The 111,878-nt window shown below is 68.4% G+C and carries 103 protein-coding genes, 2 other RNA genes and 1 pseudogene (1 of these 106 running past the window's edge); 41 read left to right on the forward strand and 65 right to left on the reverse strand.

Annotated features, from left to right (window positions below; translation table 11 throughout):
• Positions 1 to 559 precede the first annotated feature (559 nt).
• Positions 560 to 748, forward strand: coding sequence for a helix-turn-helix domain-containing protein (locus ACFPN9_RS00245; protein ID WP_245282266.1), 189 nt, complete (start codon positions 560 to 562; stop codon positions 746 to 748).
• A 302-nt stretch (positions 749 to 1,050) separates the two neighbouring features.
• Here ACFPN9_RS00245 and thyA read toward each other — a convergent pair.
• Positions 1,051 to 1,335: pseudogene (thyA, locus tag ACFPN9_RS00250) on the reverse strand (thymidylate synthase); the annotation flags it as partial.
• A 157-nt stretch (positions 1,336 to 1,492) separates the two neighbouring features.
• Between thyA and ACFPN9_RS00255 the strand changes: the two are divergent.
• The 7 genes from ACFPN9_RS00255 (at position 1,493) to ACFPN9_RS00285 (ending at position 5,287) form a co-directional block, all read left to right on the forward strand.
• On the forward strand, positions 1,493 to 1,810 hold the full coding sequence (locus ACFPN9_RS00255) for a PepSY domain-containing protein (RefSeq protein ID WP_066734392.1): 318 nt from the start codon (positions 1,493 to 1,495) through the stop codon (positions 1,808 to 1,810).
• A gap of 104 nt (positions 1,811 to 1,914) precedes the next feature.
• The gene (locus ACFPN9_RS00260) at positions 1,915 to 2,238 is read left to right on the forward strand and encodes a PepSY domain-containing protein (RefSeq protein ID WP_066734395.1); all 324 of its coding nucleotides are present in this window, start codon (positions 1,915 to 1,917) and stop codon (positions 2,236 to 2,238) included.
• A 19-nt stretch (positions 2,239 to 2,257) separates the two neighbouring features.
• Positions 2,258 to 2,669: a transfer-messenger RNA gene (ssrA, locus tag ACFPN9_RS00265) on the forward strand.
• A 58-nt stretch (positions 2,670 to 2,727) separates the two neighbouring features.
• Entirely contained in the window at positions 2,728 to 3,369 is a 642-nt protein-coding gene (locus ACFPN9_RS00270; RefSeq protein ID WP_066734397.1) for an SspB family protein, read from the forward strand.
• 83 nt (positions 3,370 to 3,452) lie between these two features.
• A complete protein-coding gene (gene fumC / locus ACFPN9_RS00275; protein ID WP_066734399.1) occupies positions 3,453 to 4,847 on the forward strand; it encodes a class II fumarate hydratase in 1,395 nt (464 codons plus the stop codon).
• A gap of 12 nt (positions 4,848 to 4,859) precedes the next feature.
• Positions 4,860 to 5,060: a DUF4169 family protein gene (locus ACFPN9_RS00280; protein ID WP_066734402.1), complete on the forward strand. Its 201-nt coding sequence runs from the start codon at positions 4,860 to 4,862 to the stop codon at positions 5,058 to 5,060.
• Entirely contained in the window at positions 5,057 to 5,287 is a 231-nt protein-coding gene (locus tag ACFPN9_RS00285) for a ribbon-helix-helix domain-containing protein (protein WP_066734404.1), read from the forward strand. Before ACFPN9_RS00280 ends, ACFPN9_RS00285 begins: the two co-directional genes overlap by 4 nt.
• 110 nt (positions 5,288 to 5,397) lie before the next feature.
• Here the strand turns inward: ACFPN9_RS00285 and ACFPN9_RS00290 are convergent, their stop codons facing one another.
• Complete coding sequence (locus ACFPN9_RS00290; RefSeq protein WP_066734405.1) at positions 5,398 to 8,994, reverse strand: AsmA family protein; 3,597 nt, start codon at positions 8,992 to 8,994, stop codon at positions 5,398 to 5,400.
• 116 nt (positions 8,995 to 9,110) lie between these two features.
• On the reverse strand, positions 9,111 to 10,550 hold the full coding sequence (locus tag ACFPN9_RS00295; protein WP_066734407.1) for an FAD-binding oxidoreductase: 1,440 nt from the start codon (positions 10,548 to 10,550) through the stop codon (positions 9,111 to 9,113).
• Positions 10,551 to 10,787: 237 nt separating this feature from the next.
• Between ACFPN9_RS00295 and ACFPN9_RS00300 the strand changes: the two genes are divergently transcribed.
• A complete protein-coding gene (locus ACFPN9_RS00300; RefSeq protein ID WP_066734409.1) occupies positions 10,788 to 11,351 on the forward strand; it encodes a thioesterase family protein in 564 nt (187 codons plus the stop codon).
• Between the two features lie 18 nt (positions 11,352 to 11,369).
• On the opposite strand, the gene ACFPN9_RS00305 is transcribed toward ACFPN9_RS00300, so the two are convergent.
• Positions 11,370 to 12,164, reverse strand: a complete 795-nt coding sequence (locus tag ACFPN9_RS00305) for an ion transporter (RefSeq protein ID WP_066734416.1) — start codon at positions 12,162 to 12,164, stop codon at positions 11,370 to 11,372.
• A gap of 113 nt (positions 12,165 to 12,277) precedes the next feature.
• Here ACFPN9_RS00305 and ACFPN9_RS00310 point away from each other — a divergent pair, with 113 nt between their 5' ends.
• Positions 12,278 to 12,559: a DUF427 domain-containing protein gene (locus ACFPN9_RS00310; RefSeq protein ID WP_066734426.1), complete on the forward strand. Its 282-nt coding sequence runs from the start codon at positions 12,278 to 12,280 to the stop codon at positions 12,557 to 12,559.
• Positions 12,560 to 12,565: 6 nt separating this feature from the next.
• On the opposite strand, the gene ACFPN9_RS00315 is transcribed toward ACFPN9_RS00310, so the two are convergent.
• From ACFPN9_RS00315 to ACFPN9_RS00330, 4 genes are all read right to left on the reverse strand, one after another.
• Entirely contained in the window at positions 12,566 to 13,231 is a 666-nt protein-coding gene (locus ACFPN9_RS00315; RefSeq protein WP_377814892.1) for a class I SAM-dependent methyltransferase, read from the reverse strand.
• Positions 13,228 to 14,511: a BtaA family protein gene (locus ACFPN9_RS00320; protein WP_082735473.1), complete on the reverse strand. Its 1,284-nt coding sequence runs from the start codon at positions 14,509 to 14,511 to the stop codon at positions 13,228 to 13,230. The genes ACFPN9_RS00315 and ACFPN9_RS00320 overlap by 4 nt, the downstream gene beginning before the upstream one ends.
• A gap of 65 nt (positions 14,512 to 14,576) precedes the next feature.
• Positions 14,577 to 15,545: a tripartite tricarboxylate transporter substrate-binding protein gene (locus ACFPN9_RS00325; protein ID WP_066734429.1), complete on the reverse strand. Its 969-nt coding sequence runs from the start codon at positions 15,543 to 15,545 to the stop codon at positions 14,577 to 14,579.
• A gap of 65 nt (positions 15,546 to 15,610) precedes the next feature.
• Positions 15,611 to 16,321, reverse strand: a complete 711-nt coding sequence (locus tag ACFPN9_RS00330; RefSeq protein WP_066734432.1) for a GntR family transcriptional regulator — start codon at positions 16,319 to 16,321, stop codon at positions 15,611 to 15,613.
• Between the two features lie 119 nt (positions 16,322 to 16,440).
• Between ACFPN9_RS00330 and ACFPN9_RS00335 the strand changes: the two genes are divergently transcribed.
• Together ACFPN9_RS00335 and msrB are read left to right on the forward strand one after the other, a co-directional pair.
• Complete coding sequence (locus ACFPN9_RS00335; protein ID WP_066734435.1) at positions 16,441 to 17,517, forward strand: tartrate dehydrogenase; 1,077 nt, start codon at positions 16,441 to 16,443, stop codon at positions 17,515 to 17,517.
• Positions 17,518 to 17,641: 124 nt separating this feature from the next.
• Positions 17,642 to 18,070 carry a peptide-methionine (R)-S-oxide reductase MsrB gene (gene msrB / locus ACFPN9_RS00340; RefSeq protein ID WP_245282267.1) on the forward strand — a complete coding sequence of 143 codons (429 nt, stop codon included), beginning with the start codon at positions 17,642 to 17,644 and terminating at the stop codon, positions 18,068 to 18,070.
• A gap of 31 nt (positions 18,071 to 18,101) precedes the next feature.
• On the opposite strand, the gene ACFPN9_RS00345 is transcribed toward msrB, so the two are convergent.
• Entirely contained in the window at positions 18,102 to 18,458 is a 357-nt protein-coding gene (locus ACFPN9_RS00345; RefSeq protein ID WP_066734442.1) for a hypothetical protein, read from the reverse strand.
• A 153-nt stretch (positions 18,459 to 18,611) separates the two neighbouring features.
• Between ACFPN9_RS00345 and ACFPN9_RS00350 the strand changes: the two genes are divergently transcribed.
• Entirely contained in the window at positions 18,612 to 20,984 is a 2,373-nt protein-coding gene (locus tag ACFPN9_RS00350) for an ATP-dependent helicase (RefSeq protein ID WP_245282264.1), read from the forward strand.
• A 32-nt stretch (positions 20,985 to 21,016) separates the two neighbouring features.
• On the opposite strand, the gene ACFPN9_RS00355 is transcribed toward ACFPN9_RS00350, so the two are convergent.
• Positions 21,017 to 21,403, reverse strand: a complete 387-nt coding sequence (locus ACFPN9_RS00355; RefSeq protein ID WP_156450035.1) for a winged helix-turn-helix transcriptional regulator — start codon at positions 21,401 to 21,403, stop codon at positions 21,017 to 21,019.
• Positions 21,404 to 21,536: 133 nt separating this feature from the next.
• On the opposite strand from ACFPN9_RS00355, the gene ACFPN9_RS00360 reads away from it, so the two are divergent.
• Together ACFPN9_RS00360 and ACFPN9_RS00365 are read left to right on the forward strand one after the other, a co-directional pair.
• The gene (locus tag ACFPN9_RS00360) at positions 21,537 to 22,283 is read left to right on the forward strand and encodes an SDR family oxidoreductase (RefSeq protein ID WP_066734452.1); all 747 of its coding nucleotides are present in this window, start codon (positions 21,537 to 21,539) and stop codon (positions 22,281 to 22,283) included.
• 61 nt (positions 22,284 to 22,344) lie between these two features.
• Positions 22,345 to 23,292 carry a 50S ribosomal protein L11 methyltransferase gene (locus ACFPN9_RS00365; protein WP_066734454.1) on the forward strand — a complete coding sequence of 316 codons (948 nt, stop codon included), beginning with the start codon at positions 22,345 to 22,347 and terminating at the stop codon, positions 23,290 to 23,292.
• 165 nt (positions 23,293 to 23,457) lie between these two features.
• Here the strand turns inward: ACFPN9_RS00365 and ACFPN9_RS00370 are convergent, their stop codons facing one another.
• Together ACFPN9_RS00370 and ACFPN9_RS00375 are read right to left on the reverse strand one after the other, a co-directional pair.
• Entirely contained in the window at positions 23,458 to 23,586 is a 129-nt protein-coding gene (locus ACFPN9_RS00370; RefSeq protein ID WP_280939880.1) for a hypothetical protein, read from the reverse strand.
• 81 nt (positions 23,587 to 23,667) lie between these two features.
• Positions 23,668 to 23,910 (reverse strand): hypothetical protein, encoded by a 243-nt coding sequence (locus ACFPN9_RS00375; RefSeq protein ID WP_066734456.1) that lies wholly within the window; start codon positions 23,908 to 23,910, stop codon positions 23,668 to 23,670.
• Positions 23,911 to 24,212: 302 nt separating this feature from the next.
• On the opposite strand from ACFPN9_RS00375, the gene ACFPN9_RS00380 reads away from it, so the two are divergent.
• On the forward strand, positions 24,213 to 26,051 hold the full coding sequence (locus tag ACFPN9_RS00380) for an aminopeptidase P family protein (RefSeq protein ID WP_066734458.1): 1,839 nt from the start codon (positions 24,213 to 24,215) through the stop codon (positions 26,049 to 26,051).
• A 68-nt stretch (positions 26,052 to 26,119) separates the two neighbouring features.
• Positions 26,120 to 26,797 (forward strand): hypothetical protein, encoded by a 678-nt coding sequence (locus ACFPN9_RS00385; RefSeq protein ID WP_066734460.1) that lies wholly within the window; start codon positions 26,120 to 26,122, stop codon positions 26,795 to 26,797.
• Position 26,798: 1 nt separating this feature from the next.
• On the opposite strand, the gene ACFPN9_RS00390 is transcribed toward ACFPN9_RS00385, so the two are convergent.
• The 4 genes from ACFPN9_RS00390 to ligA all read right to left on the reverse strand — a co-directional run bounded on the left by ACFPN9_RS00390 (position 26,799) and on the right by ligA (position 30,933).
• Positions 26,799 to 27,098 (reverse strand): AzlD family protein, encoded by a 300-nt coding sequence (locus ACFPN9_RS00390; protein WP_066734463.1) that lies wholly within the window; start codon positions 27,096 to 27,098, stop codon positions 26,799 to 26,801.
• Complete coding sequence (locus tag ACFPN9_RS00395; RefSeq protein WP_066734466.1) at positions 27,095 to 27,802, reverse strand: AzlC family ABC transporter permease; 708 nt, start codon at positions 27,800 to 27,802, stop codon at positions 27,095 to 27,097. Before ACFPN9_RS00395 ends, ACFPN9_RS00390 begins: the two co-directional genes overlap by 4 nt.
• Positions 27,803 to 27,813: 11 nt before the next feature.
• A complete protein-coding gene (locus ACFPN9_RS00400; protein WP_082735474.1) occupies positions 27,814 to 28,677 on the reverse strand; it encodes an AraC family transcriptional regulator in 864 nt (287 codons plus the stop codon).
• A 99-nt stretch (positions 28,678 to 28,776) separates the two neighbouring features.
• Complete coding sequence (gene ligA, locus ACFPN9_RS00405) at positions 28,777 to 30,933, reverse strand: NAD-dependent DNA ligase LigA (RefSeq protein ID WP_377814902.1); 2,157 nt, start codon at positions 30,931 to 30,933, stop codon at positions 28,777 to 28,779.
• Between the two features lie 216 nt (positions 30,934 to 31,149).
• On the opposite strand from ligA, the gene ACFPN9_RS00410 reads away from it, so the two are divergent.
• Positions 31,150 to 31,953, forward strand: coding sequence for a DUF2189 domain-containing protein (locus tag ACFPN9_RS00410; RefSeq protein ID WP_067253426.1), 804 nt, complete (start codon positions 31,150 to 31,152; stop codon positions 31,951 to 31,953).
• Between the two features lie 227 nt (positions 31,954 to 32,180).
• On the opposite strand, the gene ACFPN9_RS00415 is transcribed toward ACFPN9_RS00410, so the two are convergent.
• Positions 32,181 to 34,388 (reverse strand): DEAD/DEAH box helicase, encoded by a 2,208-nt coding sequence (locus ACFPN9_RS00415; RefSeq protein ID WP_066722239.1) that lies wholly within the window; start codon positions 34,386 to 34,388, stop codon positions 32,181 to 32,183.
• Positions 34,389 to 34,671: 283 nt separating this feature from the next.
• Between ACFPN9_RS00415 and ACFPN9_RS00420 the strand changes: the two genes are divergently transcribed.
• Both ACFPN9_RS00420 and aidB read left to right on the forward strand, forming a co-directional pair.
• A complete protein-coding gene (locus ACFPN9_RS00420) occupies positions 34,672 to 35,052 on the forward strand; it encodes a hypothetical protein (protein ID WP_377814905.1) in 381 nt (126 codons plus the stop codon).
• 88 nt (positions 35,053 to 35,140) lie between these two features.
• Positions 35,141 to 35,968, forward strand: coding sequence for an AidB family quorum-quenching N-acyl homoserine lactonase (aidB, locus tag ACFPN9_RS00425; RefSeq protein ID WP_066722235.1), 828 nt, complete (start codon positions 35,141 to 35,143; stop codon positions 35,966 to 35,968).
• A gap of 196 nt (positions 35,969 to 36,164) precedes the next feature.
• Here the strand turns inward: aidB and ACFPN9_RS00430 are convergent, their stop codons facing one another.
• The 7 genes from ACFPN9_RS00430 to ACFPN9_RS00460 form a co-directional block, all read right to left on the reverse strand.
• On the reverse strand, positions 36,165 to 36,869 hold the full coding sequence (locus ACFPN9_RS00430; RefSeq protein ID WP_066722232.1) for a hypothetical protein: 705 nt from the start codon (positions 36,867 to 36,869) through the stop codon (positions 36,165 to 36,167).
• Positions 36,866 to 38,551, reverse strand: coding sequence for a DNA repair protein RecN (gene recN / locus ACFPN9_RS00435; protein WP_066722230.1), 1,686 nt, complete (start codon positions 38,549 to 38,551; stop codon positions 36,866 to 36,868). The genes ACFPN9_RS00430 and recN overlap by 4 nt, the downstream gene beginning before the upstream one ends.
• 57 nt (positions 38,552 to 38,608) lie before the next feature.
• Positions 38,609 to 39,526 (reverse strand): outer membrane protein assembly factor BamD, encoded by a 918-nt coding sequence (locus tag ACFPN9_RS00440; RefSeq protein WP_066722267.1) that lies wholly within the window; start codon positions 39,524 to 39,526, stop codon positions 38,609 to 38,611.
• Positions 39,527 to 39,690: 164 nt separating this feature from the next.
• The gene (lpxC, locus tag ACFPN9_RS00445) at positions 39,691 to 40,638 is read right to left on the reverse strand and encodes a UDP-3-O-acyl-N-acetylglucosamine deacetylase (RefSeq protein ID WP_066722228.1); all 948 of its coding nucleotides are present in this window, start codon (positions 40,636 to 40,638) and stop codon (positions 39,691 to 39,693) included.
• Between the two features lie 310 nt (positions 40,639 to 40,948).
• Positions 40,949 to 42,631 (reverse strand): cell division protein FtsZ, encoded by a 1,683-nt coding sequence (gene ftsZ, locus ACFPN9_RS00450; protein WP_066722225.1) that lies wholly within the window; start codon positions 42,629 to 42,631, stop codon positions 40,949 to 40,951.
• A gap of 138 nt (positions 42,632 to 42,769) precedes the next feature.
• On the reverse strand, positions 42,770 to 44,098 hold the full coding sequence (ftsA, locus tag ACFPN9_RS00455) for a cell division protein FtsA (protein WP_066722223.1): 1,329 nt from the start codon (positions 44,096 to 44,098) through the stop codon (positions 42,770 to 42,772).
• Positions 44,095 to 45,030, reverse strand: a complete 936-nt coding sequence (locus ACFPN9_RS00460; RefSeq protein WP_245282262.1) for a cell division protein FtsQ/DivIB — start codon at positions 45,028 to 45,030, stop codon at positions 44,095 to 44,097. The genes ftsA and ACFPN9_RS00460 overlap by 4 nt, the downstream gene beginning before the upstream one ends.
• Positions 45,031 to 45,422: 392 nt before the next feature.
• On the opposite strand from ACFPN9_RS00460, the gene ACFPN9_RS00465 reads away from it, so the two are divergent.
• Both ACFPN9_RS00465 and ACFPN9_RS00470 read left to right on the forward strand, forming a co-directional pair.
• Complete coding sequence (locus ACFPN9_RS00465) at positions 45,423 to 45,665, forward strand: BrnT family toxin (RefSeq protein ID WP_066722219.1); 243 nt, start codon at positions 45,423 to 45,425, stop codon at positions 45,663 to 45,665.
• The gene (locus tag ACFPN9_RS00470) at positions 45,662 to 45,958 is read left to right on the forward strand and encodes a BrnA antitoxin family protein (RefSeq protein ID WP_066722216.1); all 297 of its coding nucleotides are present in this window, start codon (positions 45,662 to 45,664) and stop codon (positions 45,956 to 45,958) included. The genes ACFPN9_RS00465 and ACFPN9_RS00470 overlap by 4 nt, the downstream gene beginning before the upstream one ends.
• Before the next feature lie 3 nt (positions 45,959 to 45,961).
• Here the strand turns inward: ACFPN9_RS00470 and murB are convergent, their stop codons facing one another.
• From murB to ACFPN9_RS00540, 14 genes are all read right to left on the reverse strand, one after another.
• Positions 45,962 to 46,885: a UDP-N-acetylmuramate dehydrogenase gene (murB, locus tag ACFPN9_RS00475; protein ID WP_066722213.1), complete on the reverse strand. Its 924-nt coding sequence runs from the start codon at positions 46,883 to 46,885 to the stop codon at positions 45,962 to 45,964.
• Entirely contained in the window at positions 46,882 to 48,303 is a 1,422-nt protein-coding gene (gene murC, locus ACFPN9_RS00480) for a UDP-N-acetylmuramate--L-alanine ligase (protein WP_066722212.1), read from the reverse strand. Before murC ends, murB begins: the two co-directional genes overlap by 4 nt.
• A gap of 15 nt (positions 48,304 to 48,318) precedes the next feature.
• Complete coding sequence (murG, locus tag ACFPN9_RS00485) at positions 48,319 to 49,422, reverse strand: undecaprenyldiphospho-muramoylpentapeptide beta-N-acetylglucosaminyltransferase (protein WP_066722210.1); 1,104 nt, start codon at positions 49,420 to 49,422, stop codon at positions 48,319 to 48,321.
• A 10-nt stretch (positions 49,423 to 49,432) separates the two neighbouring features.
• Positions 49,433 to 50,563, reverse strand: a complete 1,131-nt coding sequence (locus tag ACFPN9_RS00490) for an FtsW/RodA/SpoVE family cell cycle protein (protein WP_066722208.1) — start codon at positions 50,561 to 50,563, stop codon at positions 49,433 to 49,435.
• A 107-nt stretch (positions 50,564 to 50,670) separates the two neighbouring features.
• Positions 50,671 to 51,855 carry a MalY/PatB family protein gene (locus ACFPN9_RS00495; protein WP_066722207.1) on the reverse strand — a complete coding sequence of 395 codons (1,185 nt, stop codon included), beginning with the start codon at positions 51,853 to 51,855 and terminating at the stop codon, positions 50,671 to 50,673.
• A 132-nt stretch (positions 51,856 to 51,987) separates the two neighbouring features.
• Complete coding sequence (murD, locus tag ACFPN9_RS00500; protein ID WP_066722206.1) at positions 51,988 to 53,418, reverse strand: UDP-N-acetylmuramoyl-L-alanine--D-glutamate ligase; 1,431 nt, start codon at positions 53,416 to 53,418, stop codon at positions 51,988 to 51,990.
• Between the two features lies 1 nt (position 53,419).
• Positions 53,420 to 54,502, reverse strand: a complete 1,083-nt coding sequence (gene mraY, locus ACFPN9_RS00505) for a phospho-N-acetylmuramoyl-pentapeptide-transferase (RefSeq protein WP_066722204.1) — start codon at positions 54,500 to 54,502, stop codon at positions 53,420 to 53,422.
• A gap of 20 nt (positions 54,503 to 54,522) precedes the next feature.
• Positions 54,523 to 55,947, reverse strand: coding sequence for a UDP-N-acetylmuramoylalanyl-D-glutamyl-2,6-diaminopimelate--D-alanyl-D-alanine ligase (locus tag ACFPN9_RS00510; protein WP_066722193.1), 1,425 nt, complete (start codon positions 55,945 to 55,947; stop codon positions 54,523 to 54,525).
• Positions 55,944 to 57,398: a UDP-N-acetylmuramoyl-L-alanyl-D-glutamate--2,6-diaminopimelate ligase gene (locus ACFPN9_RS00515; RefSeq protein WP_066722191.1), complete on the reverse strand. Its 1,455-nt coding sequence runs from the start codon at positions 57,396 to 57,398 to the stop codon at positions 55,944 to 55,946. Before ACFPN9_RS00515 ends, ACFPN9_RS00510 begins: the two co-directional genes overlap by 4 nt.
• A gap of 38 nt (positions 57,399 to 57,436) precedes the next feature.
• Positions 57,437 to 59,197 (reverse strand): peptidoglycan D,D-transpeptidase FtsI family protein, encoded by a 1,761-nt coding sequence (locus tag ACFPN9_RS00520; RefSeq protein ID WP_066722188.1) that lies wholly within the window; start codon positions 59,195 to 59,197, stop codon positions 57,437 to 57,439.
• A complete protein-coding gene (ftsL, locus tag ACFPN9_RS00525) occupies positions 59,194 to 59,580 on the reverse strand; it encodes a cell division protein FtsL (RefSeq protein ID WP_066722186.1) in 387 nt (128 codons plus the stop codon). The genes ACFPN9_RS00520 and ftsL overlap by 4 nt, the downstream gene beginning before the upstream one ends.
• Positions 59,577 to 60,635 carry a 16S rRNA (cytosine(1402)-N(4))-methyltransferase RsmH gene (rsmH, locus tag ACFPN9_RS00530; RefSeq protein ID WP_377814917.1) on the reverse strand — a complete coding sequence of 353 codons (1,059 nt, stop codon included), beginning with the start codon at positions 60,633 to 60,635 and terminating at the stop codon, positions 59,577 to 59,579. The genes ftsL and rsmH overlap by 4 nt, the downstream gene beginning before the upstream one ends.
• Positions 60,635 to 61,108 (reverse strand): division/cell wall cluster transcriptional repressor MraZ, encoded by a 474-nt coding sequence (locus tag ACFPN9_RS00535; protein WP_066722184.1) that lies wholly within the window; start codon positions 61,106 to 61,108, stop codon positions 60,635 to 60,637. Before ACFPN9_RS00535 ends, rsmH begins: the two co-directional genes overlap by 1 nt.
• Before the next feature lie 341 nt (positions 61,109 to 61,449).
• Positions 61,450 to 61,911 (reverse strand): MarR family winged helix-turn-helix transcriptional regulator, encoded by a 462-nt coding sequence (locus ACFPN9_RS00540; RefSeq protein WP_066722181.1) that lies wholly within the window; start codon positions 61,909 to 61,911, stop codon positions 61,450 to 61,452.
• A gap of 203 nt (positions 61,912 to 62,114) precedes the next feature.
• Between ACFPN9_RS00540 and ACFPN9_RS00545 the strand changes: the two genes are divergently transcribed.
• Positions 62,115 to 62,537: an organic hydroperoxide resistance protein gene (locus ACFPN9_RS00545; protein ID WP_066722179.1), complete on the forward strand. Its 423-nt coding sequence runs from the start codon at positions 62,115 to 62,117 to the stop codon at positions 62,535 to 62,537.
• 142 nt (positions 62,538 to 62,679) lie between these two features.
• On the opposite strand, the gene rnpB is transcribed toward ACFPN9_RS00545, so the two are convergent.
• Positions 62,680 to 63,096, reverse strand: an RNA gene (gene rnpB / locus ACFPN9_RS00550) — RNase P RNA component class A.
• A gap of 51 nt (positions 63,097 to 63,147) precedes the next feature.
• A complete protein-coding gene (locus ACFPN9_RS00555; RefSeq protein WP_066722177.1) occupies positions 63,148 to 63,768 on the reverse strand; it encodes a transglycosylase SLT domain-containing protein in 621 nt (206 codons plus the stop codon).
• A 353-nt stretch (positions 63,769 to 64,121) separates the two neighbouring features.
• Between ACFPN9_RS00555 and ACFPN9_RS00560 the strand changes: the two genes are divergently transcribed.
• The 6 genes from ACFPN9_RS00560 to ACFPN9_RS00585 all read left to right on the forward strand — a co-directional run bounded on the left by ACFPN9_RS00560 (position 64,122) and on the right by ACFPN9_RS00585 (position 70,567).
• Positions 64,122 to 64,871 (forward strand): molecular chaperone DjiA, encoded by a 750-nt coding sequence (locus tag ACFPN9_RS00560; RefSeq protein WP_066722175.1) that lies wholly within the window; start codon positions 64,122 to 64,124, stop codon positions 64,869 to 64,871.
• 10 nt (positions 64,872 to 64,881) lie between these two features.
• The gene (locus ACFPN9_RS00565; protein ID WP_066722173.1) at positions 64,882 to 65,673 is read left to right on the forward strand and encodes an N-acetylmuramoyl-L-alanine amidase; all 792 of its coding nucleotides are present in this window, start codon (positions 64,882 to 64,884) and stop codon (positions 65,671 to 65,673) included.
• Positions 65,674 to 65,805: 132 nt separating this feature from the next.
• On the forward strand, positions 65,806 to 67,494 hold the full coding sequence (locus ACFPN9_RS00570; protein WP_066722171.1) for an efflux RND transporter periplasmic adaptor subunit: 1,689 nt from the start codon (positions 65,806 to 65,808) through the stop codon (positions 67,492 to 67,494).
• Between the two features lie 31 nt (positions 67,495 to 67,525).
• Positions 67,526 to 68,290 carry an ABC transporter ATP-binding protein gene (locus ACFPN9_RS00575; RefSeq protein WP_066722169.1) on the forward strand — a complete coding sequence of 255 codons (765 nt, stop codon included), beginning with the start codon at positions 67,526 to 67,528 and terminating at the stop codon, positions 68,288 to 68,290.
• Positions 68,287 to 69,519: an ABC transporter permease gene (locus tag ACFPN9_RS00580; RefSeq protein WP_066722167.1), complete on the forward strand. Its 1,233-nt coding sequence runs from the start codon at positions 68,287 to 68,289 to the stop codon at positions 69,517 to 69,519. Before ACFPN9_RS00575 ends, ACFPN9_RS00580 begins: the two co-directional genes overlap by 4 nt.
• A 91-nt stretch (positions 69,520 to 69,610) precedes the next feature.
• Positions 69,611 to 70,567 carry a GGDEF domain-containing protein gene (locus tag ACFPN9_RS00585; protein WP_066722165.1) on the forward strand — a complete coding sequence of 319 codons (957 nt, stop codon included), beginning with the start codon at positions 69,611 to 69,613 and terminating at the stop codon, positions 70,565 to 70,567.
• Here the strand turns inward: ACFPN9_RS00585 and ACFPN9_RS00590 are convergent.
• From ACFPN9_RS00590 to ACFPN9_RS00620, 7 genes are all read right to left on the reverse strand, one after another.
• Complete coding sequence (locus ACFPN9_RS00590; protein ID WP_066722163.1) at positions 70,557 to 71,126, reverse strand: flavodoxin family protein; 570 nt, start codon at positions 71,124 to 71,126, stop codon at positions 70,557 to 70,559. The two genes, ACFPN9_RS00585 and ACFPN9_RS00590, sit on opposite strands and share 11 nt — an antisense overlap.
• Positions 71,127 to 71,251: 125 nt before the next feature.
• Complete coding sequence (locus tag ACFPN9_RS00595) at positions 71,252 to 71,686, reverse strand: GNAT family N-acetyltransferase (protein WP_082735475.1); 435 nt, start codon at positions 71,684 to 71,686, stop codon at positions 71,252 to 71,254.
• Complete coding sequence (locus ACFPN9_RS00600) at positions 71,686 to 71,985, reverse strand: alkylphosphonate utilization protein (protein WP_066722157.1); 300 nt, start codon at positions 71,983 to 71,985, stop codon at positions 71,686 to 71,688. The genes ACFPN9_RS00595 and ACFPN9_RS00600 overlap by 1 nt, the downstream gene beginning before the upstream one ends.
• A 108-nt stretch (positions 71,986 to 72,093) precedes the next feature.
• The gene (gene metH / locus ACFPN9_RS00605) at positions 72,094 to 75,849 is read right to left on the reverse strand and encodes a methionine synthase (protein WP_066722155.1); all 3,756 of its coding nucleotides are present in this window, start codon (positions 75,847 to 75,849) and stop codon (positions 72,094 to 72,096) included.
• Between the two features lie 100 nt (positions 75,850 to 75,949).
• Entirely contained in the window at positions 75,950 to 76,861 is a 912-nt protein-coding gene (gene metF, locus ACFPN9_RS00610; protein WP_156446579.1) for a methylenetetrahydrofolate reductase [NAD(P)H], read from the reverse strand.
• Entirely contained in the window at positions 76,861 to 77,901 is a 1,041-nt protein-coding gene (locus tag ACFPN9_RS00615) for an ArsR/SmtB family transcription factor (protein ID WP_066722153.1), read from the reverse strand. Before ACFPN9_RS00615 ends, metF begins: the two co-directional genes overlap by 1 nt.
• 78 nt (positions 77,902 to 77,979) lie before the next feature.
• On the reverse strand, positions 77,980 to 79,332 hold the full coding sequence (locus ACFPN9_RS00620; protein WP_082737558.1) for an aminotransferase-like domain-containing protein: 1,353 nt from the start codon (positions 79,330 to 79,332) through the stop codon (positions 77,980 to 77,982).
• Between the two features lie 132 nt (positions 79,333 to 79,464).
• Between ACFPN9_RS00620 and ACFPN9_RS00625 the strand changes: the two genes are divergently transcribed.
• A complete protein-coding gene (locus ACFPN9_RS00625; protein WP_245289510.1) occupies positions 79,465 to 80,364 on the forward strand; it encodes a DMT family transporter in 900 nt (299 codons plus the stop codon).
• On the opposite strand, the gene ACFPN9_RS00630 is transcribed toward ACFPN9_RS00625, so the two are convergent.
• From ACFPN9_RS00630 to ACFPN9_RS00640, 3 genes are all read right to left on the reverse strand, one after another.
• A complete protein-coding gene (locus ACFPN9_RS00630) occupies positions 80,361 to 80,963 on the reverse strand; it encodes an MOSC domain-containing protein (protein WP_066722149.1) in 603 nt (200 codons plus the stop codon). The genes ACFPN9_RS00625 and ACFPN9_RS00630 overlap by 4 nt on opposite strands.
• A gap of 48 nt (positions 80,964 to 81,011) precedes the next feature.
• Positions 81,012 to 81,215, reverse strand: coding sequence for a cold-shock protein (locus ACFPN9_RS00635; RefSeq protein ID WP_066722147.1), 204 nt, complete (start codon positions 81,213 to 81,215; stop codon positions 81,012 to 81,014).
• A gap of 129 nt (positions 81,216 to 81,344) precedes the next feature.
• Positions 81,345 to 83,579 (reverse strand): glycoside hydrolase family 3 N-terminal domain-containing protein, encoded by a 2,235-nt coding sequence (locus ACFPN9_RS00640; RefSeq protein WP_197426651.1) that lies wholly within the window; start codon positions 83,577 to 83,579, stop codon positions 81,345 to 81,347.
• A 176-nt stretch (positions 83,580 to 83,755) separates the two neighbouring features.
• Between ACFPN9_RS00640 and ACFPN9_RS00645 the strand changes: the two genes are divergently transcribed.
• Positions 83,756 to 84,385, forward strand: a complete 630-nt coding sequence (locus tag ACFPN9_RS00645; RefSeq protein ID WP_066722144.1) for a YitT family protein — start codon at positions 83,756 to 83,758, stop codon at positions 84,383 to 84,385.
• An 86-nt stretch (positions 84,386 to 84,471) separates the two neighbouring features.
• Positions 84,472 to 85,647, forward strand: a complete 1,176-nt coding sequence (locus tag ACFPN9_RS00650) for an alpha-hydroxy acid oxidase (RefSeq protein ID WP_377814931.1) — start codon at positions 84,472 to 84,474, stop codon at positions 85,645 to 85,647.
• A 15-nt stretch (positions 85,648 to 85,662) separates the two neighbouring features.
• Here ACFPN9_RS00650 and ACFPN9_RS00655 read toward each other — a convergent pair whose 3' ends face one another.
• The 3 genes from ACFPN9_RS00655 to ACFPN9_RS00665 are packed head-to-tail and all read right to left on the reverse strand — an operon-like array spanning position 85,663 to position 88,323.
• Entirely contained in the window at positions 85,663 to 86,619 is a 957-nt protein-coding gene (locus ACFPN9_RS00655; RefSeq protein ID WP_066722138.1) for a Bug family tripartite tricarboxylate transporter substrate binding protein, read from the reverse strand.
• A complete protein-coding gene (locus ACFPN9_RS00660; protein ID WP_066722137.1) occupies positions 86,616 to 86,981 on the reverse strand; it encodes an AtuA-related protein in 366 nt (121 codons plus the stop codon). The genes ACFPN9_RS00655 and ACFPN9_RS00660 overlap by 4 nt, the downstream gene beginning before the upstream one ends.
• 1 nt (position 86,982) lies before the next feature.
• On the reverse strand, positions 86,983 to 88,323 hold the full coding sequence (locus ACFPN9_RS00665; RefSeq protein ID WP_066722135.1) for an acyclic terpene utilization AtuA family protein: 1,341 nt from the start codon (positions 88,321 to 88,323) through the stop codon (positions 86,983 to 86,985).
• Positions 88,324 to 88,410: 87 nt separating this feature from the next.
• Here ACFPN9_RS00665 and ACFPN9_RS00670 point away from each other — a divergent pair, with 87 nt between their 5' ends.
• Positions 88,411 to 89,313 carry a LysR family transcriptional regulator gene (locus ACFPN9_RS00670; protein WP_066722133.1) on the forward strand — a complete coding sequence of 301 codons (903 nt, stop codon included), beginning with the start codon at positions 88,411 to 88,413 and terminating at the stop codon, positions 89,311 to 89,313.
• A 120-nt stretch (positions 89,314 to 89,433) separates the two neighbouring features.
• Here the strand turns inward: ACFPN9_RS00670 and ACFPN9_RS00675 are convergent, their stop codons facing one another.
• Positions 89,434 to 90,438, reverse strand: a complete 1,005-nt coding sequence (locus ACFPN9_RS00675; RefSeq protein WP_066722131.1) for an alpha/beta fold hydrolase — start codon at positions 90,436 to 90,438, stop codon at positions 89,434 to 89,436.
• A 159-nt stretch (positions 90,439 to 90,597) separates the two neighbouring features.
• Here ACFPN9_RS00675 and ACFPN9_RS00680 point away from each other — a divergent pair, with 159 nt between their 5' ends.
• On the forward strand, positions 90,598 to 91,047 hold the full coding sequence (locus ACFPN9_RS00680; protein ID WP_066722129.1) for a MarR family winged helix-turn-helix transcriptional regulator: 450 nt from the start codon (positions 90,598 to 90,600) through the stop codon (positions 91,045 to 91,047).
• Positions 91,048 to 91,138: 91 nt separating this feature from the next.
• On the opposite strand, the gene ettA is transcribed toward ACFPN9_RS00680, so the two are convergent.
• Positions 91,139 to 92,791: an energy-dependent translational throttle protein EttA gene (ettA, locus tag ACFPN9_RS00685; protein ID WP_066722127.1), complete on the reverse strand. Its 1,653-nt coding sequence runs from the start codon at positions 92,789 to 92,791 to the stop codon at positions 91,139 to 91,141.
• Positions 92,792 to 93,462: 671 nt separating this feature from the next.
• On the opposite strand from ettA, the gene ACFPN9_RS00690 reads away from it, so the two are divergent.
• From ACFPN9_RS00690 to ACFPN9_RS00700, 3 genes are all read left to right on the forward strand, one after another.
• Positions 93,463 to 96,291, forward strand: a complete 2,829-nt coding sequence (locus tag ACFPN9_RS00690; protein WP_066722125.1) for a P-loop NTPase fold protein — start codon at positions 93,463 to 93,465, stop codon at positions 96,289 to 96,291.
• 184 nt (positions 96,292 to 96,475) lie between these two features.
• The gene (locus ACFPN9_RS00695; RefSeq protein ID WP_066722123.1) at positions 96,476 to 97,441 is read left to right on the forward strand and encodes a Bug family tripartite tricarboxylate transporter substrate binding protein; all 966 of its coding nucleotides are present in this window, start codon (positions 96,476 to 96,478) and stop codon (positions 97,439 to 97,441) included.
• A gap of 110 nt (positions 97,442 to 97,551) precedes the next feature.
• Entirely contained in the window at positions 97,552 to 98,388 is an 837-nt protein-coding gene (locus ACFPN9_RS00700) for an MBL fold metallo-hydrolase (protein WP_066722122.1), read from the forward strand.
• Positions 98,389 to 98,398: 10 nt separating this feature from the next.
• Here ACFPN9_RS00700 and ACFPN9_RS00705 read toward each other — a convergent pair whose 3' ends face one another.
• Entirely contained in the window at positions 98,399 to 100,207 is a 1,809-nt protein-coding gene (locus ACFPN9_RS00705; protein ID WP_066722120.1) for a monovalent cation:proton antiporter-2 (CPA2) family protein, read from the reverse strand.
• Positions 100,208 to 100,294: 87 nt separating this feature from the next.
• A complete protein-coding gene (locus ACFPN9_RS00710) occupies positions 100,295 to 101,308 on the reverse strand; it encodes an aldo/keto reductase (protein ID WP_066722118.1) in 1,014 nt (337 codons plus the stop codon).
• A gap of 212 nt (positions 101,309 to 101,520) precedes the next feature.
• On the opposite strand from ACFPN9_RS00710, the gene fliK reads away from it, so the two are divergent.
• From fliK to mog, 4 genes are read left to right on the forward strand one after another with little or no spacing between them, the layout of a single operon-like run.
• Positions 101,521 to 103,110, forward strand: a complete 1,590-nt coding sequence (fliK, locus tag ACFPN9_RS00715; RefSeq protein WP_066722116.1) for a flagellar hook-length control protein FliK — start codon at positions 101,521 to 101,523, stop codon at positions 103,108 to 103,110.
• Positions 103,107 to 103,400 carry an EscU/YscU/HrcU family type III secretion system export apparatus switch protein gene (locus ACFPN9_RS00720; RefSeq protein ID WP_066722114.1) on the forward strand — a complete coding sequence of 98 codons (294 nt, stop codon included), beginning with the start codon at positions 103,107 to 103,109 and terminating at the stop codon, positions 103,398 to 103,400. The genes fliK and ACFPN9_RS00720 overlap by 4 nt, the downstream gene beginning before the upstream one ends.
• A complete protein-coding gene (locus ACFPN9_RS00725) occupies positions 103,397 to 104,548 on the forward strand; it encodes a GNAT family N-acetyltransferase (RefSeq protein WP_066722112.1) in 1,152 nt (383 codons plus the stop codon). The genes ACFPN9_RS00720 and ACFPN9_RS00725 overlap by 4 nt, the downstream gene beginning before the upstream one ends.
• A 49-nt stretch (positions 104,549 to 104,597) precedes the next feature.
• A complete protein-coding gene (gene mog, locus ACFPN9_RS00730) occupies positions 104,598 to 105,143 on the forward strand; it encodes a molybdopterin adenylyltransferase (protein WP_066722110.1) in 546 nt (181 codons plus the stop codon).
• 21 nt (positions 105,144 to 105,164) lie between these two features.
• On the opposite strand, the gene ACFPN9_RS00735 is transcribed toward mog, so the two are convergent.
• The 8 genes from ACFPN9_RS00735 to ACFPN9_RS00770 form a co-directional block, all read right to left on the reverse strand.
• Entirely contained in the window at positions 105,165 to 105,806 is a 642-nt protein-coding gene (locus tag ACFPN9_RS00735; protein WP_066722108.1) for a flavin reductase family protein, read from the reverse strand.
• A 4-nt stretch (positions 105,807 to 105,810) separates the two neighbouring features.
• Complete coding sequence (locus ACFPN9_RS00740) at positions 105,811 to 106,740, reverse strand: N-carbamoyl-D-amino-acid hydrolase (RefSeq protein ID WP_066722106.1); 930 nt, start codon at positions 106,738 to 106,740, stop codon at positions 105,811 to 105,813.
• Between the two features lie 103 nt (positions 106,741 to 106,843).
• Entirely contained in the window at positions 106,844 to 107,413 is a 570-nt protein-coding gene (locus ACFPN9_RS00745; protein ID WP_066722104.1) for a glutathione peroxidase, read from the reverse strand.
• 170 nt (positions 107,414 to 107,583) lie between these two features.
• Positions 107,584 to 107,973, reverse strand: coding sequence for a response regulator (locus ACFPN9_RS00750; RefSeq protein ID WP_066722099.1), 390 nt, complete (start codon positions 107,971 to 107,973; stop codon positions 107,584 to 107,586).
• Between the two features lie 10 nt (positions 107,974 to 107,983).
• Positions 107,984 to 109,075: a chemotaxis-specific protein-glutamate methyltransferase CheB gene (gene cheB, locus ACFPN9_RS00755; protein ID WP_066722097.1), complete on the reverse strand. Its 1,092-nt coding sequence runs from the start codon at positions 109,073 to 109,075 to the stop codon at positions 107,984 to 107,986.
• Positions 109,075 to 109,668: a hypothetical protein gene (locus tag ACFPN9_RS00760; protein ID WP_066722095.1), complete on the reverse strand. Its 594-nt coding sequence runs from the start codon at positions 109,666 to 109,668 to the stop codon at positions 109,075 to 109,077. The genes cheB and ACFPN9_RS00760 overlap by 1 nt, the downstream gene beginning before the upstream one ends.
• The gene (locus ACFPN9_RS00765) at positions 109,665 to 110,528 is read right to left on the reverse strand and encodes a CheR family methyltransferase (RefSeq protein WP_066722093.1); all 864 of its coding nucleotides are present in this window, start codon (positions 110,526 to 110,528) and stop codon (positions 109,665 to 109,667) included. Before ACFPN9_RS00765 ends, ACFPN9_RS00760 begins: the two co-directional genes overlap by 4 nt.
• 4 nt (positions 110,529 to 110,532) lie before the next feature.
• Positions 110,533 to 111,878, reverse strand: partial view of a methyl-accepting chemotaxis protein gene (locus ACFPN9_RS00770; protein ID WP_066722091.1) — the 3' portion only. The gene runs 577 nt beyond the window's last position; the window shows 1,346 of its 1,923 coding nt (coding positions 578–1,923); its start codon lies off the right edge, out of view; it ends in the stop codon at positions 110,533 to 110,535.

Genomic DNA, 111,878 nt, shown 5'->3' on the forward strand with positions numbered 1-111,878 from the left:
CGGGGATCTCTCGGTTCAGGGTTGGCGTTCACAACCCAAACCTAACCGGCAATCGCCGGTGACCACCGTCAGCTACACCACGCTATGGGACACGACCCTTCGAGATCGGTTTCCCAATCAACGATCATGGCCTCTGTTGGTTTGTCGAGCGTCTTGTGAGCCAGTTCTCTGATGCTAAACGGGTTTGTTAGCATCGCTTTAGACAGGGAATCGTAGCCACCTTCAATGAATCGGCGATAAGGCTTTCTCCTTTCGGTTAGATCGACAGTCGTACCAAAGCAGTCAAAGCAAACGGCGCGGATCTTGGGCACTTTACCTCACATCCAGGAATGCTGCAGCTGGGAGCACGATTGGGATTCTTAAACAGCGCCGTTTGGGCATCTCCTAACCCGCGCTTTCGCGGAACATCGTCGAAAATCACAGATTTTCGTTTCTGCATCGCTGGAGTCCCGGAAAGGCAGAAAGCGAGTCGCTATTTAGATACTATAATACCTAGAAATGAAAAGCGGTATTCCGTTTCGTTCCCTGCATGGACGTTCGGCAAATCGTTGGAAAAAACATGCGCAAATTCCGCATCGCCGCCGGGCTGTCTCAGGACCAGGTTGCCGTGCGCATGGGAGTAGAGCAGACCTATGTGAGCGGACTTGAGCGGGGCATCCGCAATCCGACCTTAACGACGCTCGATCGTGCGGCTACGGCCCTGTGCGTGAAGATCGCTGAACTGCTGGAAGCGTCTGACAATCCGTAAACGCCACCGTCGACGATCCCGTTTGCATAGAGGGCGGGGCGGGGAATGACGTGATAAAAAAGAAGCGTCGGCTCCTTGCGACGCTGGCACCTGCTGACTGCATTACAGCAAGGCCGACGAAAACGGCAACGCCTACCCAATCCGCAAGAATCCCCGGCTTCGCAATCCTGACCAACTGCGCCGGGGCTTCTTGCTGGTCGTAGCAGGCCGTCGAACCGAGCTAGCAGACGTGCCGGGAAACGGGGCGCCCATTTACCTAGGGCCCGTCCCGATCCTATATATTAGGAGCCCCTTACAGTAAGGCCATAGACCGGGCCGAGATCGCCCTGCTCGTCGGCCCACTCGTCCCAGATCGTGACGCCGTTGTCCTGCAGATAGCGCACATTGGTGTCGCCGCGCAGGAACCAGATCAGCTCGTGGATGATCGACTTGAGATGGAGCTTCTTGGTGGTGACGAGCGGGAAGCCCTCGCCGAGATCGAAACGCATCTGGTGGCCGAACACGGCGATCGTGCCGGTGCCGGTGCGGTCGTCCTTGCGGACGCCCTCGTCCAGGACGCGTCGGAGCAGGTCGTGATACTGGCGCATGCGCGAATCTCTTGTCGAAGCGCGCCACCATAGCGGCTGACCGCCGGGCCCGCGCGCCCGCGCCGCCGCTCGTCCCCCGGTTTCTGTCAGGAACCGTGAGCGGGCGCGCCGGGTTGCCTCCCGGACCCCTGACCGAAACCGAACAGGAGACGAGACCATGACCCTGCGCGACCGGACCCGCGCGACCCTGCTGGCCGCGGCACTGGCCCTGCCCCTCCCCGCTCTGGCGCAGGTGCAGGCGCCGAACACGCCTGCCGGCGCAGGCGCCCCGGCCATTTCGATGGACGAGGCCCGCCGCATTGCCAATGAGAACGGCATGGTGCGGATCGAGGAGATCAGCCTCGACGACGGCAAATGGGAGATCGAGGGTCGCGACGCCGCCGGCGCCGAAATCGAGATCGACCTGCGGGCAACGGACGGCACCGTCATCAAGATGGAACGGGACCGGCCAGCGGCGGCGGGCGTCCGACCCTGACGGCCGACCTCACGCGATCGCGAGGTGAATTGACCGGAGGCCGGCGGGACATTCCCGCCGGCCTTTCCCATATGCCGATCCGAGATCGAGAGGACTGACGATTCATGATCAAGCTGATGGGACTAGGTGCTGTCGCGGCGGCGGCGTGGGCCGTTGCCGCGGTGGTGACCTGCACGCCCGCCGATGCGGGCCGGCCCGGCACGGCCGCGACACAGGTCGCATCCCTCCACGATCCGGCCTACCGCGTCTCGGAAGACGCGGCCCGGCGCATCGCCTGGCGCTCGGGCGTGGATCACATCGAGGATCTCGTGCTGGTCGACGAGCGCTGGGAGGTCGCGGGCCGCGACCGCAGCGGCAACGAGGTCGCCGTCGACATCCACGCCCATGACGGCCGGATCCTGCGCCACCTCCCGCCACCCGGAAATTAAGCCGGCACCACGACCATCGGCTCTTTCCCCGGCGCGATGCAGCCCCTATATTGGTCGTGCCGTTCGCAAGACCGGCTATGGCGATAAACGAGCGTCGGAATAAGCTTTTCGGACCCGGGGGCGGTACCCGGCGCCTCCACCACAGCCCTGCGGCGCGAGCCCTGGGGCGGCCTGCGGGATCTTGGACCGCGGGCTTGCCAGGCCACCGAGTGGCAGGGTTGCGGCGGGGGCGAAATAGGATCGACGAGAGTGTAAAGGCCGTTCTTTTGCCCGGTATGGTTCCGCCGTTATAGGGCTAACGCATAGTTGCCAACGACAACAATGCTCGGGTTGCTGTCGCCGCGTAAGCGGTGCTGGTTCCCAAACCTAAGTCCTTCCGTTTAGCGACGTAAGGCGGGGCCCGGAGGCGCCTGGCAACAGAAGCCTCCACTTTTTTGTCAGGCTGCCTTGTGGCTGCCGCGGGATGCTGGAAGCGGAAACCACGACACGATGTCCAAGGACGTTCTTCGCTATGATCTGATGGTGCAGGACGCGTTGAAGGGTGTCGTGCGCAAGATCCTGACCGAGGCCGGACGCGACGGGCTGCCGGGCGACCACCACTTCTACATCACCTTCCGGACGACGGCCCCGGGCGTGCGCCTCTCGCAGCGACTGCGCGACAAGCACACGGAGGAGATGACCATCGTCCTCCAGCATCAGTTCTGGGATCTCAGCGTCAGCGAGCACGCCTTCGAGGTCGGCCTTTCGTTTTCGAGCGTGCCGGAGCGCCTGCTCATCCCGTTCGACGCCATCACCACCTTTTTCGACCCGTCCGTGCAGTTCGGCCTGAAGTTCGAGACGCAGGAAGGGGCCGAGCCCGCGGCTGCGGCGGAGCCGGCCGCCTCGCCTCGCCCGCGCGGTGCCGGCTCGGAGCCGAGCGAGGCCCCGCCCGCTCCCCTCGCCCTCCCCGTCAAGGCGACACCCGCCGGGGTTCCCGCCATCAAGCCGCGCGAGGTGTCTCCGGCGGCCGCCAAGGGCGTCAAGGCGACCAAGGCCGCGCCCGAGGATGCCAAGACCGAGGAGACGCCGGAGACCGCCGAGAGCGGCGGCGCCCAGGTCGTCAGCCTCGATTCCTTCCGCAAGAAGACCTGACCGGCCGGGTGCCGGCCGCGATTCCGCACCGGGCTCGTCCCGCCGGCGCTCGCGCCGGGGCAGCCCCTTCAAGGCAGGCCGCCATGTCCGAGACCCGCACCGAAACCGACTCCTTCGGCCCCATCGCCGTGCCCGCCGATCGCTATTGGGGCGCACAGACCCAGCGGTCGCTTGAAAACTTCCGTATTGGCGGGGATCGTGAGCGCATGCCACTGCCGCTCGTCCACGCGCTCGTGCTGGTCAAGAAGGCGGCGGCGCATGTGAATGCCCATCTCGGCCTGATCGACCAGCGCGTCGCCGGCGCCATCGGCCAAGCGGCGGACGAGGCGCTCTCGGGCCAGTTCGACGGGCATTTCCCCTTGGTGATCTGGCAGACCGGCTCGGGCACCCAGTCCAACATGAACGTCAACGAGGTGCTCGCCAATCGCGCCAACGAGTTGCTCGGCGCCGGCCTCGGTGCCAAGTCGCCGGTCCACCCCAACGATCACGTCAATCGCGGCCAGTCTTCCAACGACAGCTTCCCGACCGCGATGCACATCGCCGCCGCGCTGGAAATCTCGCGTTCGCTCCTACCGGCGCTGCGCGATCTCGAGCAGGCGCTGGCCGCCAAGGCCGCGGCGTTCGATGGGCTAGTCAAGATCGGCCGCACCCATCTCCAGGACGCGACGCCCGTCACGCTCGGCCAGGAATTCTCGGGCTATGCGATGCAGCTTCATCTCGGCGTCAGTCGGATCCAGGCGTCTCTCGGCGGGCTGCACGCCCTGGCGCAGGGCGGCACCGCTGTCGGCACCGGGCTGAACACCCATCCCGATTTCGCCGCCCTCTTCGCCCGCGAGGTCGAGTCGCTGACCGGCGTGCCCTTCCGCAGCGCCGACAACAAGTTCGAGGCGCTGGCGAGCCATGGTGCGCTCGCCGCCGCCCATGGCGCACTCGCCGCACTCGCCGCCGATCTGTTCAAGATCGCCAACGACATCCGCCTGATGGGCTCGGGCCCGCGCTCGGGGCTGGGCGAGATTTCCCTCCCCGAAAACGAGCCCGGCTCCTCGATCATGCCCGGCAAGGTCAATCCGACCCAGGCCGAAGCCCTGACCATGGTCGCGGCCCAGGTCATGGGCAACCAGACCACGATCGGCTTCGCCGCCAGCCAAGGCCATTTCGAGCTCAACGTGTTCAAGCCCGTGATCGGCGCCGCCTTCCTGCAGTCGGTGAGGCTTTTGACCGACGCGGCCGACAGCTTCCGCACCCACTGCGTCGAGGGCATCGTCGCCAATGAGGGCCAGCTGCGCGACCTGCTCTCGCGCTCGCTGATGCTGGTAACGGCGCTGGCCCCCGCGATCGGCTACGACAAGGCCGCCGGCATCGCCAAGGCGGCGCATCACAACGGCACGACCCTGCGCGAAGAGGCGCTGCGCGCTGGCGTGGATGCCGATCTCTTCGACGCCACCGTCCGGCCTGAGCGCATGCTCGGCCCGGCTTGAGGGGCGCCGCGCATGGCCGAGATCATCAATCTGCGCCGGGTCCGCAAGCAGCGCGCGCGGCAGGAGGCCGAGCAGCAGGCGCAGCAGAACCGGATCACCTTCGGCCGCACCAAGGCGGAACGGAGCCTGACCGAGGCCGAGCGCGACAAGGCCGCCCGGACCCTGGACGGCCACCGCCTCGCCTCGCCGCCGGACGACGAGCCGACGCCGTGAGCGCGGAGCGGAAGCGATCCCTAACCATCGCCGGCCATCGCACCAGCGTCTCGCTGGAAGAGCCCTTCTGGGAGGCGCTGAAGGAGATCGCCGCTGCCGAGGGACGAACCGTGGCCGCGCTGATCGCGGCGATCGACGACCATCGCGGCCAGGTCAATCTCTCCTCGGCGCTGCGTCTGCATGTGCTGGCGCATTACCGCGACCGCGCGGCAAGAGCGCCGGACTGAAGCGGACAGGCGCATCACCCGCAAAGCGGATTGCCCTTGTCTTGCAGCGCTTTGCGACCGCCACCTGAATCGGCTCCGCAGCGCCCTGAATCAGATTGCGAGGACCAAGCTCAGTTTGGCTGGGCGCCGCGCGACAAGGGGCGCGGCAGGGGCTGGATCTCGAGCGGCGGTGCCAGGGGCGGCGCGGGCTGCAGCCCCGACTCCGGGAAACTCGCCCGCGGCGCACCGGGCAGGATGAGCGGCCCCGGCTGCTGCGGCTGAGAGGCCTCGCGCTCCGCCGCCCGCTCGGCCGCCGCGCGCGCGCGCTCGGCCCGCTCCTCCGCCTCGATGCGGCGGCGCATCTCCTGCTCCATGCGCGCCTGCTCGGCCCGGCGCGCCTCTTCCGCCCGCCGCTCCTCGACCAGGCGGCGGGCTTCCTCGGCCCGACGCTCCTCCTCGGCCCGCTTCTCCTCGGCGAGACGCCGCTCTTCCTCGGCCTTGAGGAACTCGGCGAGCCTGCGGGCATTCTCGCGCATCTCGCGCTCGGCCCGCAGGCGCCGCGCCTGGGCGGCGCGCTCGCGCGCATCCGCCTCGAACGCCTCGACCCGCTCGATCTCCCTCGCCAGGGCGCGGGCGGCGACGACGTTCGACAGCGCATTGACGTCGGTCTCGCGGCGCGGCGCACTCAGCGGCCCGCGCCAGGCGACGCCGATCTGCGGCGCGTCCGCCGGCCAGCCTTTCGGCAGCGCTCCGAGCGGCCGCAGCCCGAGGCGCAGATCCAGAGTGAGGGCTCGCAGATCAACGATGCCGTTGGCCTCGGCCCGCAGCCCATTGCGCTCGAAGGTGAGTGGCTGCAGCCGGATCAGCCCGCCCGCAAGGGTAAAAGGCACGGTCACGCTGCCGAGCGCCCAGGCGTCGCGGTCGAGCGCCTCGGCCAGCCGCTGCTGCAGCCGCGCTGCATCGCTTTCGGAGGCGTCCTCGCCCGTGCCGGCAATGATGCGGGCGTAAGCCGCGGGGTCGAAGCGGCTGAGACGCGCATTTGTGAAGGTCAGGCTCCCGGCTCCCCCTAGCGCCGCGACGAGCCGTGCCGGGCTTTCGCCGGAGCCGCCGGCTTCGATCTGCCCGGAAACCCGACCGCCGAGCCCGCCTCCGGTCAAGGGCCCCAACTCGACCCCTTCGAGAGTGACGCGCCCCGAAAGCAGCCCGAGCCCACCTTCTCGCCGCGTCGTCAGCCGTCCACCGACGCGCCCGCCGCCGAAGCCGGCAGACAGATCGTCGAGCCGCAGCCCCTCCATGTCCGAGCGCAGGGTGAAGCGGGCGTCGCGCAGGATCGTCCCCTCGGCCGCGGTGACGCTGTCCGACTCGATCGCCAGCTGAAAATCGGGCAGCGCGGCCGGCGGCCCGAACCGCGCCGTCGTCCAGGTCGAGAGACCGGCGGGGCCAGCGCCGAGCGCAGCGGCCAACAGACTCCGCAGATCGAGCGTCGGCACGGTGAGCCGGCCACTCAGCATTCCGCCCTCGCGCGCCAGGGACAGCGCGCCCCGCGCGGTCGCCGCACCGAGATTGACGACGACCTCGCCAAGCGTGATCGCCTCCGGAGACGTTCCGAGCCGCGCATGGAGATCGACCAGCCCGTCCGGCAGGAGACGGGCTGCAGCGTCCGGCAGAATCTGGCCAATGCCATCCGCCTGCACGGCGAGCCGCGCCGGGGCCGCAGCCTCGCTCTCGACCGCGATCGAGAGGCCGGGGCCCGCCAGCGTGCCCGTTAGCCGCCCCGCTTCCTGCGTCAGAACGAGCTCGCCGGGGCCGCTCTGGCGCGGCACGGGTAGTCCGAGCGCCTGAAAGGCCTGGCGCCGGTCGGCGAGATCGAAGCGCAGCCTCGCCCCCGTCCAAATCCCGCCGGCATCGAGCCGCCCGGTCAGCGAGAGCCGCCCCGCCTGAGCGCCGCCGTCGAGCACCAAACCGGTTTCGCCGCTGGGCGCGCGGGTGAGCCGGAAGGCGGCATCGAGCCGGGCCAGCCCGTCGGAGGCGCGCCCCAACGCCTGCCGCGCCGGTTCGGGCAGCAACGGCCCCGCCAGCGCCGCGACCGCCTCGAAACGCGGGGCGCGGATGCGACCGGCGATCTCGCCGCCCTCGGCCAGGAGCGCTCCCGAGCCGGACACGCTGACGCCGCCGAAACCGTCGATGGCAAGACGGCTAAGCCGCCAGTCGCGGCCCTGCCGCCGCAGGTCGAGCTGCGCGGAACCGGGTGGCACGTTGCGGAAACGGGCCTGCGTCAGGCTGAGATCCAGCGCCAGATCGCGCGCGCCCAGAAGCACCGCGACGCTCTCGCCGGGCGGCAGATTGGTGAGATCGAACCCGTTCAGCACGGCCCTGGCGGACAGCCGCTCCGCCGTCGCGTCGCCCGACAGATCGAGCCTCACGCCCGAAGAACCTGTCAGCATCAGGCGCTGAAGGGCGAGCCGCCCGCCATCCCAGGCCCCGATCGCCTCGGCGTCGATCTGCCCGAGCCCCGCGACGAGATCCGCCAGAGCCGGATCGAGCCCCGCCCGCGCCAGCACCAGCCCGATGCGGCGCGAATCCCCGGCCTTCAGATTGAGGCGGCCCGCCACACCCTGCGCATCGGCGCTACCACTGGCGCCCAGCAGCGCGCCAGCGACGCGCACCGAGGCCGTGGCCTCCGACAGGCCCTGCGGATCGAGCTTGCCGCGCAGGCCGAAGGCGGAAAAATCCTCGCCGCGCCAGATCAGCTGGTCAAGATCGAGCGACAGGTCGATCTGTCCCGGCAGGCCCTGCAGAGCCCGCTCGAAGCCCGGCCGCGCCGCGAGGGCTTCGGCCAGCGCATCGGCATCGAGCCTGCGGGCGCGCAGCGCCAGGACGCCGCCGCCCGAGCCGGGCATGAACTGGCCTTCGCCCTCCAGCCGCGCCGCGCCCCCGGCAATGTCGAGGACGAGCCCGGCGAGATCGAGCTGGCGGCTGCCGCCGCTGACCTTGCCGGAGAGAGCGAGCGCGCCGCCGGGCGAAAGGGTGAAAGAGCCATCGAGGCCGGGAGCGCTCCCGGTGGCCGGCAGTGTGACGCTGCCGTCGAAGCCGAGCTGGATATCCTGCCCCGTGACGAAGGCCTTCGTCCGGAGTTTCCCGTCGGGCTCGAGCGCGCCGGTCGTGATGCGCAGCGAGGCGCCAGCCGCCTCGCCCTCGATGCGCCAGGGACCTGCGAGGCTGACCGCCGAGATCTCGGCCGCGATCGGGCCGATCGTCACGGGCTCGCGGCCCGCCTCCTGCCAGATCAGCACCGAGCGGCCGATCGAGAGACGGTCGAGGCTCGTCTGCGTCGGCAGACCGGCACCGCCGCGCGCCGGAAGGCGCAATGCGCCGGCCTCGTCGAAGGCGAGCGAAACCGTCGCGCCCTCCGCCCGCGCATCGGCGATCCGGAATTCGCCGCGGGTCAGCGCGGCGAGCGCGAGTTCGACGGTGAGCGTCTCGACCGAGGCGCGGCTCGTCTCCGCCGCCGCGCCGCCGAAGCGGACATCCTGCAGCGTCAGCCGCGGCGAGGGCAGCAGCCGCAGGCCGATGCCGCCGCCGATGCGGGTCTCGACGCCCAGCGTCTCGGCCAAGCGCGCCTCGAAATGCGGGCGATAACCGCGCCAGTCGACAAAGCCAGGCCCGATCAGGGCGGCCAGCAGCGCCAGCACCAGCAGGCCGGCCAGGACGGTCAGGGTCTCACGCAACGTGCGGCACGATCCTCGTCGTGAACATCGTCCCCATCATGCCGGCAAGTCGCGGCGAGATCACGACAATTCGACAGAACTCGGGCGTTTGCTGCTGTCCCGCTCCATCACGGAACTCAGAGAACCACGATCTTGCCAGGGTTGAGGATGTTCTGCGGATCGAGCGCGCGCTTCAGCGTGCGCATGACCGCCAGCGCGGGCGCGCCGTGCTCGGCTTCGAGATATTTGATCTTCTTCTGGCCGACGCCGTGCTCGCCCGTGCAGGTGCCGCCCATGGCGAGCGCCCGCTTGACCAGGCGGTCCAGGAAGCCCTGGACGCGCGCCACCTCATCGGGATCGGCGAGATCGAGCAGCGGCTGCGTGTGGAAATTGCCGTCACCGACATGGCCTGCGATCGGCGCGATCAGCCCGGTCGCCTCGATGTCGCGCTTGGTCTCCTCGACGCAGTCGGCAAGCTGCGAGATCGGCACGCAGACATCGGTCGCCAGCGTGTCGGCACCCGGCCGCAGGGCGCGGCCGGCCCAGTAGCCGTTGTGGCGGGCTTCCCACAGCCGGGTCCGATCCTCGGCCTTGGTCGCCCAGTCGAAGGGGCCGCCGCCGAACTCCGCTGCGATCTCGCCGAAGCGCTCCGACTGCTCCTTCACCCAGGCCTCGGTGCCGTGGAACTCGACGAAGAGCATCGGAGTCTCCGGCAGGCCGAGCTTGGAATGCAGGTTGAAGCCCTTGATCATCACCTCGTCGAGCAGCTCGATCCGCGCCACCGGGATGCCGGTCTGGATCGTCATGATGGCCGTGTCGCAGGCCGCCTTGATCGAGGGGAACGGACAGACGCCCGCCGCGATCGCCTCCGGAATGCCGTGCAGCTTCAGCGTGACCTCGGTGATGATGCCGAGCGTGCCTTCCGAGCCGACCAGCAGACGCGTCAGGTCATAGCCGGCAGAGGTCTTCCGGGCGCGCGTCGATGTCTTGACGACCGAACCGTCCGCCATCACCGCGGTCAGCGCCAGCACATTGTCCTTCATCGTGCCGTAGCGCACGGCGTTGGTGCCGGAGGCGCGCGTCGCCGCCATGCCGCCGAGCGAGGCGTCGGCCCCCGGGTCGATCGGGAACATCAGCCCCATGTCGCGCAGATGCTCGTTGAGCTCCTTGCGCGTGACGCCGGCCTCGACGACGCAGTCGAGATCCTCCGCATTCACTGCGACGATCCGCTTCATCTGGCTGAGATCGACGCAAACGCCGCCATAGGGCGCGTTCACATGGCCCTCCAGAGAGGTGCCCGTGCCGAAGGCGATGACCGGTACGCCATGCCGGGCGCAGAGCGTCACGATCTCCGAGACCTCCTGCGTGCTGTGGGGATAGACCACCGCATCCGGCGGCTGGTTGGGGATCCAGGTCAGGGTGTGGCCGTGCTGCTGGCGCACGGCGAGACTGGTAATCAGCCGGTTGCCGAAGGAGGCCGCCAGCGCCTGCGTCACGGCCGCGACGGCGGCGGGAGACGGCGGCAGAGCCGCGGCGGATGCGGAGGTCTCATGCAGGGCGACGGCAGGCACATCCATTGTCAACATCCGGATCTGGAGTTTAAACTCAAAACAAGTCGGCATCGCAGCGGGTTACGAGGCCGGCCATCCGCGGCGTCCCCCCGGCTGGGGGCCGGCGACTAGACTACGCAGTAGGATAGACCGGATCGGCAGGCAACGGGCCGCTTCCGTGTTGCGATGGCGGTGCGGCGACCATGCACACGCCGTGTGACGAAGACCACTGAACCCAGCGCTACGGGAGGACGGGAGGCGGCCATGAAACACGATATCCGCGCTCCGGCGCTGTTCTTCGCGCCTTTCGTCTCCTCGGCCATGCGGGTGGAGCCGCAGTGGATCGATTATAACGGCCATCTCAACATGGCCTATTATCATGTGCTCTTCGACCGCGCGGTGGATGAGGTGTTCTCGCTCGTCGGCCTCACCCGCGATTATGTCGACAGCCGCCACGCCTCGACCTTCACCGCCGAGTGCCACATCCTCTACAAGCGCGAGCTGACCGAGAGCGACCAGGTGCGTGTGACCGCCCAGCTCATCGCCTTCGACGACAAGCGCCTGCACTACTATCTGGAAATGCGGCACGCGACCGAGGGCTGGCTCGCCGCCACCAGCGAGAATCTCTCGCTGCATGTCGACCTCACGAGCCGCAAGGTCTGCCCCTTCCCCGCCGACATCCTCGCCAACATCGCGCTGATGAAGGCCGCCCACAGTATGATGCCGCTGCCGGCGACGATCGGGCGCATCATCGGCATGCCCCAGCGCAGCGCGATCAGCGTCGATGGCACGATCGTTCCGGAGCGTGAGCCCGAGACGCGGCACTGAGCCTGGAAGGGTCAGCGCTCAGTTGGGATCCGGAATGCAGAGGATCTGGCCGCAAGCCTTGCAATGCACCGCGTCAGGCTCATGGCGCTGCAGACCGCAGCGCGGGCAGGGATAGCTCACCTTGGCAGGCCGGAAGATCGCCTGAGCCAGCCGCACGAACAGCGAGATGCCGACGATCATGACCGCGATCGAGGTCAGCTTGCCGGCGGTGCCCGGTAGCGTGATGTCGCCGAAGCCGGTCGTCGTCATGGTGGTGACGGTGAAGTAGAAGGCATCGACATAGCCCTCGATTCCCGGCCGTCCGGTGAAGAAGAAGCTGTAGATGAAGCCGGTGACGACGAAAAGGAAGGTCGTCAGATTGATCACCGCCCGCGCCGCATCCTCTCGGTCGCGGAAGCGGGTGCGCCGCCATTGCTGCCAGATCACGCCGCGCTGCGACAGCGTCCATAGCCGCAGAATCCGAAGGAAGCCGAGATTCTCGAGCATGCTCGGCACGAGCAGCGTCGCGAGGATGACGAGATCGAGAAGCATCGTCGGCTGGCGCAGCAGTCGCGGAATGTTCGAGGCCGCGAGCATCCGCGTCACGATCTCCGCCGCCAGGATCGCGGCAACCGTGTAGTCGATCCAGAGAAAAGCGGGCCGATCCCGGATCAGCGGCGTCGCGATGAAGAAGGCGATGATGACGATGTCGATGACCGTCGTCGCCAACTGGAACCGCAGCGAGGCCGGCGATCGCCCGTGATAGAGCTGTCGGAGGCGATCACGCAGGCTGCCGGGAGCGTCAGGCGCGTCGCAGGGAGGCATCGAGCTCATCGCGCGGCGCTATCACGCGCCCGTCAGGGCGTCCAGCGCAGCCGTGATTGGCGCGAGGCGAGACATCGTTCTAATTTGTCGGCAACGACAAGAACGTCACGGGAGCGAACGCCATGGTCAAAGCGATCTGGAACGGTGCGGTCATCGCCGAATCCAACGACACCATCGTCATCGAGGGCAACCACTATTTCCCCGACTTCTCGATCCGTCCGGACTTCTTCAAGCCGAGCGAGACGACCAGCACCTGCGGCTGGAAGGGCACCGCCAGCTACCATTCGATCGTCGTGGACGGGAAGGAGAACCGGGACGCCGCCTGGTACTACCCCGACCCCAAGCCGGCCGCCGCCGAGATCCGCGGCCGTATCGCCTTCTGGAAAGGGGTCCAGGTCGGCTGACACGCCTCAGCGCTGCCGACGCAGCACGGCGAGCGCGGCGTAGCCGCGATAGAGCGAACGCGCCTGCAGCGTCACGTCGGCGCCCGCGGCGCTGGTCACCAGCACCGCCGCCATATCCCGCCGCGGCGTGACGTGAAAGAGGGCGAGCCAGCGGTTCAGCACCGCGCTGAACGGGCGCGGCAGCTCGCGCTGGTCACCAAAATCGACGATGTGCAGTTCGCCGCCCGGCGCGAGACGCCGCAGCGCCTCCTCGACCACGCCCTGCCAGGGTGGGATCATCGACAGCGCGTAGGAGATCACGATGCGGTCGAAGCCCGCCCGCCCGAACAGCGCCTGCGGGTCGAAATCCGTGGCGTCGGCCTGGGCGAGCGCGATCCGGTCCGACAGGCCGGCCCGCCCCACCGAGCGCCGCGCCGTCTCCAGCATCACCGAGGAAACGTCGACACCGAAGCAGGCGCGTCCGGGATAGCGCCGCGCGATCCGGATCAGGTTGCGGCCTGTGCCACAGCCGATCTCCAGCACGCAGCCCCCCTCCGGCGGTGCGAGCTCGTCGATCAGCCGGTCACGGCCCAGCAGGTAGAACTTCCGGCTGGCGTCGTAGATGTGCCGCTGCCGGCGATAGATCGCGTCCATCAGCCCGGCAGCACCCTGTCCGGCGGCGAGGCTGCTCACGCCACGGCCTCCGGCCGAACATAGAGGTGGAAGCCGCCATAGATCGCCGAGCGGTCGCGGGCATTCAGCGCCCGGCTCTTGTCCTCCTCGTAGCGCCATTGCTCGAGGATTTCGGCGGGCACGCGTCCCGGCAGCAGGCGCTCATCGGCGGCCGTGCGGAAGATGACGCGCGCGCTGGGCCGGGATGTGCGGGTGATCTGGGTCCACAGCGCGGTCAGATCGGCGTCGTTCATCCAATCCTGCGCGTCGAGCAGGACATAGGCGTCACAGCTCTCGGCCGGCTGCTCCGCGAGGAAAGCCGTAATCGCTCTCTGATGATAGGAGACGCGTGCCGCCCTGGCACGGACCTTTTCGAAATGCGCCCGCTGCAGATAGGGCGGCAGCGCCGCGTCCTCCGCCGGTTCGTAGCCCCGCCCGAAGGCCTGCCTCGCGAAGTAATTGGCTTTCAGGTCGAAGCCGCAGGCCAGCCGCTCGAGACGGTCGTAAAGGGCGCCGCGGATGCCGTCGGCTCCGTCGGCGGCGAGCGCCTTGTACTGGGCCGGTGGGATGCCGAGGCCGTAGAGCGAGGCCGGCTGGCGGATCAACCAGCGCACGAGGGGCTTGTCGAAGACCGGCGCCAGATGGCGCTCGAACAGCGCCCGCTGCTCGGCGAGGTCGCGTGCCTCCAGCATCTTGCGCGGATCGCAGCCCAGCGCTCGTCCGAGCAGATGCCCGGCCCCGATGAAGCGGCCGAGCAGGCCGAAGCGGTAGACGTTGCCGGCGAACATCCCGATGCGGCGGCGCCCGTCCAGCCCTCGGCCCTCCCAATAGGCTCGCGAGGTCGCGTCGAGATGCGGCGCGATCTCGCGGTCGTAGAAGGCGATGTTGTCGCGCGACTGTGCCTGGCCGAAGAAGCGCAGGAACGTGTCGTGCCGCGTCATCCGCGCCAGCGCCGCGAGCTTGAGCTTGCCGAGCGCGATATGGGCGCCGTTGAGATCGATCGCGCTGATCTTCGCCGGGTCCGCCGTCAGATAGGACAGCACATTGCAGGACCCCGACGCGATGGCGACGACATGGTCGTCGGGCTTCAGCGCCAGCGCCTCCATGTCGACGACCGGATCCTCCCAGATCTGCGGATAGACCAGACCGGAGAAGGCCAGGGTGAACATCCGCTCGAGCAGCCCCGCCTTCGACAGAGCCTTGCTGCGATGGACCGCCGTGGTGAGCCCCTTGCTGGTCGTGCGCCGCACCGCACGCACCGTCCGCGTCGCCTGATCCGTCACGGGGCCCTCGCTCGCCATCCCTCGATGGCGAGCCGACTAGTGGAGTCGCATGACGCTTGGGTGACGCGACCGAGCCGCCGGGATCACGGCGCCGTGACGCCGGCCGCCTTGATCACCGGCGTCCATTTGTCGACCTCGGCGCGGACATGGGCGCCCAGCGCCGCCGAGCTCTGGCCGGCATCGTCGGGGATGATGCAGCCCAGTTCCAGCAGCCGCGCCCGCACGCCCGGATCGGCCAGCGCCGCACGGCCGGCGGCATTCAGGCGATCGACGATCTCCTTCGGCGTGTCCTTCGGCGCGAAGATCGCGTTCCAGCCCACCGCCTGGAACTCGGGCAGACCGCCCTCGGCGCTGGTCGGCACATCCTTGGCGACGTCGAGGCGGTTGGGCGTCGCCACGACATAGGTCTTGAGGTTGGTGAGTTGCGGCACGATGCCGACCGTCTGGTCGCAGACATAGTCGAGTTGCTTGGCGAGCAGCGCGTTCATCGCCGGGCCGGAGCCGCGGAACGGCACCTGCTGCACCGGCGCCTTGATCAGGTGGTGGAAGAACACGCAGGTCAGATGCGAAGTCGAGCCGATGCCGCCATGACCGTAATTGTACTTGGACGGATTGGCCTTCAGCAGGGCGATGAACTCCTGCAGCGTGTTGGCCGGGAAGTCCTTGTGGGCCGAAATCAGCATCGGCGTTCCCGCCGTGTTGATGACTGGGGCGAAGTCGGTGCGCGGGTCATAGGCGAGATTGGGATAGAGCCCGACCGAGGCCGAATGCGTGCCGAGATTGCCCATCATGATCGTGTAGCCGTCCGGCGTCGCGCGGGCGACGCGCAGCGAGCCGGTCGTACCGCCCGCCCCGGCGACGTTCTCGACCACGATCGACTGCCCGAGCGTGCGGCTCATATGGTCGGAGACGATCCGCGCGATGACGTCGGTCGGCCCGCCCGCGGCAAAGGGCACGATCATCGTGATCGACTTTGCGGGATAGGTCTGCGCAGCCGCGGGTGCCGCGGCCATGGCGAAAGCGGCCCCGAGGGCCAGGATCAGGCGACGCATTGTTGTCCTCCGTGAGTTGATGCCGCGTTGACCGCGGTCTGGGATGGTTGGGACGGGCCGACGGCTCACATGTGCCGAAGGCCCACGCTCTCGATCAGCGGCAGCAATTCGTCGCGGGCCCGGATGCGGTGCCGCCGCGCCGCCTCATGGGCGGCATCCGGCAGCCCCAGGCGGATCGCCTCGCTGGTATCGCGATGCTCGGCCTCAGAGACCAGCAGGCGCGGCCGCAAACGCAGGGTCAGCATGCGGGCGCGGTGCGACTGGTCGTTGACCGTCTGGATGATCCGCGCGAAGCGGCCATTGCCGCAGCGCTCCACCAGCAGCCGGTGAAAGGCTTCGTCGGCGCGGCCCCAGCCCGGCAGATCGCCCACAGCCAACGCCTGGCCCATCGCGGCCGTCGCCTGATCGAGTTCGTCGGCGAGCGCCGTTCGCTCCGCCTCGGGCAGCGCGGCTGCCCGCGCCGCCGCCCCGGCTTCGATCGCGATCAGCACCTCGTAGATTTCGGCGATGTCATGGGGGGCGAGCGCGCAGATCAGGATCCCGCGCTTCGGCAGGATGCGGACGAGCCCCTCCTCCTGCAGGCGCAGCGAAGCCTCGTGTACGGGCGTACGGCTCATGCCGAGCCGCAACGCCAGCTCGCCGGCCGAGGCCTGGTAGCCCGGCGGAAACACGCTTTCGCGGATCGCGTGCTTCAACGCCGCATAGGCGCTGTCGACGAGACTGGCGCCGCGCTCGCTCGCGACCTCGCCCCGCTCCTGCACGTCCCCGAGCTTCATCGACCTCTCCTGCCTGATCGAAGCTTATCAGCTTCCATGGAAGCTGCAATGCATTCTTGACTTGCAGCAGCGGCGACCGCAAAGACGGTCGGGACGACAGGTTCGAGGAGAGACGCGTCATGAAGACCCACCGCATCGCAGCCATCCCGGGGGACGGCATCGGCGTCGAAGTCATCGCCGCCGGCATCGAGGTGCTGGAAGCCCTGGCGCGGCGCGACGGCTCGTTCGGCTTCGCCTTCGACCATTTCGACTGGGGGTCGGACTACTACAAGCGCACCGGGCTGATGATGCCGGCCGACGGGCGCGAGCAGATCAAGGACCATGACGCGATCTTCTTCGGCGCGGTCGGCGCGCCGGACGTGCCCGACCATGTCACGCTCTGGGGCCTGCGGCTGGCGATCTGCCAGCCCTTCGACCAATACGCCAATGTCCGCCCGACGCGGGTCCTGCCCGGCATCACCTCGCCGCTGCGCCATGTCTCCGGCCCGGAGCTCGACTGGGTGATCGTGCGCGAGAACTCGGAAGGCGAATATGCCGGCGTCGGCGGCCGCGTTCACAAGGGCTTCCCCGAGGAGGTCGCCACCGACGTCTCGATGATGACGCGCCACGGCGTCGCCCGCATCATCCGCTACGCCTTCAGGCTGGCGCAGTCGCGGCCGCGCAAGCTGCTCACCGTCGTCACCAAGTCGAACGCCCAGCGCCATGCCATGGTGATGTGGGACGAGATCGCCGCCGAGGTCGCGACCGAGTTTCCGGATGTCGCCTGGGACAAGATGCTGGTCGACGCCATGACCATGCGCATGGTGATCAAGCCCAGCAGCCTCGACACCATCGTCGCGACCAATCTCCATGCCGACATCCTGTCGGACCTCGCCGCCGCGCTGGCCGGATCGCTCGGCATCGCGCCGACGGCCAATCTCAACCCCGAACGCGCTTTCCCCTCGATGTTCGAGCCGATCCACGGCTCGGCCTTCGACATCGCGGGCAAGGGCATCGCCAACCCGATCGGCACCTTCTGGACGGCGACGATGATGCTCGATCATCTCGGCGAGGCCGCCGCTTCGGCCCGGTTGATGCGGGCGATCGAGCGCGTGACGGCCGACCCGGCCTTCCACACGCCCGATCTCGGCGGCAAGGCGACGACGCGGGCTGTCACGGACGCGGTCATCGCCGCGATCGCCGGCGACAACGCCTGAGCCGTCAACGCCATCGTGACCCTGCCGGGCGACCGGCGCTGCTGACAACCGGGCTCCCGCTCCCCATATCCTGCGCGAACGGATGAGACCGAAACGCGCGAAAGGGAGAGCGGGAATGGGACTGATGAGCATGTTCGGCGGCAGCCAGGCGCCCCGGGAGCACTTCCCCTACGAACTGTCCGACGACGAGTGGCGCGCCAAGCTGACGCCCGAGCAGTACCATGTGCTGCGCGGCCACGGCACGGAGCGCCCCGGCTCCTGCGCGCTGAACTATGAGAAGCGCCCCGGCACCTTCTCCTGCGCCGGCTGCGACCAGCCGCTCTTCCGCAACCTCACAAAATTCGAGAGCGGCACCGGCTGGCCGAGCTTCAACGAGCCGCTGGAGGGCGCCGTCGGAACGACGGAGGATCGCAAGTTCGGCATGATCCGCACCGAGGTCCATTGCGCCAATTGCGGCGGCCATCTCGGCCATGTCTTTCCGGACGGCCCACCGCCGACGGGCTTGCGTTACTGCATCAACGGCGTCGCGATGAACTTCGAGCCCGCCGCGTGACAGCCCAGCAGGGCGCGGCCCATGCCGCGCCCTATTGCGGGATTTCGACCCAGTAGACGGCGCGGTTGGCAGGGATACCCGCATGCAGGCAGACCACCCGGGCGCGGCGCTTGCCGCCCGCATCCTCGACGGCGGCGAAGGCGATGTATTCGGTCGCGACCTGCTGCCCGCCGATTGTTTTGTCGAAGCGGTTCTCGATCAGGCTGTCGCCGCGCTCGATCCGCACCGATTTCAGCGTGCCGCCGTCGCGCTTCGACTCGGCCAGAGCGAAGCGCTCGCAATCGGCCAGCGGATCGGGGACGGGGCGCGTCTGGGCGCCGGCTGCCAGCGGAGTGGCGAAAAGGACAAGCGCGGCGAGGCGCAGCAGGGTGGTCTCGGGACGGCTCATGGGATCCTCGTTTGAGCTGACGCTGACGATGCCGCAGGCAGGCTCCTGCGCCAAGCCGAGGCACGACGGCCGAATGTCGCGGCACGAGGGCGCAATCGCGCCGGCCTGCCCCTATATTGACCGTGAACGAATCACGCACGAGCAGCGCCGATCTTGTCAGACCACAGCATCACCTCCGCCCCCCTGCCCCGCCCCGGCGGCCTCGCCGCGCGCGCGCAGGCCGCGCCCGCGGCCGGCTATCTCAGCGGGCTGAACCCGGAGCAGCGCCAGGCGGTCGAGGCCACCGACGGCCCCGTGTTGGTGCTGGCCGGTGCCGGCACCGGCAAGACCCGCGTGCTCACCACCCGCATCGCCCATCTGATCGCGACCAACCGCGCCTTTCCCTCGCAGATCCTCTCGGTGACCTTCACCAACAAGGCCGCGCGCGAGATGAAGGAGCGCATCGGGCATCTCGTCGGTGCGGTCGCCGAGGGCATGCCCTGGCTGGGCACCTTCCACTCGATCTCGGCCAGGATCCTGCGCCGCCACGCCGAACTGCTCGATCTGCGCAGCGATTTCACCATCCTCGACACCGACGACCAGATCCGCCTGATGAAGCAGGTGATCCAGGCCGAGGGGATCGACGAGAAGCGCTGGCCGGCGCGCATGCTGTCCGGATTCATCGACAGCTGGAAGAACCGCGGGCTGGCTCCGAAGGATGTCGCGCCGGGCGAGGCGGCCGTCTTCGCCAACGGCAAGGGCGGCACGCTCTACGCCGCCTATCAGGACCGGCTGAAGACGCTGAACGCGGTCGATTTCGGCGATCTGCTGCTCCACTGCCTGACGCTGTTCCGCGAACATGCCGACGTGCTCGCAACCTATCACGAGCGCTTCCGCTACATCCTCGTCGACGAGTATCAGGACACCAACACGGCGCAGTATCTCTGGCTGAGGCTGCTGGCCCAGGGGCGGCGCAACATCGCCTGCGTCGGCGACGACGACCAGTCGATCTATGGCTGGCGTGGCGCCGAGGTCGACAACATCCTGCGCTTCGAGCACGATTTTCCAGGCGCCACCGTGATCCGGCTCGAGCGCAACTACCGCTCGACCGGCCATATCCTCGCCACCGCCGCGAAGCTGATCGCCCGCAATGAGAGCCGGCTGGGCAAGACGCTGCGCACCGAGGACGAACTCGGCGAGAAGGTCACCATCACCGGCGCCTGGGACAGCCAGGAAGAGGCGCGGCTGATCACCGACGAGATCGAGGCGATGCAGCTGAAAGGCGAGAACCTCGCCGAGATCGCCGTGCTGGTGCGCATCTCCGCCCAGATGCGCGAGCTGGAGGAGCGCTTCGTCCAGACCGGCGTGCCCTATCGCGTCATCGGTGGCCCTCGCTTCTATGAGCGCGCCGAGATCCGCGACGCCATGGCCTATCTGCGCTGCGTCGTCTCGCCCACCGACGATCTCGCCTTCGAGCGCATCGTCAACGTGCCCAAGCGCGGCCTGGGCGACGCCACCATCCAGATCCTGCACAACCACGCCCGCGCCACCGGGTTCTCCCTGTTGCAGTCGGCCCGCGCCATCGTCGAGAGCGACGAGCTCAAGCCCAAGGCCCGCACGAGCTTGCGCGAACTGGTCGAGGCCTTCGGCCGCTGGTCGCAGCGCGCCGAGCACATGCCCCAGGGCGAACTTGCCGAACTCGTGCTGGAGGAGAGCGGCTACACCGAGATGTGGCAGAAGGACCGCTCGGCCGACGCCGCAGGCCGGCTCGAGAACCTGAAGGAGCTGGTGCGCTCGCTCGACGAGTTCCCCGACCTGCCGGCCTTCCTCGAACATGTCTCGCTGGTGATGGACGCCGACAGCGGCGACAGCGCCGAACGCGTCTCGATCATGACGCTCCACGGCGCCAAGGGGCTCGAATTCGACACCGTCTTCCTGCCCGGCTGGGAGGAAGGGCTCTTCCCCAACCAACGCGCGCTGGACGAGAGCGGCCGCGCCGGGCTGGAAGAAGAGCGCCGGCTCGCCCATGTCGGCCTGACGCGGGCGCGCAAGCGGCTGAAGCTGTACTTCGCCTCGAACCGCCGCATCCACGGCCTCTGGCAGTCGAGCCTGCCCTCGCGCTTCATCGACGAGCTGCCTGAGGAGCATGTCGAGGTCGTGCAGGCGGCGACCAATTACAGCCAGGGCGGCTATGGTGCTTCGCGCTTCGACCGGATGGAGAGCTTCGGCTCCTCCTACAACACGCCCGGCTGGCAGCGTGCCCAGGAGAACAAGGCCCGCGGCGGCGGCTCAGGCTTCTCGGAGAACGGCAGCGGCTTCGGCGGCAACGGCTTCGGTAATGGCCGCCAGCGCGGCCCGCTCCTGATCGAGGGCGAACTCACCGCCAAATCCTCGGGAACATCGGCCTTCGACACCGGCGCACGCGTCTTCCACGTCAAATTCGGCCCCGGCTCGGTGGCCTCCGTCGACGGCAACAAGCTGACGGTGGATTTCGATAAGGCCGGGCGGAAGATGGTGCTGGACAGCTTTGTTCAGAAGGCGGGGTGAGGCGCGGCCGAGGACGACGGCTTCTCTGTCCTTCACCCCTCCCTCGCCCGAAACGCCGCCCGCGCCGCCTCGACCTGAGCGTGATAGGTCTCCGCCCAGACCCAGACGCCGCAGAAGGCCGCCGTCAGTTCACGGCCGATCTCCGTCATCGTGTAGTCGACATGCGGCGGGATCACCGGGTGGACCTTGCGGGTGATTAGCCCGTCGCATTCCATCTGCCGCAGCGTCTTGGTCAGCATCTTCTGGCTGATGCCGCCAACGATGCGGCCGAGCTGGCGGAAGCGCAGTGTGCCATGCTCCTCCAGCGCCTCCAGGATCAGCATGGTCCATTTATCGGCGACCTGACCGATCACGTCCCGCACCAGCGCCTCGACCTGCGGACTGACCTCCGGATGGATCAGCCGGCCCTGCTCGCGCATCGCCTCCACGGCTTCGCGGATCATCTGCATGCGACGCTTTCCTTTGGGTGCCTATGGCACTTTCAGGTGCCTTCTTTCGATTAGAGAGCATCGGCCCTAGCTGTGTCGGACGCAACCGAGAAAGGGCCTTGCGATGAACATCACCGGAAACTCCATCCTCATCACCGGCGGCGGCAGCGGCATCGGCCGCGCCCTGGCCGAAGCACTGCATGCGAAAGGCAACAGCGTCGTCATCGCCGGCCGCCGCGAGCGCGTGCTCGACGACGTCACCCAGGCCAATCCCGGCATGGCATCGATGGTGCTCGACATTCAGGACAAGGCCGACATCGCAGCCTTCGCCCGTGAGGCCGTCACGCGCTTCCCCGCGCTGAACGTCATCGTCAACAATGCCGGCATCATGCGGCCGGAAACGCAGATCGACCTCGCCATCGCCGAGGAGACGATCGCGACCAATCTGCTCGGCCCGATCCAGCTGACGGCGGCACTGCTGCCGCATTTGCTGGCACAGCCACGCGCCACCGTCGTCACCGTCTCCTCGGGCCTCGCCTTCGTGCCGCTCGCCGCGACCCCGACGTATTCCGCCACCAAGGCCGCAATCCATTCCTGGTCGATGGCACTGCGCCATCAGCTTAAGGACACCTCGGTCGAGGTCGTCGAGATCGCGCCGCCTTACGTCCAGACCGAGTTGCTCGGTCCGCAGCAGGCGACCGACCCCGACGCCATGCCGCTGGCCGATTTCACCGCCGAGGTGATGGCGCTTCTCGAAGCCGCGCCGGCGGATGGCGAGATCATCGTCGAGCGCTGCAAGCCTCTGCGCTTCGCGGAGCGTAACGGGCAGACGCAGACCCTGTTCAGCGCCCTTGCCGCGCGCGACCACTGAAGGCACAGGAGGCCTTCGGGACGCGCATGACAACTGCGTCCACGCCTGCTATCCCGCCGCCATGCGCGAAGGCCTCCTCCCCTCCACGGTCGCGACCGTCCTCGAACTCTCGACCAGCGGCGAGAAGGCGCGCGCGCTGACCGAGCTGCTCGGCGAGGTCTTCGACCCCACCGAAACGGCGATCTCGGCCTTCGAGATCGAGACCGGCGTCACCACGCTGTCGCTCAATGCGCCCTGGAAGGTCGAGATCTATTTCGCGACGCATCCCGATGAGGCGGCCGTGCGCGATCTGCTGCGGCCGATCGTCGGCGCCACCATCGACGCGACGCCCTTCGAGACGGTGAACCAGCAGGACTGGGTCGCCGCCAGCCTGGACGGGCTGAAGCCCGTCCGCGCCGGCCGCGTCCTCGTCCATGGCGATCATGACCGCGACGCGGTGCGGATCAACGATGTCGGCATCGAGATCCCTGCGGCGCTCGCCTTCGGCACCGGCCATCACGGCACCACGGCCGGCTGCCTGCTCGCCCTTGATGCCGAGTTGAAGCGCCGCCGCCCGCGAAACGCGATCGATGTCGGCACCGGCACCGGCATTCTCGCGCTCGCGCTCGCCAAGCAGACCAAGCGCAAGGTCGTCGCCGGCGATATCGACGCCATCGCGGTCGAGGTCGCGGCGCACAATGCCCGCGTCAACCACGCGCCGCATGCCCTCGATCTCTATGTCGCGCCGGGCCTGCGCCACGCCAAGGCGAACCGGCCGCGCCATTTCGACCTGGTCTTCGCCAATATTCTGGCCGGCCCGCTCAAGAAGCTCGCTCCGTCGCTCGCGCGCGTGCTGTCGGATGACGGCACGGTGATCCTGTCTGGCCTGCTCGAGATGGATGTCGCCGGCATCGTCTCGACCTACCGGCACCAGGGGCTTTATCTCGCCCGCCGGTCGCTGCGCGAGGGCTGGGCGACGCTGGTCATGAAAAAAGGCGGCGCAGCCCCGAGGCCACGCCACCTTCGATAATCCGGAAAGCTATTCAGGCGCCTCCGCAAGGGGCGGCGTGATCCTTCGCCAGGCTGAGCCGAATGGCGCGGCGTTCGAGAACCGGAGCGGAGCGGACATATCGTCCGTGAGCACCGGAAGCGCAGAACGTCGCGTCAGGCGGCCAGCATCGCAAAGGATCGCGGATCAGAAGCCGATATGGCCGTACTTGGCTTCCGCCTCGGCCTGCATCGAGCGGGCGTCGTGCCAGACGGCGGAGGTGAACTTCACGGCGTCGACGATGCTCTCGTAGACATGCTTGATGATGGCGATCATGGTTTTCGTCCTTGGCGGGCGCCGCAAGGCGGCGCGGAATGGGAGGCTCCGGCGCGTCATGCGCCGGACGAAAGGCAAGGCTCAGCGGTTGAACGGCAGCGCTTCGTCGGTCGCCAGCGTCGTCGTCGGAATGCCGCCGAGCAGCATGCCGGACTCGTTGATGCGGAAGCTGTGGGCACGCAGTTCGCGAAGCGCCGAGCGGCGGCGGCTTTCGATCAGCGCGGCGTAGAGACGCGGCCAGAAGCCTGGACCTTCCGCGGCCTTCGCGGTCTTGGTGACCTCGGTGGCGGGCAGGACGGCGGTATCGTTCAGCACATAGGTCATGGGGATCCATCTCCTCAATCGAAACGAAGGACAGTCCCGGTCGCTTCCTCGTTCTCTTATGCGACCAAAGTGGTACGTCTTCGCACTTGCGAAAAGAGGACTTCGCAGATGCGAGATATGCATTTGACGCATGGGCGGGACAGGATTTCGTTAACCTGTCACGATTCCGCATAGCGAAGGGGCAGACGCCTGTTTTTCAGGCGGCGGTTTCAAGGGGCACGACAGGGCGCCCAACGCCATTTCGACTCGCCATCGCCGCCGGCAGCCGCGACGATGGCGCCATTGCCAACCGGACCCCGCCGATGCCCGAATCGCCTGCCCTGCCGACCTGCCGCTTCCAGAGCTTCTCCGAGCCGACCGACCCGTCCCAGGTGGCGCCGCGCATCGCCGCGCTGCGGCAGGAACTCGCGAGACAGGGGCTCGCCGGCTTCATCGTGCCGCGCGCCGACGAGCATCAGGGCGAATATGTCCCCGCCCATATGGCCCGCCTCGCCTGGCTGACCGGCTTCACCGGCTCCGCCGGCAACGCCGTTATCCTCGCCGACCGGGCCGCGCTGATCGTCGATGGCCGCTACACCATCCAGTCCCAGGAGCAGACCGACACTGCCATCGTCACGCCGACGCGGATGGAAGAGATGCCGCTCGACCGCTGGATCGAGGCAAACCTGCCGGCCGGCGGGCGGCTGGGCTACGATCCCTGGCTGCACACGGTCGACGGCGTCGCCAAGCTGGACAAGGCGGCGGCGGCCGCCGGCGGCACGCTCGTGGCGGTGGCGCAGAACCCGGTCGATGCGATCTGGCGCCACAGGCCGGTGCCCCCCGCCGCGCCCGTGAAGGCCCATCGCGGCGACTTCGCGGGAGAGGACGCAGCCGGCAAGCTCGGCCGCATCCAGGAGGCGCTGACCAAGGCGAAGGTCGATGCGCTCGTCGTCTCGGACCCGCACGCGCTGGCCTGGACCTTCAACATCCGCGGCGGCGATGTCGAGCACACGCCGCTGCCCCTCGGCTACGCCATCGTGCCGCGCGAGGGCCGTCCCACCGTTTTCCTCGCGCCGGAGAAGATCACCAACGAGGCCGGAGACGCGATCGGCGCCGTCGGCGAGATCGCGCCGCCGAGCGCCCTGACGACACAGCTCAAGGCGCTGGGCGCGGCCGGAGCAAAGGTGAGGCTCGACGCGACGACCGCCGCTTCAGCGCTCGCGACCCTGATCCGCGACGCCGGCGGCACGCCCGATGCGGGCACGGACCCGATCGCCCTGATGAAGGCGCGCAAGAACAACGCCGAACTCGCCGGCGCCCGTGTCGCCCATCTGCGTGACGGCGCGGCGATGGTGCGCTTCCTCTCCTGGCTGGCGCGCGAGGCGCCCAAGGGTGGGCTGACCGAGATCGACGCGGTCGCGGCACTCGAGGCCGAGCGGCTGAAGACCGGGCTGCTCAAGGACGTCTCCTTCACCACCATCGCCGGCGCCGGCCCTAATGCGGCCCTGCCGCATTACCGCGTCACGGAGGCAAGCAACCGGGCGATCGAGCCCGGCATCCTGCTGGTCGATTCCGGCGGCCAGTACGAGGACGGCACCACCGACATTACGCGCACCATAGCGATCGGCGAGCCGAGCGCCGAGATGCGGGACCGCTACACCCGCGTGCTCAAGGGCCACATCGCCATTTCGCGCGCAGTTTTCGTCAAGGGCACCTCGGGCGCCCAGCTCGATGCGCTGGCGCGGCTGCCGCTCTGGCAGGCGGGGTTCGATTTCGACCACGGCACCGGCCATGGCGTCGGCAGCTATCTCTCGGTGCATGAGGGGCCGCAGCGCATCTCCAAGCTCGGCACCACGCCGCTGGAGCCCGGCATGATCCTCTCCAACGAGCCCGGCTACTACAAGGAAGGCCATTACGGCATCCGCATCGAGAACCTGATCGTCGTCGAGGAGCGGATCATTCCGGGCGGCGAGCGCACCATCTACGGCTTCGAGACCATCACCTGGTGCCCGTATGAGCGCGCGCTGATCGACCGCGCCTTGCTGGACGAAGGCGAGATCGCCTGGATCGACGCCTATCACGCTCAGGTCTGGAACAAGCTCGCGGGTCTGGTCGAGGGCGAGGCGAAGGCATGGCTGGAGAGCGCCTGCCTTCCGCTTTGAGAGAAGATCGGAATTGACACAACCTAAGGTAGCATTATCGTCTCTGCCATTCTCAGGCGGGGGCGACCATGACCAGGCATTTTCTCTCGATCGCATGCGGACTTCTGGCGGCCGGTTGTGCGACCTCGCCGCCGGGCTCTGTCTCCCCGGACATCGGAGGGCGTGAACTTCGGCCCGCGCGCGCCGGCATCAATGTCGGCTCGCTCTATTTCGCCCGCGAGCAGGCGACGGAGGACCGGTCCCGTCCCGTCAATCTGGAGCGTCTCTGCGAGGTCAATCTGGAGCGCTACGCCGTGCTGCCGGTCGATGCCAGGCAGTCGGACCTCGATCTCAGCTTCAAGCTCGAGGCCAGCGGCGCCGTCAGCGGCATCAAGAACATCTTCGTCAATCTCGGCCTCGGCGGCAACTTCAGCGATCATTTCGAATACAAGCTGACCAATGTCGTCGATCGCAGCATCACCTATCAGGAAGCGCAGACCCTCTTCACCGACCGGGCCTTCAAACGCGACTGCAGCCATTGGCGCAAAAACATCTCGCGCGAGAACTGGGCCCGCTACCAGATCCTGTCGATCAAGACCGGCGACATCGTGCTGCGGCGGAAGGCGGATAGCGGCGCCTCCGCCGACATCAAGGCCAAGATCGCCGTCGCGGAGCCTCAGCTCAAGGCCGCCCTCTCGCGCAGCTACAACCTGGCAGTGAGTGGTCAGGGCATGGTGATCGCGGTCAACCCGATCATCCGCGAGTAAGTCAGGCGAGCGCCCGCAACGCCACCACCGCCGCGACACCGACAACGACCACGCCGAGCAGCGGCAACCGCGTCGCGGCGAGCGCGGCGAGCAGCGCGGCGGCCGTCTCCGGCCAGCCTGTGGCGAGCGCGCTCGGCGCGATGACGGCGACGAGGACGGCCGGCGGGATCGCGTCGAAAGCCGCCTGGGCGCGCGGCGAGAGCTGAAGCCGGCCGGCGAGCGCGAGCCCGGCGAGGCGGGTCGCATAGGTCGCGAGCGCCATGCCGAGAATGGCGAGGAGGTTGTGCGGGTCGAGCGTCACGGGCGAGCCTCCGGCACGGGCTCGACCTCCCCGGCCGCGAGCCAGGCGGCGGCGAGCCCGCAGAGCGCGCCCGCCAGCACATGCCAGGGCGGCCCGATCAGCCGGTAGGTGAGGGCCGAGGCGAGGCCGGCCGCCGCCACGGTCCAGAATGTCACCCGCCCCTTCCAGAAGGCGGCGACCAGCGCGATGAACAGCGCGGTGAAGGCGAAATCCGCCCCGAAGCGGCGCGGATCGCCCAGCGCGGCACCGACCAGGGCGCCGAGCGTCGAGGTCGCGCACCAGCAGACTACGAAGGGCACGAGCATGCCGAACCAGTAGGCCGGCGTCAGCGCGTGGCTGCGCGCCCGCGTCTCGGCCAGCGCCCAGTTCTCGTCGGCCATGTAGTAGAGTCCAATCGCGGTCTGAGCGCGCGAGAAGCCTGCGAGCTTCGGCGCGAGAGAAGCGCTCATCAGCACATGGCGGGCATTGATCAGCAGCGTCGAGAAGACGATCGCACCGATCGGCGCCGGCGTCGCCCAGAGTTCCACGGCCGCGAACTGCGCCCCGCCGGCGAAGACGAGCGCGCCCATCGCGAACGTCTCCAGCGGAGACAGGCCCTTTCCGGCCGCGAGCGCCCCGAACAGCAGCGCGATCGGCACCGCCGCGAGCAGAGCGGGCGCGATGTCGCGCAGGCCCCGCAGGGCATCGTCTCGCGTGGAGGACATGGAGGAAGCCTTCAGGAGAGATGGGCGGCGCGGAAGGCGCCGGGCGTGACGCCGAGCCGGGCCTTGAAGGCGCGGGTGAGATGGGCCTGATCGCAGAACCCGGTGGCGGCCGCGACCGCGCCCGGCGCCTCGCCCCGCCGCAGCCGCTCGCGCGCCCGCCTGACGCGGACATCGACGAGGAAGGCATGCGGCGTCAACCCGGTCTCGGCCCGGAAGGCGCGGATGAGATGATGCCGCGGCAGGCCGACCGCGGCGCCGATCTCGGCCAGCGAGAGGTCCTCGTCGTGGCGGGCCTCGATCAGCGCCCGTGCACGGTCGACCGGGCCGGGCTCGCGCCCGACGGAGCGCGGGCCGAGATCGGCATGGCGCGCGAGCATCGCGGCAAAGGCCCGCAGCAGCGCCTCCTCGCCGGCCAGCGCATCCGCCCCCTCCTCCAGCAGGCGATGGGCCGCGGCAAACTGCGCCGCCCCTTCCGGATCATGCACGACCGGTTTGCGGAAGAAGGGCGTTCCGACGCTCTCGCGCCCGGTCAGCGAAGCCGCCAGCTCCTGCATCAGATCGAGGCCGGGATAGCTCATCCGGTAGCGATAGCCGCCCTCGCTCGGCGCCCCGTCATGGACGTCGAGCGGCTGGTTCATCACGAGATCGCCGGGGCCGGCATAGAGCTTCCGGCCGCGCGCATGCCAGACCTCGCATCCGCTCAGGATGGTCCCGATCGCATAGGTGTCGTGGGCATGGGGCGCATAGGCATGGGTGCGGAAGGTCGCCGCCAGGAACTCCAGCCCGTCGAAGCGGCGGGCGGCGAAGAGATGCGCCCGCTCGCCCGCCTTCAGCGGCGTCTCGGCCAGCGCCTGTTCCTGCGTGATCAGATCCATGGCGCGAGGTTAAACCCGATCGCGCCGGGAGCGTCTTGAAGAAAAGTGATCGCGCGCATCAGCCTGGGCGATCGGCCGGACGGGCCAACGACGAAGGCCTCAGCCCCCGACGAGATCGAACCAGCCGGCCTCGTCGATCACCTGAACGCCGTGCTTCTGCGCATCCTTCAGTTTCGAGCCCGCGCCCGGCCCCGCCACCAGCAGGTCGGTCTTGGAGGACACCGAGCCCGCGACCTTCGCCCCGAGGCGTTCCGCCATCGCCTTGGCTTCGTCGCGCGTCATCCGCTCGAGCGCGCCGGTGAAGACCACGATCTTGCCGGCGACAGGGCTGGCGGACGCCACCGCCTCCAGCGGCTGCGGCGTCACCTGCGCCAGAAGCCGGTCGAGCAGTTCCTCATTATGCGGCTCTCCGAAGAAGTCGGTCAGCGCCTCGACCACGGTGGGCCCGACACCGTCGATCGCGTCGAGTTCCTGCCGCTCGGGCGAGGCCGGGTCGGCCGCCGCCAGCCCCGCCGCCCGCAGCGCCTCGAAGGAGCCGTAGTGACGCGCCAGCAGGCGGGCATTGGTTTCGCCGATATGGCGGATGCCGAGCCCGAAGATGAAGCGGTTGAGCGGTGGCGTCCGGCGCTCCTCGATCGCGGCGAAGAGCTTGGCCACGCTCTGGGCGCCGAAGCCCTCCTTGTCCTTCAGCTTCTTGAGATTGGCGCCGTCGCGCGCGGCGAGCGTGAAGATGTCGGCCGGCTCCTTTACCGGCAGGTCGGGATCGCCGTGGAAGAACTCGATCTGCTTGTCGCCGAGCCCGTCGATGTCGAGTGCGTCGCGCGAGACGAAATGCTTCAGCCGCTCGACCGCCTGCGCCGGGCAGATCAGCCCGCCGGTGCAGCGGCGCACCGCATCCTCTTTGCCGGAGCGCGGATTGATCTCCCGCGTCGCATGGCTGCCGCAGGCGGGGCACAGCGTCGGGAACGCATAAGGCTTCGCATCCGCCGGTCGCTTGCTCAGATCGACCGCCGCCACGCGCGGGATGACGTCGCCGGCGCGCTTGACCGTCACCGTGTCGCCGACGCGGATGTCGGGTGGCTCGCCGTCGCGGATGCGCTCGCCCTTGGAATCGTAGCCGCGGATGTAATCCTCGTTGTGCAGCGTCGCATTGGTGACGACGACGCCGCCGACCGTCACGGGGCACAGCCGCGCCACCGGCGAGAGCGCCCCGGTGCGGCCGACCTGGATCTCGATCGCCTCCAGGACGGTCGTCGCGAGTTCGGCCGGGAACTTGTGCGCGATCGCCCAGCGCGGCGCCCGCGAGACGAAGCCGAGTCGCGCCTGAAGCGCGAGTTCGTCGACCTTGTAGACCACGCCGTCGATATCGTAGCCGAGCGTGGCGCGCTGGCTCTCGATCAGCCGGTAATGCGCGATCAGGTCCTCGACGCTCTCGCAGCGCTTCATCAGCGGGTTGGTGCGGAAGCCCCAGCGCCCGAACGCCTGAACGACGCCCGATTGGGTGGGCGCCGGCAGCTCCGGCATCTCGCCCCAGGCATAGGCGAAGAAGCGCAGCGGCCGCGAGGCGGTGATTGTGGCGTCGAGCTGGCGCAGCGAACCCGCCGCCGCATTGCGCGGGTTGGCGAATTCGGGCAGCCCCTTCTCGCGCTGGCGCTCGTTGATCCCCGCGAAATCGGCATGGCCCAGATAGACCTCGCCGCGCACCTCGGCGACGGCCGGCACATCCGGCCCGGCCAGTGTCTGCGGGATCTCGGCAATGGTGCGGGCGTTGACCGTGACGTCCTCGCCCTCCTCGCCATCGCCGCGCGTCGCGGCGTGGACGAGCGCACCCTTCTCATAACGCAGCGACAGCGACAGCCCGTCGATCTTGGGCTCGGCGGTGAAGGCGATCGGCTCCTCGTCCCTGCGGCCGAGGAAGCGGTGCACCCGCTGCACGAACTCGGCCACCGCCTCGTCGGTGAAGGCGTTGTCCAGCGAGAGCATCGGCACGCGATGGCGGATCTTGGCGAATTTGCCCGACGCCTTGGCGCCGACCTTGGCGCTGACCGTGGACGCCGCCTTCAGCGCCGGGAACGCCGCCTCGATCGCCACCAGCCTTCGCCGCAGCGCATCATAGGAGGCGTCGTCCATCTCCGGCGCGTCGTTCTGGTGATAGGCGATGTCGGCGGCCTCCACCGCCTCGGCCAGCCGCTTGTGCTCGGCCCGGGCCTGGCGGGAGGTCAATTGCTCGACGGGGATCTCTGCGGGCTCGTTCATGCGCTCTCATTAGGCGAGAAGCCCGCGTCGAAAAAGGGCAGCAGTGCTACCCCTCGCCTCATCCCGCTTTCGTGTTCCCGCCCCCTGCGACAACGCGTCCGTTCTGCGCTATCCTGAAATCGCTGGGAATTGGAAGCTCGACGCCTATCGGCCGTTGACCCAAGGATCGCGTCAAAGGGCTGCAAGGCGAACCGGGCCGCAACCGGGAGACACGCCATGGCCAATCTCGACGTCCATCTGCACAGCGTTCCGCGGGAGGATGCCCCCGCCCTGCCGCGCGTCAACACGATCACCACCGCCGATTTGCGCCACGCCCTGCGTCTCGGCTGGGAGGATTTCAAGGCGCAGCCGAGCCACCTCGCCTTCGTCGCGCTGATGTACCCCGTCATCGGCGTGCTGCTGGCGCAGGCGACGGTGAGCTTCAACATCTTCCCGCTGCTGTTTCCGCTGCTCGGCGGCTTCGCCCTGCTCGGGCCCTTTGCCGCGATCGCGCTCTACGAGATCAGCCGGCGGCGCGAGCGCCAGCTCGATTCGAGCTGGGAACACGCCTTCGCCCTGCTGCGCTCGCCGGCGATCGGCCAGATCCTGCTTCTCGGCGCGATGCTGACCGGGCTCTTCATCGCCTGGCTGGGCTGCGCCTGGTTGATCTACCAGGGGCTGCTCGGCCTGCCCGCCGACGTCTCGACCTGGGACTTCCTGCGCGCCGTTTTCACGACCTTCGACGGCTGGACGATGATCGTGGTCGGCAATTCGGTCGGGCTGCTCTTCGCGATCGTCGCCTTCTCGATCTCGGTGGTCTCCTTCCCGCACATCATCGACCGTCGGGTGGATGTCGCGACAGCAGTGCGGACCTCGATCGCCGCGGTCGAGCGCAATCCGCGCGTGATGATGATCTGGGGTCTGATGGTGACCGGCCTGCTCGTGCTCGGCTGCCTGCCGCTGCTCGTCGGACTGATCGTGGTCATGCCCGTGCTCGGCCATGCGAGCTGGCATCTCTACCGCAAGGTCGTCGACGGCTGAGGCGATGCAAGCCCCCTGTGGGCAGGGAACTTTCGCGCAAAAGCGCGGTTTCCTGCCCATCATCGACCAGAGCGGCAGGGCCAGGCCCAGCCGCGACAGCGGGGGCTTCGTCCATGCACAGCATCATCTACATCGTCGGCCTGATCGTCGTCGTCTTGGCCATCCTGTCCTTCCTCGGCCTGCGCTGAGGCAGTCAGGAGGCGCCGGGCGCGCCGGCGCCGGCCGCCTCAGCGCGGCTTCTTGCCCTTGAAGGGCGCCTTGCCCGCAAAGGACTTGCCCGCAAAGGACTTGCCGGCCCCCGACTTACCGGCGCCGAAAGGCTTCGGCGCATAGGGCTTCTTCTCGCCAGAGGGCTTGTCGCCGGCCGGCTTGTCGAGGCGCGGCTTCGGGCCGCCGCGGAACGACACGTTCGGGTCCGCCAGCGCCTCGCGGTCGCTGCGCACCGGATCATAGGCCTTTCCCGCACCGAAGGGCTTCGACTTGCCCTCATAGGCCTTCTTCTTGCCCTCATAGGGCTTCTTCTCGCCGCCCTCGTAAGGCTTGGCTTCGGGCCGGGCCTCGTAGGGCTTCGGCTCATAGGCCTTCTTGGCGTAGGGCTTCCGGTCGCCGCCCTCATAGGGCTTCTTCTCGTAAGGCTTCTTGTCGTAGGGCTTCTTCTCATAGGCCCGGGCCGGACGCGCCTCGCCGTCGCGCTCGGGCTTGTTATAGGGCGCAGGCGCGTGGCTCGCCTTCTCGGCGAAGGGCTTGGCCGGGCGGCGCTCCTCCTCGCCGGTCACCGGCTCGATCGCGATCTTGTCGCGGTCGACGGCCTTCGCCAGCTCGTAGAAGCGCTCGGCGACATCGGCATCGATCTCGACCTTGGTCTCCTTGTCGAAGATGCGGATCGCGCCGACCTCGTCGCGGGTGATCTTGCCGCGGCGGCACAGCATCGGCAGCAGCTGGCGCGGGTCGGCGCCATCCTTGCGGCCCACGCTGAGGCGGAACCAGACCGTGTCACCACGCGGGCCGGCCTTGCGGGGACCGTCCGCCCGGGGGCTGCCCTCGCGGTGCTCGCCGAAGCGCGCGCCTTCGCGCGGCGCGTAATCCTCGCGCGCCCGGGCGGGACGGCGCTCGTCGCGCGCATAATTCGGGTCGCCGACCTCTTCCGAAGCCGGCAGGCGCGCGCGATAGATCCGCACCAGCGCGGCCGCAATCTCGTTGGCCGTGCGGCCGGCCAGCAGCGCCTCGACCATCGCGGCATCGACCTCGCCGGGCTCGCCGGTCAGGATCGGGTCGCTCAGAAGCCGCTCCTGGTCGAGCGCACGGATTTCGTCCTGCGTCGGCGGGCCGGCCCAGACGGCCTCGACCTTGGCCTCGGCCAGCAGCATCTCTGCCTTGCGGCGGCGCGACGGCGGCACCAGCAGCACGCTGGTGCCCTTCTTGCCGGCGCGACCGGTGCGGCCGGAGCGATGCTGCATCACCTCCGGATCGTTGGGCAGTTCGGCATGGATCACCAGCGTCAGGCCCGGCAGGTCGATGCCGCGCGCGGCGACGTCGGTCGCCACGCAGACGCGCGCCCGGCCGTCGCGCAGCGCCTGCAGCGCCGAATTGCGCTCGCTCTGCGAGAGTTCGCCCGAGAGCGCCACGGCCGAGAAACCGCGCTCCAGCAGGATCGCCTCGAGATGGCGCACCGCGTTGCGGGTGTTGCAGAACACCAGCGAGCAAGGCGAATCGTGGAAGCGCAGCAGGTTGACGACCGCGAGCTCGGCTTCCTTCGGATAGCAGCGGATGGCGCGATACTCGATGTCGGCATGGCCGCCGGGCGTGCCCGCGACCTCGATGCGCAGCGCATCGTTCTGGTAGCTCTTGGCGAGTTGGATGATCGCCTTGGGCAGCGTCGCCGAGAACAGCAGGCTGCGGCGCTCGGCCGGCGCCGTCTTCAGGATGAATTCGAGATCGTCGCGGAAGCCGAGATCGAGCATCTCGTCGGCCTCGTCGAGCACGACGGCCTTAAGCGCCGAAACGTCGAGGCGATGGCGCTCGATATGGTCGCGCAGACGGCCCGGCGTGCCGACGACGACATGGGCACCTTCATCCAGCAGGGCGGCCTCGCGGCGCGGGTCCATGCCGCCGACGCAGGCGATGATGCGGGCATTGGCGTGCTTGTAGAGCCAGGCGAGCTCGCGCTGGACCTGCAGCGCCAGTTCGCGCGTCGGCGCGATGATCAGGGCGAGCGGCTGGCCGGCCCGGCCGAAGGCTTCCGCCTCGCCGAGCAGCGTCGCGCCGATGGCGAGGCCATAGGCGACGGTCTTGCCGGAGCCCGTCTGCGACGAGACGAGCAGGTCGCGGCCGGCGGCCGCCTCCTCCAGCACGGCGCTCTGCACCGGCGTGGGTTCGGAATAATTGCGTTCGGCGAGCGCGCGCGCGAGCGGCGCACTCGAGGTCAGGAAGGACATGGGACAGAGGGCCTAGGGTTACGGCGCGGAATCGGAATGACGGCGCAGGATGTCGGCGACGGGCGCGAGGCGCAGCCATCGATTGCGGGGCTCATAGCGCAAAAGCCGACGGAAAGAAACCGTGATGGCAGTTGAGGGCGAATGCGCCCGCTCCCCTCACCCGAACCGTCCTTCCGGGCGAGCGGAGCGAAGACCCGCAAGGACGGCGCGGATGAAGTGAGGGCAGCACCCTTGACGACTCAGGTCCCGTCGCGCCATCCCGCCGCCGCTTGCGGGGAGAACGATGCGGATGCGGTGGGCGATCGTGGCGGGGGTGTTGGCGGCGAGCGCTCAGGCTCATGCCCAGGACGGCGCCCAGATGATGACGCTGGCCGAGGTCAGGCAGCGCCGCGCCGAACTCGCAGGGCTCTTCATTCGCGTCGAGAACGTCACCGTGTCCGGCTTCACCATCGCCCGCGGCGGCCTCGCCCGCGACGCCAGCGCCACGGTTCGCCTCGACGACACCGGCATGCCGCAGGACACCATCAGCTATCTCGAGCGCCATTGCACGAAGCCTGCCGCGGCCGCGGCGCCGGCCGGCGGCCGCGGCGCGCTGGAGTTCACGGTCGCCTCCGCACAGGGCACCTTCGCCATCAGCGACGCACAGTTCATCCCGCAGAACTGAGGCACATGGCGACCGTCCGGAGTCGCGCCTTGCCAAGGCGAGCCGCCGCGCGCTGTGATCGGGATCCCGCGGAACGGGGACGGCCTTCATGGATCAGCAGACGCGGCGCTTCGGCCTCTACGAGGTCTCGATTCTGCATGACGGCTTCTACGAGGCCCCCATCGACGTGCTGACACACGCCGCCGGCCCGGCCGCGCGCGACGGCGCCATCGCGGCCTGGGGCCGGCCGACCTTGCGGATCGTCGTCAACTGCTTCCTCCTGCGCGGCCCCGGCGGCATCACCCTCGTCGATGCGGGCACAGGCACGGCCTGGGGCGAGGCCTATGGCCATGCGCGGACCGCCCTCAAATCACTCGGCCTGACGCGCGAGAGCATCGATCGCGTCCTGATCACGCATCTCCATGGCGACCACGCGCTCGGCCTCTTCGATGGCGAGGCGGCCTATTTCCCCCATGCGCGCGTCCTCGTTCCGGCCACGGAGCTCAGCTTCTTCACGGACGCGGAGAAGCGCCTCAGCACGCCCGAGAACCGTCGCGGCGGCTTCGCCATCGCCGAGACGCTCCTGCGCCTCTACCCGGATCGCATCGACGCCATCGGAACCACCGGAGACGTCATTCCGAGGGTGACCTTGATCCCGCTGCCGGGCCATACCCACGGCCAGAGCGGCTATCTGATCGAGAATGGCGGGCGCGACCTACTTCTCTGGGGCGATGCGGTCCATCTGGAGACGTTGCAGGCAGCCGACCCCGAGGTTGGCCTCGTCTTCGATCTCGACGGCGCGGTCGCGGTCGCGACCCGTCGCGACATCCTCGGGCGGGCGGGCGACCATGGCTGGGTCGTCTCCGGCGGCCATGTCGACGGCTTCAAGACTGTGAGGCGTGTCGGCGACGTCTTCGAACTGGTGCCGGCCGCCTGAGCGGATTCAGCCCCGCACCCCGGCCGCCTCCAGCAGGCGCCCGGCGGCCGCCGGCTGCCGCGGCGCGCTGGAGTTCACGGCCGCCTCAGCGCAGGGCGCCTTCACCATCAGCGACGCGCAGTTCATTCCAGGGCGGTGAGTGGTTGCAGCCTACCGTCACGCAACGCATCCTTTGGCAAGGACGCCGATGAACCACTCATCTCACGAAATGTCCCAGCATAGGTACATAGCGACCAAGCTGCGACGACTGCCTGTATAGCTGCTCGCGATGGCTTGCGAGAAAAGGGATTCTCTTCTCGACCCCTCTCGTCACTGGCAAGCCAGTTAGTCCAACAAGGTTCAATGGCCATATCCCACCAGGAACCAATTCGATGGTGGCGGACCGGAAGCCGTAGCCGACGCCCAGAACGGCCCTGAAATCATCGATGTAATCGGGAGCGACACCCTGCGGAGGCGTGTCACGCCACCGGACACCGTAAACGATGGTTGCGCCTGCCGGATCGTTCAGATCGGGAAACGTCACGACGGTCGGGACCAGAACGCGATTCAACACGACCTCTCCAGTCAACGACTTGACCTCGTCCGGCATCAGACTTCGGCCAGCGCGACCGAAGGCCTTCAGGGCGATGTCATCCGGCGCGAGCAATGCGACGACATTCTTGCCATCACCCAGATCGAGAACGATCGCGTCGCCCCAGATCGCGGTGCCACCGCCGGTGTTCGGCAGCAAGCCCTTCCTCGTGTCCATGAAGACATGGACGACGCTGGTACCGCTCTTCACGCCCTGTGGCGTCTCGACCGACACCGTCAGGCGGTAGGCGTGATGGGGGGTCTTGACCGCGGAGGCCCAGAGCAGGGCGACCAGCCCGCACAACGCGAAAATCAGGGCCGCCTTCTTCACCCCCGCACCCCGGCCGCCTCCAGCAACCGCCCCGCAGCCGCTCGCGCCTCTTCGGTGATGCTCGCGCCGGCCAGCATGCGGGCGATCTCCTCGCGCCGCGCCTGGTCTTCCAGCCCCGTCACCCTCGTCACGGTGCGCGAGGCGGCGTCACCGGCCAGCGCCGATTTGGCGATCAGGAAATGCTGGGCGGCCTTGGCGGCAACCTGCGGCGCATGGGTCACCGAGATCACCTGGACCTTGCCGGCGAGCCGCGCCAGCCGCTCGCCGATCGCGTCCGCAACGGCGCCGCCGACGCCGGTGTCGATCTCGTCGAAGACCAGCGTCGGGGCCGAGCCGCGCTCGGCCAGCACGACCTTAAGCGCCAGCATGAAGCGCGAGAGCTCGCCGCCGGACGCCACCTTCATCATCGGGCCGGGCCGCGTGCCCGGATTGGTCTCGACCCAGAACTCGACGCGGTCGAAACCCTCCGGGCCCCGCGCCGTCTCGTCGCTGTCGATTCGCGTGATGAAGCGGGCGCGCTCCAGCTTGAGCGGCGGCAGTTCGGCCTTCACGGCGGCGTCGAGCTTTGCCGCCGCCTTCTGGCGGGCGGCGGAGAGCTTGCCCGCCAGCCCGACATAGGCCGCCTCGGCCCGGACGAGATCCTCTTCCAGCCGTCCGAGCGAAATCTCGCTGTCGTCGAGCGCGGCGAGATCGGCCGCCATGCTCTGCGCCAGCGGCACCAGCCCCTCGACCGGCACGTCGTATTTGCGCGCGGCGCCGCGCAGCGCGAACAGCCGCTCCTCGATACGCTCCTGCTCGCGCGGATCGTATTCGGCCGCGCGCATCCCGGCGGCCAGCGCCTCGCCCGCCTCCTCCAGCGCCACGATCGCGGTGTTGAGCGCGGCGAGCGAGGGGTCGATCAGCGAAGGCGCCTGTCCGGCCCGGCGCTCGAGGCGACGCAGGACGGCCGAGAGCGCGGAAATCGGCGAGCCCTGCCCGGCGACCGCTTCATGCGCGTCGATCAGGTCGCGGGCGACCTTCTCGGCCTGCATCATGCCCTGGCGCTGGGCGGCGAGCGCCTCCTCCTCGCCGGGCTGCGGCGCGAGCTTGCCGAGTTCGGCGACGGCATGGCGCAGGAAATCCGCCTCCTTGCGCGCCGCCTCGACGCGCAGGCGCTGCGCCTGCAGGGCCTGGCGCGCGCGCTTGAGCGTTTCGCTGGCGGCGACGACCGATTCGGATTGCGCTTCGAGCCCGGCGAAACCGTCCAGAATGACACGATGCTGCGCCGGGTCGGTCAGGGCCCGGTCGTCATGCTGGCCATGAATCTCGACGATCGCAGCGCCGATCATCCGCAGAATCTGTACGCTGACCGGCTGGTCGTTGACGAAGGCACGGGTGCGACCGTCGGCATATTGCACGCGGCGCAGGATCAGGTCGCCGTCGGTGTCGATCTCTTGGGCCTCTGCCAATTTCCGCGCCGCATGGTCGCCCGGCAGGTCGAAGACCGCGCTGACCTGCCCTTGCGCCTCGCCATGGCGCACGAGGCCGCCATCGCCGCGCCCGCCCAAGGCTAGTGCGAATCCGTCGAGGAGAATGGATTTGCCGGCGCCCGTCTCGCCCGTGAGTACGCTGAGCCCGTCGCGAAATGTCAGATCGAGCCGGTCGATCAGGACGATGTCGCGAATCGACAGCTGGACGAGCATGGCGGTCAGCGCAGACTCAGGAGGAGGGGCATGCGCGGGCGACCCTCGGGTGAGCGGTCAGGAGCGGCCGCCGAACCCGACGACGCCCACCACCGCGCGCTGGAAGCCCTGGAAGGCCCGGCTGATATAGGAGCCGCGATTCTCGCGCGGCTGCAGTCCGCCGCTCTCCAGCAGGACATAGGCGTCCTTGTACCAGGGGCTGTCCGGGAAGTTGTGACCGAGGACCGCGGCGGCGGTCTGCGCCTCGTTGGTGATGCCGAGCGCCATATAGGCTTCGGTCAGGCGCATCAGCGCCTCCTCGACATGCCTCGTGGTCTGGTACTTGATGATGACCTCGCGGAAACGGTTCACCGCGCCGGTGTAGTTGCGCTGCTCGAGATAGAAGCGTCCGACATTCATCTCCTTGCCGGCGAGCTGGTCGCGCGCCACCAGGAGCTTCTCCTTGGCGTCGAGCACATATTCCGACTTGGGATAGCGCTGGATGAGCTGTTCGAAGGCGGCGATGGCCAGCTGCGTCCGCTCCTGATCGCGCGTCGCATCCGGGATCTGGTTGTAATAGGACATCGCCATCAGATACTGCGCATAGGCAGCATCGGGGCTCGCCGGGTTCTGCGCGATGAAGCGCTTGGAGGCGGTGATCGTCTCCTCCCACTTCGAGGCCTGATAGTTCGTATAGGCCGCGAGGATCAGCCCCTTGCGCGCATAGGGGGAGAACGGCGCCTCCTTGTCGATCTGATCGAACTTCTTGGCCGCGCCTTCGCTGTCACCGTTTTGCAGACGGGCCAAACCCTCGTTGTAGAGCCTGTCCGCCGGGACGATCTCCTTGACCTCGGGCTTGTAGACCTCGGGCCGGTCGAAGGGATTGAGCGAGGAGACCGTGTCGCAGCCGCCGAGCAGCAGGGCGGCGCCCAGCGCGAGGGCGGTGCCCCGCGCCATCGATCCGGTGCGCTTGGATGTCGGGTTGTTCAGCCGCATGACGCTCACGTCGTCCGTCCTCATGTCTTCGTCCCCGCTCCTGGGGAAGCATGCCTTACCTCAGACGCCGAAGCCGCGCCACTGCCGAAAGCAAGCGCCCGCGGCTATGACGACGTCTATTCGACAGAAAACCGGCGACAGGAAGGCGCAGTCGTACGGACGGCTCAGTGCACGTCCGGCGCGAAGGCGGCCGGAGCGGCAGCCGCCATCTGGACGGCGCGCGGAGCGGCATAAACCGGCTCGGCCTCGACGATCGCGTAATTGGCGCGGTCGGCGAACAGAGCTTCCAGAATGCGGACATTCATCCGGTGGCCGCCGCAATAGGAGCGGAACTCGCCGATGATGGGATAGCCGGCGAGCGCGAGATCGCCGATCGCATCGAGGACCTTGTGGCGCACGAACTCGTCGCCATAGCGCAGCCCCTCGGGATTGATCACCTTGTCGTCGCCCACGGCGACGGTGTTGTCCAGCGAGGCGCCGAGCGCAAAACCGGCCTTCCAGAGCTGCTCGACGTCGCGCATGAAGCCGAAGGTCCGGGCGCGCGAGATTTCCTTGGAATAGGCCGCGGCCTCGAGATCGAAGACCTTGCGCTGGCGGCCGATCACGCTGGTGTCGAAGTCGATCTCGACATCCAGACGGAAGCCGCTCTTGGCGGGCAGCAGCTCGGCGAAGGCGCGGCCATGCTCGACGCGCACCGGCTGCAGGACCCGCAGATAGCGGCGCGCGGCGGAAAGGCCGACGAGACCCGTCGCCTCGATCGCGGCGACGAATTCAGCGGCACTGCCGTCCATGATCGGCATTTCGGGCCCGTCGATCTCGACCAGCACATTGTCGAGCCCGAGACCGGCGCAGGCCGACATCAGATGCTCGATGGTCGCGACCGACGCCGAGGCGCCGTCACCGATGACCGTGCACAGCTCGGTGGCGCTCACCTTGGTATGCTTGGCATGGATCAACTGCGCCGGCGCATCCTCGATGCCCTGGCGCAGGAAAACGATGCCGGAATTGACGCTGGAAGGCTTGAGGCAGATCGTGGCGGGAGCTCCGGAATGGACGCCGATGCCGGTCAAGGTCACGGGGGCCCGCAGGGTCGTCTGCCGATCGAAGCTCATTCCGGTATCCAATCCTGATCGCGAACGAGGCCGTCTCATCGGGTTTGCTTCCCGTGGGGGCAGTTCGTCAGCGATGCGTCCTGAGGCCGGGAAGGGGCGAACCCCATCTCCCGTCTGTCGTGGTGCAGCTGCAACATAAGCTTTCGGAGCATGCTCACAAAATCACGCTTTCTTTCGCTCTGTTACAGGTTTCTGCGCTGCCCGGATGATCTCTATCGAACTGGAATGATTGAGGTTTTCGACAAGGCAAATCCCGGCGCGCCGAAGGCGCGCCGGGACGGTGTTACAGTGGCTCGGAAGCCCGATGCGCTCAGTTGGCCTGACGGCGCAGGAAGGCCGGGATCTCGAGGTGATCCTCCTCGCTGGTCCGATTCGGTGCGGCGCGGCCATGCGGGTCGAGCTGTCCCTGCGCCGGGCGGGCGGCCGGGGCCGCCGGACGGCGCATGTATTCGGCATGAGCCGCGCTCGGCGCCTGCGGCATGGCGGGAGCCTGACGCACCGGCATCGGAGCCGGCTCGGCGGGCTCCTCCTCCTTGCGGCCGAAGCCGACGGAGGCGAGGCGCTGCATCAGCGACATGCGCTTCTGCTCGGCGGCGCTGGGCGGCAGCGGGGCGGCCTGGGCGCCGCGCTGGGCATTGATCTGGTTCTGCGCCGGGATCGGCAGGTCCTCGACGCGCGGCATGCGGGTCGGGCGGACGACCGAGCGCTCCGGCATGGGCGGGATGAAGCTCTCTTCCAGCATCGGAGCGGGCTCCGGCTGGCGCACGGGCTCCGGCGCGGCCGCGGCCATGGCGGGACGCGGCTGGATCGGAGCGATGCGGATGTCCTCCGGCAGGCTAGCGCGCGGCTCGGGCTCGATCGGCTGCGGCATCCGCAGCTCCATCGGGGCCTCGACCGGGGCCGGCGCGGGAGCAGGAGCCGCCTGACGGGCGGGAGCCGCGGTGCGCAGGCGGGCCTCGGCCTTCAGGCGCTCGGCGACCTGGGCGATGCGAGCCTCGGTCTCGTCCATCTCGGCCTGCGAGGTCACCGGCTTGTCGATGCCCGTGGCGACGACGGAGACGCGGACGATGCCTTCCAGCGCCTCGTCGAAGGTCGCGCCGACGATGATGTTGGCCTCGGAATCGACCTCTTCGCGGATGCGGGTGGCCGCCTCGTCGACCTCGTAGAGCTTCATGTCGCGCCCGCCGGTGATCGAGATCAGCAGGCCGCGCGCACCCTTCATCGAGACGTCGTCGAGCAGCGGGTTGTTGATCGCGGCCTGGGCGGCGTTCAGTGCGCGCTTCTCGCCCTGGGCCTCGCCGGTGCCCATCATCGCCTTGCCCATGCCGCGCATCACGGCGCGCACGTCGGCGAAGTCGAGATTGATCAGGCCCGGACGGACCATCAGGTCGGTGATGCAGGCGACGCCGGAATAGAGCACCTGGTCGGCCATGCCGAAGGCATCGGCGAAGCCGGTGGTCTCGTTGGCGACGCGGAACAGGTTCTGATTCGGGATCACGATCAGCGTGTCGACCGCCTCGTTCAGCTCGCTGATGCCGGCTTCCGCCATGCGCATGCGGCGATGGCCCTCGAACTGGAACGGCTTGGTGACGACGCCGACGGTCAGGATGCCCATATCGCGGGCGACGCGGGCGATGGCGGGCGCCGCACCGGTGCCGGTGCCGCCGCCCATGCCGGCGGTGATGAAAACCATGTGCGCGCCGGCGAGATGGTCGCGGATCTCGTCGATCACCTCCTCGGCGGCCGCGCGGCCGACCTCGGGCTGGGAGCCGGCGCCGAGGCCCTCGGTCACCTGCAGGCCCATCTGGATGATGCGCGAGGCGCGCGACAGGGCCAGAGCCTGGGCATCCGTGTTGGCGACCACGAAATCGACGCCGTCGAGACCGGCCTCGATCATGTTGTTGACCGCATTGCCCCCGGCGCCACCGACGCCGAACACGGTGATCCGGGGCTTGAGTTCCCGGATGTCCGGGGCTTGCAGATTCATCGCCATGGTTGCCTCTTTTGATCCCTTGTCCGGCGCCTGGCGGGAGCCGTCCCGATTGCTACATTCGACGCCGTGGCTCCCCCGAAGAAGGGCTCGCCGGTACTCACACTGTCCTCCGACGGGCGGCCGCGTGGCGGCGCCCGGTCAGAAACTCTCCTTCAGCCAGCGGCCCACACGGGAGAAGTACCCGTCCGTTCCGGTGGCGAAATAGGCTTGCCTCGCGCGGGGCTCGAAATGCTCGACATGCGCGACCTGCGGATAGACCAGCAGGCCGACCGCGGCCGCGAAGGCCGGGCCCTTGCCGGCTTCCGGCAGGCCCTTGATGCCGAGCGGCCGGCCGGTGCGGACCTGCCCGCCGAGCACACGCCGCGCGACTTCGGGGAGGCCCGTGAGCTGGCAGGCGCCGCCCGTCAGCACGACGCGCCGACCGGCCTGTGCCGAGAAGCCAGCCTGGCTCAGCCGGTCGCGCACCAGTTCGAGGATCTCCTCGACCCGCGGCTTGATGATCCGGACCAGCTGCGACTTCGGCAAATGGTTGGGCGTGTCGCGCTCGTCATCGTCGACCTGCGGCACGGAGATCATGTCGCGCTCGTCCGAGGCGCTGGCGATGCAGGAGCCGTGCAGCGTCTTCAGCCGCTCGGCCGCCGAGACGCGGGTCGAAAGCCCGCGCGCCACGTCCATGGTGATGTGGTTGCCGCCGACGGCGATGGCGTCGGCATGCATGAGATGCCCGCCCGAGAACACGCCCAGGCTGGTGGTGCCGCCGCCCATGTCGACCACGACGACGCCCATCTCGGCCTCGTCGTCGACGAGCACGGAGAGGCCTGAGGCATAGGGGGTCGCGACCACCGCCTCGACCTCGAGATGGCAGCGCTCGACCGCCAGCATGACGTTGCGCGCCGCCGAGGCCTCGCTGGCGACGACATGCATGTCGACCGAGAGCTTGCCGCCGATCAGCCCGCGCGGATCGAGAACGCCGGGCACGCCGTCGAGCGCATAGCCGGTCGGCAGCGCGTGGAGCACCGCTTTGCCCGGCCGTAGCGCGTGGGTCGCGGCATGGGCGAGCACACGCTTGACGTCGCCGTCGCCCACCGAACCGGAACGCAGATCGACGCTGGCTGCGTAATGCTGCGAAGCGAGGCGCCCGCCGGTCAGGTTGACGATGACCGACTGCACCTCGACCTTGGCCATGCGCTCGGCCGCATCGACCGCGGCACGGATCGCCTTCTCGGCGCTTTCGAGGTCGATGATCGCGCCGCCCTTAAGGCCGAGCGAACGCTGATGGCCGATGCCGATGATGCGCGCGACATGGGTGCGTCCGCGCAGCCGCTCATTCGCCTCGGCCGGATTCAGCTCGGCGATCAGGCAGACGACCTTGCTGGTGCCGATGTCGAGAATCGACAGCGTCGCGCTCTTGCGCGACGAGAGCGGACGCATCCGCGGCGTCAGACCCTGGGAGGTGACGTGGTTCATGCCTCGCCTCCCTTCTTCTTGGTCTTGCTCTTGAGCTGCTCGGCGCGGGTCGCGGCGCCCTCCTCCGTCAGCCGCATCACGACGCGGTCCGGCTGGCGCAGATCGATGGCCAGCAGGTCCTTGTCGAAGATCCGGTAATCGGCCTGCAGTGCGGCGAGGCGCTTGACGGCAGCGCCCGGATCGACCTCCGGCAGACGAACATCCATGCCGTTCTCGAGCTTCAGGTTCCAGCGCCGCCCGGCGACCAGCGTCGCGGCCCTGATCTGCGCGGCGAGCGGCCCCGCCTGGCTGCGCAGAGCGAGATATTCGCGCGCCCGCACATTGGCCTCCGGGCCCACGACCAGCGGCAGATGGGCGAAGCGCCCGTCATCCATCTTGTCGATCACGGTTCCGTCGGCGGCGATGACGAAGAGTTCGCCCTTGACCTGCCAGAGCGCGAAGGGCTCGCGCTCGACGAGCGTGATCGCGACCTCGCCGGGATAGAGCTTGCGGATCGCCGCCTCGCGGATCAGCGGGGCGGCTTCGAGGCGGCGGCGCGCCTGGTCGGCATCGAAGAAGGGCAGCGAGATCTTGGGGTCGATCCCGGCCGCGACCAGAACCTCGACCTCGGACAGTTCGGCGATGCCGGCGATCGTGACGCGGTCGATGCCGAAGCCGACGAGGCGGGCCAGCATGTGGTGCGGCTCGCCGTAATTGGCGCGCAGAGTCTCGACATGGCCGCCCAGCACCGTGCCCGCGCCGAGGCTGAGGCTCAGGAAGCCGAGCGCCAGCCAGGTCCCGATCCGGCGCGGCAGGCGCCGGGCCAACGGCACGGCGACCGCACTGCGCCGCGACCGGCGCAGCCAGCGGCCGCTCCGCTCACCGACGAGCAGCTGCGGCCCGGGAGCCGGGACCGGCAGGCGGGACGCCGCGACGGCGGCTGCCGACTTCACCGATCGAGGGAGGCGTCCTCCACCATCCATGTGACGCGTTCACCGAAGTTGAGCCCGCATGGGCAGCCAGGGCGGGCACCGAGTCGATTCGGTCTCGTCGGGCCGTCCGGAGCCTCTTCTCAGCACGGAAACACGCTGTTTTGCGGCCCCGGCTCATGAAGGTTCTGCAGACGTCCCGGCACCCGATTGCTTGATGCGCCGTTAACGCCCACTCTTCGATCTGCTGGTAAATTTTTGGTAAAGGTTGCGCGCGGGAGATGGGGATCGCGCGTGGATTCCTTTGCTGCGGCCGGCGAGCGAGACTCTCCGGAGCCGGGATTCTCCAAGCGTCGAAAGGGGACCGACTGCGAGGCCCTTGCCCTGGACGGCACAAACCCGTATATACAAGTTAAATGAAAATCCTGTGGGACGAGCCCAAGCGGTTGGCGAATCTCGACAAGCACGGGATGGACTTCGCGGCGCTCGACGAGCGCTTCTTCGCGGAAGCTCGCATCGGTCCTGCCCGGGACGGGCGTTGGACTGCAATCGGACGCTTGAACGGCGTCGTGACGGTGGTCTTCGTGACCTTGGGCACGGAAGCCCTGTCCATCATCAGCATGCGGCCGGCCTCGCGCCGCGAGAGGAGTATCCTATGACGAAGCCTTTCGTTCACGGGAGAGGTTATGACGAGGCCGATTGGGCCGCTGTCGACAACCCCGAACTGACGGAAGCGGAACTTGCGGGTCTGCGCCCCATGCAGGAAGCCCTGCCCGAGGTCCACGCCGCGCTTCAGGACAGCATCAGGCGACGCGGACCGGCCCGGACGAAGGAAGCCGTGTCGATCCGGCTCGACATCGATCTCGTCGAACAGCTCAGGGCGTCCGGCCCGGGTTGGCAGTCGCGGGTCAACGACGCCTTGCGCGAATGGCTGAAACAACCGATCGCCTGAGCGTCAAACGACGCCGATCCGCTTGATCTCCCACTGCAGCTCGAAGCCGGAATGCGCCTTCACCCGGCGCCTTACCTCTTCGCCCAGGCCCTCGACATCGGCCGCCGTCGCCCCGCCGGTGTTGATCAGGAAGTTGCAGTGCATCTCGGAGACCTGCGCGCCACCCATCCGCAGGCCGCGGCACCCGGCGGCGTCGATCAGCTGCCAGGCCTTGCCGCCGGGCGGGTTCTTGAAGGTCGAGCCTCCGGTGCGCTCCCGGATCGGCTGCGCCGCCTCGCGCGCGGCGGTGACGCGATCCATCTCGGCCTGGATCGCGGCCCTGTCGCCCGGCCGGCCCTGGAACAGTGCCGAGGTGAAGATGATGTCCTGGGTTCCGGCGCCGCTGCTGCGATAGGAAAAACCCATCTCGGCATGGGACAAGGTGACGAGCCTGCCATCGCGCCGCACGCCACGCGCCTCGACGAGTACGTCGGTCGTCTCGCCGCCATGCGCGCCGGCATTCATTCTGAGCGCGCCACCGATACAGCCAGGGATGCCGCGGTAGAAGGCCAGCCCGTCGAGCGCCGCATCCGCCGCCGCCCGCGCCAGCTTGACGTCGGGCACCGCCGCGCCGGCCCGCAGACGATCGCCCGGTTCGATCGTAATCTCGCCGAAGGCCTTGCCGCCGAGCCGGATCACCAGCCCCGGAATGCCGCCGTCGCGGACGATCAGGTTCGAGCCGAGCCCGACGACCGTCAGCGGGATCTCCTGCGGCAGGCCCGACAGGAGATGCGCGAGATCGGCCTCGTCGGCCGGCGTGAACAGCGCCTGGGCCGGTCCGCCGACCCGAAACCAGGTCAACGGCGCCATCTCGGCATTCGCGAGCAGCCGCCCGCGCAGATCGGGTGCCGCGGCGCGGAGGGCCGGCGTGATGTCCGGAAAGCTCATGCGGCGGTCTTTGGCGGCGACAGCGCCGCCAGCTCGCCCGGCAGCGCATAGGCCCATTGGGTGATGTTGCCCGCGCCGAGCAGCACGACGTAATCGCCCGGGCCGGCGAGCTCGGCGACCATCCCCGCGAGCTTGTCGGAGCCCTCCAGCGGCAAGGCGTGGCGGTGTCCGCGCGCCTTGATGCCCGAGACCAGCGAATCCCGGTCCGCCCCCGCGATCGGCGCCTCGCCGGCCGCATAGGTGTCGGCGACGATCACCGTGTCGGCATCGTTGAAGCAGGCGGCGAAATCGTCGAAAAGGCTGGCGAGGCGCGTGTAGCGATGCGGCTGCACCACCGCGATCACCTTGCCTTTTGTCGAGGCGCGCGCGGCCTTGAGCACGGCGGCGATCTCGACCGGGTGATGTCCGTAGTCGTCGAAGATCAGCGCGCCGTTCCACTCGCCGGTCCGGGTGAAGCGGCGCTTGACGCCGCCGAAGCCGGCCAACGCCGCGCGGATGCGCTCGACCGGGATGCCGAGATCATAAGCCACCGCGATGGCGGCGGTCGCGTTGAGCGCGTTGTGATGACCGGGCATCGGCATGATCAGATCGCGGACGACCTCGTCGCGGCCGCGCTTGCGGTCGCGGATGAGCAGCGTGAACTTCGCCTGCCCGCCCGAGAGATCGATGTCGATCAGGCGGAAATCGGCCTGCGGGTTCTCACCATAGGTGACGACGCGGCGGTCCTCGATCTGCCCGACCAGCCCCTGCACCGTGGGATGGTCGATGCACATCACCGCGAAACCATAGAAGGGCAGGTTCTCGACGAAGCTCCGGAACGCGGCCTTGATCGCGTCGAAGGTGCCGAAATGGTCGAGATGCTCGGGGTCGATATTGGTGACGATGGCAACATCGGCCGGCAGCTTCAGGAAGGTGCCGTCCGACTCGTCGGCTTCGACCACCATCCAGTCGCTCTCGCCCATGCGGGCATTGGTGCCATAGGCGTTGATGATGCCGCCATTGATCACGGTCGGGTCGAGCCCGCCCTTCTCGAGCAGCGTCGCGACGAGCGAGGTCGTCGTCGTCTTGCCATGGGTGCCGGCGATCGCGACGCAGCTCTTCAGCCGCATCAGCTCGGCCAGCATCTCGGCGCGGCGCACCACCGGCAGCCGCTTCTCACGGGCGGCAACCAGCTCGGGATTGTCGCGCTTGATCGCGGTCGAGACCACGACCACCTCGGCCTCGCCGAGATTCTCCGCCTTGTGCCCGACGAAGGTCGTGATGCCCTTTTCGGCCAGGCGCTTGACGTTCGCGCCGTCGGACGCGTCGGAACCCTGCACCTTGTAGCCCAGATTGTGCAGCACTTCGGCGATGCCCGACATGCCGATGCCGCCGATCCCGACGAAATGGATGGAGCCGAGCTTCGGCGGCAGTTTCATGATCCGGCGGTCCTGTCAGTTTTGGGAATGGGCGGTGGCGATCACGAGATCGGCCAGTCGTTCGGCGGCATCGGGGATGCCGGCGCTCTTCGCGTTTGCAGCCATGCTCGTCAACCCCGCGGGCTGCGCGATCATCGCCGAGAGTTCGGCGGCGAGCCGTTGCGGCGTGAAGTCCGGCTGCAGGATGCGCTTGGCGCCCCCCGCCCTTTCGAGAAAGGCGGCATTGGCGGCCTGGTCCTGATCGAGCGAGCCCGGCAGCGGCACCAGGATCGCAGGTCGCCCGATCACGGTCAGCTCCGCGACGGTCGAGGCGCCCGAGCGGCCGATGACGAGATGGGCCTGCGCCATCCGGGCCGGCAGATCCTTGAAGAAGGGCGCGACCTCGCAGCGGACGCCGAGTTCGCCATAGAGGCCGGTGACCCGGGCGTGATCCTCGCTGCGCGCTTGCTGGGTAATGACGAGCCGCGCACGCTCCGCCGGCGTCAGCAACTGGAGCGCCGGCGGCACGATATCCGCCATCACCCGCGCGCCCTGGCTGCCGCCGAAGACGAGCAGCCGGATCTCACCCTCCCCCGGCCGGCTATAGTCCAGGGAGGCCGCCTCCAGCACCGCCGGCCGCACCGGGTTGCCGACATGCCGACATTTCGCCTTGAGCGCCTCGGTGATCCCGCCCACCTCGGCGAAGCCGGTCGCGATCGCGGCGGCGCGACCGGCCAGGAACCGGTTGGCCCGGCCCATCACGGCATTCTGCTCGTGGATGATCGTCTTCACCCCGGCGAGCGAGGCTCCGAGCACCGGCGGCACGGTCGGGTAGCCGCCGAATCCGACCAGCACCGCGGGCTGCACCCGTTTGATGATGGCGCGCGCCGCGAAGGTACCCTTGGCGAGTTCCAGCACGGCGCCGGCCATCTTCAGCGGCGAACGGCCCGACGGGGTCGCCGCCGGCACGGCATGCACCGCCTCGGCGGGGAAATGGCCGGCATATTCGGCCGCCCGTGTGTCGGTCATCAGCACGACGCGAATGCCGCGCGCATGAAGCGCATGGCTCAGCGCCTCGGCGGGGAAGAGATGGCCGCCGGTCCCCCCGGCGGCCAGCATCACGAGCGTGCCTTCTGCCATGACGCCGGCCTCAGCGCCTGTAGCCGAAATCGACCGCGCGGGGCCGCTTGCGCGTCAGGGCCAGCAGGAACCCGGTCCCGATCGCCAGCGAGATCAGCGACGAGCCGCCATAGGAGATGAAGGGCAGCGTCATGCCCTTGGCCGGCATCATGTGCAGGTTCACCATCATGTTGATCGCGGCCTGGATGCCGAAGAGCAGAGCGAGGCCCGTGACGGCGAGGCGGATGAACGGGTCCTCCGCCTTCTGGGCCACGAATAGCGCCCGCAGCACGATCAGCGCGAACAGCATCACCAGCAGGATGCAGACGACGATGCCGAACTCCTCCGCCGTCACGGCGAAGATGAAGTCGGTATGCGCGTCGGGCAGGATGCGCTTCACCGTGCCCTCGCCTGGGCCTTTCCCGAGCCAGCCCCCCTGGGCGAAGCTCTCAAGGGCCGTATCGATCTGGAAGGTGTCGCCCGAGCCCTTGTCCATGAAGCGCTCGATGCGGGCGCGCACATGCGGCACGAGCTGGTAGGCGATCAGGATACCGACGGCGCCGGCCCCACCGAGCCCCAGCACCCAGAACCAGTGCAGCCCGGCGACGAAGAACAGCCCCGCCCAGACCAGGGTGACGAGCATGGTCTGGCCGAAGTCCGGCTGCAGCACGAGCGGCGCGATCGTCGCCGGCAGCAGCAGGAAGGCGATCCAGGTTCCCGGCAGGTCGGGGCGCCGCGTCCCCTCGGCGAAGGCCCAGGCGGCCAGTACGACGAAGGCGGGCTTGAGGAATTCGGAGGGCTGGACCGAACCGATCGGCCCGAGCGTGAGCCAGCGCCGCGCGCCCTTGACCTCGACGCCGAGATAGAGAGTCGCCACCACCATCGCGAGCGAGACGGTGAAGAGCAGCAGCGCCATCCGCCGGACCTGGCGCGGCGTCAGGAAGGAAACGCCGACGAAGATCGTCAGCGCCACCAGAAGATAGGCCGCCTGGCGGTTGACGAAATGGAAGGTGGAGAGCCCGAGCCGTTCCGCCACCGGCGGGCCGCCGGCCATCAGGAGCACGACGCCGGAGACCATCAGCGCGACGAGCGCGCTCAGGATGATGCGGTCGATCGACCACCACCAGCGGCCGCTGAGAGAAGGTTCGGCGCGCGAGACCATGACGGGGCTCCAGAGCAGGCTTGGAGCGGCACAAACCACCGCTCCCGATCCGAATCACTCTGTCAACAAAGGGTTAACGGAATGATTCCGAAGCCCCGCATGCCACCCTATTGCAGATCGCCGAAAGCCTGCTGCAGGCGGTCCACCGCTTCCGCCACGACCGCCCGTGGCGTCGCTAGGTTGAAGCGCAGGAAGGAGGCACCGCCCTTGCCGAAGCTCGGCCCGTGATTGGCGGCGATCCGCGCCTGCTTCTCGACGCGGGCCGTGAACTCGGCCGTCGCCATGCCGGTGCCCGCGAAATCGATCCAGGCGAGATAGGTCGCCTCCAGCGGCAGAGCCCGGACACCGGGGATGGCACTCACCCCCTCCTCGAAGAGCCGGCGATTGCCGTCGAGATAAGCCACCAGCGCATCGACCCACGCCGCACCCTCGGGGCTGTAGGCGGCGGTCGCCATCATCATGCCGAAAGAATTGGGCGAGACGCCACCGGCATTGATCGCCGCCGCCAGCGGCGCCCGCAGCGCCTTGTCCGGCACGATGATGTTGCCGACATGGCAACCGGCGATGTTGAAGGTCTTGGTGGTGGCGGTCATCATCACCAGCCGGTCGATGATCTCCGGCGCCGCCAGCGCCATCACGTGATGCTTGTGGCCGGGCATGACCAGATCGTGGTGGATCTCGTCGGAGACCAGGATCAGGTCGTGGCGGACGCAGAAATCGGCGATGGCGCGCAGTTCCTCTCGAGTCCAGACGCGCCCGCCCGGATTATGCGGCGAGCAGAGGACGAACATGCGCTCCTTGCCGGTCATCATCGCGTCCCAGGCCGCGATGTCGAGAACGTAGCGGTCGTCCTCGATCGCGAGCTGACACTCGACGACCTGCCGGCCTGCCGCGGAGATCACGCGGGCGAAGGCATGATAGACCGGCGTCATCAGCACGACGCCGTCACCCGGCTTGGTATAGGCAGCGACGCAGAGCGCCGTGCCGTTGACCAGCCCGTTGGCGGTGAAGATCGCGGCCGGCTCGACGTCCCAGCCATGGCGCGTGCGCATCCACCAGCGGATCGCATCGTGATTGGCTTTGCTGTCGCCGAAATAGCCGTAGAGCCCGTGGGCTGCCATGCCCTCGAGCGCCGCCTGGACGCAGGCCGGCGGCCGGAAATCCATATCCGCGACCCACATGGCGATGCCGTCCGAGGCCGGCACGCCATAGAGCGGCGCCATCATGTCCCATTTCGAGGAATGGGTGCCGCGGCGGTCGATCCGCTCGTCGAAATTGGGGGCGCTGCTCATCGTCGTTCCTCGTTCACTCGGCGGACTCGGCGGACCGGGCGCGCACAGCAGCCTTGTCGCGTTGCGGGCCGTGAGGCCAGTCCCGCTGCGGATGGCCGCCATGCCGCACCGGTAAGGCCGCCTTTCCCGGTGCTAGGCGGTCCCCGCAGGCCGGAAGCCCGGCAGCGCCTTCGCCAGGGCGCGGAAGGCGTCACCGCGCACCTCGAAATTCGGAAACTGGTCGAAGGAGGCGCAGGCCGGCGAGAGCAGCACGGCGATGTCGCCCTGCCCCGGATGGGCCAGCGCATCCCGCGCCGCGCTCGCCAGCGCGACCTCGAGCGTGCCGCTGCGCTCATAGGCGACGCGCCCGTCATCGTCGAAGGTGGCGGCGAAGAGGTCGCTCGCCGCACCGATCAGATAGGCCCGGGCGATATTGGGGAAGTAGCGGCGCAGGGACTCGATGCCGCCCTCCTTCGCCTTGCCACCGAGGATCCAGAAGATGTCGCGGAAGGAGGTCAGCGCCTTCTCGGTCGAATCCGCATTGGTCGCCTTGGAATCGTTGATGAAGACGACGCGGCCGATGCGGCCGATCTCCTCCATGCGATGCGCCAGGCCGGGATAGCTGGCGAAACCCGCCGCGATCTGCTCGGCCGTGAGGCCCAGCGCGAAGCAGGCGGCAAAGGCGGCTGCCGCGTTCTGCGCGTTGTGCGAGCCCCGCAGAGATCCGATGCCCGCGAGATTGGCGACGATGCGGGGCTTGCCGTCGAGCACCTGGACGATCCGCGTCTCCAGCGTGCCGGCATTGGCGGTCACGCCGGCGAAGACGCCGTCATCGAGCGGCTGCTCGCCGCTGATCCTGACCAGCTTGCGGCCGGACGCCGCGCGCCGCCGCGCCATCTGCTTGGACGGCTCGTCGTCGACGCCGATCACGGCGACGTCCGCCGCGGAGACCAGGCGCTCCTTGATCGCGCCATAGGCCTCGAAGGTGCCGTGCCGGTCGAGATGGTCTGGCGTCAGATTCATCTGGATGCCGACGCTCGGCGCCAACGAGGGCGCGAGATCGATCTGGTAGCTCGAGCACTCGATGACGTGGACACGGCTCGCCGATGGCGGCTCCAGCGCCAGCACGGCCGTGCCGATATTGCCGCCCATCTGGACGTCGCGTCCGGCCTGGCGAAGGACATGGGCGACCAGCGCCGTGGTCGTCGACTTGCCGTTGGTGCCGGTGATGCAGACGACCGGCGCCGCCGGCTCCGTCGCCGCGCGCTGCCGGAAGAACAGCTCGATGTCGCCGATGACCTCGACGCCGGCGGCCTTGGCCTTCTCCACTGTCCAGTGCGGGGCAGGATGGGTCAGCGGCACGCCGGGCGCGAGGATGAGGCTGTCGAAGCGCGACCAGTCGGCCGCCGCGAGGTCGACGACAGCGATCCCCTCGCCTGCCGCACGGTCGCGGCTGGTGGCATTGTCGTCGTAGGCTTCGACCTGCGCCCCCCCGGCAATCAGCGCGCGCGCCGTGGCGAGGCCGGAACCGCCCAGGCCGAACAGCGCGACGCGCCGGCCCGCAAAACAGGTGATCGGAGTCATCTCAGCGCAGCTTCAGCGTCGACAGGCCGATCAGGGCCAGCACCACGGAGATGATCCAGAAGCGGATCACAACCTGCGGCTCGGTCCAGCCCAGCTTTTCGAAATGGTGGTGGATCGGCGCCATCAGGAAGACGCGCTTGCCGGTGCGCTTGTAGACGAAGACCTGGATGATGACCGAGAGCGCCTCGATCACGAACAGCCCGCCGACGATCGCCAGCACGATCTCGTGCTTGGTGGCCACCGCCACCACGCCGAGCAGGCCGCCGAGCCCGAGTGAACCCGTGTCGCCCATGAAGATCTGGGCCGGAGGCGCATTGAACCACAGAAAGCCGATGCCGGCGCCGATCACCGCACCACAGACCACGGCGAGTTCGCCGGCGCCGGGGACATGATGGATCTGCAGGTAGTTGGCGAAGATCGCATTGCCCGTGAGGTAGGAGATGAAGCCGAAGGTCGCCGCCGCGATCATCACCGGCACGATCGCCAGACCGTCGAGCCCGTCGGTCAGGTTCACCGCATTGCCGGCACCGACTACCACGAAGGCGGTGACCAACGGGAACAGGATGCCGAGGGGAATGATCAGCTCCTTGAGGAAGGGCATGGCGAAGCCCGACGCGATGGCCGGCGGCCCGAGCTGCATCACGCCCCAGCAGGCGACGAGCGCGATCGCCATTTCGAGCGTGAGCCGCGCCTTGCCGGAGAACCCCTTGTGGGACTGCTTGGTCACCTTGAGATAGTCGTCATAGAAGCCGATGGCGCCGTAGCTCACCGTCACGCCGAGCACGATCCAGACATAAGGGTTGCGCAGATTGCCCCAGAGCAGCGTCGCGACCAGCAGACCGCCGAGGATCATCAACCCGCCCATGGTGGGCGTGCCGCGCTTGGCGAGATGCGTCTGAGGCCCGTCGGTGCGGATCGGCTGGCCCTTGCCCTGCTTGATCCGCAGCCAGGAGATCGCCGCGGGGCCGAAGAAGAAGACGACGAGCAGCGCCGTCGCCGTCGCGCCGCCGGCCCGGAAGGTGATGTACCGGAAGACGTTGAGGATGGGGAACGTCCCGGAAAAGTCGGCGAGCCAGACGAGCATCGGTGTTTCGGTCTCTTGTTCTAGTCTTCGGCCGACGAGGCGGGGAAGCGGGCCGTCAGCGCCTTGACGATCGGCCCCATGCGCGAACCGAGCGAGCCCTTGACCATCACCACGTCGCCGGCTCGCACGGCATCCAGAACGAGCGCCTCGAGCCCGCTCGCCTGCGCGGCATAAGCCCCCCGCAGGGTCGAAGGCAAGCTGTCATACAACCCGCGCATCAGCGGACCGCAGGCGAAGACACTGTCGATGCCGTTGGCGGTGATGGCCGGACCGAGCCCCTTGTGGAGTTCGGGACCGGTCGGCCCCAGCTCCAGCATGTCGCCGAGCACGGCGATGCGACGGCCGCGGCCGGCCACCGGGATGCGCCCCAGATTCTCGATCGCCGCCTTCACGGAGGCCGGGTTGCCGTTGTAGCTCTCGTCGATCAGCGTGAACGCTCCGCCGGGTGCCTCCAGCCGCTGCTGCGCCCCGCGCCCCGCGGGCGGGCGCAGATCGCCCAGCGCCAGCGCCGCCAGCGCGATGTCGGCGCCGACCGCCTTCACCGCCGCCAGAACGGCGAGCGAGTTCAACACGATATGCTTGCCCGGGCTGCCGAGCCGGTAGGTGACCGGTTGCCCCATCACCACCGCATCGACGGTCGAGACGTCGGAGCGCAGCGCACAGGAGATGAGCCGGACATCGGCATCCGCGCTTTCGCCAAAACGGATCACCTCGCCGGCCGGGCCGGCCCTGGCGATCCGCTCCAGCAGATCGGCCTGGGGGATGTCCGCATTGAGGATCGCGGTGCCGCCGGGCTCCAGCGCCCAAAACACGCCGGCCTTCTCCTCGGCGATCCCCTCCAATGAGGCGAAGGCCTCGAGATGGACCGGCTGGATGGTCGTGATGATCGAGACCTGCGGGCGCACCATCCGCGCCAGCGGCAGGATCTCGCCGGGGTGGTTCATGCCGATCTCGTAGACCGCGTAAGCCACGTCTCGGGGAGTCCGACACAAGGTCAGCGGCACGCCCCAATGGTTGTTGTAGGAGGCAACCGGCGCATGCGTCTTGCCCTGGCGCGACAGGATGAGCCGCAGCGCCTCCTTGGTGCCGGTCTTGCCGACGGAGCCGGTGACCGCGAGCACGCCGGCCTTCAGCTCCGCCCGGCGAACGCTGCCGGCCCGCTCCATCGCCTTCAGCACGTCGGGCACAATGGCGAGGGCGCCCTTGCCGGCGAACTGGGCGGCGTGCGCCTCGTCCACGACGGCGAGCGCGGCACCCTTCTCGAAGGCAGCCGCGACGAAGTCATGCCCGTTGCGGGCCTCGCCGGTGATGGCGAAGAAAGCGTCGCCCGGCTCCAGCGTGCGGGTGTCGATCGAGATGCCGGAGATGGCTGCTGGCACAGGGCCTTCGGCCCGCGCGCCCAGCGCCGCGACCAGTTCGTCTCCGCTCCAGAGAGGGGCGCTCATCCTGCGATCTCCGCGATAGCCGTCCGCACCACGTCCTGGTCGGAAAAGGGAAAGGTCCGGTCGCCGATGATCTGGCCGGTTTCATGGCCCTTTCCGGCCACGACCAGCACATCGCCGGGGGCGAGCATCGCGACGCCCGCACGGATCGCCTCCGCCCGGTCGCCGATCTCGCGCAGCTTCGGCGAGGCGGCCATCACCTGCGCACGGATCGCGGCCGGGTCCTCGCTGCGCGGATTGTCGTCGGTGACGATGGCGATGTCGGCCTTTTCGGCCGCGATCGCGCCCATCACCGGGCGCTTGCCGGTGTCGCGGTCGCCGCCGCAGCCGAAGACGCAGATCAGGCGCCCGGTCGCATAGCCGCGCAGGGTCGACAGCACGGCCGCCAGCGCATCGGGTTTGTGAGCGTAATCCACGACCACCAGACCGCCCTTCGCCTCGCCGACGCGCTCCAGCCGACCGGCCACACCGGTCAGTCCTGCGATCGCCTGCAGCGCGCGCTCGGTGTCGTCGCCGGTAGCGATGGCAAGCGCGGCGCCGACCAGCGCGTTGCCCGCCATGAAGTCGCCGACCAGCGGCAGCGTCACGCGGTGCTCGCGGCCGCCGACCGCCACCGTCAGGCGCTGCGAGAAGCCGTCGCGCACGCTCTCGACCAGCCGGATCGTCTCGCCCTTGCGGCCGATGCCGACGAGCCGGTGGCCGGCGGCCAGCGCCGCATCCGCAGCCTCCTGCGCATAGGGCTCGTCGCGATTTATCACCACGGGGGCGCCCTTCGGCAAGAGCGACCAGAGCCGCAGCTTGGCGGCGAGGTAGTCGGCCACCGTCGGATGGTAGTCGAGATGGTCGCGCCCCAGATTCAGGAAGGCGCCTGCGGCCAGCCTGACGCCGTCGAGCCGGTGCTGGTCGAGCCCATGGGACGAGGCTTCCATCGCGAGATGCGTGACGCCCTCACCCGCCAACCGGTCGAGCGAAGCGTGCAGGGACAGCGGGTCCGGTGTGGTCAGCGTGCCATAATCGGCGCCCTTGGCGGTGACGATGCCGATGGTGCCGAGGCTCGCCGACGCGTGGCCCAGCGACTGGAAAATCTGGCGCGTGAAGTCGGCAACCGAGGATTTGCCGCTGGTGCCGGTGATCGCGACGATCGTGCCCGGCTGGCGAGGGTGGATCTGCGCGGCAGCCAAAGAGAGCGCGAGGCGCGGCTCGGCCACCTTGGCAAAGGCGACGGCCGGGTCGAGCCCCTCCGGGCGGGGCCCGCCCGACACGACCGCGACGGCGCCCTTGGCGATCGCATCGGCGATGAAGCGGGCGCCATCGGCCTTGGCACCGGCGAGCGCGATGAAGACCTCACCCGGCCGCACCTTGCGGCTGTCGAAGGCGACGCCCGCGACCGCTCGCGTGGCATCCGCGGGGAAGGCGCCCGGAAACAGGCGGCCGAGGCTGAAGGCTTCTGTCATGATCGCTCGCTAGCGTGGAGCCCGGCCTGCGGCAAGCGTCAGCGCGTGCCCCAGGCCCCCAGCCGCGCCATCAGCGGGAAGGGTTGGGCCGGCGGCTCGAAGCGCGGCGGCAGGCCGAGGATCGGCGCCGTGCGTTCGATCACCTTGCCGGTGGTGATGCCGGCGTTCCAGGCGGCGGTCGAATAGCCGCCGCTTTCGGCATAGCCCTTCGGCTCATCATAGATCGCGAGGAAGAGGTAGCGCGGCTTGTCGGAGGGCGCGATCGCCGTGAAGGTCGTGAAGTTCTTGTTCTTGGCATAGCGGCCATTGATGACCTTCTCGGCCGTGCCGGTCTTGCCGCCGACGAAATAGCCGGCGATGTCGGCCTTGCGGGCCGAGCCCTTCTCGCCGTTGAGGCGCATGATGAAGCGCATCGCCTCGGAGGTCTCGGGCTTGATCACCCGCACGCCGCTGCGCTTGGCCTCCTCCTCCGACCGCTTCAGGAAGGTCGGGGTGATCAGGGTGCCGCCATTGACCAGCGCACCGACCGCCGCCATCGCCTGGAGCGGCGCGACCGCGAGGCCGTGGCCGAAGGCGATGGTCGCCGTGTTGATCTCGCCCCACCGCTGCGGGACGATCGGCGCCGCGCTCTCCGGCAGCTCGGTCGTCATCCGGTCGAGCTGCATCATCTTGCGCAGGAAGGCCTTGTGCCCCTCGACGCCGACGGCCAGCGCCATCTTGATCGAGCCCATGTTGGACGAGTGCAGGAAGACCTCCGGCACGGTCAGGGTCCGGCCCGTGCCGTGATACTCCTTGATGACCTGCCGGCCGAACCGCATCATGCCGCCGGCGGTCGAATAGCTCGAATTGATGTTGGCCTTGCCGGAATCCAGCGCCATCGCGATGGTCAGCGCCTTGAAGGTCGAGCCCATCTCGTAGACGCCGACATTCATCCGGTTGATCCGGTCCTTCTCCAGCGCGTCGACCGGGTTGCCGGGGTCGAAGTCGGGCAGCGACACCAGCGCGATCATCTCACCGGTGTTCACGTCCATGATCGCGCCCGCAGCGGCGATCGCCTTGTATTTCTCCAGGCCCTTCGAAAGCTCGTCGCGCAGCGCGTGCTGGACGCGAAGATCGATCGACAGCGTCATCGGCTTGAGATCGGACGCCTGCGTCGCGAGGCCGGCACCGTTGAGATCCTGCAGCCCATGCGAGTCGATGTATTTCTCGATGCCGGCGATGCCGACATTGTCGACATTGGCGAAGCCCAGCACATGGGCGGCGGCCGTGCCGTTGGGATAGACGCGCTTGTTCTCGGGCACGAAGCCGACGCCGGGGATGCCGAGGCGGTGCACCTCGGCCTGCTGGCGCGGCGTGATCTCGCGCTTGACCCAGACGAAGCCCTTCTTGGTGCCGAGCTTGTCGCGCAGGTCCTTCGCGTCGAGATCGGGCAGAACGGCGGTCAGCAACTCCGTCGCCTCGTCCTTGTCGAGGATCTTCCGCGGCTCGGCGAAGACCGAGACGGTGCGGATATCGGTCGCCAGCACCTCGCCATTGCGGTCGACGATGTCGGGACGCGCGGCCGAGATCGCGTTGGACGTCGCACGGCGCAGGCCGACCTGCTCGTTGGGCAGGGTCGCCAGCATCACAAGCCGGCCGGTGATCGCCAGGAAGAGCGCGGAAAAGCCGAGGATGACCAGACCGACGCGCGGCTGGCTCTTCTCGCCGCTCATCCGGAAGACGTCGCGCAGCGCGCCGAAACGGCGCCGTGGCGCGGCCTCCGGCGCTTCCTCGACGATGTGGGTCGGGGTCTCGCTCATGGACGGCCTCCCGGCGTGGTCGCACTCGGCTTGCGGTCGCGCGGCGTCTCCGTCGGCACGCCCAAGCCGAGATCCTCGAGCTTGCGGCCGATGGCATCGACCTTCGGGCCGCGATTGGGGACATCCGACATGCGCACCACCTGCGTCACCGAAAAGGGCTGCAGATCGAGATGGCGGTCGGCGAGCGCCTGCAGACGATCCGGCCGGTTCAGGAACTGCCACTCGGCCTTCAGCACGGCGATGGCGTCGCGCTCGCGCTGCGCTTTCATCCGGATCTTCTGGAGTTGCTCGGCCTCCAGCGTCGTCTCGTATTTGATCGTGTAGGCGTAGAAGGCCGAGGAGACGAGCGCCCCGATGGCGACGAGATGCAGCAGCTTGATCATGCACGGGGCCTCCGGCGGGGCTGCGGCTCGGGCAGGCCGGCGAGCGCGACGAGATCGGGACCGGCCGGGCGCGGCGGCGCCTCGTTGCGGGCGGCGGCGCGCAGCTTGGCCGAGCGGGCGCGCGGATTGAGCCGCATCTCGGCCTCGGATGGCGCCACCGGCCCACGGCTGACCAGGCTGAAGGTCGGCTGAGCGGCCGTCAACACCGGCGCGTGGCGGGAGCCGGCCGGGGCACGCCCCGAGCGCTCGGCCAGAAACTGTTTGACGATGCGATCTTCCAGCGAGTGGAAGGTGACGACCACGAGACGTCCACCCGGCGCCAGAACCTCTTCCGCCGCATGCAGCGCGCGCACGAGTTCGCCGAGTTCGTCATTGACCGCGATGCGCAGCGCCTGGAACACCCGCGTGGCGGCATGCGGCCCGCCGGGCTCCGCCCAGACGATGCCGGCCACGAGATCGGCGAGTTGCTTCGTCGTCGTCAGCGGGGCCTTGCGCCGCGCCTCGATGATCGCGCGCGCCACCGCGCGGGAACGCCGCTCCTCGCCGTAATGGTAGAAGATGTCGGCGAGGACGCCCTCCTCCGCCTCGTTGACGAGGTCGGCGGCGCTGCGGCCCTCGCGGCCCATGCGCATGTCGAGCGGCCCGTCGAAGCGGAAGGAGAAGCCTCGCTCCGCCTGATCGATCTGCATGGAGGAGACGCCGATGTCGAGCACGATGCCGTCGAGCGGGACGCGGTCGAAACGCTGCGCCTCTTCGGCGAGTTCGCTGAAACGGGCCTGCGCCAGCGTCAGCCGCCCGGCCATCTCGGACACCAGCTTCGCGCCGCCGGTGATGGCGGTCGGGTCGCGGTCGAGCGCCAGCAGGCTCGCATCCGGCGCGGCCTCGAGGATCGCGCGGGCATAGCCACCGGCGCCGAAGGTGCCGTCGAGATAGCGCCCGCCCGGCTTCGGCGCGAGTGCGCTCAACACCTCGGCGAGCAGCACGGGGATATGCGGCGCGCCCTCTTGCGACTCGATCGCGGTCTGGCCCGCCCGGCTCTGCATGCGGCCCGGCATCAGCCAGCCGCCCCACCGCTCGGCGGCGGCACGCTCAGCGCGCGCTTGACGTCGCGCAGCTTCGCCTTGGCGGCATCGAGATGCGCCTGGAACCGGGCCGGCTCCCAGATCTGGAATTTGTGGCCATGCCCGACGAAGGTCACCGCATCCGTGATCCCCGTATGCGCGCGCAGCGCCTCGCTCAGCATGATGCGGCCCTCCGGATCGACCTTCAGCACCTCCGAGGTGCCGTTCAGCGCCGTCGACAGCGACTCCCACTCCTCCGAAAAGGGCGAGAAGCCCGCGAGAATGTCGTCGATCGTCTTGCGCAGGGCGTGACCGCCGGCATCGAAGGCCGCGAGATCGAGCGCCGGATGAACGTAAAGCCCCTCGTAGCCATCCTTGGCCAGCACGGCGCGGAAGCTCGACGGGATCGAGACGCGCCCCTTGGCGTCCAGCCGGTTGGTGAAATTCGAGACGAAGCGGTCCGTCAACGCCGCCTCCCGGCCTGCTCACTGGCTGGCCGCTCGCCCGCGAAGCTTGCGGGGCGGTAGCCCCCCGCCGAAGCAGGCAAGGCGACACGATCGACCAGTTTCCGCGCGGCACACGGACCCTGATCTGACGACTGCCTGCCGGCTTCGACGGGATGATTTGGGATAGCATGGGCCTGTATGGGCGTCAACGGAATCGCGCCCGCGCAGGCGCCGCTGCGGGGGCTGTCGATCATCACAGCCCGTTAAGGTTAAGTATCCGTAACCACGCGCGATTCCTCGTTCGCAGCGGCCGGCGCGGCCACTGCGGGCGGGGAAATGACCTCAAAAAAATTATCCTGCGATCAGTCCGGATCGCTTGCGGCCAGCAGGGCTTCGCGCAGCGCTGCCAGGTCTGCGAGCAGCCGCCCGTCCGGCGGAAGGGCCGCACCGATGGCCCGGCCCATCGCACCCGGCACACAGGCCCCCTTCTCCCGCAGCCGCTCCCCCGCCTCGGTCAGATGGAGCAGGACCTGGCGCTCGTCGCTGCGGCTGCGCTCGCGCCGGATCAGACCGGCTGCCTCGAGCCGCTTGAGCAGGGGCGTCAGCGTGCCGGAATCGAGCGACAGCCGCTCGCCCAGCGCCTTCACCGTCAGCCCGTCACCTTCCCACAGCACGAGCATGACCAGATATTGCGGATAGGTGAGCCCGGTCTCCGCGAGCACGGACCGGTACATCCGGGTGAAGGCCTGGCCGGCCCGATAGACGGCGAAGCAGAGCTGCTCTTCCAGCCTGGGGCTCGCCCGCCCGGGAACTTTTTTCGACATGACCGCTTCCCTATCCGCCGCCCTCACCCGATCCGGGCCATCGCCGCGGCGATGAACCAGCATTGGCGAGCCCAATCAACTCAGCGTGAACCGCGGCGTTATGATCGTTGACAATTAGATTGTGCACGATATAAATCGAACCCGCAAGATCACCTGGTCGCAAACGGGTATGCCCGCGCGGCCCAGCAGCGAAGGAGTTCGCCATGAAGGTTCTTTACACCGCTCACGGTTCGGCCACCGGCGGCCGCGAAGGCAAGGCCGCGACCGACAGCGGCAATGTCGCCGTCGTCCTCAACACCCCAAAGGAACTCGGCGGCGGCGGCGGCGAAGGCACCAATCCCGAGCAGCTCTTCTCGATGGGCTATTCGGCCTGCTTCCTCGGCGCGCTGAAATTCGTCGCCGGCAAGGAGAAGGTGAAGATCCCCGAGGATGCGAAGGTCAGCGCCGATGTCGGCATCGGCCCGCGCGACGACGGCGCCGGATTCGGCCTGGCCGTGACGCTGACCATCTCGGTTCCGGGCGTCGACAAGGCCGTGGTCGAGGACCTCGTCCAGAAGGCCCACATCGTGTGCCCCTATTCGCATGCGACCAAGGGCAACATCGACGTCGAGCTCAAGGTGGCGTGAAGCCGAAGCACCGCGCAGAGGCTTGCGGCAATTCGCTCTGGTGAGTCGGATGGAGCGATGTTCGAGAACCGGAGCGGAGCGGATATCTCGTCCGCGAGCACCGGAAGCGCAGGACATCGCTTCAGCCGGCCGCCGGAGTAGAATTGCCAGTCGGCCTGTAAGCCGGGTTCTGGATGGCCGGAAGATCGCTCTCCCGGCGTGACGGCCATTCCTCTGGGACGCGCATTACTGCGCGCCTCGAGCAACCAACCCGGACGACAGGGCCCGGAAAAGGCCCCTCTCCGCTCGCGCGGACAGCATCGTCCCTATTCGGTTTTGCTCCCGGTGGGGCTTGCCATGCCGTCCCCGTTGCCGGGTCCGCGGTGCGCTCTTACCGCACCTTTTCACCCTTACCGCGCGTGGAGGCCGAGGCTTCCCTGCGAGGCGGTTCGATCTCTGTGGCGCTATCCCTGGGGTCGCCCCCGCCGGACGTTATCCGGCACCGTTTTTCCGTGGAGCCCGGACTTTCCTCCCTCGCAGGAACCTGCGTTCCCATGAGAGCGGCCGTCCGGCCGACTGGCGGGAGGGCTAGTGCGCGCTCCCGGCGGCTGCGTCAACCGCCACGACGCCTTCAGTTGCGGGCCGTGATGGTGCGGACCTTGGCGCAGTAGGTGCGGTTCGCCCCGCTCATGCGCTCGGCCATGTGGCCGCTCTGATACTTCATGATGGTGCGGCAGGTGTCGCCGCCAGCCGCCCGATAGGCCATGGCGAGGTATTTCATCGCGTAGCGGGCGTTGGTCTCGGGATCCAGCAAACCGCCGGCGCCTCCCGTATAGCCCATGCCGCGCGCAGTCTGGTGGCGGATCTGCATCAGCCCGTAGTTGCCCGCATTGGCGGCACGGGGATTGTAGCGGCTCTCGATCCGCACCACGGCATCGGCCAGCGAGAAGGGCACGCCATTGGCGGCCGCATGGCGCGCGACCAGTGCCTTGAGCCCCTCCGATCCGGCAGGAGCCGACAGAGCGGCCCGCTCCGCCTTCGCCTTCTTCCCATCGCTCGATGCGGCGGGCGCGGCTGCTTCCTCCGGCTTGGCTTCGCCCGCCGCTGCGGCCGCTTTCTCCCGCTGGATCTCGGCCTCGCGAACGATGAACGCCCGGGCGTCCGTCTCGTCATTGACCTGGGCCTGGGCCGGCTGGAGCGATGCGAGGCAAATCGCGACGACGGCGAGAGCGCCGCTGGAGGTATACCGCATGATCGACTGAACCTTTGCTACCGCCTATTGGCTAGAAGGCGCAGTCCAGTGATCAGTAAATGTGACGAGAATCTGTCCCTCGATTCGCCAAATCGTTCGATTTGTACCTTGATCCGGCCGATCTACGTATTCTTACTGGAAAGTATTGAGCATGTAAAAATTCGCCCCCGACACTTCGCGGTCCCGAGCCGGCTGTGTATTGGCGCCCACCCGGCACTTTGTGCCCTATTTCCGCCATAATTGAGGTTTGCGACCGGATAACGCGGCGAGTCGGCCTCATGCCGGGGCTGTCGGCGCAGCTGCGTTCTGGTTATGGTCGCGCCGTCACCACAGCGCCCGGAGTCGCCTGAACCATGGTTTCGTCTTTCTGGGGGCTGCTGGGCGGCGGCGGCCTCGGCCTCGTTCTCGGCGGCCCGCTCGGCGCCCTGCTCGGGGCACTCGCCGGCCATATGCTGGTCGACCGCGAGGGTTCCCCCTTCGGCGCGGCGCCCCGCGAACTGGTCTTCACCACCGGCCTCGTCGCGCTCGCCGCCAAGATGGCCCGTTCCGACGGCGTGGTGACGCGCGACGAGGTCGCCGCCTTCCAGCGCATCGTCACCGTCCCGCCCGAGCAGCAGGCGCGCATCGAGATGCTGTTCGATCTCGCCAAGCAGACCAGCGCCGGTTTCGAAGCCTATGCCGGGCAGATCGCCGAGAGCTTCCGCGACGAACCGGCCCTGCTCGAGGACGTGCTCGACGGGCTCTTCCTGATCGCGGCCGCTGATGGCGCGATCCACCAGGACGAGCACGCCTATCTCCGCGAGGTCGCGACGATCTTCGGCATCGACGAGGCCGGTTTTGCCCGCATCGAGGCCCGCCATGTGCGGCGCGCCGACGATCCCTATCTCGTGCTGGGCGCCTCGCGCGAGATGGGCGACGAAGAGCTCAAGCGGCATTACCGCCAGCTCGTCGCCCAGAACCACCCGGACCGCGAGTTCGCCCGCGGCCTGCCCGAGGAGGCGGTCGCCATCGCCACCCGCCGCCTCGCCGCGATCAACGCCGCCTGGGACCGGATCGAGCGCGAGCGCGGTCTGCGGGCGCGGCTCAGCATCGAGCCGGCCTGAGCCTCAGCGCATGAGCAGAGACGCCACCCCGGACAGCCGCTTCGCGGCCAAGATCTTCCCCTCGCCCAACCATGGCGAACGCAAGGGCGGTCCCCTTGAGGGCGCGCCACGCCGGCCGGACATGCTGATCCTGCACTACACCGGCATGCCAGTTGCCGGCGAAGCCCTGCAATGGCTCTGCAACCCGGTCTCGCAGGTCTCCTCGCACTACTTCGTCTTCGAGAACGGCCACACGCTCCAGCTCGTGCCGGAAGCCCGCCGCGCCTGGCATGCCGGCGCCTCGCACTGGGCCGGCGAGAGCGACATCAACTCCTGCTCGATCGGCATCGAGATCGCCAATCCCGGCCATCCCGGCGGCCTGCCCGATTTCCCGGAGGAGCAGATCACAGCCACGCTCAACCTCTGCCGCGACATCTGCGAGCGATGGGCCATCCCGCCTGAGCGCGTGCTCGCCCATTCCGATGTCGCCCCGGGCCGCAAGATCGACCCCGGCGAGAAATTCCCCTGGCGCCATTTTGCGCAAGGCGGCGTCGGCCTCTGGAGCGAACCCGCGCCGATCCGCAGCGGCCGCTTTTTCGCCCGCGGCGACTCGGGCCAGCCGGTCGAGGCATTGCAGGCGATGTTCGCGATGTTCGGCTACGGCGTCGCGGTCGACGGCATCTATGACGAGAAGCTGGAAGCGGTGGTCGCCGCCTTCCAGCGCCACTGGCGCCAAGACAAAGTTGACGGCGTCGCCGACGCCTCGACGATCACGACCCTGCGGGATCTGATCGCCGCGACGCAGGGTTCGCGGACAGCGTGACCCATCGACTTCTGACGCCGAAACAACCGGAAACCGACCTCTCCTCAACATTGCGGTAAGTTAACTCGCCGCCGAACACGGATTCTGGCATGGTGCGGCGGCTGAAAAGACGTCGGCCATGCCGACGCGACGATGGGGACCAATTTGCGCAAGTGGGTGATCGGAACGGGTGTCGTGGCCGTGCTCGCGGCCGGCGGCTACTGGGCGTGGCGTCCGGCCGGCGGTCCCTCCAGCGAGGCGGCCTACAGGACGGCTCCGATCGACCGCGGCCAGATCACCGCCGCCGTGCGCGCCACGGGCACCTTGACGCCGATGACGACCGTGCTGGTCGGCTCGCAGCTCTCCGGCCAGATCGTCGAAATCCTCGCCGACTACAATTCGCAGGTGAAGGCCGGACAGGTCGTCGCCCGCCTCAACAGCGATCAGATCAAGACACGTCGCGACGCCGCGCAGGCAGACCTGATGCAGGCAAAGGCCGATCTCCTGGTCAAGCGCGCCCAGCTCGACCGCGCCCGCTCGACGCGGCTCAAGGCCAATTCGACCGTCAGGGACCTCGAAGCCCAGCGCGACCGCACCGCAGCCCAGCTCGCCGATGCGAAGCGCACTTTCGAGCGCCAGAGCGAGTTGTTCAGCCGCGGCGCCGGCTCGCAGCAGACGCTCGACACCGCCCGCACCCAGCTCGAGGTCCAGACGGCGACGCTCGCCTCCAGCGAGGCACAGGTCGCCTCGGCCAAAGCCGAACTCAACGGCCTCGACGCCGATATTCTCCTCGCCGAGGGTCAGGTCGCGTCCGGCGAGGCGCTGATCGCCCAGCGTGACGCCAAGCTCAAGGACATCCTGATCGACCTCGAGCGCACCGACATCCGCTCGCCCGTGGACGGCGTCGTCGTACAGCGACAGGTCGATCTCGGCCAGACGGTTGCCGCCTCGCTTTCGACGCCGACCCTGTTCCAGATCGCGCAGGACCTGCGCACCATCGACATCTACGCCAATGTCGACGAGGCCGATGTCGGCCGCCTGAAGCCGGGCCAGCCGACGACCTTTACCGTCAACGCCTATCCCAACCGCACTTTCGAGGGCCGCGTCGAAATGGTGCGCCTCGGCGCGCAGACCATCCAGAACGTCGTCACCTATACCGGCGTGATCCGGGTCGAAAACCGGGACATGGCACTGCTGCCCGGCATGACCGCCAATCTCCAGGTCGTCACCGAGGACCGGCGCGACGTGCTGCGCGTGGCGAACGCCGCCCTGCGCTTCCGCCCGCCAGGAGCGGCTGGTGGGTCGGCACCTGCCACCGGAGCGGCCGTTGCGGCAGCCCCCTCCACCCGCGGCGGCGGGCCTGGCCAGGCCGCCGCCTTCCGCGAGCGCATCGAAACCGAATTGCAGCCGACGCCCGAGCAGAAGCAGGCCATCGCCGCGATCATGCAGGAGCGTCGCGCCGGCTTCCGCGAGGCCATGGCCGGCATGAGCGAGGACGAGCGCCGCGCGGTCTTCCGCAAGGCGCGCGCCGACATGATCGCCAAGGTCGCCGCCGTGCTCGACCCCGAGCGCCGAGCCAAGTTCGAGGCGATGATGCAGGAGGGCCGCGGCGCGCCGCAGCAGGGCATGCCCGGCCGCGTCTATGTGCTCGGCGAGGACGGCCTCCCCCGCGCCGTGCCGGTCATGCTCGGCCCGACCGACGGCGCCTATACCGAACTCCTCTCCGGTGAGCTGACCGAGGGCCAGGCGGTCATCGTCGGTGGCGGACCGCGCCCCGCGGCCACGGCGCCCGCTACCCCCGCCGGCCCGCCCATGCGCGGCGGCCCGCCGCGTCTGTTCTGATGGGCGCGCCCTCCACCCTCGCGGCGCAGCCATGTCGCTGATCGAAGCCCGCGCGCTCTCCCGCGTCTACGACCTCGATTCCGGCCGGGTGACCGCGCTTGACCGGGTCTCGCTCGACATCGAGGCCGGCGACCTCGTGGCGGTGATGGGCCCGTCCGGCTCGGGCAAATCCACCTTCATGAACCTGATCGGCTGCCTCGACCGGCCGACCGGCGGACATTACCGGCTCGACGGCGTCGCGGTCGAAACGCTCGGCAGTGATGGCCTTGCAGAACTGCGCAACCGCAAGCTCGGCTTCGTCTTTCAGCAGTTCAACCTGCTGCCGCGCGTCGACGCCTGCGCCAATGTCGAGCTGCCGATGGTCTATGCCGGGGCCGACCGCAAGACGCGGCGCCAGCGCGCGCTCGCCGCTCTCGGCCGGGTCGGGCTGGCCGAACGCGCCCATCACCGGCCGATGCAGCTTTCAGGCGGGCAGCAGCAGCGCGTCGCCATCGCCCGTGCGCTGGTCAACGAGCCTCGCCTGCTGCTGGCCGACGAGCCGACGGGCGCGCTCGACAGCCGCACCGCGCTGGAGATCCTCGCGCTCTTCCAGGATCTCAATCGCGAGGGCGTCACCGTCGTCCTCGTCACCCATGACGCCGAGGTCGCGCGCCACGCCCGCCGCGTCATCCGCTTCCGCGACGGCCGGCTCCTCAGCGACCAGCGGCAGGAGGCGGCCGACGCCCGCACGGCGCTGGCGTCCATCGACTCCCGTGCAGCGGCGGAGCCCGATCCCGCGCCGGAGCCCGTCCCGTGAGCATCCTCGAGGCCATCCGCTCCGCGCTCTCGGCCATCGGCGCCAATGCGCTGCGCTCGGCCCTGACGATGCTCGGCATCATCATCGGCGTCGCCGCCGTCATCGCCATGGTCGCGATCGGCTCGGGCGCCCGAGAGCGAGTGACCTCTCAGATCAAGTCGCTGGGCGCCAATCTCGCCATCGTCCAGTCCGGCAACGTCACGCAGGGCGGCGCCCGGCTCGGCGCCGGCGCCTCCTCGACCCTGACCGACGAGGACGCGACCGCCATCGCCCGGGAGGTCGACGGTGTGCTGGCCGCCGCCCCGGTCATCGTCACACGCGCGCAGGCCGTGTTCGGCGGCGCCAACTGGTCGACCCAGATCACCGCAACCGATCTCGATTTCTTCACCGCGCGCGAATGGGAGGTCGGCGAAGGCCGCCTGTTCGAGCCGGAGGAACTGCGCCGTGGCGAGATCGTCGCCATCATCGGCCAGACAGTGGCGCGCAATCTCTTCGGCGAGCAGAACCCGCTCGAACAGCAGTTCCGCATCCGCAATGTACCCTTCAAGGTCATCGGCGTGATGGCGCCCAAGGGCCAGTCGGCGCTGGGCCAGGACCAGGACGACGTCATCTTCGTGCCGCTCGACACCGGCCGGCGCCGCATCGTCGGCCGCAACTACGCCCGCGACCGCTCGGTCCAGACCATCATGGTCAAATTCGCCAGCGAGGAGGCGATCGCGCCCGGCATCGAACAGACAAGCGCGCTGCTGCGCCAGCGCCACAGGCTGATGGCGGACCAGGAAGACGACTTTATCGTCCGCAACCTGACCGAGATCGCCAACACCGCCACCCAGGCCGCCAATACACTGTCCTGGCTGCTGGCGGCGGTGGCCGGCGTCTCGCTGCTCGTCGGCGGCATCGGCATCATGAACATCATGCTCGTCTCGGTCACGGAGCGGACGCGCGAGATCGGCCTTAGGCTCGCGGTGGGCGCGCGCCAGCGCGACGTGCTGGCGCAGTTCCTGATCGAGGCGACGACGCTCGCCACCATCGGCGGGGCGGTCGGCATCGCGCTCGGCATCGGCTCGGCGCTCACGATTGCGCGAATTGCCGGCTGGCCCTCTGTCGTCTCGCTCGAAACGATCGCCATCGCCGTCGGCGTCTCGGGCCTGATCGGCGTGTTTTTCGGCTTCTATCCCGCCCGACAGGCCGCGCGGCTCGATCCCATTGAGGCGCTGCGCCGGGAGTGACCGGCGCGCTTTCGCGCATCTCTGAAAGGGTCGTTTAACACGGCTGGGCTAGTGTTTCGGGCATGTCCAAGCCCGTCGCAAACCGGATCTGATGCTCGAGACCTCGACGCCCCCGGGCGCTCTCGGCGCCGCAAGCCTCTACAGCCAGGCTCTGTCAGGGCCCGGTGGTGCGTGGTCCTGCGACCTCGCCACGGAGACCGTGAGCTGGACGGACGGCGTTTACGACCTCTTCGAGATTCGGCGCGGGCAGACCCTCCATCGCTCGATGGCGCTCGACGTCTATCAAAGCCAAAGCCGCAGTGAGATGGAGCGGCACCGGGCTGCCGCCATCCGCAGCGGGAAGGGTTTCGTGCTGGACTGCCAGCTTCGCTCGGGCGGCCGCAGCCGCTGGATGCGCCTGCGCCTCGGCGTCAGCTACGACCAGGGTCGCCCGATCCGGATCTTCGGCTCCAAGCAGGACGTCACCGCCGAGAAGAAGATGTGGGACGGGCTCGTGACTGTCTCATCCAAAGATCCGCTGACCGGCCTGACGAACCGGCGCGCCTTCGAGGAGGCCACGCGCGAACTCAGCCGTCATGCGAACGAGTCCCATGGCTTCGCTCTCGCCGTGGTCGCGATCGACGATGTCGAGGGGCTGCGCGAGCGCCATGACCATGCCGGTGCGGTCGACTGCCTGCGCTGCGTCGGCGAACGTCTGGCACGCCTGTTTCCGGATGCGATCCTGGTCGCGCGCATCGGCGGGGCCGAATTCGCCCTGCTGCTTCGCGGCGGCACCGCCAAGGCGATGGAGGCAACTCTGGCCAACGCGCACCGGCTGCTGGCTCGCCCGGTGCCGCGCGGCAGCGGCGCGATCGAACTGCAACTGTCGATCGGCGCCGCCTTGCTGAAACCCTCTCATAGCAACGATCCGAAGCGGCTCTTTGCCGAGGCCGATTCCGCGCTTTATGTCGCGCGGGCGGCCGGCGGCAATGTCGTGCGGGTCTTCGACGGCATGATCGCGCGGCCGCCTGCGACCGCGCCGATCCAAGCGGCGGGGCTCAGCCTTTGACGCTCTTGACCACGTCGGCGACATTGGCGCCGAAGGCTTCCGCCGTCTTCAGGTCGCCCGGGATCATCTCGTCGACGCCCGCATCGGAGGGCGAGGTCACGAGCAGGCCCTGATAGCCGCCGAGATTGTTGAGATCGTCGCGGGTGCTCGACTTGGCGTTGGACGGATGCATCCCCGTGCCGGTCCAGAGCATCTTGTGCTGGGCGGCGAGCAGCGCGAGATAGGCGATAGTCGAGCCCTTGTCGCCGTTCAGCGTCGCGGAATTGGTGAAACCGGCCGCGATCTTGCCCTTCCAGTCCATCGTGTACCAAGGCTTGCTGGAGGCGTCGGCGAATTTTTTGAACTGCCAGGAGACGCTGCCCATATAGGTCGGCGAACCGAAGACGATGCCGTCGGCGGCCTTGAGCGTGGCCCAGGCGGCCTCGGGCAGATTTCCGTCCGCATCGATCGCCAGCAATTCGACGGTCGCGCCCGTGCCGCGCGCACCCTTGGCGACATGCTCGGCGACCTTGGCGGTATGGCCATAGCCGGAATGGAACACGATAGCGATCTGGGTCATGAGAGCCTCCTGAGGATCAATCTGTAAGGTGGCTCCAAGATGTTGCGGCGCGGCGACGTCCGCAACGGTCAAACGATTGCCTCCGCGCAGGCTCGGAATGGCGCCGGTGCAATGCCGGCCGAGGCTCAACCCAGCGGCTTGATGAAGACGATGTTGCCGTCGAGCGAGCGGCCGGTTTCCCGCCAGCCATGGCGGCGATAGAAGCGCTCCGCCCTCGTGCCGGCACCGGTGGTGAGATGGGCCTGAACGATCCCGGCCGCCACCAGACCCGCGAGGGCCGCGTCAAGCAGCGCCCGGCCATGGCCCTGCCCCTCATGGTCCGGATCGACGAACAGCCCCCAGATCAGCCCCGTCTGGGGATTGGCGCAGGTAAAGCCGGCGATCTCGCCATCGGCCTCCGACACCAGGAAGATCGCGTGATCGCGGTACCAGGCGACTTCTGCATCGGTCACGCGCGAGGGGTCCGACAGCACGTTCTCGCGCACGCCCATGCGGATCGCATGGATGCGCGGCTGATCGGCTAGGGTCGCCTTGCGGATCACGGGCGAGGCTGCGGTCATCAGCGTTTGCGGACGAACTCGGTTCGCAGCACGAGCCCGCGGATCGTCTCGTGCCGGCAGTCGATCTCCTCGGGATCATCGGTGAGGCGGATCGAGCGGATCACCGTGCCCTGCTTCAGCGTCTGCCCGGCGCCCTTGACCTTGAGATCCTTGATCAGCACGACGGAATCGCCGTCGGCGAGCACATTGCCGGCGGAATCGCGCACGACCACGCTGTCGGTTGCGGCCGCTGCGGCCATCTCAGAGGCGGGGCGCCACTCGCCCGTCACCTCGTCATAGACGTAGTCGTCGTCAGCCATGGTCGTTCTTCCGCATCCGGTTTCGGGCCGATCGGCCCTGCGGGGCTATACGCCGCCCCGCCGCCAATCCACAAGAGCGGAATGTAGAAAAGACGGAGGCCGCCTGCCCTACTCCGCCGCCTCGAGCCGATAGCTCGCGGGCTCATAGTTGAGGATCGGCGCCAGCCAGCGCTCGACCTCATGGATCGGCATACCCTTGCGGGCGGCATAGTCCTCGACCTGGTCGCGCTCGACCTTGGCAACGCCGAAGTAATAGGCCTCCGGATGCGCGAGGTAGAGCCCCGACACGGAGGAGCCCGGCCACATCGCGAAGCTCTCGGTCAGCTTCACGCCGACGCGGGATTCCGCCTTGAGCAGCTCGAACAGCGTCGCCTTCTCGGTATGGTCGGGCTGGGCGGGATAGCCGGGTGCCGGTCGGATGCCGCGATATTCTTCGCGGATCAGATCCTCGTTGGAGAGCGCCTCGTCGGGGGCGTAACCCCAGTAGTCGCGCCGCACGAGCTGGTGCATCCGCTCGGCGAAGGCTTCCGCGAAACGATCCGCCAACGCCTTGACCATGATCGAGCGGTAATCGTCATTGTCGCGCGCGAACTTCTCCGAGATGCGCTCTTCCTCCGCCCCGGCCGTGACGACGAAGCCGCCGATATAGTCGGGCCGGTCGACACCTTCCGGCGCGACGAAATCCGCGATGCACATGTTCGGCTTGCCGTCGCGCTTGGAGAGCTGCTGGCGCAGGCCGTGCAGCGTCGCCAGACGCTCGGTGCGGCTTTCGCCGGTGTAGAGCGCGATGTCGTCGCCGACCGCATTGGCGGGCCAGAAGCCGATCACCGCCTTCGGGTTGAACCAGCGCTCCTCGACGATGCGCTTCAGCATGGCCTGGGCATCGTCCCAGAGGGCGCGTGCCGCTCGCCCCTGCGTCTCGTCCTCGAGGATCGCCGGGAAGCGCCCCTTCATCTCCCAGGTCTGGAAGAAGGGGGTCCAGTCGATCAGCGGCACGAGGTCGGCGAGATCATAGGTGCGGAAGGTCCGCGTCCCGAGGAAGCTGGGCTTCGGCGGCTGATAGGCGCTCCAGTCGGGCTTGAAGGCGTTGGCGCGGGCCTTGGCCAGCGGCAGGCGCTGCTTATCGGCCTCCGAGCGGCGATGCGCCGCCGAGACCTTGGCATATTCCTCGCGGATGCCCTCGACATAGGCCGGCTTCTGGTCCTGCGAGAGCAAGCTGGAGACCACGCCGACGGCGCGCGACGCGTCGGTGACGTAGACCGCCTGCCCCTTCTCATAGGCCGGGTGGATCTTCACCGCCGTGTGGACACGGCTCGTCGTCGCCCCGCCGATCAGCAGCGGAATGTCGAAGCCCTCGCGCTCCATCTCGGAGGCGACCGTCACCATCTCGTCGAGCGAGGGCGTGATCAGCCCCGACAGGCCGATGATGTCGACCTTCTCCTTGCGCGCCACGTCCAGGATCTTCTGCGTCGGCACCATCACGCCGAGGTCGATGACCTCGTAATTGTTGCACTGGAGCACGACGCCGACGATGTTCTTGCCGATGTCGTGGACATCGCCCTTGACCGTCGCCATCAGCACCTTGCCGGCGGCCGAGCGTTCGGAGCCGCCGTTCAGGCGCTTCTCCTCTTCCATGAAGGGCATGAGGTAGGCCACCGCCTGCTTCATCACGCGGGCCGACTTCACCACCTGCGGCAGGAACATCTTGCCCGCGCCGAACAGGTCGCCGACGACGTTCATGCCGGCCATCAGCGGCCCTTCGATCACATGCAGCGGCTTCTCGGCCTGCTGGCGCGCCTCCTCCACATCGACATCGATGAAGGCGGTGATGCCGTTGACCAGCGCATATTCAAGCCGCTTCTCGACCGGCCCCTCGCGCCAGGCCATGTCCTTGCCGGAAAACGACACCGAGCCGTCGCCCTTGAAGCGCGGCGCCGCGTCGAGCAGCCGCTCGGTCGCATCCTTGCGCCGGTTGAGGACGACATCCTCGCAGAGTTCGCGCAGCTCGGGGTCGAGATCGTCATAGGAGCCGAGCTGGCCCGCATTGACGATGCCCATATCCATGCCGACCTTGATGGCGTGGTAGAGGAAGACCGAGTGCATCGCCTCGCGGACCTTCTCGTTGCCGCGGAACGAGAAGGACAGGTTCGAGACGCCGCCCGAGATATGGGCGTGCGGCAGGGTCTCGCGGATCGTCTTAGTCGCTTGAATAAAGTCGTTGCCGTAGTTGTCGTGCTCCTCGATGCCCGTCGCCACGGCGAAAACGTTGGGGTCGAAGATGATGTCCTCGGGCGGGAACCCGATCTGCTCGGTCAGGAGCTTGTAGGCGCGCGTGCAGATCTCGATCTTGCGCTCATAGGTGTCGGCCTGCCCCTTCTCGTCGAAGGCCATCACCACCACGGCCGCCCCGTAGTTGCGGCAGATGCGCGCCTGCTCGAGGAAGGCCTCCTCGCCCTCCTTCATCGAGATCGAGTTGACGATCGGCTTGCCCTGGATCGTCTTCAGGCCGGCCTCGATGATCGGAAACTTGGAGGAATCGACCATGATCGGAACGCGGCTGATGTCCGGCTCCGAGGCGATCAGGTTCAGGAACTCGGTCATCGCCTTCTCGGAATCGAGCAGGCCCTCGTCCATGTTGACGTCGATCACCTGTGCGCCGTTGGCGACCTGGTCGCGCGCCACGTCGAGCGCCGCGGCATAGTCGCCATTGGTGATCAGCTTGCGGAACTTGGCCGAGCCGGTGACGTTGGTGCGCTCGCCGACATTGACGAAGGGGATCGTCTCGTCGAGCGTGAAGGGCTCGAGCCCGGCCAGCCGCAGATAACGCTTGATCTCCGGCACCTGGCGCGGCGCCTTGCCGGCCACCGCCTGCGCGATCGCCGCGATATGCCCCGGCGTCGTGCCGCAGCAGCCGCCGACGACATTGACGAGGCCCGCATCGGCAAACTCGGCCAGCATCGCGGCCGTCGCCTCGGGGCTTTCGTCATACATCCCGAATTCATTGGGTAGGCCGGCATTGGGATAGGCGCAGATCAGCGTGTCGGCGACGCGCGACAGGTCCTTGATATGGGCGCGCATCTCGCGCGCGCCGAGCGCGCAGTTGAGGCCGATCGTCAGCGGCGCGGCATGGCGCACCGCGTTCCAGAAGGCCTCCGTCGTTTGGCCGGACAGGGTGCGCCCCGAGAGATCGGTGATCGTTCCGGAGATCATCACCGGCAAGCGGATGCCGCGCTCGCGATAGACGTTCTCGATCGCGACGATCGCCGCCTTGGCATTGAGCGTGTCGAAGATCGTCTCGACGAGGATGATCTCGGACCCGCCGTCGATCAGCCCGCGCACCTGCTCGGCATAGGAGTCGCGCACCTGGTCGAAGGTCACAGCCCGGAAGCCCGGATTGTTGACGTCCGGCGAGATCGACAGCGTGCGGTTGGTCGGGCCGATCGCGCCGGCGACATAGCGGCGCCGCCCATCCGCCTTCTGGGCGATGGCAGCCGCCTCGCGGGCAAGCTTCGCCGACACCACGTTGAGCTCATAGGCCAGCGCCTCCATGCCGTAATCGGCCTGGGCGATCTGGGTCGAGGAGAAGGTGTTGGTCTCGACGATGTCGGCGCCGGCCTGGAAGTAAGCCAGGTGGATGTCACGGATCGCGTCCGGCTGGGTCAGCACCAGCAGGTCGTTGTTGCCCTTGAGGTCGTGGTTCCAGCCCTTGAAGCGCTCGCCCCGGAAATCCGCTTCGGAGAACTTCTGGTTCTGGATCTGCGTCCCCATCGCGCCGTCGAGGACGAGGATGCGCTCGGACGCGGATTGGCGCAGCGCGCGCTCGATCTCGGCACCGTCGACGGGGGTGGGCTGGAAATCTGACATTGTCACGCCTTCATCGAAGCCGGATCGACTCGCTCGATCCGGCAGCCCTCGTCCTTGGGAGCGCCGGGCAAGCGCCTCTAAGGACGAGGTCGTGTTGAGATCACTCCGCCGCAGCCGCCTGCGGTTCGCCACGCTCCGGCTTCACCCCGACCAGATGGCAGATGGCATAGACCAGATCGGCTTTGTTCATCGTGTAGAAGTGCAGGTCCCCGACGCCGCGGTCGATCAGGTCGAGCACCTGCTCGGCGCAGACCGCCGCCGCGACGAGACGGCGCGTCGCGGCATCGTCCTCGAGCCCCTCGAAGCGATCGGCCAACCATTGCGGCACGCTCGCGCCCGTCTTGCGGGCGAAATTGGCGGTCTGCTTGAAGTTCTGCACGGGCACGATGCCGGGCAGGATCGGAATGTCGATCCCGGCGGCGCGGACCTTGTCGAGATAGCGGAAATAGACGTCGTTATCGAAGAAGAACTGCGTGATGGCGCGCGTCGCTCCCGCATCGACCTTCTTCTTCAGCGCGTCGATATCGGCGTCCAGCGACGCGGCCTCCGGATGCTTCTCCGGATAGGCCGAGACCGTGACCTCGAAATCGCCGATGCGCTTTAGCCCCGCCACCAGATCCGAGGTCTGGTGATAGCCCTGCGGATGCGGCTCGTAGACCGTGCCGAGCCCGCCCGCCGGATCGCCGCGCAGCGCCACGACATGGCGGACGCCCGCCTCCCAATAGCCGCGGATGACCTCATCAACCTCGTCACGCGAGGCTGAAACGCAGGTGAGATGCGCCGCCGGCTTCAGCGCCGTCTCCTCGACCATGCGCTTGACGGTGGCGTGGGTGCGCTCGCGCGTCGAACCGCCGGCGCCATAGGTCACCGAAACGAAGGAGGGCGCGAGCGGCTCCAGCCGGCGCACGCTCTCCCAGAGCGAAACCTCCATCTCCGGCGTCTTGGGCGGGAAGAACTCGAAGGAGATCTTCGGGCGGCGGGTGCCGTGCCGGCTGGGTCGGAAAGCGTTCATCAGGCCACCTCGAGATTGGTGCGTCGCGGCATCGGATCGGACTGGACGCGCCGGTCGCAACCCCGCCAGAGCATGACCGGCAACTGGCCGGAGCCGCCGCCGGCGAGCGTGATTTCCTCGGAGAGATCGCAGGCGAGCCCGCTCTCGGCGAACCAGCCGGCAATCTGCGCCCGCGAGAAGCCGAGGCGGCGATGCGCGTGCTCGGTTCGCAGGAACTCCATCTCGTGCGGGGCGAAATCGACGACGATCAGCCGCCCGCCAGGGGCCAGCATCGCCGCCGCTTCGCGCACGGCGCGGCCGGGATCGTCGAGGAAGTGCAGAACCTGGTGGATCACCACGAGGTCGAAGCTGCCGCGCGGAAAAGGCAGCGCATAGATGTCGCCCTGGCGCAGCTCGACGCGGGCCAGACCGGCGGCCTCGAGATTGGCGCGGGCCACCGCCAGCATGGCGTGGTTGGCGTCGACGCCGACGGCGCGGCCGAATTTCGGCGCGATGCGCTGGAGCATCCGGCCCGTGCCGGTGCCGAGATCGAGCAGGCTGCCAGGCGAGCCCTTGCCGACGGCAGCCTCGACGGCGGCCTCCACCGCCTCGTCGGGCACATGCAGCGAGCGCAGCCGGTCCCAGTCGCGCGCCACGCTGGCGAAATAGGCCTGCGCCGCCTCCGCCCGGGTGCCCCGCACCGCGGCGAGCCGCTCGCGATCGGCCGTCAGGACCGGGTCGGAGCGGTCGAGCCAGGTGGCGAGAGAAGCGGCGAAGGCCCCGCCCGCTCCAGTTTCGTCCAGGCGGAAAAAGGCCCAGGCGCCCTCGCGCGAGCGACGCACCAGCCCCGCCTCCGCCAGGAGCTTGAGATGGCGCGAGATGCGCGGCTGCGATTGGCCGAGGATGTCGGTGAGGTCCGAGACCGACAATTCGCCCTCCGACAGCAGCGCCAGGATGCGCAGCCGCGTCTCTTCGCCCGCCGCGCGCAGCGCAGCCAGCAGGACGTCGGACGGCAGGGTGGTCGGTAGGCGCAAGGCAGGCTCCGCATCAACCAAAAACATATAAAGATATGTTTATGTCGCTTCGCCGGCGGGCGCAACAGCTTTCTCGGTTGGAACCGCCCCAGGCTGGCCGGCCGGTTAACGGTCCTTAACCACACGCCCCAGCGCTGCGAACAGCCGCGGATCGCCCGACTGGGCGACGTTGAAGCGCATGAAGCGGCTGGCACTCTGCGACAGGCTGTAGACGTTCCCGGGCGCCAGCACGATGTCCTGCGCCAGCAAGCGCTGCGCGATGACGGCGGAATCCAGCCCTTCCGGCAGCCGGCACCACAGGAACATGCCGCCGCGCGGCTCGATCCAGGGCTCGATGCCGATGGCATGGAGCCTGGCCGCCGTCTCGCCCATCGCCCGCGCGAGCCGCGTGCGGAGCCCGTCCATATGCCGGCGATAGCCGCCATCCTTCAGCACGCCGAGCACGAGCTCGGCCGCCAGCCGCCCCGTCCCGAAGGAGCCCGCGATCTTCAGGTCGATCAGCCCCTCGATCCAGTCGCGCCGAGCGGCGATGTAGCCGCAGCGCACCGAGGCCGAGAGCGACTTGGAGAAGCTGCCGATCTGGACGACGCGCTCCAGCCCGTCGAAGGCGGCGAGACGCGGCGCCGGCTCCAGCTCGAAATCGGCGAAGATGTCGTCCTCGACGATGGTCAGGCCGAAGGGTTCGGACAGCTTAAGCAACCGGTGCGCGACAACTGGCGACAGGCTCGCCCCGGTCGGATTGTGCAGACCCGAATTGGTGACGTAGAGCCGCGGCCGGTGCTCGGACAGAACCTGCTCGAAGGCGGCGAGATCGGGACCGTTCGGCCCGAAGGGCACGCCCACCATCCGCACGCGATGCGCCCTCAGCAGGGCATGGAAGTTGAAGTAGCAGGGATCGTCGACGAGCACCGTGTCGCCGGGCTCGACGAGGAGGCTGCAGACGAGATCGAGCGCCTGCGTACCGGATTCGGTGAGCAGGATCTGGTCCGGCGCGGCTTCGATGCCATGCCCCGCCAGCCGGCGCGACAGCCACAGTCGCAGCGGCGCCAGCCCCAACGGCGTGCCGTAATCGGCCAGCGTCTCGGCCGGGGCTCGCGAGAGCGCCCGCAGCGAACGACGCAGGCTCTCCTGCGGCAGCCACTCCGCCGGTAGCCAGCCACAGCCCGGCTTCAGGACCGTGTCGCCGGCATCCAGCGTCTGCCGCGACACCCAGAAGGGATCGACCGCGCGCTCCAGCCGCGGCCCGAGATCGGCGGGCGAGAAGGGCTGCGGCGGGCCGGCGACGAAGAAGCCGGAGCCCCGCCGCGCCTCGATCGCGCCCTCCGCCGCCAGCCGGTCATAGGCCTCGACCACCGTGGATTTCGACACTGCCATCGCGGTGGCGAAGGCGCGGATCGAGGGAAGCCGCGCGCCCGGCGCCAATCTCCGCCCCGTGATGCGCTCGCGGATGGCGCCCATGACGGCACCGACGCGAGTTTCAGGACGCCGCAGTTCGCTCCTGTCAGCCACCGGCTGTTCCGACTCTGTCATCAGTACAGTTTGCCTCAATTGTCCGGACCTGTCTCTGGGCGATGTGCTTGGTCCGCAGCAATGACCCCTCCCACAGCGATGGAGGAACTGCGCATGGTCGAAGACAGGACGAGTGGTCTGGTGAACGGCCTGCTGGGGGTGATCATCTTCGCGGGCTCGCTGCCAGCGACGCGGGTCGCGGTGGCGGATTTCGACCCGGTGTTCCTGACGCTCGCCCGCGCCGCCATCGCAGGCCTGCTCGGACTGGCCCTGCTGCTCCTCTTCCGCGAGAAGCGGCCCTCGCGATCCGACATCCTGCCTTTGGTGGTGGTCTCGCTCTGCGTCGTCATCGGCTTCCCGCTGCTGACGGCGCTTGCGCTGCGGCACGTCACGGCGGCGCATTCGATCGTCTTCATTGGCCTCCTGCCGCTCGCCACCGCGCTGTTCGGCGTGCTGCGCGGCGGCGAACGCCCGCGTCCGGCGTTCTGGCTGCTCTCGGGCCTCGGCAGCGCTCTCGTCGTCGGCTTCGCCCTGAGCCAGGGCTTCGCCGCCGCCCCGACCGGCGACCTGTTGATGCTCGCCGCGATCGTGGTCTGCGGCTGGGGCTACGCCGAGGGCGCGACACTGTCGCGGCGGCTCGGCGGCTGGCAGGTCATCTCCTGGGCGCTGCTGCTGGCACTGCCCGTCACGGCGAGCGCCGCGTTGGCGCTGCGCCCCGCCAGCATGGCGGCGACAAGCACGCCCGCCTGGCTCGGCCTCGCCTATGTCTCGCTCTTCAGCATGCTGATCGGCTTCGTCTTCTGGTATCGCGGCCTCGCCCAGGGCGGCATCGCGGCCGTCGGGCAGTTGCAGTTGCTGCAGCCCTTCTTCGGCCTCGCTCTGGCCGGATTGCTGATCGGCGAGACGGTGACCTGGCCGATGCTGATGGCGTGCGCGGCCGTCGCGGCCTGCGTCGCCGGCGCCCGGCGCTTCGCCCGCTAACCTGTCGTGACCGGCGGGATCACCACCACCGCATCACCCACTGCGATCGGGCCGGCCAGGTCGACGCTCAGTACCAGCCCGCGCAGACCGGCAGCCGCCTTGACGAAGCGGAACAGGAGTTCGGGGCGCCCGCTCGCAGCCGCGACCGCGGCACCCGCACGCCGACAGGGCGGATTATAGGCTTCCACCCGCAGGACCGCGCTGCCGTCGAATCGCCCTCGCCCAACCCAGCTTCCGCCGATAGCGAGCCGGCTGCCCGGCGCGATATGCGAAAAGGCCGGCAGCCCCTCGATCAGCAGATTGCCGCCAAGCCAGCCGGGCGGCAAAGCCGGAAGATCGAGCGCGGTCGCGATCACGGCCAGTTCATCAGGGCAGAGCGCCGAGAGCTGGCGATCGTTCCGCAGAAGCAGCCCGCGCGGCAGCCAGGCCTCGCGCGGCCCCGATCGCCGCACCGCGCCGGAATGGAGATCGCCGACAATGCCCGCATGGTCGAGCATGAGGGCCGTGACCGCCAAGGTCACAAAGGGGTGTCGCGACGAGGCATCTCCCGCCGCGACGAGAACGCTGGCGACGCGGCCGATGACGGGCGTGTTTTTCACATCGGCGGCATGCTGTCCGCCGACGACGCTGTCAACCGCGGCCGCGGGTCACAGCAACTGCAGCGAGCCCGCCGCGGTCTTGCCCCGTTCGGTTTTCAGTTCGAACGAGACTTTCTGCCCCTCGGTCAGTGTCATCATGCCTGCTTCCTTAACGGCAGTGATGTGGACGAACACATCCTTGCCGCCATCCGAAGGCTGAATGAAGCCGAAGCCTTTTTCTGTATTGAACCACTTGACGGTCCCGGTCGCCATCGCCGCATCCCTTGAAGCCAAAGCGTCGTTACGACTGCCGGATGCACTGCCCCGACAGCCACGCGGCAAGGATTGTCCGAAACGTCAGTGTTGTCGAGAGCAAAGCGTCGGCAAATAAAGCCTCGCCGTTCAAGACTTGGTCAGCGTCACCTGCGTCATCACAGAGGTTTGCGACGACCCGCCTAGATATATCTCGATCAGGCCCGGCTCCACGACGTAGCGACCGGCATCATCATGTGCGCCGAGATGTCGCGCCTCGAGGCGAAAGCGCATTGTGCGGGTCTCGCCCGGCCGCAGCATCGGCTTGTCGAACGCCTTCAGTTCCCTAACCGGTCGCGAGCGGCTGGCGACCGGCTGGCGGATGTAGAGCTGCACCACCTCCTGCCCCTCGCGGCTGCCGGCATTGGTGACGTCGACCGACACCTCGACGCTGCCGTCCAGCGCCATGGACGGCCGCGACACGCGGGCATTCGCATAGGTGAAGGTGGTGTAGGAGAGCCCGTGGCCGAAGGGGTAGAGCGGCTCGTTGGCCTCGTCCATGAAGATCGATTCATAGCGCTGGCGGATCTTCTGCGGCCGCCCCGTCGGCAGATGGTCGTAATAGACCGGAATCTGCCCGACCGAGCGCGGGAAGCTCATGGGCACCCGCCCCGACGGGTTGATCTTGCCGGTGAGGATGTCGGCGATGGCGGTGCGGCCTTCCGTGCCGCCATGGAAGGTCTGCAGGATGGCGGCGACATGGGCATCGGCCCAGGTCAGGACGAGCGGGCGCCCGGTCGCCAGCACCAGCACGACCGGCTTGCCCGTCGCGACCAGCGCCTCGAGCAGGGGCTGCTGGACACCGGGCAGATCGAGCTTCGTGCGCGAGGCGCCCTCCCCCATGAACTCGCAGTCCTCGCCCAGCATCGCGACGATCAGGTCGCTCGCGGCGGCGGCGCGGATGGCGGCCTCCTTATCGGCGAACTCCGTGCCGCAGGCCTTGGTGAAGGCCGGTTCATAGGTCACGGCGACATCGGCCGGCAGGCGCTCCTTCAGCGCCTCGGGCAGCCCCTGCACGACGCGGCGGCCGAGCCCCGCGGGGTCGGTCCAGACGCGCTCGTCCTCGGGCCGCGCCATCGCGCCGATCACGGCGACAGACTTCACCGACGCACCGATCGGCAGGACCCCGCCGGCATTCTTCAGCAGCATCGCGCCTTCCCGGGCCGCCTGCAGCGCCACCTGGCGGGCGCCTTCCGTCTGCATCAACGACGGCGCGGCAGCGGGGTCGACATCGGGTCTGTCGAACAGCCCGAGATGGAACTTGACCCGCAGCACCCGCCGAACGGCCTCGTCCAGCGCTTTCACGGGGACACGCCCAGCCTTCACCTCGGCGGCGAGGTGCTTGTGGTAGACGTCGCCCATCATGTCCATGTCGATGCCGGCGAGCAGCGCCTTGCGCGCGGCCTCCGCGTCATCCCTGGCGATGCCATGCAGGCGCAGCTCGGTGATCGAGCCGAAATCGGAGGTTACGAAGCCGCGGAAACCCCATTGCCCGCGCAGCAGATCGGTCAGCATGGCCCTGTTTGCTGTCGCCGGGATCCCGTTCAGCGCATTGAAGGCCGCCATGGCGGTCATCGAGCCCGCATCGAAGGACGCCTTGAAGGGCGGCAGATGCAAGTCGAAGAGCTGGCTGGTCGGGATCCAGGTCGAATTGTAGTCGCGCCCGGCCTCCCCCGCGCCGTAGCCGACGAAATGCTTCACCGAAGTCGCGACGCCACCACGCTGATAGCCGCGCGTGCGCGCCGCCGCGACGACGGACGCCAGATGTACGTCCTCGCCCGCACCCTCGAGCACGCGGCCCCAGCGCGGATCGCGCGACATGTCGACCATCGGCGCGAAGGTCCAGTTGATGCCGGCAGCCGACGCCTCGCGCCCGGTCCAGTAGGCGGCCTCCTCGATCAGCGCCGGGTTCCAGGTCGAGGCTTGGCCGAGCGGCAGCGGGAAATAGGTGGAGAAGCCGTGGACGGCATCGAGCCCGATGATCAGCGGGATCTTGAGACGACTCTCGCGCAGCGCCTTCTGCACCGCCAGAACCTCGGCCGGCACGACGAAGTTCATCACCCCGCCCATGCGGCCGGCCTTGACCTGGCCGATGTCGAAGCCGTCGCCGCGCCCCGACAGATGCAGCTGGCCGACCTTCTCCTCGAGCGTCATCTTCCCCAGCAGCGCGTCGATCCGCCGCTCGATCGCATTCGCCTCGGCCCCGGTCTTCCAGGCGACGGGCCTTGCGGCCGGAACGGCTGCCGTCTGGGCGGGGGCGACGGTGGCGGCAGCCGGCATGAGCAGGCCGAGAGCGAGGAGCGTGGCGGCGAACCGCAGGGTCATGAAACGCATCTTTCGACAGGAGACCGGGCCGGGCGGGTGGCGAGACAGGTGACGGGCGTCGACCGCCGCCCTACAGGAATGCCCGGACCGGCTCAACCATCCCGGCCGGTCGCGCCGCTGGCTCGCCCATTGCATCGCTGAGCCCGGCTGAACGCGCCCTGAATCGGACGATTCCCATGTCGCAGACCACCGCCCCTCTTGCCTCGTCGATCGACCGCCACCGCTTGTACGAGGATGCGCTGGCGATCCTGCTCGGCACGCTGATGGTCTCGATCGGCATCGCGCTCTTCGCCAAGGCGACGATCATGACCGGCGGCGCGGCCGGCTTCGCCCTGCTGCTGCAATATGCGACGGGGCTCGATTTCGGCCTGCTCTTTTCGGCGATCAACCTGCCGTTCTACTGGCTCGCCTTCCGCCGCATGGGCCTGCCGTTCACGCTGCGCACCTTCGTTGCAGTCGGGCTCGTCTCCCTGCTGGTGCAGGCAACGCCGCTCTGGCTCGACATCGCCCGCATCCAGCCGCTCTATGCTGCGCTCGCGGGCGGCAGCATCATGGGGCTGGGCCTGCTCGCGCTCGCCCGCCACCGCACTGCCATCGGCGGGGTCAACATCCTCGCGCTCTATCTGCAGGAGAAACGCGGCTGGCGCGCCGGCTGGGTACAACTCGCCATCGACGCCGCCATCTTCGTCGGAGCGGCCTTCATCCTGCCGCCGGACCGGCTGGCGATCTCGCTGATCGGCACGCTCGTCCTCAACGCGGTGCTGGGCATGAACCACAAGCCGGGCCGCTACATGGGCGTGTCCTGAACGCCGCAGGGCAGCGGCCTTGCGCCCCGCCGCCGCTCATGCGAGTCACCGCCGCGGGTGACCTGAAAGCGACGAGGCTCGACACCATGGCCCAGCCCCTGACGATCGAAGATCTGCGCCTGCTGGCGAAGCGCCGCGTCCCGCGCATGTTCTACGACTATGCCGATTCCGGCGCCTGGACCGAGGGCACCTACCGCGCCAACGAGACCGATTTCGCCAAGATCAAGCTGCGCCAGCGCGTCGCCGTCGACATGACGAACCGCACGCTGGAATCGACCATGATCGGCGAGACCGTCGCCATGCCGGTCGCGCTCGCCCCGACCGGCATGACCGGGATGCAGCATCCCGATGGCGAGATCCTGGCCGCCAAGGCCGCCGCCAAGGCGGGCGTGCCCTTCACCCTCTCGACCATGAGCATCTGCTCGATCGAGGACATCGCGAACCATGTCGGCAACCCGTTCTGGTTCCAGCTCTATGTGATGAAGGACCGCGACTTCAGCGCGCGGTTGATCCAGCGCGCCAAGGCGGCCGGCGTCTCGGCGCTCGTGCTAACGCTCGACCTGCAGATTCTCGGCCAGCGCCACAAGGACATCCGCAACGGCCTCTCCGCCCCGCCGAAGCCGACGCTCGCCAACCTGATCAACCTCGCCACCAAGCCGCGCTGGTGCCTGAAGATGCTCGACACGCCGCGGCGCAGCTTCGGCAACATCGTCGGCCATGTCTCCGGCGTCGCCGACATGTCCTCCCTCTCGTCCTGGACCGCCGACCAGTTCGATCCCCGCCTCGACTGGGACGACGTCAAGCGGATCAAGGATCAGTGGGGCGGCAAGCTGATCCTCAAGGGCATCCTCGACCCCGAGGACGCCGAGAACGCCGCCCGCAGCGGCGCCGACGCGCTGATCGTCTCCAACCATGGCGGCCGCCAGCTCGACGGTGCGCTGTCCTCGATCGAGGCGCTGCCGGCCATCGTCGACCAGGTCGGCAACCGCATCGAGGTGCTGTTCGACGGCGGCATCCGCTCTGGCCAGGACGTGATCAAGGCGCTGGCGCTCGGCGCCCACGGCACCTTCATCGGCCGCGCCTTCCTCTACGGCCTCGGCGCGATGGGTGAGGCCGGCGTCACCCGCTGCCTCGAGATCATCCGCAAGGAACTCGACGTCACGATGGCGCTCTGCGGCCTGCGCGACATCAAGTCGGTCGATGAGAAAATCCTCGTCGGCGGGCGCGAGGGCGCGATGCAGCGGCTGGCGGCGGCAGGCTGATCCGCCGCTCTCGCCTCACTCGGGCTGGATGCCGGCCTTCTTGACGATGTCGGCCCATTTGGCGATCTCGGCCACGACGAAGGCTTTCAACGCCTCGGGCGAGCTGCCCTCCGGCTCGATGCCGGCGGCGAGAAGCCGGTCCTGGGTCGCCTTGTCGGCCAGCGCCGCGGCAATGGCCTTGTGCAGCGCCTCCACGACAGGTGCAGGCGTCTTGGCCGGCGCAAAGGCGGCAAACCACGCCGCCAGATCGTAGCCCGGGACGCCGGCCTCGGCCATCGTCGGCAGTTCGGGCGCAAGGGCGCTGCGGCTGGCTGTCGAGACCGCCAGACCATTGACCTTGCCGGCGCGGACCTGAGGCATCGTCGTCGAGATGTCGGCAAAGACGATGCTGATCTGGCCGCCGAGCAGATCGGTGATCGCCTGCGGGTTGCTGCGATAGGGCACATAGGTCAGGTCGATACCTGCCAGCGACTTCAGCATCTCGCCGGCGATGCGCGACGAGCTCGACCCGGCGCCGAAGGTCAGCTTGCCGGGATTGGCCTTTGCGTGGGCAACCAGTTCAGCGACGGTCTTGGCCGGAACGGAGGGGTGGGTGGTCAGGGCCAGCGTGATCGTCCCGATCTTGCCGATCGCCTCGAAACCGCCGACCGCGTCATAGGGCACCGATTTCAGCAGGCTCTGATTGGCACCATGCGTGGTATTGGTGGTGATCAGGACGGTATGGCCATCCGGCTCGGCACGGGCGACGTTCTGGGCGGCGATGACCCCGCTGGCGCCGGCCAGGTTCTCCACCACCACCGGCTTGCCCAATGTCTTGGAGACATGGTCGCCGAGGATGCGTGCGACGGCGTCGGTCGCGCTGCCCGCGGCGAAGGGCACGACGAACTTGATGTTGCGGCTCGGGAAATCCTGCGCGCCGGCCGGTAGCGCCAGCACCAGCCCCGCAACCAGCGCGGTGATCATCGTCTTCATGGCTTTTCCTCCTTATGCTGTTCTTGTTGGATGGGACCGCTTTCGGCCGCCGCCTTGCCTGGCTCGATCTCGAGATCGAGCAGCGCGGAGCTCAGGCTCTTGCCGTGGGTGTCGAGGCAGAGCGAGCGCGTCACACCACCGCCGAGCGCCTGGCGCATCACGAAATTCAGCGCGCCGAGGCTCTCGACCTCGTAGCGAACCACCTCACCCGCCACGAGCGAGCCGAAATGCGCCTTGACGCGCGCCGCCGTGACCTCGCGGACGAGTAGCGGGAAATCGGCCGGGTCGTACGCGATCAGCGAGAGGTTGGAGACGTCACCCTTGTCGCCGGAACGCGAATGGGCGATGGCGCGAAGCTTCATCTCACGCCTCCAGCCAGGTGATCACCGGGCTCACGCTCGCCCGCGGGATCGTCACGGAGCGGATGCCGAGCACCTCCCGCACCTGCCGGCTGACGCCGCCGCCCCCGGCGGGCCCGTTGGTGTAGAGGGCTTCGATCTCGGCGCCGATCAGCGCGGCGGTTGCGGCATCGGCCGTGCGGGCGGCGACCCGCAGGCGGACCTCATAGGGCTCACGGCCGCTGGCACCGGACAGCGCCTCGCCGTGCAGCGCATCGAGGCCGATCAGATCACAGCGCAGATCCTGCAGCGCGATGCCTGTCCGGGACAGGCGCTCGCGCACGATCTCGCGCGCCAACGCCGCGCGGGCCACCGCACCGGACCCGGCATAGGCGATCTGCCCTTCGCCGACGAAGCCTTCCATCAGTCCGAGCGAGACCTTGAGATCGTCGGGCCGGGAACGACCGGTCGCGCCGCTGACGGCGACCCGATCCGGCCCGATGGGCTCGACGCGGACGCGCGAGAAATCGGCGGTGACGTCGGGCGTCAGATAGCGCGCGGGGTCATGCACCTCGTAGAGGATCTGCTCCTTGCAGGTCGCCGGCGACACCACTCCGCCGCTGCCGGCCACCTTGGTGACGACGAGCGATCCGTCCTCGCCGAACTCGCCGATCGGGAAGCCGAGCCGCGCCAGTCCTGCCACATCCTTGAAGCCGGGATCCGCGAAATAGCCGCCGGTCACCTGTCCGGCGCATTCGAGCAGATGGCCAGCCAATGTGGCCTGGCCGAGCCGGTGCCAGTCATCCGCGGCCCAGCCGAAAGCATGCAGGATCGGGCCGACATAGAGCGAGGGGTCGGCGGCACGTCCGGTGATGACGAGATCCGCTCCGCCCGAGAGCGCCTCGGCGATCGGCTCGGCACCCAGATAGGCGTTCGCCGACACCAGCCTGTCGCCGAGATCGGATATGCGCTGTCCGGTCTCCTCGATCATGCTGTCGCCGTCGAGGGCGGCCAGCACGTCGTCGCCCGTGATGGCGGCGATGACCAGCGGACCGAGCCCCAGCTCCTGCGCCACACGGCGGGCCTCCGCAGCCGCGGCGAGTGGGTTCGCTGCGCCCATATTGGTGACGATGCGCGTCCCGGCGGCACGACAGGCCGGCAGTACGGCCGCGAGCCGGGTGGTCAGCAGTGGATCGAAGCCGCTTTCGGGATTGAGGCGGCGCGCCTGCTGGGCAAGGGCGATGGTTCGCTCGGCCAGGCATTCGAACACGAGATAGTCGAGCTTCCCCTGCTCGGCCAGCTCGACGGCCGGCTCGATCCTGTCGCCCGAAAACCCTGCTCCCGCTCCCAGCCGAACCTGCCGCACCACCCTGCTCCCTGATGCTGGGAAAGGGACCATGGGCCATCCGATAGGACAATTGAATTGATCGGATCGCAGTGATTATCTTCCAGTATGAATATCGACATTCGCCAGATGCGGGCCTTCCTAGCGGTCGCAGCCACGGGAAGCTTCACCCGCGCGGCCGACCGGCTCGCCCTCTCGCAGCCGGCGCTGACGGTTCAGATCCGCAAGCTCGAACAGGCACTCGCGCTGCGCATCTTCGACCGCAACACCCGCAGCGTTGCGCTGACGCGGGCGGGGCGGGACCTCCTCCCGGTCTTCGAACGGCTCGTTCGCGAACTCGACGGCATCGTCAGCGACAGCCGGGCCCAGGCCAGTCTCAGTCGAGGCGTGGTCCGGCTCGCCGTGCTGCCGTCGATTGCCTCGGGACTCCTGCCGGACATCATCGCGCGCTTCCGCCGTGCCCATCCGGACGTTCTCTTCGTGATCCGCGACGCCATCGCCGCCACGGTGAACGCCGCGACGCAAGCCGAGGAGGTCGATCTCGGCATCACGGGCGGCAGCCTGGACCTTCAGGACCTCGAAGCGCTGCTGACGACGACCGACCACATGCACGCCGTCTTTCCCCAAGGCCACGCACTGGAGCGTGAGGGCGAGGTGTCGCTGGCGGATCTGGCCGCTCACCCGCTGATCCTGATGGACAGCGCCACGAGCGTACGACAGGTCGTTGATCAGGCCTTCTCGGCCGCGGGGCTGCGCATCGAGGTGGCGGCTGAGGCGACCTATATGAGCACAGCCGCTGCGCTGGCGAGCGCCGGCCTCGGTGTGGCGATCCTGCCCGGCTCGGCGATGGAGGTCAGAGCCGTGCCTGCTTTGCGCTCCCGACGCATCGGCTCTCCCGCCTTCGCCCGACGGATCACCGTCATCCGCCGCGCCGGCCGGACCCTCCCGCCGGCCAGTGCGCTGTTCCTGCGGGAATTGCAGCAAGCCCTGGCGCCACCGCCGGAGACGTAAAGCCCGCAGCTTGGGTTCGAACCCGCGCGGCGATGTCGGGCGCTGCGGGCGAGGCAATTAACGCGAAAACGGCTGCGGGGGCGCACCGCGCCCCCGCTTCCATCATTGGCTCTGGGCGGCTCAGGCCTTCAGGAAGGCGAGCATGTCCTGGTTCAGACGGTCCTTGTGGGTCTCGGAGAGGCCGTGCGGGGCGCCCTCATAGACCTTCAGGGTAGCGCTCGGCAGCAGGCGCTTGACGGCGCGCGCGGTCGTCTCGATCGGGACGATCTGGTCGTCGTCGCCATGGACGATCAGCGTCGGCCGGTTGACCTTCTTCAGATCCGCGACGAAATCGGTCTCCGAGAACGCCTTGATCGAGTCATAGGTGTTCTTGAAGCCGGCCTGCATGCCCTGCGCATACCAGGCCTCGATCGCACCCGCGCTCGCCTTGGCGCCGGGGCGGTTGTAGCCGAAGAAGGGACCCGACGCGATGTCGCGGAAGAGCTGGCCACGGTCGGCGAGGAAGCCCTTGCGGATGCCGTCGAAGACCTCCAGCGGCACGCCGTCCGGGTTCGAGGGCGTGCGCAGCATGATCGGCGTCACCGCGGCGATGAAGCCGACCCTGGCGAGCCGCTTGGTGCCGTGGCGGCCGACATAGCGCGCCACTTCGCCGCCGCCGGTCGAGAAGCCGAAGGCCGACACGTTCTTCAGATCGAGGGCCTCGATCACCTCCGCCAGATCGTCGGCATAGTGGTCCATGTCGTTGCCGTCCCAGACCTGGCTGGAGCGGCCATGGCCGCGCCGGTCATGGCTGATGACGCGGAAACCGTTACTGGCGAGGAAGAAGGCCTGGTTCTCCCAGCTGTCGGAGGAGAGCGGCCAGCCATGGCTCAGCGTCACCACCGGACCATCCTTGGGACCCCAGTCCTTGAAGTAGAGGCGCAAGCCCTCGCGGGTGATGACATGGTCGCCATCGACGACCGGCTTGGCCGGGCGGGCCGGCGCCTTCGCGGCAGGGCGCGTCTGAGCGGCAGCTTCGCCGGTCGGCAGCGACGCGGCGGTGGCCGTGGCGGCAGCCAGGGCGATGCCGGTCAGCAGGTCGCGGCGGGCGGGAGCGTTGGCGGCGGTTTCGTTGGCGTTCGACATGATCTCGTCTCCTTCTGGTTCAGGTGGCCCGGCGGAGAACCGTCGGCCGATCTTCAGTCGCTATCGATTAGATCGTGAGCGATTGAATAAGAGCGAGCACTGTCGCTGTCAATCCCTTGCGATTGGATCGTGTGCGATTATTTTAGGCCGGACGAGGAGATGCTGATGACCGCCCCCGCCCCGCCATCCGATCCGAAGCTCGACGATTTCCTGTGTTTCGCACTTTATTCCGCCAGCCACGCCTTCAACCGGCTCTACAAGCCGCTGCTGGACGAACTCGGCCTGACCTACCCGCAATATCTCGTCATGGTGACGCTCTGGGAGCGCGACGACCGCACCGTGGGCGAGATCGGCGAACGGCTCTTCCTCGAATCCAACACGCTGACGCCGCTGCTGAAGCGCATGGAGACGGCGGGGCTCGTCTCGCGCAGCCGCGACCCGGCCGACGAGCGCCAGGTCCGCCTGCGGCTGACGGCGAGCGGCAAGGCCCTGCTGGACAAGGCCCGCAGCGTGCCGCCCTGCGTCCAGGAAGCCACGGGGCTGACGGCGGAGGAGGCCCGCAGCCTCACCGACCAGATCGCCGCCCTGCGGACGGCGCTGTCACGCTAGGCGCTCGGCTTTGGCAGCGCTGGCGCTGCCCAGAAACAGAAGAAGCCCCGCGGCACGCTCGATGCCGCGGGGCTTCTTGGTGAAGAGCGCCTCAGCGCGAGAACTTCTTGTACTGGATGCGCTTGGGGATCGTGGAGTCGATGCCGAGGCGACGCTTCTTGTCTTCTTCGTAATCGGCGAAGTTGCCCTCGAACCACTCGACATGGCTGTCGCCCTCGAAAGCGAGGATATGGGTCGCGATACGGTCGAGGAACCAGCGATCGTGGCTGATGATCACGGCGCAGCCGGCGTAATCCTCCAGCGCCTCTTCCAGCGCCCGCAGCGTGTCGACGTCGAGGTCGTTGGTCGGCTCGTCGAGCAGCAGGACGTTGGAGCCGGCCTTCAGCATCTTGGCCAGATGGACGCGGTTCCGTTCGCCGCCCGAGAGCGAGCCGACCTTCTTCTGCTGGTCGCCGCCCTTGAAGTTGAAGGCCGAGCAATAGGCGCGGGAATTGATTTCCTTCTTGCCGAGATAGATCACGTCGTTGCCGCCCGAGATCTCCTCCCAGACGTTCTTCTTGTCGTCGAGCGAGTCGCGGCTTTGGTCGACATAGCCGAGCGTGACGCTCTCGCCGATCTTGATCGTGCCGGAATCCGGCTTGTCCTGCCCAGTGATCATCCGGAACAGCGTGGTCTTGCCGGCGCCGTTGGGGCCGATCACGCCGACGATTCCGCCCGGCGGCAGCTTGAAGGTCAGCCCGTCGATCAGCAACTTGTCCTGGAAGCCCTTCGAGATGTTCTCGAAATCGACGACGTTGTTGCCCAGCCGCTCGGCGATCGGGATGATGATCTGCGCCGTGTCGGGGCCCTTGTTGTTGGCCTTCTGGACGAGCTCGTCATAGCGCTGGATGCGCGCCTTGCTCTTGGCCTGGCGGGCCTTGGGCGAGGCCGAGATCCACTCCTGCTCGCGCTCGAGCATCTTCTGGCGCGAGGCGTCCTCCCGGTTCTCCTGGGCGAGGCGCTTCTGCTTCTGCACAGACCAGGCCGAGTAGTTGCCCTCATAGGGAATGCCCTGGCCACGATCGAGCTCGAGGATCCAGCTCGTGACGTTGTCGAGGAAGTAGCGATCGTGGGTCACGATCAGGATCGCGCCCGGATAGGTCCGCAGATGGCCTTCCAGCCAGGCAGTCGTCTCGGCGTCGAGATGGTTGGTCGGCTCGTCGAGCAGCAGCAATTCCGGCTGCTCCAGCAGCAGCTTGCAGAGCGCGACGCGGCGGCGCTCGCCGCCCGAGAGCTTGGAAACGGCCCAGTCGTCCGGCGGGCAGCGCAGCGCGTCCATCGCCTGGTCGACCTTGGAGTCGAGATCCCACAGCCCCTTGGCCTCGATCTCGTCCTGCAGCGCCGTCATCTCGTCGGCGGTCTCGTCGGAATAGTTCATCGCCAGCTCGTTGTAGCGGTCGAGCACGGCCTTCTGCGGCGCGACGCCGAGCATGACGTTCTCGCGCACGGTCAGCGCCTCGTCGAGCTTCGGCTCCTGCGGCAGGTAGCCGACACGCGCGCCCTCGGCGACCCAGGCCTCGCCGGTCCACTCCTTGTCATAGCCCGCCATGATCTTGAGCAGGGTCGACTTGCCCGCGCCGTTGACGCCGAGCACGCCGATCTTGGCATCCGGATAGAAGGAGAGGTGGATGTCCTTGAGAACCTGCTTGCCGCCCGGATAGGTCTTCGACAGGCCGCGCATATGGTAGATGAACTGGCGGGACATGGGCGTGCGGGCTCCGCTGCGGGCGTGGGCTTCGGACTTTCGGGAATCTGGCCGCTAGATAGGCGACGGGGCCGGCGAAGGCAACGGGCGGCGCACGCCGGACAAATACAACCATTGCTTGCATAATTGGTTGACGCCTATCACAATGTGCGTGGCGGGGACCATTCACAACGACTGACTGCCGCCGTTTGCCGCAGGAGCAGGCGATGGAATTGACGGGTCGGGCCAAGGCATCGAGGCGCTCATCGTCCCGCAAGGGCGCATCCCAGCCGACGCCTCAGACTTCCACGCCGCCCTTGGACGTCTCCTCCCTATCATCCTCGAACGCGACCTCGTCCTTTTCGACGCCCTTTCGATCCGACCAGATCCCTCCACCCGATACGGGAGCGGACCATCGGCCGCCCCGGCCCGAGCCACAGCCGGCATCAATCCCGGACGCATCCGCCCCGCCTGATCCCGACGACCGGCCTCAGCCTTCAAGCCCCCGGCGGCGGGCGGATCAGGCCGCCGGAGAGTCATCCACATCGGCGCCGTCACCGGATCTCGCGGCTCCGATCTCTCTGACCGAGGCGCTCCGTCTCGCTCATTCCGACGCCGCCCGCGAAATCCTGCGAGCGGCGGGAGATCGGGCCATCCGCCGCGACGGCGAAGATGCCGCCACCATCGGCGTGATGCTGATCCTGCAGGCGGCCGTCGCGGTGGGCGTGACGCAGCCGCCCGGCACATGGTCCGCACCGCGGTGGCTCGTCGACTTCGCGGAGGCGCAGGGTGTTCGCGCCGAAACGATCGCGTCCTACGGCACCACCACAAGGCTGGCCTCGCCCCATCGCGGCATCATGCTGCGGGAGGCGGCTTCACGCGCGATCCGGATGGCGGTGGAGCTGGCGAAAGCGACGGTCGGCCGGTCGCGCTTCGATGCGCGCCATCTGATCGTAGCCGCCCTCGATTCTCCGGATCGGGCCGTTGTCCGCGAGATGCGCAAGGAGGCTCTCGCGATCGGGCTCGATCTGTTGGCCCTTCGCGAAAGCCTGATCGAGCGCATCCTCGAGACGCCCGAGATCGGGGAGAATGTCGAGATCTGGTCGCGCTTCCTGAAGACGCCGGGCACAGCCTGGGCAGCGCTCGGCGCGCTTGTGCCCGAAGGAGCGAAACCAGACGCCTATCCGGGTTTCGACGCCGATCGCGCGTCGACCAGCGACGCGGACCCGCTCGGCATCGGGCCCGACGTGTCCGCCTTCGCCCGGCTGATCTGTGTCGAAGAGGCGACGACGCCCCTTTCCATCGGGCTGTTCGGGGAATGGGGCTCGGGCAAATCGAGCTTCATGGAGCGATTGCAGCGCGAGATCGGCCAGCTGACCGCCAACGAGCGCGCGGCACGGCTCAGACGGGCGAGCGATCCCGCCTATGGGGAAGCGGGTGCGCAGCCCGGGACACGCTTCGTCGAGAACGTCGTCCAGATCCGCTTCAACGCCTGGCACTATGCCGATGCCAATCTCTGGGCCAGCCTGACGGCGGAGTTCTTCGATCAACTGCGAGCGGGGGGCTCGGAGCGGCAGGGACGCAATCTCCACGCGCGGCTCGTCGAGCGGGTCAATGCCCATGTCCACAATCTGGCGAGCACCCTGACCGCGACGCGCGAAGCGCTGAACGAAAGCGAACGCACGCTCATCGATGCGCAAAAAGCCCGCGACAGGGCTGTCGCGGCCGTGCCGGCCGGGCAGCGCGACGCTCTCTCGCAGACCCTGATTGATGCGATCGGCAGCGCCTATGAAAAGCACAAATCCGATCTGGCCGAGCTCGGGCGGCGCGCCTATCAGGACGATCCCTCGAAGGGCATCGACGATTTCGTCGGCGTCGCCCGGGACGTGCAGACCATCGGCGGCCAGTTGAAGACGATCGCAGCGGTCGTGATGGCGCGGGGCTGGCGTGTTGCCCTGATGCTGGTGGCCCTGGCTTTTATGGCCGCCGCAATTGCGGGCTGGGCAACGACCGACAAGGCGGATGCGACGAGCTGGCTGACCCGGTTCGGCTTCTGGGGCTGGGTCGGGGCCGTGGCCTCGGTCTCGGGCGCGGTGCTGCCGGCGATCCGGATCGTCGCAGGGATTGCAAGGAGCACCGCCGATTTCGCCGGAAAGCTCGACAGCCTGACGAAGGACAGATTGAAGGAGCTTCTCGCGCGGGAAACGGAACTGAAGCAGGCCGCGGCCGAAGCCAGGGCGCGCCGCGACGCCATGGAGCGCGCGCAACAGGCCCTGACCCGCTATGTCGATGCCGATGGGGCCACCAGCCCGCCGCGCCTCCTGCACTACATCATCGAGGACGACCCCGAGACCAAGGCGGTGGGCGCGCAGATCGGCCTGATCAGCCGCGCCAGACGTCTGTTCCACTCCGTCGAGGAAGTGGTCAAGGAAGAGCGCCGGAAGCGCCGGGCCGGAGAGGCGAATGACGGCGCGGTTCCCGATCGCATCGTGCTCTACATCGACGATCTCGACCGCTGCACCCATGCGCAGGTCTACGACGTGCTGCAGGCGATCCACCTGCTGCTCGCCTTCCAGCTCTTCGTCGTGATTGTCGGTGTCGATGTGCGCTGGGTCGAGGAGGCGGTCGCCCGCCAGTTCGTCATCCCGATCGAGGATCTTCCAGATAGCGCTACGGCGGAGGAGCGGGAGAAGGCCCGGCAGCGGGCCGAGATGGCCCGCCGCAAACGAGCGATCGACTATCTCGAGAAGATCTTCCAGCTGCCGTTCTGGCTCCGCCCCCTCGCGACCGAGGGCGAAAATGCGAGCTACGCGGCCTATGTGCGTGGCCTGCTCGAGGCCAACCGCGAAGCAGTCGGCCCCACGCCATCGACGGGAGGCGCAACCAGGCGCCCGAAGCGCGAGGCGGAGCCCGAGGACGAGCCAGACGCCGAACCGGTGGCTGATCTGTTTGCCGACATGAAGGACTTCAGCGACAGTTCCGATGCGGAAGCACTCGACCTGGCGCTCGCCACCGTGAAGCTGACCCAGGCCGAGATCGACTTCCTCGCCAGCCCAGAAATCGGTGCACTTGCCGCCAAAAGCCCTCGTGCCGTCAAGCGGATGATCAATGTCTACAGGATCGTCCGGGCGCGGCTGGAGGAGACAGAGCTGGCCGCCTTCCTCGGCGCCGCCGACGAGCCTCCGAGCTGGCCGATCGCTGCCCTGCTGGCGGCTGTTGAGTGCGGGCAGCCCGTGGAGGTGGCGGATGATCTGTACGCTGGCCTGAAGGGCGTCGAACCCGAGCGAACCCTGGCCGAGATTGCGGATCATGACGCCGAACCATTTGCACCCCTCGACGATGACGCGGTCGACGATCGTCGCCCTTATGAAGCCATCGATCGAATGAGGCGGGCATGCCCCGCCCTATGGGCAGTTAGCGAGAGTATCCGCGAGACGCGCGGGGGCAGGACCGCGACCTGCGGCGAGATGCTCGCCATGGCCCGGACCGTCCGCCGCTACTCTTTCAACCGCTATCACTGACGAGCCTTGGGAAGCGGCTGCGGTTCCATCGGCCTTCGATGAGCGGCACGGACGGGCTGCCATCACCGGGACGCCCGCAGCCTGAACACTGTATGCAGCATATCTTGATGGCCGGCCGCAAAGCAGTCTAATCTCCTGTCAGGACCAGCCGGACCAAGCCGGCGGCCATCCCTGGGGAGGGACCATGAAGATCATCGTCAAGGCTGCGCTCGGCGCGGCCGCCCTGCTCGCTGTCGCCGGCCCGTCCTGGGCCTTTCCGGATCGTCCGGTTCAGCTCATCGTGCCATGGGCCGCGGGCGGCGGCATGGACGCGGTCATGCGCATCTTCGCCGCCGGCTACGAGGCCGAGCTGAAGCAGCCGGTCAACGTCGTCAACCGCACCGGCGGCGGCGGGCTGACCGGCCACACCGCGATCGCCACCGCCACGCCTGACGGCTACACCGTCGGCGGCATCAGCCCCGAGATCTCCTTCTTCAAGACGCTCGGTCTCGGCGACATCACCATCGACAGCGTCGATTCCTTCTCGCGCGTCTCGCTCATTCCGGCCGGCGTGACGGTCAAGGCCGACAGCCCGATCAAGACGGCGGCCGATTACATCAAGGCAGTCAAGGAGAATCCCAAGGGCACCTTCATGGCCTCGGGCACCGGCGTCGGCGGCTCCTGGCACATCGCCTCGGGCGGCCTGCTCAAATCGGCGGGCATCGCGCCCGACGCCGTTCGCTGGGTGCCGAGCAATGGCGGCGCACCAGCCCTGCAGGACCTCGCCTCCGGCGGCATCAGCGTCTTCACCGGCTCGCCGATCGAGGCCAAGGCGATGCTCGATGCCGGCCGCGTCCGCACCATCCTGCTGATGACCGAAGAACGCCACCCGAACTTCCCGGATGTGCCGAGCGCCAAGGAGGCCGGGCTGGACTGGACCTATCAGAACTGGTTCGCGCTGGCCGCCCCGAAGGGAATCCCGGCCGACCGCCGCAAGATCCTGTTCGAGGCGGCCGAACGCACGATGCAACGCCCCGAGGTCCGCAAGGCGATGGCCGATCGCGGCATCACCCCCGTCTGGGACAAGCCCGGCGAGTTCGCCGCCTATGCCAAGACCTTCACCGAGCGTGGCAATGGCGTGCTGAAGGATCTCGGCCTCGCCAAGCAGTAACGACGGCGCCGCCGCGGCCTTTCACAAACGCGCCAGCGGCGGCCAACCTCCCTTTCCTTCGGCCCGGACCGTGCATCACACTGGCGGGGCCGAAGGTTGGGAGAGCGGCGATGCGGGGCTGGACGAGATCCTGGAGAACGGTTCGCAACGGGCTTCTCGCCCTGGCCGCGACGGTTCTGCTCCTGCCATCCCCCTCCCGCGCCCAGTCCGACGAGCCGGGCTGCCGACCGGAGATGGCCTCGCTCGGACTCCCCGTCCATCGGGCCAATCTGACGCTCGCCGCCCTCGGCAAGGACGAGGTGCGCATCACCTTCGTCGGCCACGCCACCTTCCTGATCGAGACGCCTGCCGGGGTGAAGATCGCGACCGACTACAACGACTATGTCCGGCCGCAGGTGACGCCCGACGTCGCCACGATGAACAAGGCCCATTCGACGCATTACTCGCGCAACCCCGATCCCGGCATCAAACAGGTGCTGCCGGGCTGGGACCCCACCGGCCGCGGCGCGGCGAAGCACGACGTGACCATGGCCGATCTGCGCGTTCGCAACGTGCCGACCAATATCCGCTCCTATTCCGGCTCGACCGATTTCGACGGCAACTCGATCTTCGTCTTCGAGATCGGCGAGCTCTGCATCGCCCATCTCGGCCATCTGCATCACCCGCTGGAACCCGGCCATCTGCGCGCGCTCGGCCGGGTCGACGTCGTGCTCTTCCCGGTCGACGGCAGCTACACCCTCGACCAGGAAGGCATGCTCGAGGTGCTGAAATCGCTGCAGGCGCGGGTGATGATCCCGATGCACTTCTTCGGCGGCAGCACGCTCAGCGGCTTCCTCGCCCGCTCTCAGGACAACTGGCCGATCGAGCGGCGCGATCAGCCGGTGATCACGGTGACGAAGGCGGGACTCCCGGCCCGGCCGACGATGATCGTGCTACCGGGGAACTGATCCCACCCTCTCAGATGTCGCCGAGATCGTCCGGGACGTTGCCGTGGATCTTGCCGGCGGTCTTCGGCTTGGTCAGCGGAGCCGGCACCGGCGCATTGCCACGGATCAGGCTGACGCCAGCATAGATGTCGCTGGCGACCTGAAGGTCGAGGCGCTCCGCATCGCGCCTGCGGACGTCCTCGGCGATCTCGGCCGCCTCCTGCTCCGGCACGCCCATGCCGAGCAGCACCGCCGTGCCGAAGGACATGGCCGATTCGAAGGTTTCGCGGATCTGGTACTCGACCCCGGCCCGGATCAGATCCATCGCATGACCGCGATCATAGGCGCGAACGAACAGTTTGGCGTGCGGGAACGCCTCCTGCGCCACGGCGACGATGCGGTTGCTGGTCTCCCGGTCATCGACGCAGACCAGGATCGCCTCGGCCCGCTCGGCCCCCGACGCATGCAGGATCTCGGGCCGCGTGCCGTCGCCGTAATGCACTTTGAAGCCGAAACCGGCCGCCGCCTGGATCAGTTCGACATCGACCTCGATGATCGAGACGCTGAAACCCCGCGCGAGCAGGGCCTGCGAGGCAACCTGACCGAAGCGGCCGAAACCGATGATCAGCGCGCGGCCATTGAGCCCGTCGGCGAGGTCGACGCCGTCGAGAGAGGTCTCCTCCGGCGGCAGAAAGCGGTCGAGCGCCAGCACCAGCAGCGGCGTCAGCGCCATCGAGAGGATGACCGTGGCGCTCGCCACCGCATTGGTCTGGGCATCGAAGATGCCGGCCGAGGCGGCGGCCGAGTAGAGCACGAAGGCGAACTCGCCGCCCTGCGAGAACAGCGCGACCCGCGTCACCGCCTCGCGCGTCCGCGAACCGGACACCTTGGCGACGATGAAGATGCCGAGTGCCTTGACGCTCATGAAGGCGATCACGGCAAAGCCGATCAGCATCCAGTTGCGGGCGATGACGCCGAGATCGAGCGACATGCCGACGGCCAGGAAGAACAACCCGAGCAGGATGCCGCGGAAAGGCTCGATATCGGCCTCGAGCTGATGCCGGAAGCTCGACTCCGAGAGCAGCACACCGGCGAGGAAGGCACCCATCGCCATGGAGAGCCCGCTGAGCTGCATCGTCAGCGCCGAGCCGAGCACGACCAGCAGCGCGGCGGCCGTCATCACCTCGCGCGCATGGGCGAGCGCCAGCAGACGGAACATCGGATTCAGCAGATAGCGCCCAGCGATGACGAGCCCGGCGACGGCGGCCGCCGCGATGCCGACCGAGAGCCAGCCATTGCTCTGCGCCGAGGAGGCCGGCGCCAACAGCGCCACCACCGCCAGCAACGGCACGATGGCGAGATCCTCCAGCAGCAGGATCGAGACCGCCTGCTGGCCCTGCGGCGTCGAACTTTCGCCGCGCTCGTTCAGCATCTGCATGACGACCGCGGTGGATGACAGGACGAAGCCCATTCCGGCAATGAAGGCGGCCGGCAGCGGCAGGCCATAGGCATAGCCGACGCCTGTCAACAAAGTGCCGCAGAGGACCACCTGCGACACGCCGAGGCCGAAAATCTCGCGCCGCAAGTTCCACAATCGTGAGGGCTGCATCTCGAGCCCGATGATGAAGAGGAACATCACCACGCCGAGTTCGGCGACGTGCAGCACGGATTCGGGGTTCGGAAACAGGCCCACGCCATAGGGGCCGATGGCGAGGCCGGCGGTGAAATAGCCCAGCACGGAGCCGAGCCCGAGCCGCCGGAACAGCGGCACGGCGACCACGCCGGCACCCAGCAGGCTCACCACCTTGATCAGATCGCCCGTGAGTCCTTCGGCCGCCATTCCGCACCTCCCGCCTGCGCCCTCAGCCGGCGCGACCGCGCTCAGTTAGGTGCGACACAGCGACAAGGCAAATGCCGGGCCGCCCGCTCACGCAGCCGTGCGCGTCGGCCGCCCCTCGATCGGGTAGGCGGGGTCGCTGTAGCCCGGCGTCGAGGGGTGGCCCGCCGGCACCAGACGGTCGATCAGCGCCTCGTCCTCGGGCGTGAAAGTGATGTCGAGCGCCGCCAGATAGGCCTGCCACTGCTCGAGCGTGCGCGGGCCGGCGATGGCGGCCGTCAGGAAGCGGTTGTTCAGCACCCAGCCCACTGCGAACTGGATCGTGGTCATGCCGCGCGCCTCGGCATGCTGCTTGATTGTCTGCGCGATCACGAGGCTTTCCTCGCGCCATTCCGTCTGCAGGATGCGCTTGTCGCCCCGCGCGGCGCGTGTGCCCTGCTGCGGCGCCTCGCCGGGGGCGTATTTGCCCGTCAGCACGCCCCGCGCCAGGGGCGAGTAGGACGCGACGCCGAGCCCGTAATAGCCGCAGGCCGGGAGGTGCTCGACCTCGGGCATGCGGTTCATCGCGTTGTAATAGGGTTGGCTGACGACCGGCCGGTCGATCCCGAGTTCGTCGCAAAGCCGGCAGATCTCGGCGACCCGCCAGGAGCGGTAGTTCGACACGCCGAAATGCCGGATCTTGCCCTGCCGCACGAGATCACCGATCGCGCGGACCGTTTCCGCCAGTGGCGTCGCATGATCTTCCTTGTGCAGATAGTAGATGTCGATGAAGTCGGTGCCGAGCCGGCGCAGGCTGTCGTCGCAGGCCTGGATCAGCCATTTGCGCGAAAGCCCGGCGCGGTTGGGGCCGGCACCCATCGGATTGGCGACCTTGGTCGCCAGCACCCAGTCGTGCCGCTGCGCGGCGATCGCCCGCCCGGTGATCTCCTCGGAGCGGCCGTCGCTGTAGGCGTCGGCCGTGTCGATGAAGTTGATGCCGGCCTCGCGGGCGTGATCGACGATGGCGCGGGAGGCGACCTCGTCGGTGGCGCCGCCGAACATCATCGTGCCCAGGCAGATCGGCGACACCTTGAGGCCGGACCGGCCGAGCTGGCGATATTCCATCGAAACGCTCCCTTCAGGCGATCGGCCCGCCGACGATCCGGGCCTGCGGGCAGCCTGCCCCAGCCCCGCCCCTCCCGCCAGCACGCTGCGTGCAGCCGCGCCCTGCAAGGCACGCGAGCGCAAGCCCGACGGCAGCGGAAGCCCCCGGCCAAGTGCAAGGAAATGCTTAACCTTTCGTGCCACGCTCGCGCTCGACCCGATGGCCGGAGCCGATGAACCTCGCCACCCTCGCCCAGAGCCAGTCGCTGGCCACGCTGCTGCAGGCGCTCGCGCCCGCCTCCGGCCTCGTCGCGGGTCGGACGGTGGAGGCGCGGCTGCTCGCGCTGGCGGGCGACGGCACGGCGACCGCCCAGCTCGGCCAGGAGACCTTCTCGCTCGTCCTCTCCGGCCCGGTCGCCAGGCAGGCCACTCTGCAGCCCGGTGCGACGCTCGTCCTGAGGTTCGACCCGGCGCCGCCGAACGGCCGCACCCCTGCCGCCCTGCAGGCGACGCTGGTGGAGGTCCGTCCGCCTCCCGCCGCCGGCCCGCAAAGCGCTCCGACAGCCCTTCCGGCCGTCCATGGCGAGACGCAGTCAGGAGCGCCCCCTTCTCTCTCCGCGCCCTCGCCCGCCCCGCAGCCGGCCCCCGGCACATCGCAGGCACCGCCGAGCCTGAGCGTGCCCGCATCCGGCAGTAACCAGCCTGCAACCGCAGCGGCGACACTTGCGGGCCCTGCGGCTTCGGTTGCACCCCAAGGCCTGTCCGCTCGATCCGCTCCCGTGGCGGCGACCACGGCGTCGCCCCTCGCCGACCCACCTGCAACACTGCAGGCCGCATCTCCTCGTGCCCAGGCCGGGCCGCTGCTCGGCCCGGCGCTGGCGGGCCAGGACAGCCTCGCGCCGCTTCTCGCCAATATGCGCGCCTTGTCCGCCGGCAACGTCGCCCTTGCCTTGCCACGCCCGGTCCTGACCCTGGTCGAGCGCGTCCTCGCGCAGGCGCTGCCGATCGATCGCCGCCCCGTCACGGCGCCGGCGCTGAAGGCCGCGGTTCAGGGCTCGGGCCTCTTTCTCGAGGCGCGGCAGGCGCAGGGCCGTCCCCCGCCGCCACAGGGCGACCTCAAGACCAATCTCCAGACTCTGCGCGACAGTCTCGCTCCGCTGGTGCAGGCGCTGTCACCGCCCGAGACCGCACTCCCTGCCAAGACGGGCAGGGCGCTGCCGGCCGATCTCCTGCCCGTGCCGACGGGCGAGCCCCCGGCAAAGCCGCCGCCACCGCGCCGCGACGGCCCGCTCATCCCGCCTCCGCTCGCCGAAGCGAGCCTCGGCGGGGGCGACACGCCCCTGAACGTCGTCCGCACGCTGCTGGAGCAGACCGAGTCGGCGCTGGATCGGATCACCCTGTCCCAATACGCCTCGCTGCCCGCGGAAGGGCCGCGCGCCGAGGCTGCGCAGCCGCAGCGCTGGCTGACCGAACTGCCGGTCGCGCTTCAGCAGGGCACAACGATGCTGCCACTCCAGATCGAGAGGGAGCCGCCGCGCCGGGAGACGGACGCTGCCGCAGGACCGCTCTGGCGGGTCCGCTTCGCGCTCGATGTCGAGCCGCTCGGGCCGCTCCAGGGCATCGTCACGCTGCAGGGCCGCAGCGTCGGCATCACGCTCTGGGCCGAGCGCGAGGATACCAGCCGCGTGCTGCGCGGCGCCGCGCCTGGGCTTGAGGCCGCGCTCGTCGAGGCGCGCTTCGAGAACCGCGCCATCGACATCCACACCGGCCAGCCACGGATCGCCCAGCCCACCGCCGGGCAGTTTCTGGATCGCCTGTCATGACGATACCCCCCCGCCCGCGGATCGCGGTGGCTCTCGAATATGACGGCGAGAGCGCGCCGCGCGTCACGGCCAAGGGCCGAGGCGAGCTGGCCGAGCGCATCGTCGAGACCGGGCGCGCCCATGGCGTCGCGGTGGAGGAAAATGCGGTTCTGGCCCAGGCGCTTTCGGCGGTCGAACTCGACGACCAGATCCCGGAAGAGCTTTACCGGGCCACGGCGCAGGTCATCGCCTTCGTGCTCTCGCTGCGTGGCGAACTCGGCCGGCCCCGGCGCGAGGGCGGCTCGGTTTGACCTCCGGCATCGTCGTCAGGCGCATCGGCGCGGCCGATTATCCCGCCTATGCGGCGGCCTTCGCCGCGTTGGCCGCCCGCTCGCGCGAACCCAACCCGCATATGTCGCCGGCGGCGATCGCGGCCGCCCGCGTCGTCGTGCCGGAGGACCGCATCGTCATTCTCGCGGCCTGGCTCAGCGAGGCGCTGGGCTCCGAGCGACTGACCGGCCTTTGGGTGCTGCGCCGCCAGCGCGACTGGCGCACCGGCTTCGCCCCCGCTCTGACGGCACCGCTGCTGCCGCTCTACGAGGTCTCATCCCTCCCCGTCCTCGACGCCGACCATGGCGAGGACGCCATGCAGGCGATGCTGCGGCATGTCCTGGCGGCGACCGACCTGCCCCGGACCCTGGCCCTGCCATTGCTGCCGCTGCAAGGCTTCGGCTTCGCGGCCTTGCAGGAGGCCTGCCGCGTCACGGGCAGCCGCCTCTCGACCAGCGAGCGCTGGCAGCGCCCGATGATGCTGCCGCAAGCCGGCGACGACGCCGAGCGCTATCTGCGCCGGGCTCTGGGCCAGAGCTACAAGAAGCGAATGCAGCAGTACCGCGCTGTCGGGAAACACGGCGTGCTGGCCTTCCGACGGCTGCGCGGTGTGGAGGCGCGCGAGGCGCTGCCGCAGTTTCTGGCGCTGGAGGCCGCAGGCTGGAAGGGCGCAGCCGGAACGGCAATCGCGAGGCTGCCGCAGGCGCAGGCCTATTTCGACAGCCTGGCCGCGCAGTTCGCCGCCACCGACGCACTCCAGCTCGACATACTGCTGCTCGACGGGCAGCCGCTGGCGATGGGCCTTCTGATCGAGAGTGCCGGCACCCGGCATTTCCTGAAGATCGCCTATGACGAGACGCAGGCGCGCCATTCCCCCGGACGGGCCCTGACGATCGCGATGCTGCAGGCGGATTTCGCCGGCACGCCGCCCGCCGTCTTCGACAGCGGTGCGGGCGACGGGGTCGATGCCGGCACCTATGTCTGGGGCGAGCGCCGGGAGATGGGCAATGCCCTGATCCGGCTGGGCGAGCCAGAGCCGGGCCTGCCGGAGGGTGCAGCCCGCCTGCGCCAGGGCTTGCGCGCGCTTCGCACTCAGCTGCAGCGGAAGCGGGCGAAAACGGTAGCGTGAGGCATCGCGATCGGCCACATCTGCGCCCGACAGCAGTGGAGGGCAGGACATGGACGTCGGCATAAGAATCGGCATCGTCACGGTTTCGGACCGCGCCTCGGCCGGGATCTACAAGGACGAGGGTGGCCCCGCCATCCGGGCCTATTTCGAGAAGGCGCTGACCTCGCCCTGGGCGCCGGTCGCCCGCGTTATCCCCGACGACCGCGCCCTGATCGCGCAGACCCTGATCGAGCTGGCGGACAGCGAGGGCTGCTGCCTGATCGTCACCACCGGCGGGACCGGCCCTGCCCCGCGCGACGTCACGCCGGAAGCGACCGAGGATGTCGTCGAGAAGCCGATGCCCGGCTTCGGCGAATTGATGCGGCAGGTCAGTCTCGCCAAGGTGCCGACCGCGATCCTCTCGCGGCAGACCGCCGGCATTCGCGGCCGCAGCCTGATCGTCAATCTCCCCGGCCGTCCGCGCGCCATCGCGGAATGCCTCGATGCGGTCATGCCGGCGATCCCCTACTGCATCGACCTGATCGAGGGCCCCTACCTGGAGACCGACCCGGCGGTGATCGTCGCCTTCCGGCCGGGTCAGAAACCGAAAGCCTGACAGCCTCCCGCGAAGACGGGCTCAACCCTGGCGCTGCGCCAGCCACTCCGCATAGGTGCCGCGCGTCAGGTCGAAGCGGTCGTTCTGGCGCGCATAGCCGTCGCCGAACATCCGCCCGACGGGCTTGTAATCGTCCAGGCTGACGCGCAGCGTCGCGGGATCGACGAGGCCGTCGCGGGCATGGATGCGGACGACCTCGCCGATCAGCATCTCGCGCGTCGGCGAGAACACCAGCGACATCGTCTTGCGGCATTCGAGCGCGAAGGGCGCTTCCGCGATATGCGGCACGCCGACCGAGACGCCGGGCTTCAGCGACAGACCCGCCGCATCGATCTCGCTGATCTCGGGCGGGAAATCGACCGCGCAGATGTTCATCGCCTCGGCCATCCCCTCATCGACGAGGTTGACGACGAATTCCCCCGCCCCGGCGATGTTGCGGGTCGTGTCTTTCGGATTGTTGCCCGGCCGGTGCTGCAGCCCGAGCACGATCAGCGCCGGGTCCTCCGAGAAGACGTTGAAGAAGCTGAAGGGCGCGGCATTCACCACGCCGTCCGGCGACAGACTGGTGACGAGCGCGATCGGGCGCGGCGTCACGCTGGCGCAGAGCAGCTTGTAGCGATCGCGCGGGGCGAGTTCGGAAAAGGCGACGGTGAAGGCGCTCATCGGTTCACTCCGGCTCGACCACGCCGACCTGGCCGGTGATCGGCCCGTAATGCTCGATCCGCCGGTGCATCTTGAAGTCGAAGATCGTCTGCTTGCCGAAGCGGGTATCGTCGAGATCGCAGGCGTGGACGATCACCCCGTCGGCCTCGCCTTCCAGCTCGGCGACGATCTCGCCGTCGGGGTTCACGATCAGCGTGCCCCCCATCAGATGGTGGCCGTCCTCGCTGCCGGCCTTGGCGACCGCCACGACCCAGCAGGAATTCTGGTAGGCGCCCGCCTGCACCGACAGGCGATGGTGGAACAGGCGCTGCGCCATCCCCTCCTTCGCCTTGTGGCCGTTGACCGAGGGCGTGTTGAAGCCGAGGACGATCATCTCGACGCCCTGCAGCCCCATCACGCGATAGGTCTCGGGCCAGCGCCGGTCGTTGCAGATGCACATGCCCATCAGTCCGCCCATAGTCCGCCAGACCGGGAAGCCGAGATCGCCGGGCTCGAAATAGCGCTTCTCGAGATGCTGATGCGCCCGCGTCGGATCGTACTCGACATGGCCCGGCAGATGGATCTTGCGGTACTTGCCGACGATGGTGCCGCTCTTGTCGACCAGGATCGAGCTGTTGAAATGCCGTCCTTCGGGCGTCAGCTCGGCATAGCCGAAGCTCATGCCCATGCCATGCGCGCGAGCGCGGTCGAACAGCGGTTGTACCGCCGGGTTGGGCATCGCCGCCTCGAACCAGGCATCGGCCTCGGCACGGTCCTCATGGTACCAGCGCGGGAAGAAGGTCGTCAGCGCGAGTTCCGGATAGACGATGAGGTCAGCGCCCTTGGCCTTCGCCTCGTCCATCAGCGCGAGCATGCGCGCCACGACCTGCTCCCGCGTCTCGGCCTTCTGGATCGGCCCGAGCTGGGCGGCGGCGACGGTCACGATGCGGGACATGGAAAACCTCGGCGGCAGGCGGGGGCGACGACGCGGCTTAGCGAAATCGGTGCCAGCCGCCTATCCCGCTCCCATGTCCGCCGCGCTCGTCCCGTCTGCGTCGTCAGCCTGCCTGGAGCTCCTGGCCGATCGCGCGCACCAGCTGCGGCCCGATCGGATCGGTGATCGAGGAATAGCCGCCGAGCAGCTCGCCGGAGCGGCCGATCAGGTATTTGTGGAAGTTCCAGCGCGGCGTTTCGCTCGGGCGCTGGGCCGCGGCCCAGCGATAGAAGGGATGGGCGTCGGGCCCCCTCACCACGCTCTTCTCGGCGAAGGCATAGGTCGCCCCGTGAGTCTGGCGGGCGGCCTCGGCAATGGCGGCACCCTCCAACGGCTCCTGCCCGCCGAAATCATTGCTCGGCACGGCGATCAGCATCAGGCCGCGGGCGCGATAGCGCTGCCAGAGCTGTTCCAGCGAGGCGAACTGCCCGGCGAAGCCGCAATTCGTCGCGGTGTTGACGATCAGCACCGGTCGGCCACGGTAATCCGCCAGCGGCATCCGGCCGCCGCCGGCGCGCGTGAAGGTGAAGGAGGAGGCCGTGGTTGTCGCCTGGGCCGCGACGCCGCCCGCCGTTGCCGGCAGGGCACAAGCTCCCGCCAGCCACCCCAGAACCTCTCGACGCCGCAAGGTCATGACATGATCCCTCCTGGCTGGCGGGCGGCATTACACCACCCGGCGTTGCAGATCATGCCCTATACGTCGCCCGGTCCAAAACGGATGTGCCCCGCGACCTTTCGGCCCGGGGCACGTTTCGTCTCGTTCGCAGACGAGCGGACGAAGCCGGAAGAACCGGCCGGCGCCGCTCAGTTGCTCAGCGACAGCACCTTCTTCACGCGGACCTCGAGGTCACGCAACTCATAGGGCTTCACCACGTAATGGTCGGCGCCGTTTGAGGTCGCCTCGTCCATCTTGTCGACCGAGCGCTCCGAGGTCGCCATGATGATCTTGATCTGGTTCAGCTCCGGCACGGAGCGGATGGCGCGCAGCAGATCGATGCCGCTCATGCCGTCCATGTTCCAGTCGAGCAGAAGCAGATCATAGCGCTTCGTCTGCATCTTCATCAGCGCTTCGCGCGCGTTCTCGGCCTCGTCGATGTCCTGAAACTCGATCTGCTTCAGGAAGTACGTCGCGAGGCCGCGCATGCTCTTCTGGTCGTCGACCACGAGGATCCTGTACTCGCTTCTCGCCTTCATCACGATCTCCTTACGCGGACCGCAGATGCGACCGCTCGCCGAGCAGGTTGCTCACCGCGGCCCCGATCTGGTCGAGGGCCACAACCCGGTCGGCGGCACCGATCTCGAACGCCGCTTTCGGCATCCCGTTTACCACACAGGTTTCCCCACTTTGGATTAACGTCTCCGCGCCCGATTTGCGCATGGCTAACAAACCATCAGCGCCGTCTCGGCCCATGCCCGTCAGCAGGATGCCGATCGCATGCTGGCCGATGCTGCGCGCGACCGAGTGGAACATCACGTCGACCGAGGGCGAATGCCCGCTGACCAGCGGCCCCTCGCGCAGGGCGCAGACGAACTCGCCGCGCCGCTCCTCGATCTCGAGATGGCGCGGCCCGCCGGGCGCGACCACCGCCATGCCGGGCTTCAGCCGGTCCCCGTCGCTCGCTTCGCGCACGTCGAGCCCCGTGGCCGTGGCCAGGCGCGCGGCGAACTTCGCCGTATAGCCCGGCGGCATGTGCTGGACGACCGCGATCGGCAGGCGCAGATGCGCAAGATCGCGCATCACCACCTGCACCGCCGGCACGCCCCCGGTCGAGGCGCCGATGGCGATGAAGGAGGCCTTGCCCCCTGCCCTTACCGGCTCGCGCGGCGCCGCTACCCGGGCGGGCGCGCTCTCGCGCCGCGAGGCGAACATGCGGCGGCTGGCCGAGGCGCGCTGGAGCGCGCCCACCAGATGCTTCATGAAGCCCTCGAGCGTGTGCGTCGTGCCGTCCGGCTTCTCGATGAAGTCGATCGCGCCGAGTTCGAGCGCCTGAATCGTGTTGTCGGCGCCGGGCCCGCCGAAAGCCGAGACGATCAGCACCGGCAGCGGATCCTGCTTGAGCACGCGCGCCAGCAGCTTGAGGCCGTGCCGGCCGGGCAGCTCGAGATCGAGCGTCACGACGTCGGGACGAAGCTCCTGGATCTTGTCCCAGCCCTCTTCGGCACTGCCGGCGATGCCGATCACCTTGAAGCCGGGCGCGCCGTCGATGATCTGCGTCATCAGCTTCTGCATCAGGACGGAATCGTCCACGACCAGAACCTTGACCGGACTGCCGGCGGAAGGGGTCATGCCCGTCATCACCAGACCTCCACTTCACCCGCCACGGGCTGCGTCTTGAGCCGGTTGAGATACGCGACTTCCTGCTGGTGCTCAGGATCACGCGCCGTCGACTGGACGTGCTGGACCCAGGCCCGCCCCGTCGAGGGCTGGTAGTGGATGCGCCGCGAGCGCGTCCCGCCGACATCCTTCGAGACGACCGGGATGCCCTCGCGATTGAGGAACTCGGTCACGAAGGCGATGTTGCCGTCGCCGATCGCCAGCATCGTCGCTCCGGAGAGAACGCGGGCACCGCCGAAGACCTTGGCCTCCAGATTGCCTCGCCTGGCGCCGCGCTTCAACAGCCCGTTGATCAGGACCTCCATCGCCGTGTCGCCATAGCGCTCGCCGGCGCTGGCGTCGGAGGCGCCGTTGTTCTTCGGCAGCAGGAAGTGGTTGAGGCCACCCACCCCGGCCTGCGGATCGCGCATGCAGACCGAGACGCAGGAACCCAGCACCGTCGCCACGATCTCGTCCTTGGCGGCGGTGATTTCATGCTCGCCCGGCGCGACCGTGATGATGGTCGCCTCGAAGCGCGGATCGAAATAGCGGCGGGAGGAACGCGCGACGCTCATGGCAGTCTCTCATAGATCGTGCGGCCGATCAGCCGGAGTTGAGGGTGGGGCTGGGGCAGCGATTCGGAATGGCCGAGATAGAGAAACCCGCCCGGCGCGAGCAGCGTGACGAAGCGATCGAGGATGGAGGCCTTGGTCTGCGTGTCGAAATAAATGAAGACGTTGCGGCAGAAGATCACGTCGAAGGGGCCGCTCATCGGCCAGCGTTCGATCAGGTTCAGCCGCTTGAACGCGATCATCCGGCGCAGATCCTCGCTGATGCGCGCCTCGCCGCGGCTGGAGTTCTCCAGCTTGAGCAGCGGCTTCACATCGGAGGGCAGCCGGTCGAACTGGTCCGGCGAATAGACCGCGGCCTCGGCCTTGGCCAGGATGTCGGTGTCGATGTCAGTCGCCAGGATCTTGAAGTCGACATCGCTGCGGTTGCCGAGCACGTCGCGCGAGACCGCGGCGATGCTGTAGGGCTCCTCGCCGGAGGACGCCGCCGAGCACCAGATCCGGATGCGGCCCCGACGTCCGCTGCGCTCCTGCACCAGCCGCGGCAGCACATCCTTGCGCAGATGGTCGAAATGGTGCCGCTCGCGGAAGAACGAGGTGTGGTTGGTCGTGACCGCGTTGATCAGCTCCGGGATTTCATCCGCCGCCTGCGGCGTCTTCAGATAGGCACAGTATTCCGCGACGGAGTGTAGGCCGAGCGCCTTGACGCGCCGGGCGAGGCGCCCGCGTGTCATCGCCTCCTTGTGCTCGCGGATGACGATGCCCGCATGCTCGTAGACGAGCTTGGAGATGAAGCCCATGTCGTCGCGCGTCAGCGTGACGTCGGTCAGTTGCGGTTGAGCCAGCGCGGCACTGGATCTCGACATGGAACTAGAACTCCGCCCAGTCATCGGCGCGTCCGCCGCCGGCGACACGCCGGCGTGGCTCCTGCCAGGTTTTCGTCGCCGGCTCCTGCCGGCGCGTTTCGTGTGTTTTCGCGGCCGGTCGGACCGGCGCCGCCGGCCTCGCCACCCGCGGCGTCTCCACCGGAGCCCGCGCAGCGACGGCCACGGGCTGCGGCACCGGCGCGCCGTCCGCGCGGAAGAACGAAACCAGACGCCGCAGCGTCGCGATCTCGCTCATCAGCTCGGTCGCCGAGGTGGCGCTCTGCTCGGCCAAGGCCGAATTCTGCTGCGTCGTCTCGTCCATCTGGGCGACGGCGCGGCTCATCTCCTCGATGCCGTGGGCCTGCTCGGCCGCGGCCTGCGAGATCTCGACGATCGTGGCCGAGACCTTGCCGGTCGCCGTGACGATCCGCTCCAGCGCCTCGCCGGTCGAGCGCACGAAGCGAACGCCCTCCCCGACCTGTTCGTTCGAGCTGACGATCAGCCCCTTGATGTCCTTGGCGGCCTGGCCCGAACGCTGGGCGAGTGCTCGCACCTCCGAGGCGACCACCGCGAAGCCGCGCCCGGCATCGCCCGCGCGGGCAGCCTCGACAGCCGCGTTGAGCGCCAGCAGATTGGTCTGGAAGGCGATGTCGTCGATCACCGAGACGATCTCGGAGATCCGCTCCGAGGAGCTCTCGATCCGCTCGATCGCGCCCACGGCCTGGGACACGACGTCCTTGCCGTCCTGCGCGACGCCCATCGCCTCGTTGGCGAGGTCGGTCGCCTCGCGCGAGCGCCCGGCGCTGTGCTTCACCGACGCGGCGAGCTGCTCGGTGGTGGCGGCGGTTTCCTCGAGATTGGCGGCGGTCTGCTCGGTCCGCTCCGCGAGGTCGCCGGCACCGCTGTCGATCTCGGCAGCCGCGCGGGCGACATGGCCGGCCGTGCCCTGGATCGTGGCGACGGTTTCTTCGAGATGCGCCAAAGCGGCATTCAGGTCCGATTTCAGCTCGGCGAGGCGGCCGCGATAGTTGCCGTTCATGCGACGGGTCAGATCGCCCTCCGCCAGTCCGCCGACGACGGCGGCAAACTCGCCGACCGCGCTTTCGACCACGGCGTTGATCTCGTTCATGCCCTCTGCGATGCGCTGCAAGGCGTCGGACTTCCCCGCGAGCGGCACCCGGCGCGAGAAATCGCCTTCAACCGCCGCTGCAACGATCTCGGCCACTTCCGCAGCGGCGGTCAGCTCATCGGTTGTCTCGTCCCATTCGACGGCGGTGCCGAGGCGGTGCCCATCGGCCCGGTTCACCGGCGTCAGCGACAGCGACACCGTGCGGCGCCCGAGCGTGAAGC

Source organism: Allobosea massiliensis (genome assembly GCF_042655245.1).
GTDB classification, from domain to species: Bacteria; Pseudomonadota; Alphaproteobacteria; order Rhizobiales; family Beijerinckiaceae; genus Allobosea; species Allobosea massiliensis.

Bases quoted from the DNA above. Each gene is read 5' to 3' on its own strand.
- ACFPN9_RS00740 (WP_066722106.1), bottom strand. From the start codon at position 106,740: ATGTCCCGCATCGTGACCGTCGCCGCCGCCCAGCTCGGGCCGATCCAG.
- ettA (WP_066722127.1), bottom strand. From the start codon at position 92,791: ATGTCCCGCCAGTTCATCTACCATATGCGCGGCCTGTCGAAGACCTAT.
- ACFPN9_RS00320 (WP_082735473.1), bottom strand. From the start codon at position 14,511: ATGGCGAGCGAGGGCCCCGTGACGGATCAGGCGACGCGGACGGTGCGT.
- ftsZ (WP_066722225.1), bottom strand. From the start codon at position 42,631: ATGGCGATGAATCTGCAAGCCCCGGACATCCGGGAACTCAAGCCCCGG.
- ACFPN9_RS00625 (WP_245289510.1), top strand. From the start codon at position 79,465: ATGACCCCTCCCACAGCGATGGAGGAACTGCGCATGGTCGAAGACAGG.
- aidB (WP_066722235.1), top strand. From the start codon at position 35,141: ATGGATCAGCAGACGCGGCGCTTCGGCCTCTACGAGGTCTCGATTCTG.
- ACFPN9_RS00310 (WP_066734426.1), top strand. From the start codon at position 12,278: ATGGTCAAAGCGATCTGGAACGGTGCGGTCATCGCCGAATCCAACGAC.
- ACFPN9_RS00560 (WP_066722175.1), top strand. From the start codon at position 64,122: ATGGTTTCGTCTTTCTGGGGGCTGCTGGGCGGCGGCGGCCTCGGCCTC.
- ACFPN9_RS00490 (WP_066722208.1), bottom strand. From the start codon at position 50,563: ATGGTCTCGCGCGCCGAACCTTCTCTCAGCGGCCGCTGGTGGTGGTCG.
- ACFPN9_RS00375 (WP_066734456.1), bottom strand. From the start codon at position 23,910: ATGACCTATGTGCTGAACGATACCGCCGTCCTGCCCGCCACCGAGGTC.
- ACFPN9_RS00680 (WP_066722129.1), top strand. From the start codon at position 90,598: ATGCTGATGACCGCCCCCGCCCCGCCATCCGATCCGAAGCTCGACGAT.
- ACFPN9_RS00545 (WP_066722179.1), top strand. From the start codon at position 62,115: ATGAAGGTTCTTTACACCGCTCACGGTTCGGCCACCGGCGGCCGCGAA.
- ACFPN9_RS00555 (WP_066722177.1), bottom strand. From the start codon at position 63,768: ATGCGGTATACCTCCAGCGGCGCTCTCGCCGTCGTCGCGATTTGCCTC.
- ACFPN9_RS00470 (WP_066722216.1), top strand. From the start codon at position 45,662: ATGACGAAGCCTTTCGTTCACGGGAGAGGTTATGACGAGGCCGATTGG.
- ACFPN9_RS00540 (WP_066722181.1), bottom strand. From the start codon at position 61,911: ATGTCGAAAAAAGTTCCCGGGCGGGCGAGCCCCAGGCTGGAAGAGCAG.
- fumC (WP_066734399.1), top strand. From the start codon at position 3,453: ATGTCCGAGACCCGCACCGAAACCGACTCCTTCGGCCCCATCGCCGTG.
- ACFPN9_RS00395 (WP_066734466.1), bottom strand. From the start codon at position 27,802: ATGTCCTCCACGCGAGACGATGCCCTGCGGGGCCTGCGCGACATCGCG.
- ACFPN9_RS00300 (WP_066734409.1), top strand. From the start codon at position 10,788: ATGAAACACGATATCCGCGCTCCGGCGCTGTTCTTCGCGCCTTTCGTC.
- ACFPN9_RS00420 (WP_377814905.1), top strand. From the start codon at position 34,672: ATGCGGATGCGGTGGGCGATCGTGGCGGGGGTGTTGGCGGCGAGCGCT.
- ACFPN9_RS00620 (WP_082737558.1), bottom strand. From the start codon at position 79,332: ATGGGCGCCATCCGCGAGCGCATCACGGGGCGGAGATTGGCGCCGGGC.
- ACFPN9_RS00645 (WP_066722144.1), top strand. From the start codon at position 83,756: ATGTCGCAGACCACCGCCCCTCTTGCCTCGTCGATCGACCGCCACCGC.
- ACFPN9_RS00465 (WP_066722219.1), top strand. From the start codon at position 45,423: ATGAAAATCCTGTGGGACGAGCCCAAGCGGTTGGCGAATCTCGACAAG.
- ACFPN9_RS00660 (WP_066722137.1), bottom strand. From the start codon at position 86,981: ATGAAGCTTCGCGCCATCGCCCATTCGCGTTCCGGCGACAAGGGTGAC.
- ACFPN9_RS00585 (WP_066722165.1), top strand. From the start codon at position 69,611: ATGCTCGAGACCTCGACGCCCCCGGGCGCTCTCGGCGCCGCAAGCCTC.
- ACFPN9_RS00305 (WP_066734416.1), bottom strand. From the start codon at position 12,164: ATGAGCTCGATGCCTCCCTGCGACGCGCCTGACGCTCCCGGCAGCCTG.
- ACFPN9_RS00745 (WP_066722104.1), bottom strand. From the start codon at position 107,413: ATGACCTTGCGGCGTCGAGAGGTTCTGGGGTGGCTGGCGGGAGCTTGT.
- ACFPN9_RS00635 (WP_066722147.1), bottom strand. From the start codon at position 81,215: ATGGCGACCGGGACCGTCAAGTGGTTCAATACAGAAAAAGGCTTCGGC.
- ACFPN9_RS00705 (WP_066722120.1), bottom strand. From the start codon at position 100,207: ATGGCGGCCGAAGGACTCACGGGCGATCTGATCAAGGTGGTGAGCCTG.
- ACFPN9_RS00700 (WP_066722122.1), top strand. From the start codon at position 97,552: ATGCGGGGCTGGACGAGATCCTGGAGAACGGTTCGCAACGGGCTTCTC.
- ACFPN9_RS00675 (WP_066722131.1), bottom strand. From the start codon at position 90,438: ATGTCGAACGCCAACGAAACCGCCGCCAACGCTCCCGCCCGCCGCGAC.
- ACFPN9_RS00330 (WP_066734432.1), bottom strand. From the start codon at position 16,321: ATGAAGCTCGGGGACGTGCAGGAGCGGGGCGAGGTCGCGAGCGAGCGC.
- ACFPN9_RS00385 (WP_066734460.1), top strand. From the start codon at position 26,120: ATGACCAGGCATTTTCTCTCGATCGCATGCGGACTTCTGGCGGCCGGT.
- ACFPN9_RS00595 (WP_082735475.1), bottom strand. From the start codon at position 71,686: ATGACCGCAGCCTCGCCCGTGATCCGCAAGGCGACCCTAGCCGATCAG.
- ftsA (WP_066722223.1), bottom strand. From the start codon at position 44,098: ATGAACCACGTCACCTCCCAGGGTCTGACGCCGCGGATGCGTCCGCTC.
- lpxC (WP_066722228.1), bottom strand. From the start codon at position 40,638: ATGAGCTTCGATCGGCAGACGACCCTGCGGGCCCCCGTGACCTTGACC.
- ACFPN9_RS00415 (WP_066722239.1), bottom strand. From the start codon at position 34,388: ATGTCCTTCCTGACCTCGAGTGCGCCGCTCGCGCGCGCGCTCGCCGAA.
- ACFPN9_RS00590 (WP_066722163.1), bottom strand. From the start codon at position 71,126: ATGACCCAGATCGCTATCGTGTTCCATTCCGGCTATGGCCATACCGCC.
- ACFPN9_RS00370 (WP_280939880.1), bottom strand. From the start codon at position 23,586: ATGATCGCCATCATCAAGCATGTCTACGAGAGCATCGTCGACGCCGTG.
- murB (WP_066722213.1), bottom strand. From the start codon at position 46,885: ATGAGCTTTCCGGACATCACGCCGGCCCTCCGCGCCGCGGCACCCGAT.
- ACFPN9_RS00270 (WP_066734397.1), top strand. From the start codon at position 2,728: ATGTCCAAGGACGTTCTTCGCTATGATCTGATGGTGCAGGACGCGTTG.
- ACFPN9_RS00695 (WP_066722123.1), top strand. From the start codon at position 96,476: ATGAAGATCATCGTCAAGGCTGCGCTCGGCGCGGCCGCCCTGCTCGCT.
- ACFPN9_RS00565 (WP_066722173.1), top strand. From the start codon at position 64,882: ATGAGCAGAGACGCCACCCCGGACAGCCGCTTCGCGGCCAAGATCTTC.
- ACFPN9_RS00720 (WP_066722114.1), top strand. From the start codon at position 103,107: ATGACGATACCCCCCCGCCCGCGGATCGCGGTGGCTCTCGAATATGAC.
- ACFPN9_RS00760 (WP_066722095.1), bottom strand. From the start codon at position 109,668: ATGAGCGTCGCGCGTTCCTCCCGCCGCTATTTCGATCCGCGCTTCGAG.
- ACFPN9_RS00710 (WP_066722118.1), bottom strand. From the start codon at position 101,308: ATGGAATATCGCCAGCTCGGCCGGTCCGGCCTCAAGGTGTCGCCGATC.
- ACFPN9_RS00495 (WP_066722207.1), bottom strand. From the start codon at position 51,855: ATGAGCAGCGCCCCCAATTTCGACGAGCGGATCGACCGCCGCGGCACC.
- ACFPN9_RS00400 (WP_082735474.1), bottom strand. From the start codon at position 28,677: ATGGATCTGATCACGCAGGAACAGGCGCTGGCCGAGACGCCGCTGAAG.
- murC (WP_066722212.1), bottom strand. From the start codon at position 48,303: ATGAAACTGCCGCCGAAGCTCGGCTCCATCCATTTCGTCGGGATCGGC.
- murG (WP_066722210.1), bottom strand. From the start codon at position 49,422: ATGGCAGAAGGCACGCTCGTGATGCTGGCCGCCGGGGGGACCGGCGGC.
- ACFPN9_RS00255 (WP_066734392.1), top strand. From the start codon at position 1,493: ATGACCCTGCGCGACCGGACCCGCGCGACCCTGCTGGCCGCGGCACTG.
- ligA (WP_377814902.1), bottom strand. From the start codon at position 30,933: ATGAACGAGCCCGCAGAGATCCCCGTCGAGCAATTGACCTCCCGCCAG.
- ACFPN9_RS00380 (WP_066734458.1), top strand. From the start codon at position 24,213: ATGCCCGAATCGCCTGCCCTGCCGACCTGCCGCTTCCAGAGCTTCTCC.
- rsmH (WP_377814917.1), bottom strand. From the start codon at position 60,635: ATGCCGGGCCGCATGCAGAGCCGGGCGGGCCAGACCGCGATCGAGTCG.
- ACFPN9_RS00365 (WP_066734454.1), top strand. From the start codon at position 22,345: ATGCGCGAAGGCCTCCTCCCCTCCACGGTCGCGACCGTCCTCGAACTC.
- ACFPN9_RS00575 (WP_066722169.1), top strand. From the start codon at position 67,526: ATGTCGCTGATCGAAGCCCGCGCGCTCTCCCGCGTCTACGACCTCGAT.
- ACFPN9_RS00600 (WP_066722157.1), bottom strand. From the start codon at position 71,985: ATGGCTGACGACGACTACGTCTATGACGAGGTGACGGGCGAGTGGCGC.
- fliK (WP_066722116.1), top strand. From the start codon at position 101,521: ATGAACCTCGCCACCCTCGCCCAGAGCCAGTCGCTGGCCACGCTGCTG.
- ACFPN9_RS00615 (WP_066722153.1), bottom strand. From the start codon at position 77,901: ATGTTTTTGGTTGATGCGGAGCCTGCCTTGCGCCTACCGACCACCCTG.
- recN (WP_066722230.1), bottom strand. From the start codon at position 38,551: ATGCTCGTCCAGCTGTCGATTCGCGACATCGTCCTGATCGACCGGCTC.
- ACFPN9_RS00735 (WP_066722108.1), bottom strand. From the start codon at position 105,806: ATGAGCGCCTTCACCGTCGCCTTTTCCGAACTCGCCCCGCGCGATCGC.
- ACFPN9_RS00355 (WP_156450035.1), bottom strand. From the start codon at position 21,403: ATGCGCGAGCAGGGCCGGCTGATCCATCCGGAGGTCAGTCCGCAGGTC.
- ACFPN9_RS00410 (WP_067253426.1), top strand. From the start codon at position 31,150: ATGGCCAATCTCGACGTCCATCTGCACAGCGTTCCGCGGGAGGATGCC.
- ACFPN9_RS00570 (WP_066722171.1), top strand. From the start codon at position 65,806: ATGGGGACCAATTTGCGCAAGTGGGTGATCGGAACGGGTGTCGTGGCC.
- ACFPN9_RS00335 (WP_066734435.1), top strand. From the start codon at position 16,441: ATGAAGACCCACCGCATCGCAGCCATCCCGGGGGACGGCATCGGCGTC.
- ACFPN9_RS00440 (WP_066722267.1), bottom strand. From the start codon at position 39,526: ATGCGGCTGAACAACCCGACATCCAAGCGCACCGGATCGATGGCGCGG.
- ACFPN9_RS00650 (WP_377814931.1), top strand. From the start codon at position 84,472: ATGGCCCAGCCCCTGACGATCGAAGATCTGCGCCTGCTGGCGAAGCGC.
- mog (WP_066722110.1), top strand. From the start codon at position 104,598: ATGGACGTCGGCATAAGAATCGGCATCGTCACGGTTTCGGACCGCGCC.
- metH (WP_066722155.1), bottom strand. From the start codon at position 75,849: ATGTCAGATTTCCAGCCCACCCCCGTCGACGGTGCCGAGATCGAGCGC.
- ACFPN9_RS00510 (WP_066722193.1), bottom strand. From the start codon at position 55,947: ATGAGCGCCCCTCTCTGGAGCGGAGACGAACTGGTCGCGGCGCTGGGC.
- ACFPN9_RS00325 (WP_066734429.1), bottom strand. From the start codon at position 15,545: ATGCGTCGCCTGATCCTGGCCCTCGGGGCCGCTTTCGCCATGGCCGCG.
- ACFPN9_RS00655 (WP_066722138.1), bottom strand. From the start codon at position 86,619: ATGAAGACGATGATCACCGCGCTGGTTGCGGGGCTGGTGCTGGCGCTA.
- metF (WP_156446579.1), bottom strand. From the start codon at position 76,861: ATGAACGCTTTCCGACCCAGCCGGCACGGCACCCGCCGCCCGAAGATC.
- ACFPN9_RS00280 (WP_066734402.1), top strand. From the start codon at position 4,860: ATGGCCGAGATCATCAATCTGCGCCGGGTCCGCAAGCAGCGCGCGCGG.
- msrB (WP_245282267.1), top strand. From the start codon at position 17,642: ATGAGCATGTTCGGCGGCAGCCAGGCGCCCCGGGAGCACTTCCCCTAC.
- ACFPN9_RS00765 (WP_066722093.1), bottom strand. From the start codon at position 110,528: ATGTCGAGATCCAGTGCCGCGCTGGCTCAACCGCAACTGACCGACGTC.
- ACFPN9_RS00640 (WP_197426651.1), bottom strand. From the start codon at position 83,579: ATGACCCTGCGGTTCGCCGCCACGCTCCTCGCTCTCGGCCTGCTCATG.
- ACFPN9_RS00345 (WP_066734442.1), bottom strand. From the start codon at position 18,458: ATGAGCCGTCCCGAGACCACCCTGCTGCGCCTCGCCGCGCTTGTCCTT.
- cheB (WP_066722097.1), bottom strand. From the start codon at position 109,075: ATGACGGGCATGACCCCTTCCGCCGGCAGTCCGGTCAAGGTTCTGGTC.
- ACFPN9_RS00520 (WP_066722188.1), bottom strand. From the start codon at position 59,197: ATGAGCGAGACCCCGACCCACATCGTCGAGGAAGCGCCGGAGGCCGCG.
- ACFPN9_RS00690 (WP_066722125.1), top strand. From the start codon at position 93,463: ATGCTGATCCTGCAGGCGGCCGTCGCGGTGGGCGTGACGCAGCCGCCC.
- ACFPN9_RS00750 (WP_066722099.1), bottom strand. From the start codon at position 107,973: ATGAAGGCGAGAAGCGAGTACAGGATCCTCGTGGTCGACGACCAGAAG.
- ACFPN9_RS00515 (WP_066722191.1), bottom strand. From the start codon at position 57,398: ATGACAGAAGCCTTCAGCCTCGGCCGCCTGTTTCCGGGCGCCTTCCCC.
- mraY (WP_066722204.1), bottom strand. From the start codon at position 54,502: ATGCTCGTCTGGCTCGCCGACTTTTCCGGGACGTTCCCCATCCTCAAC.
- ACFPN9_RS00360 (WP_066734452.1), top strand. From the start codon at position 21,537: ATGAACATCACCGGAAACTCCATCCTCATCACCGGCGGCGGCAGCGGC.
- murD (WP_066722206.1), bottom strand. From the start codon at position 53,418: ATGACTCCGATCACCTGTTTTGCGGGCCGGCGCGTCGCGCTGTTCGGC.
- ACFPN9_RS00295 (WP_066734407.1), bottom strand. From the start codon at position 10,550: ATGGATGTGCCTGCCGTCGCCCTGCATGAGACCTCCGCATCCGCCGCG.
- ftsL (WP_066722186.1), bottom strand. From the start codon at position 59,580: ATGATCAAGCTGCTGCATCTCGTCGCCATCGGGGCGCTCGTCTCCTCG.
- ACFPN9_RS00245 (WP_245282266.1), top strand. From the start codon at position 560: ATGCGCAAATTCCGCATCGCCGCCGGGCTGTCTCAGGACCAGGTTGCC.
- ACFPN9_RS00670 (WP_066722133.1), top strand. From the start codon at position 88,411: ATGAATATCGACATTCGCCAGATGCGGGCCTTCCTAGCGGTCGCAGCC.
- ACFPN9_RS00260 (WP_066734395.1), top strand. From the start codon at position 1,915: ATGATCAAGCTGATGGGACTAGGTGCTGTCGCGGCGGCGGCGTGGGCC.